Source organism: Devosia sp. Root105 (genome assembly GCF_001424865.1).
Lineage (GTDB): Bacteria > Pseudomonadota > Alphaproteobacteria > Rhizobiales > Devosiaceae > Devosia_A.
Window position 1 is genome coordinate 186,776 of the sequence record NZ_LMCR01000020.1, and the last position, 86,043, is coordinate 272,818.

83 protein-coding genes are annotated in these 86,043 nt (G+C 65.6%); 26 read left to right on the top strand and 57 right to left on the bottom strand.

The genetic code is table 11. The features are described 5' to 3' along the window. Window positions 1-124: 124 nt before the first annotated feature. Entirely contained in the window at window positions 125-646 is a 522-nt protein-coding gene (locus tag ASC68_RS26435; protein ID WP_056003541.1) for a hypothetical protein, read from the bottom strand. A 238-nt stretch (window positions 647-884) separates the two neighbouring features. Between ASC68_RS26435 and ASC68_RS26440 the strand changes: the two genes are divergently transcribed. After that, window positions 885-1,238, top strand: a complete 354-nt coding sequence (locus ASC68_RS26440; RefSeq protein ID WP_055886871.1) for a hypothetical protein — start codon at window positions 885-887, stop codon at window positions 1,236-1,238. Between the two features lie 188 nt (window positions 1,239-1,426). Here the strand turns inward: ASC68_RS26440 and kynU are convergent, their stop codons facing one another. The 5 genes from kynU to ASC68_RS26465 form a co-directional block, all read right to left on the bottom strand. Further along, window positions 1,427-2,647 carry a kynureninase gene (gene kynU, locus ASC68_RS26445; protein WP_055886874.1) on the bottom strand — a complete coding sequence of 407 codons (1,221 nt, stop codon included), beginning with the start codon at window positions 2,645-2,647 and terminating at the stop codon, window positions 1,427-1,429. 294 nt (window positions 2,648-2,941) lie between these two features. Continuing rightward, a complete protein-coding gene (locus ASC68_RS26450) occupies window positions 2,942-4,462 on the bottom strand; it encodes a sugar ABC transporter ATP-binding protein (protein ID WP_055886877.1) in 1,521 nt (506 codons plus the stop codon). Then, a complete protein-coding gene (locus ASC68_RS26455; protein ID WP_055886880.1) occupies window positions 4,462-5,406 on the bottom strand; it encodes an ABC transporter permease in 945 nt (314 codons plus the stop codon). The genes ASC68_RS26450 and ASC68_RS26455 overlap by 1 nt, the downstream gene beginning before the upstream one ends. Next, window positions 5,403-6,467, bottom strand: a complete 1,065-nt coding sequence (locus ASC68_RS26460) for an ABC transporter permease (protein WP_248310608.1) — start codon at window positions 6,465-6,467, stop codon at window positions 5,403-5,405. The genes ASC68_RS26455 and ASC68_RS26460 overlap by 4 nt, the downstream gene beginning before the upstream one ends. A 219-nt stretch (window positions 6,468-6,686) precedes the next feature. After that, a complete protein-coding gene (locus ASC68_RS26465) occupies window positions 6,687-7,721 on the bottom strand; it encodes a sugar ABC transporter substrate-binding protein (protein WP_055886888.1) in 1,035 nt (344 codons plus the stop codon). Window positions 7,722-7,884: 163 nt separating this feature from the next. Between ASC68_RS26465 and ASC68_RS26470 the strand changes: the two genes are divergently transcribed. Further along, a complete protein-coding gene (locus ASC68_RS26470; RefSeq protein WP_055886891.1) occupies window positions 7,885-8,832 on the top strand; it encodes an alpha/beta hydrolase in 948 nt (315 codons plus the stop codon). A gap of 350 nt (window positions 8,833-9,182) precedes the next feature. Beyond that, a complete protein-coding gene (ugpC, locus tag ASC68_RS26475; protein ID WP_055886894.1) occupies window positions 9,183-10,223 on the top strand; it encodes a sn-glycerol-3-phosphate ABC transporter ATP-binding protein UgpC in 1,041 nt (346 codons plus the stop codon). A gap of 262 nt (window positions 10,224-10,485) precedes the next feature. Here ugpC (ASC68_RS26475) and phnE (ASC68_RS26480) read toward each other — a convergent pair whose 3' ends face one another. The 11 genes from phnE (ASC68_RS26480) to phnG form a co-directional block, all read right to left on the bottom strand. Next, window positions 10,486-11,835: a phosphonate ABC transporter, permease protein PhnE gene (gene phnE, locus ASC68_RS26480; RefSeq protein ID WP_055886896.1), complete on the bottom strand. Its 1,350-nt coding sequence runs from the start codon at window positions 11,833-11,835 to the stop codon at window positions 10,486-10,488. Further along, window positions 11,835-12,812, bottom strand: a complete 978-nt coding sequence (phnE, locus tag ASC68_RS26485; RefSeq protein WP_055886900.1) for a phosphonate ABC transporter, permease protein PhnE — start codon at window positions 12,810-12,812, stop codon at window positions 11,835-11,837. Before phnE (ASC68_RS26485) ends, phnE (ASC68_RS26480) begins: the two co-directional genes overlap by 1 nt. 69 nt (window positions 12,813-12,881) lie before the next feature. Beyond that, on the bottom strand, window positions 12,882-13,790 hold the full coding sequence (gene phnD / locus ASC68_RS26490; RefSeq protein WP_055886903.1) for a phosphonate ABC transporter substrate-binding protein: 909 nt from the start codon (window positions 13,788-13,790) through the stop codon (window positions 12,882-12,884). 92 nt (window positions 13,791-13,882) lie between these two features. Then, window positions 13,883-14,755: a phosphonate ABC transporter ATP-binding protein gene (gene phnC, locus ASC68_RS26495; RefSeq protein ID WP_055886908.1), complete on the bottom strand. Its 873-nt coding sequence runs from the start codon at window positions 14,753-14,755 to the stop codon at window positions 13,883-13,885. 255 nt (window positions 14,756-15,010) lie between these two features. Continuing rightward, window positions 15,011-15,619 carry an acetyltransferase gene (locus ASC68_RS26500; RefSeq protein WP_055886912.1) on the bottom strand — a complete coding sequence of 203 codons (609 nt, stop codon included), beginning with the start codon at window positions 15,617-15,619 and terminating at the stop codon, window positions 15,011-15,013. Continuing rightward, entirely contained in the window at window positions 15,616-16,320 is a 705-nt protein-coding gene (gene phnL / locus ASC68_RS26505; protein ID WP_055886916.1) for a phosphonate C-P lyase system protein PhnL, read from the bottom strand. Before phnL ends, ASC68_RS26500 begins: the two co-directional genes overlap by 4 nt. Window positions 16,321-16,486: 166 nt before the next feature. Continuing rightward, window positions 16,487-17,263 (bottom strand): phosphonate C-P lyase system protein PhnK, encoded by a 777-nt coding sequence (gene phnK, locus ASC68_RS26510; RefSeq protein WP_156387459.1) that lies wholly within the window; start codon window positions 17,261-17,263, stop codon window positions 16,487-16,489. Window positions 17,264-17,408: 145 nt separating this feature from the next. Next, window positions 17,409-18,287, bottom strand: a complete 879-nt coding sequence (locus ASC68_RS26515; RefSeq protein WP_055886919.1) for an alpha-D-ribose 1-methylphosphonate 5-phosphate C-P-lyase PhnJ — start codon at window positions 18,285-18,287, stop codon at window positions 17,409-17,411. A gap of 163 nt (window positions 18,288-18,450) precedes the next feature. Continuing rightward, on the bottom strand, window positions 18,451-19,551 hold the full coding sequence (locus ASC68_RS26520; RefSeq protein WP_055886922.1) for a carbon-phosphorus lyase complex subunit PhnI: 1,101 nt from the start codon (window positions 19,549-19,551) through the stop codon (window positions 18,451-18,453). A gap of 3 nt (window positions 19,552-19,554) precedes the next feature. After that, window positions 19,555-20,145 carry a phosphonate C-P lyase system protein PhnH gene (phnH, locus tag ASC68_RS26525; RefSeq protein WP_055886926.1) on the bottom strand — a complete coding sequence of 197 codons (591 nt, stop codon included), beginning with the start codon at window positions 20,143-20,145 and terminating at the stop codon, window positions 19,555-19,557. Beyond that, window positions 20,145-20,594 carry a phosphonate C-P lyase system protein PhnG gene (gene phnG, locus ASC68_RS26530; RefSeq protein WP_055886929.1) on the bottom strand — a complete coding sequence of 150 codons (450 nt, stop codon included), beginning with the start codon at window positions 20,592-20,594 and terminating at the stop codon, window positions 20,145-20,147. Before phnG ends, phnH begins: the two co-directional genes overlap by 1 nt. 81 nt (window positions 20,595-20,675) lie before the next feature. On the opposite strand from phnG, the gene phnF reads away from it, so the two are divergent. Continuing rightward, entirely contained in the window at window positions 20,676-21,413 is a 738-nt protein-coding gene (gene phnF / locus ASC68_RS26535; protein WP_156387460.1) for a phosphonate metabolism transcriptional regulator PhnF, read from the top strand. A 25-nt stretch (window positions 21,414-21,438) separates the two neighbouring features. Beyond that, the gene (locus ASC68_RS28850; RefSeq protein WP_156387461.1) at window positions 21,439-21,588 is read left to right on the top strand and encodes a hypothetical protein; all 150 of its coding nucleotides are present in this window, start codon (window positions 21,439-21,441) and stop codon (window positions 21,586-21,588) included. A 188-nt stretch (window positions 21,589-21,776) separates the two neighbouring features. Here the strand turns inward: ASC68_RS28850 and ASC68_RS26540 are convergent, their stop codons facing one another. The 9 genes from ASC68_RS26540 to ASC68_RS26580 form a co-directional block, all read right to left on the bottom strand. Continuing rightward, window positions 21,777-23,069, bottom strand: coding sequence for a Gfo/Idh/MocA family oxidoreductase (locus tag ASC68_RS26540; protein WP_055886940.1), 1,293 nt, complete (start codon window positions 23,067-23,069; stop codon window positions 21,777-21,779). Between the two features lie 165 nt (window positions 23,070-23,234). After that, complete coding sequence (locus ASC68_RS26545; protein ID WP_055886952.1) at window positions 23,235-23,981, bottom strand: SDR family NAD(P)-dependent oxidoreductase; 747 nt, start codon at window positions 23,979-23,981, stop codon at window positions 23,235-23,237. Window positions 23,982-23,998: 17 nt separating this feature from the next. Further along, complete coding sequence (gene rhmD, locus ASC68_RS26550; RefSeq protein WP_055886964.1) at window positions 23,999-25,177, bottom strand: L-rhamnonate dehydratase; 1,179 nt, start codon at window positions 25,175-25,177, stop codon at window positions 23,999-24,001. Between the two features lie 38 nt (window positions 25,178-25,215). Then, the gene (gene rhaM / locus ASC68_RS26555) at window positions 25,216-25,533 is read right to left on the bottom strand and encodes an L-rhamnose mutarotase (protein WP_055886967.1); all 318 of its coding nucleotides are present in this window, start codon (window positions 25,531-25,533) and stop codon (window positions 25,216-25,218) included. A gap of 9 nt (window positions 25,534-25,542) precedes the next feature. Further along, window positions 25,543-26,325 carry a glucose 1-dehydrogenase gene (locus tag ASC68_RS26560; RefSeq protein WP_055886969.1) on the bottom strand — a complete coding sequence of 261 codons (783 nt, stop codon included), beginning with the start codon at window positions 26,323-26,325 and terminating at the stop codon, window positions 25,543-25,545. Between the two features lie 2 nt (window positions 26,326-26,327). Next, window positions 26,328-27,053, bottom strand: a complete 726-nt coding sequence (locus tag ASC68_RS26565) for an FCD domain-containing protein (RefSeq protein WP_055886972.1) — start codon at window positions 27,051-27,053, stop codon at window positions 26,328-26,330. Beyond that, window positions 27,053-28,051, bottom strand: coding sequence for an ABC transporter permease (locus tag ASC68_RS26570; RefSeq protein WP_055886975.1), 999 nt, complete (start codon window positions 28,049-28,051; stop codon window positions 27,053-27,055). Before ASC68_RS26570 ends, ASC68_RS26565 begins: the two co-directional genes overlap by 1 nt. A 9-nt stretch (window positions 28,052-28,060) precedes the next feature. Continuing rightward, on the bottom strand, window positions 28,061-29,575 hold the full coding sequence (locus ASC68_RS26575; RefSeq protein ID WP_055886978.1) for a sugar ABC transporter ATP-binding protein: 1,515 nt from the start codon (window positions 29,573-29,575) through the stop codon (window positions 28,061-28,063). Window positions 29,576-29,634: 59 nt separating this feature from the next. Then, the gene (locus ASC68_RS26580; protein WP_055886981.1) at window positions 29,635-30,822 is read right to left on the bottom strand and encodes a sugar ABC transporter substrate-binding protein; all 1,188 of its coding nucleotides are present in this window, start codon (window positions 30,820-30,822) and stop codon (window positions 29,635-29,637) included. Between the two features lie 162 nt (window positions 30,823-30,984). Between ASC68_RS26580 and ASC68_RS26585 the strand changes: the two genes are divergently transcribed. Next, window positions 30,985-31,650: an SGNH/GDSL hydrolase family protein gene (locus tag ASC68_RS26585; RefSeq protein ID WP_055886984.1), complete on the top strand. Its 666-nt coding sequence runs from the start codon at window positions 30,985-30,987 to the stop codon at window positions 31,648-31,650. A 229-nt stretch (window positions 31,651-31,879) separates the two neighbouring features. On the opposite strand, the gene ASC68_RS26590 is transcribed toward ASC68_RS26585, so the two are convergent. Beyond that, window positions 31,880-33,007: a mandelate racemase/muconate lactonizing enzyme family protein gene (locus tag ASC68_RS26590; RefSeq protein ID WP_055886988.1), complete on the bottom strand. Its 1,128-nt coding sequence runs from the start codon at window positions 33,005-33,007 to the stop codon at window positions 31,880-31,882. A gap of 144 nt (window positions 33,008-33,151) precedes the next feature. Here ASC68_RS26590 and ASC68_RS26595 point away from each other — a divergent pair, with 144 nt between their 5' ends. The 6 genes from ASC68_RS26595 to ASC68_RS26620 are packed head-to-tail and all read left to right on the top strand — an operon-like array spanning window position 33,152 to window position 38,099. Then, entirely contained in the window at window positions 33,152-33,877 is a 726-nt protein-coding gene (locus tag ASC68_RS26595) for a FadR/GntR family transcriptional regulator (protein WP_055886991.1), read from the top strand. Beyond that, window positions 33,874-34,656 carry an acetoacetate decarboxylase gene (locus tag ASC68_RS26600; RefSeq protein ID WP_055886994.1) on the top strand — a complete coding sequence of 261 codons (783 nt, stop codon included), beginning with the start codon at window positions 33,874-33,876 and terminating at the stop codon, window positions 34,654-34,656. Before ASC68_RS26595 ends, ASC68_RS26600 begins: the two co-directional genes overlap by 4 nt. 23 nt (window positions 34,657-34,679) lie before the next feature. Further along, a complete protein-coding gene (locus ASC68_RS26605; RefSeq protein ID WP_244488561.1) occupies window positions 34,680-35,729 on the top strand; it encodes a Gfo/Idh/MocA family oxidoreductase in 1,050 nt (349 codons plus the stop codon). Continuing rightward, window positions 35,726-36,544 (top strand): sugar phosphate isomerase/epimerase family protein, encoded by an 819-nt coding sequence (locus ASC68_RS26610; RefSeq protein WP_055886996.1) that lies wholly within the window; start codon window positions 35,726-35,728, stop codon window positions 36,542-36,544. Before ASC68_RS26605 ends, ASC68_RS26610 begins: the two co-directional genes overlap by 4 nt. Beyond that, window positions 36,541-37,353 (top strand): SDR family oxidoreductase, encoded by an 813-nt coding sequence (locus ASC68_RS26615; RefSeq protein ID WP_055886998.1) that lies wholly within the window; start codon window positions 36,541-36,543, stop codon window positions 37,351-37,353. Before ASC68_RS26610 ends, ASC68_RS26615 begins: the two co-directional genes overlap by 4 nt. Further along, a complete protein-coding gene (locus ASC68_RS26620; protein WP_055887003.1) occupies window positions 37,350-38,099 on the top strand; it encodes an SDR family oxidoreductase in 750 nt (249 codons plus the stop codon). Before ASC68_RS26615 ends, ASC68_RS26620 begins: the two co-directional genes overlap by 4 nt. A 6-nt stretch (window positions 38,100-38,105) precedes the next feature. Here ASC68_RS26620 and ASC68_RS26625 read toward each other — a convergent pair whose 3' ends face one another. From ASC68_RS26625 to ASC68_RS26645, 5 genes are all read right to left on the bottom strand, one after another. After that, window positions 38,106-39,104: an ABC transporter permease gene (locus tag ASC68_RS26625; RefSeq protein ID WP_055887007.1), complete on the bottom strand. Its 999-nt coding sequence runs from the start codon at window positions 39,102-39,104 to the stop codon at window positions 38,106-38,108. 10 nt (window positions 39,105-39,114) lie between these two features. After that, on the bottom strand, window positions 39,115-40,656 hold the full coding sequence (locus ASC68_RS26630) for a sugar ABC transporter ATP-binding protein (protein WP_055887011.1): 1,542 nt from the start codon (window positions 40,654-40,656) through the stop codon (window positions 39,115-39,117). 129 nt (window positions 40,657-40,785) lie between these two features. Then, a complete protein-coding gene (locus tag ASC68_RS26635) occupies window positions 40,786-41,739 on the bottom strand; it encodes a sugar-binding protein (protein WP_055887013.1) in 954 nt (317 codons plus the stop codon). Window positions 41,740-41,979: 240 nt separating this feature from the next. Beyond that, on the bottom strand, window positions 41,980-42,996 hold the full coding sequence (locus ASC68_RS26640; protein ID WP_055887016.1) for an ABC transporter permease: 1,017 nt from the start codon (window positions 42,994-42,996) through the stop codon (window positions 41,980-41,982). A gap of 13 nt (window positions 42,997-43,009) precedes the next feature. Beyond that, on the bottom strand, window positions 43,010-43,807 hold the full coding sequence (locus ASC68_RS26645; protein WP_055887019.1) for an ATP-binding cassette domain-containing protein: 798 nt from the start codon (window positions 43,805-43,807) through the stop codon (window positions 43,010-43,012). Between the two features lie 435 nt (window positions 43,808-44,242). Between ASC68_RS26645 and ASC68_RS26650 the strand changes: the two genes are divergently transcribed. Then, window positions 44,243-45,232, top strand: a complete 990-nt coding sequence (locus ASC68_RS26650) for a substrate-binding domain-containing protein (protein WP_055887023.1) — start codon at window positions 44,243-44,245, stop codon at window positions 45,230-45,232. 223 nt (window positions 45,233-45,455) lie between these two features. Here ASC68_RS26650 and ASC68_RS26655 read toward each other — a convergent pair whose 3' ends face one another. After that, window positions 45,456-46,574 carry an NAD(P)-binding domain-containing protein gene (locus ASC68_RS26655; RefSeq protein ID WP_055887027.1) on the bottom strand — a complete coding sequence of 373 codons (1,119 nt, stop codon included), beginning with the start codon at window positions 46,572-46,574 and terminating at the stop codon, window positions 45,456-45,458. 306 nt (window positions 46,575-46,880) lie between these two features. Here ASC68_RS26655 and ASC68_RS26660 point away from each other — a divergent pair, with 306 nt between their 5' ends. Next, the gene (locus tag ASC68_RS26660; protein WP_055887030.1) at window positions 46,881-47,765 is read left to right on the top strand and encodes a DMT family transporter; all 885 of its coding nucleotides are present in this window, start codon (window positions 46,881-46,883) and stop codon (window positions 47,763-47,765) included. 179 nt (window positions 47,766-47,944) lie between these two features. Here the strand turns inward: ASC68_RS26660 and ASC68_RS26665 are convergent, their stop codons facing one another. From ASC68_RS26665 to ASC68_RS26705, 9 genes are all read right to left on the bottom strand, one after another. Continuing rightward, the gene (locus ASC68_RS26665; RefSeq protein ID WP_156387462.1) at window positions 47,945-48,853 is read right to left on the bottom strand and encodes a dihydrodipicolinate synthase family protein; all 909 of its coding nucleotides are present in this window, start codon (window positions 48,851-48,853) and stop codon (window positions 47,945-47,947) included. Between the two features lie 91 nt (window positions 48,854-48,944). Further along, window positions 48,945-49,859, bottom strand: a complete 915-nt coding sequence (locus ASC68_RS26670) for a TIM barrel protein (protein WP_055887036.1) — start codon at window positions 49,857-49,859, stop codon at window positions 48,945-48,947. A gap of 38 nt (window positions 49,860-49,897) precedes the next feature. Further along, the gene (gene ugpC, locus ASC68_RS26675) at window positions 49,898-50,974 is read right to left on the bottom strand and encodes a sn-glycerol-3-phosphate ABC transporter ATP-binding protein UgpC (RefSeq protein WP_055887038.1); all 1,077 of its coding nucleotides are present in this window, start codon (window positions 50,972-50,974) and stop codon (window positions 49,898-49,900) included. 12 nt (window positions 50,975-50,986) lie between these two features. Beyond that, a complete protein-coding gene (locus tag ASC68_RS26680; RefSeq protein WP_055887042.1) occupies window positions 50,987-51,904 on the bottom strand; it encodes an ABC transporter permease subunit in 918 nt (305 codons plus the stop codon). A gap of 10 nt (window positions 51,905-51,914) precedes the next feature. Further along, window positions 51,915-52,799 (bottom strand): ABC transporter permease subunit, encoded by an 885-nt coding sequence (locus ASC68_RS26685; RefSeq protein WP_055887044.1) that lies wholly within the window; start codon window positions 52,797-52,799, stop codon window positions 51,915-51,917. A gap of 71 nt (window positions 52,800-52,870) precedes the next feature. Next, entirely contained in the window at window positions 52,871-54,208 is a 1,338-nt protein-coding gene (locus tag ASC68_RS26690) for an extracellular solute-binding protein (RefSeq protein WP_055887046.1), read from the bottom strand. 380 nt (window positions 54,209-54,588) lie between these two features. Then, window positions 54,589-54,978 (bottom strand): hypothetical protein, encoded by a 390-nt coding sequence (locus ASC68_RS26695; RefSeq protein WP_156387463.1) that lies wholly within the window; start codon window positions 54,976-54,978, stop codon window positions 54,589-54,591. 180 nt (window positions 54,979-55,158) lie between these two features. Continuing rightward, window positions 55,159-56,937: an NAD(P)/FAD-dependent oxidoreductase gene (locus tag ASC68_RS26700; protein ID WP_055887052.1), complete on the bottom strand. Its 1,779-nt coding sequence runs from the start codon at window positions 56,935-56,937 to the stop codon at window positions 55,159-55,161. Window positions 56,938-56,996: 59 nt separating this feature from the next. Then, window positions 56,997-57,920: a MurR/RpiR family transcriptional regulator gene (locus ASC68_RS26705; protein ID WP_055887054.1), complete on the bottom strand. Its 924-nt coding sequence runs from the start codon at window positions 57,918-57,920 to the stop codon at window positions 56,997-56,999. A gap of 311 nt (window positions 57,921-58,231) precedes the next feature. On the opposite strand from ASC68_RS26705, the gene ASC68_RS26710 reads away from it, so the two are divergent. From ASC68_RS26710 to ASC68_RS26730, 5 genes are all read left to right on the top strand, one after another. Further along, complete coding sequence (locus tag ASC68_RS26710; RefSeq protein ID WP_055887056.1) at window positions 58,232-59,050, top strand: ABC transporter ATP-binding protein; 819 nt, start codon at window positions 58,232-58,234, stop codon at window positions 59,048-59,050. Between the two features lie 10 nt (window positions 59,051-59,060). Further along, window positions 59,061-59,906 carry an ABC transporter permease gene (locus tag ASC68_RS26715; protein ID WP_055887058.1) on the top strand — a complete coding sequence of 282 codons (846 nt, stop codon included), beginning with the start codon at window positions 59,061-59,063 and terminating at the stop codon, window positions 59,904-59,906. 356 nt (window positions 59,907-60,262) lie between these two features. Beyond that, window positions 60,263-61,429, top strand: a complete 1,167-nt coding sequence (locus ASC68_RS26720) for an ABC transporter substrate-binding protein (RefSeq protein WP_055887061.1) — start codon at window positions 60,263-60,265, stop codon at window positions 61,427-61,429. A gap of 226 nt (window positions 61,430-61,655) precedes the next feature. After that, window positions 61,656-62,735 carry a Gfo/Idh/MocA family oxidoreductase gene (locus tag ASC68_RS26725; RefSeq protein ID WP_055887064.1) on the top strand — a complete coding sequence of 360 codons (1,080 nt, stop codon included), beginning with the start codon at window positions 61,656-61,658 and terminating at the stop codon, window positions 62,733-62,735. A gap of 139 nt (window positions 62,736-62,874) precedes the next feature. Then, window positions 62,875-64,086: an amidohydrolase/deacetylase family metallohydrolase gene (locus tag ASC68_RS26730; RefSeq protein ID WP_055887067.1), complete on the top strand. Its 1,212-nt coding sequence runs from the start codon at window positions 62,875-62,877 to the stop codon at window positions 64,084-64,086. Between the two features lie 191 nt (window positions 64,087-64,277). On the opposite strand, the gene ASC68_RS26735 is transcribed toward ASC68_RS26730, so the two are convergent. The 3 genes from ASC68_RS26735 to ASC68_RS26745 form a co-directional block, all read right to left on the bottom strand. Beyond that, window positions 64,278-65,279, bottom strand: coding sequence for a Gfo/Idh/MocA family oxidoreductase (locus ASC68_RS26735; protein ID WP_055887070.1), 1,002 nt, complete (start codon window positions 65,277-65,279; stop codon window positions 64,278-64,280). A 37-nt stretch (window positions 65,280-65,316) separates the two neighbouring features. Continuing rightward, the gene (locus tag ASC68_RS26740; RefSeq protein ID WP_055887073.1) at window positions 65,317-66,096 is read right to left on the bottom strand and encodes an SDR family oxidoreductase; all 780 of its coding nucleotides are present in this window, start codon (window positions 66,094-66,096) and stop codon (window positions 65,317-65,319) included. 169 nt (window positions 66,097-66,265) lie between these two features. After that, complete coding sequence (locus ASC68_RS26745) at window positions 66,266-66,613, bottom strand: hypothetical protein (protein ID WP_055887076.1); 348 nt, start codon at window positions 66,611-66,613, stop codon at window positions 66,266-66,268. Between the two features lie 231 nt (window positions 66,614-66,844). On the opposite strand from ASC68_RS26745, the gene ASC68_RS26750 reads away from it, so the two are divergent. From ASC68_RS26750 to ASC68_RS26765, 4 genes are all read left to right on the top strand, one after another. Beyond that, window positions 66,845-67,786 carry a MurR/RpiR family transcriptional regulator gene (locus tag ASC68_RS26750; protein WP_055887079.1) on the top strand — a complete coding sequence of 314 codons (942 nt, stop codon included), beginning with the start codon at window positions 66,845-66,847 and terminating at the stop codon, window positions 67,784-67,786. 98 nt (window positions 67,787-67,884) lie between these two features. Further along, complete coding sequence (locus ASC68_RS26755; RefSeq protein ID WP_055887081.1) at window positions 67,885-69,276, top strand: L-serine ammonia-lyase; 1,392 nt, start codon at window positions 67,885-67,887, stop codon at window positions 69,274-69,276. After that, the gene (locus ASC68_RS26760; protein WP_055887084.1) at window positions 69,276-69,617 is read left to right on the top strand and encodes a hypothetical protein; all 342 of its coding nucleotides are present in this window, start codon (window positions 69,276-69,278) and stop codon (window positions 69,615-69,617) included. The genes ASC68_RS26755 and ASC68_RS26760 overlap by 1 nt, the downstream gene beginning before the upstream one ends. Window positions 69,618-69,662: 45 nt before the next feature. Further along, a complete protein-coding gene (locus ASC68_RS26765) occupies window positions 69,663-71,213 on the top strand; it encodes an alkaline phosphatase family protein (RefSeq protein WP_248310609.1) in 1,551 nt (516 codons plus the stop codon). A 216-nt stretch (window positions 71,214-71,429) separates the two neighbouring features. On the opposite strand, the gene ASC68_RS26770 is transcribed toward ASC68_RS26765, so the two are convergent. Next, window positions 71,430-72,554 (bottom strand): PLP-dependent cysteine synthase family protein, encoded by a 1,125-nt coding sequence (locus tag ASC68_RS26770; RefSeq protein WP_055887087.1) that lies wholly within the window; start codon window positions 72,552-72,554, stop codon window positions 71,430-71,432. 225 nt (window positions 72,555-72,779) lie between these two features. On the opposite strand from ASC68_RS26770, the gene ASC68_RS26775 reads away from it, so the two are divergent. After that, a complete protein-coding gene (locus ASC68_RS26775; protein WP_055887090.1) occupies window positions 72,780-74,246 on the top strand; it encodes a M81 family metallopeptidase in 1,467 nt (488 codons plus the stop codon). Window positions 74,247-74,289: 43 nt separating this feature from the next. On the opposite strand, the gene ASC68_RS26780 is transcribed toward ASC68_RS26775, so the two are convergent. Next, window positions 74,290-74,952, bottom strand: coding sequence for a phosphatase PAP2 family protein (locus ASC68_RS26780; protein WP_055887093.1), 663 nt, complete (start codon window positions 74,950-74,952; stop codon window positions 74,290-74,292). 115 nt (window positions 74,953-75,067) lie between these two features. Here ASC68_RS26780 and ASC68_RS28855 point away from each other — a divergent pair, with 115 nt between their 5' ends. Next, entirely contained in the window at window positions 75,068-75,205 is a 138-nt protein-coding gene (locus ASC68_RS28855; protein WP_156384786.1) for a hypothetical protein, read from the top strand. Window positions 75,206-75,297: 92 nt separating this feature from the next. On the opposite strand, the gene ASC68_RS26785 is transcribed toward ASC68_RS28855, so the two are convergent. From ASC68_RS26785 to ASC68_RS26825, 10 genes are all read right to left on the bottom strand, one after another. Then, window positions 75,298-75,741 carry a PTS sugar transporter subunit IIA gene (locus tag ASC68_RS26785; protein WP_055887096.1) on the bottom strand — a complete coding sequence of 148 codons (444 nt, stop codon included), beginning with the start codon at window positions 75,739-75,741 and terminating at the stop codon, window positions 75,298-75,300. Between the two features lie 9 nt (window positions 75,742-75,750). Next, window positions 75,751-76,473 (bottom strand): response regulator transcription factor, encoded by a 723-nt coding sequence (locus ASC68_RS26790; protein ID WP_055887099.1) that lies wholly within the window; start codon window positions 76,471-76,473, stop codon window positions 75,751-75,753. After that, a complete protein-coding gene (locus ASC68_RS26795) occupies window positions 76,470-79,157 on the bottom strand; it encodes a sensor histidine kinase KdpD (RefSeq protein ID WP_055887102.1) in 2,688 nt (895 codons plus the stop codon). The genes ASC68_RS26790 and ASC68_RS26795 overlap by 4 nt, the downstream gene beginning before the upstream one ends. Before the next feature lie 66 nt (window positions 79,158-79,223). Then, the gene (gene kdpC / locus ASC68_RS26800) at window positions 79,224-79,793 is read right to left on the bottom strand and encodes a potassium-transporting ATPase subunit KdpC (protein ID WP_055887105.1); all 570 of its coding nucleotides are present in this window, start codon (window positions 79,791-79,793) and stop codon (window positions 79,224-79,226) included. Window positions 79,794-79,804: 11 nt separating this feature from the next. Beyond that, window positions 79,805-81,859, bottom strand: a complete 2,055-nt coding sequence (gene kdpB / locus ASC68_RS26805) for a potassium-transporting ATPase subunit KdpB (protein WP_055887108.1) — start codon at window positions 81,857-81,859, stop codon at window positions 79,805-79,807. A gap of 73 nt (window positions 81,860-81,932) precedes the next feature. Beyond that, a complete protein-coding gene (gene kdpA / locus ASC68_RS26810) occupies window positions 81,933-83,636 on the bottom strand; it encodes a potassium-transporting ATPase subunit KdpA (RefSeq protein WP_055887111.1) in 1,704 nt (567 codons plus the stop codon). A gap of 25 nt (window positions 83,637-83,661) precedes the next feature. Next, window positions 83,662-83,751 (bottom strand): K(+)-transporting ATPase subunit F, encoded by a 90-nt coding sequence (kdpF, locus tag ASC68_RS26815; protein WP_055887114.1) that lies wholly within the window; start codon window positions 83,749-83,751, stop codon window positions 83,662-83,664. 12 nt (window positions 83,752-83,763) lie between these two features. Further along, on the bottom strand, window positions 83,764-84,090 hold the full coding sequence (locus ASC68_RS28860) for a hypothetical protein (protein WP_156387464.1): 327 nt from the start codon (window positions 84,088-84,090) through the stop codon (window positions 83,764-83,766). A gap of 65 nt (window positions 84,091-84,155) precedes the next feature. Beyond that, window positions 84,156-84,401 carry a hypothetical protein gene (locus ASC68_RS26820; protein WP_055887190.1) on the bottom strand — a complete coding sequence of 82 codons (246 nt, stop codon included), beginning with the start codon at window positions 84,399-84,401 and terminating at the stop codon, window positions 84,156-84,158. Then, window positions 84,401-84,634 carry a hypothetical protein gene (locus ASC68_RS26825; RefSeq protein WP_055887117.1) on the bottom strand — a complete coding sequence of 78 codons (234 nt, stop codon included), beginning with the start codon at window positions 84,632-84,634 and terminating at the stop codon, window positions 84,401-84,403. Before ASC68_RS26825 ends, ASC68_RS26820 begins: the two co-directional genes overlap by 1 nt. Before the next feature lie 236 nt (window positions 84,635-84,870). Between ASC68_RS26825 and ASC68_RS26830 the strand changes: the two genes are divergently transcribed. Then, window positions 84,871-85,779 (top strand): alpha/beta hydrolase, encoded by a 909-nt coding sequence (locus tag ASC68_RS26830; protein ID WP_055887120.1) that lies wholly within the window; start codon window positions 84,871-84,873, stop codon window positions 85,777-85,779. Window positions 85,780-86,043: the final 264 nt, after the last annotated feature.

Below are 86,043 nucleotides of genomic sequence, written 5' to 3' on the forward strand. Positions count from 1 at the left end.
TGAGTACGCGGAGAGAACCCCTCATCCGGCCTTCGGCCACCTTCTCCCACAAGGGGAGAAGGCCATCCAACTACTGTCAGTGCTCCATATGCGATAGCCCTGCCCTCAAGGGGGAGGGGAGCTTTCAGAACAGCTCGATGTCGTCGACCACCGGCTTGGTGATGACGCTGCGGCGGCTCGCCGCCACTGCCAGCTCTTCCCTGGCGATCGAAGCGTTGGCGGTGTTGTCGAGCCGCTTGATGAAGGCCCGGCCGGAATAGGGCTTGAACATCACCCGGCGCGCATAGGTGCCGCCGAGGTCTTCCTTGGCCATCTCGTAGCCTTCGTTGGCGAGGAACTCGCGCACGAACTCGATGTTCTTGAGCCCGATATCGTCGAGCGCGCCGTTGATCTTGCCGCCACCGAACACCTTGATCTCAAGGTTGGCCTTGCGGCCGGTGCCGCGCGTCAGCACCTTGTTGATCAGCTGCTCCATGGCGAAGGCGCCATAACGTGCCGAAGCGCCATAGCGGTCCGCCGCCGAGGCCGACTGCTCGGCGAGCAGGAAATGGTTCATCCCGCCGACATTGGCGACCCGGTCGCGCACGCAGGCCGACACGCAACTGCCGAGCACTGTCGAGAAGGTCAGGTCCACCTCGTTCGACACCAGGCAATCCCCCTGATGTACGGTCGTCACCACACCACGATCGAACTCGGGAGGCAGTGAACTCGACATGACCATAGTGACGTGAGATCCAGGATAGAGCGGCATGTCATCGTTACCGTCAATTCGTTAGTGAAGCGCTAACCAAAAGCCTCGCGTCCACCCTGATGCCCTCGCATTCGCAAGGAGCCATTCAGAAATCCGCGCTAGGGTCCGCTGGCACTACGGGGGTTTTCTCTACATGTCTCTGCAAAGGCTCGCCCGCGAGCTCGATGAAACCGCGCGTCAGACCGCCGGCATGGTGGAAGGCGTCACACAGGCCCTCGAACTACTCGCCGACAAGTCGATCTCGGCCGACGAAGCGCGCCGCGAGGCCGCCCGGATCATCATCAACGCCCTGCAGGGCCAGGACCGTATCGAGCAGCGCTGCCAGAACATGGCGCTCGCCGTCCGCCAGTTCGCCCTCCTGCCCCCCGATGCCCCGCAATCGGTCTATGACGAGATCTGGTCAAGCCTGGTGCTCGACGAGCTGCGCGTCCCCGCCCTCTCCGGCAGCGCCAGCTTTGGCGTGCACGGCGAAGCCGAGCTGTTCTGAAGCGCTTTCACGCTTGAGTTGGGCTCGCCCTGACCCCATCCACCGGCTGTCATCCCAGCGAAAGCTGGGACCCCACGGCGAGGGCTCTGCCCTCGTCCGGCTCACAGCCCGTGCCAGCGGATGGTTGGATCCCAGCTTTCGCTGGGATGACACCGGGGTAGTTGCTTCACCCCGAGCAATCGAAAGTCTCAAACCACCTTGGCGCGCACCTTGTAGCGCGGCCGGTCCCACGCTCCGGTCTGCATCACCTCGCCAAGGATCTCGGCGGCGCGCTTCACCTCGGCGAAGCTCAGGTAGAGCGGCGTCAGCCCGAAGCGCAGGATGTCGGGCTCGCGAAAATCCCCGATCACCCCGCGCTCGATCAGCGCCTGCATCACCGCATAGGCCTCGGGATGCCTGAGCGACACCTGGGTGCCGCGGCGCGCCGCATCGCTTGGTGTCGCCAGTTGCAGTTCCGGCGCCAGCCGCCGCACCTCGCTGGTGAACAGCTCGAACAGCGCATCGGCCTTGGCCCGCAACGCCCCGAGGTCGACCCCGTCGAACACGTCGAGCGCCGCATCGAGCGCCGACATCGACAGCACCGGCGGCGTCCCCACCCGCATCGCGCCAATGCCCTCGGCCGGCCGATAGGCCTCGGCAAAGCTGAACGGCGTTGCATGCCCCAGCCAGCCGGTCAGCGGCTGCCGCAACCCCTCGAGGTGGCGCGGCGCGGCATAGACGAAGGCCGGCGCACCCGGCCCGCCATTGAGATATTTGTAGCCGCAACCGACGGCGAAATCGGCATCCGCACCGCCGAGATCGACCGGAAACGCCCCGGCCGAATGGCAGAGATCCCAGATCGTCAGCACGCCAGCCTGCTGCGCCGCCGCCGTCAGCCCGGTCATATCGAGCCGCGCCCCGGTCCGGTAGTTCACCTCGGTCAGCAGCAGCACCGCGACATCCGCGCCGAGTGCCGCCTCGATCTCGCTGGCCTCCACCAGCCGCAGCTCATGTCCCTGCCCCAGCAGTTCCGCGACACCCGCCGCGACATAGGCATCGGTCGGAAAATTCCCCCGCTCCGAGACGATCACCAGGCGCCCCGGTCGTAGCCGCAGCGCCGTCACCAGCACCTTGAACAGGTTCACCGAGGTGGAATCGGCCACCATCACCGTCTGCGGCGCGGCGCCGATCAGCCGCGCGATCCGGTCACCCACCCGCCCCGGCAGGTCGATCCAGTCATGCGTATTCCAGCTGCGGACTAGCCCTTCGCCCCACTGCGTCGCCACCACCTCGGCCATCCGCCCCTTCACCGCACGCGGCAACGCCCCGAGCGAATTGCCGTCGAGGTAGATGATGCCAGGCGGGAGGTCGAACAGGGCTCGCGTGCGGGCAAACGGGTCGGCGGCGTCGAGGGCGGTGATGTCGGTCATGGCGTGATCAATAGCGGGATGTCCGCTTGGCGCAAGCAGCGCCACCAACTCGATCGGCCCCCCCCTCGACGGGGGAGGTTGGGAGGGGTGTGGGGAGCCCCGACGGCCCTGCGCGCGCTGCACACCCCACCCTAGCCCTCCCCGTCAAGGCAGGGCTATCGCATATGGAGCACTGACAGTAGTTGGATGGCCTTCTCCCCTTGTGGGAGAAGGCTAGAGGTGCCCATCGCCGCCATATGCGATAGCCCTGCCCGTCAAGGGGAGGGTGTCCGCCGGTGGTCGTGGCGCATGCGGTTACTCCGCCGCCACCGCCTCGTCTGCATGCCGGTGGATGGCGCCCATCACCTTGCGGCTCATCGCTTCATAACTGCGATCATTGTCGAAGCCGTCGACCAGGCGGAACTCGTGCATCACGAGGATACGGTCGGCCAAAGCCACCATTTCCGGCAGCTCCGACGAGATCAGCAGGATCGCCAGCCCATCATCCGCCAGCTTGCCGATCAGCTCGTGGATATAGGCCTTGGTTTTGATATCGATGCCGACCGTCGGCTCGTCGATGACCAGCAGGTCCACCTTCGCCGCCAGCCACTTCGCCAGCGACACCTTCTGCTGGTTGCCACCCGACAGGTTCCCCACCGCCTGTTCGAGGCTGGGGGTACGGATTTCCAGCTGTCGCGCAAACGGCTCGGCGGCCTTGCGCTCCCTGGCCGCCGTCTGGAAGCCGAGGGCCTTCGCCAGCCGGTCCCAGATGGTCATCGCCACGTTGAAGCGGATCGGGTGCAGCAGCACCACGCCCTCATATTTCCGGTCTTCGCTAAGATAGCCGACGCGGTGCCGCTTCAGTGCCTCTTCGACGGAGCGGATCACCGCCGGCTTGCCGTCGATCGACAGGCTGCCGCCGGTCACTTTGTCTTTCCCGACCAGCGCCCGCGCCAGCTCGGTCCGCCCGGCGCCCACCAGCCCGTAAAGCCCGAGGATTTCGCCGCGCCGCACCGTGAACGAGATATCGCGGTGCCCCGCGGCCGTCGCGATACCCTTGGCCTCGAGCTTGATGGCGCCGGTCGCCGGCTTGGGCGGCCGCACCACGGCGATACGCTCGGCCCGCCCGATCATCGCTTCGATCAGCCGGCCGCGTGTCATGTTGGCGATCGGCTCGCCGATCAGCGTCGTCTCGCCATCGCGCAGCACCGTCACCCGATCCGAGATCGCCAGCACTTCCTCGAGCTTGTGCGAGACGAACAGGATCGCCGCGCCCTCCGCCTTCAGCCGCTTGATCAGCGCGAACAGCGCCTCGGCCTCTTCGCCGGTCAGCGAGGCGGTCGGCTCGTCGAGCAACAAGACCTTCGCCTCATGGCTCAGCGCCTTGGCGATCTCCACCATCTGCATCTGCGCGACGCTCAGGTGCCGCACCTCGGTCCGCGTATCGACCACGAGCCCGATCATTTCGAGATACTTCTTCGCCTCGGCATTGGCCCTGGCGTAGTCCACCAGCCCGGCGCGTCGCGGCAGGTTCTCGAGCAGGATATTCTCCGCCACCGAGAAGCGCGGGATCAGGTTGCGCTCCTGGTGCACTGCCGAAATCCCGAGCCGGATCGCGTCGCGCGGGCTACTGAGCGAAATCTCGGTTCCATCGAGCAGCAGCCGTCCGCCATCCGGCCGGTGCACCCCGGTAATGATCTTGATCAGCGTCGATTTGCCGGCGCCGTTCTCGCCCATCAGCGCATGCACTTCGCCGGCTCTGAGCTCCAGCGACGCATCCTTCAGCGCCCGCACGCCGGGGAACGACTTGCTGGCCTTGTCGACCGTCAGCGCCATCAGCTCTCTCCCACCCTGACGGCGCGATAGCGGTTGAACCACACCGCCGCGAGGATCAGCGCCCCGAGCAGGAACTGCACCCAGTACGGGTCGACCTTCACCAGCACCATGGCATTCTGGATCAGCCCGATCAGCACCACTGCCAAGAGCGTCCCGACGATCGAAATCGCCCCACCGGCCAGGCTCGCTCCGCCAATGATCGGCGCGGCGAACGAGATCACCAGCCAGTCCGACCCAATGGTGGGCTGCGCCGAGCCGAGCTGCGCTACTGCGAGGATGCCCGCCACTGCCGCCAGCAGCCCCGACAGCACATGCGCCGAAATGATCGCCCTGGGCACCGACACGCCGCTCAACTGCGCCGCCGGCGCGTTGCCACCCACCGCCAGCATGTGCCGCCCGGGCACCGCCCGCGAAAAGAACAGCGCCAGGATGACCGTAACCAGCAGCGGCACGATCAGCAGCAGCGGGAACAGCCCGAGCCGCCCATTGCCGAACGCCACGAAATCAGCGGGCAGGTTGTAGAACGGCACCGCCTTGGTGATCCCGAGGTTGATACCGGCGAAGGCCGAAGCGGTCGCCAGCGTCACGATGAAGCCGTTGATGCCGGTCTTCACCGTCAGCCAGCCATTGACGAACCCGGCTGCACCGCCCGCCGCGACGCCGATCATGATCGCCGGCAGTGTCGGCACGCCCAGTGCATCCATCAGCCCGCCGGTGACCACCGCCACCAGCCCGCCCAGCGCGCCGACCGACAGGTTCATCTGCCCGACGCCCAGCATCACCATCTGCGAGTAAGCGACAAGCAGCGACACGCAGATCGAGCGCAGCAGCACGAACAGGTTGAACTCGCTGAGGAAAGCCGGCGCGCTAAGGGCCAGCGCGATGCCGCCGGCGATGATGCCGACGAGTATCCCCGACCATTGCAGGCGGAAGAACGATCTCATAGCGCTCGCCTCGCCTGTTCGCGCGCCACATAGGCGGCGCGGCCGCGCTCGATCAGGATCGCCGCGAGCAGAAACGCCCCGAGGAACAGCGGCAGCCAGAAATTGCCGATCTCCAGCACCAGGAGCCCCGAGCGGATAGTCGACACCAGCAGCGCCCCGAGAATGGTGCCCACCACCGAGACGATGCCGCCCGACAGCGCCGTGCCGCCGATCACCGGCGCGAGGAAGCTCGGCAGCAGCCAGTCGTCGCCCGCTACCGCCGGCATCGCCGCCGCCAGCCGCGCGGTCAGCATCAGCGCCGCCGCTGCGGCCAGTGCTCCGGACAGCGCATGAACGAAGACGATGGTCCGGTCGACCGGAATGCCGCTCATCTCGGCGGCCCGCGCATTGGCGCCCACCGCGAGGATCTGCCGGCCCAATGTCGAATGCTTGAACAGCAGGTAGAGCCCGAGCCCGATCGCCAGCGCCACCACGGCGAGGCTGGGGATCGCCGGAATGCTACCGATCGCCGGCCCGACGGCGCTCTTGCCGAAGGCGCCGAACTCCGGCGGCAACCCGTTGAGCGGCACTGCCTTGGTGAGGATCAGCATGCCGCCGGAAAACAGGCTGGCGCTCGCTAGCGTCACCACGAAACTGTTCACCCCGGTCTTGACGATGGCAAAGCCGTTGAGCCAGCCGAGGAAGGCGCCGAGCGCCAGCGTACCGGCAATCGCCACCGGGATCGGCAGCCCCAGCACCTGCATCAGGTAGCCCGAGAACATCACCGCGCAGACCCCGATCGCCCCGACCGAGAGGTTCATCCCGCCGGTCGCCAGCACCACCATCTGCGCGAAGCCGACGACGATATCGACGGCGACCGAACGCAGCAGCGAGTTGAGGTTGAACTTCGACAGGAACCCCGGCGCCAGGTTAGCGAACACTGCCCACAGCACCACGAGGATCAGGAACAACCCGACCTGCGTCGAGCCGCGGAGCAGGAACGAACTAATCGTTCGGCGGGGTGCCGGGTCCATGGCCGAGGCTGAACTCGGACGAGGCTCGGCGTCAAGCGCAGAGGTCATTGCGGGTACTCTATGGGGCACGGTCTCTCAGTCGGTGCCTTCTCCCCTTGTGGGAGAAGGTGCCCGAAGGGCGGATGAGGGGTCTCTCTCCGCGCACTCAATCGCTCGTCGCTTCGCTCCGATCGCGCAACACTCTGTGTTGCGAACCCCTCATCCGGCGCTGCGCGCCACCTTCTCCCACAGGGGGAGAAGGTAAACCGCACCATCCAGCGTCAGTCATCACGGGCAGCTGAGGAACTTGTCCTTGAAGCTTGCCTGCAGCTCGCCGGTCAGCTTCTTCAGGTCGTCCTTGTAGCTCTCGATATTGGCGGAGCTGATCAGCAGCGTGCCGGAGTCGATGAACTTGGCCGTCTGCGGCGTGGTGATGAACGGCGCATCCGCCTTCACCGTGCAGCCTTCGGCCAACAGGTCCACTGCATAGGCGCCGATATAGCCCTGGCCATAGGGGTTCTGCGCCATGGTGCCGGCAACGAAGCCGTCCTTGATGCCATCGAGCACGATCTTGTCGTCGTCGATGCCGATCAGCTTGATCTTCTTGTCGCCGAGGTTTTTGAGCGCCGTCGCCGCCACGACCGAGGAAATGTAGCCGGTGGCAATCATGCCGCCGATCTGATCCTTCTGCGCGGCGAGCAGCGCGTTGATCTTCTGGTCGCCCTGCTCTTGGTTGTCGGTATCGCCCAGCGTCTGCAGCAGCGTTACCGCACCATTGGTCTCGGCCACGGCCTTTTCCACCGCCTGGACGCGCAGCGTGGTGTTGGGGTCGACGAGGAGCCCGGCGAGATGCACCACCGCGCCCGTGCCACCCATCGCCTCGATCAGCGCCTTGGTGCCGAGATAGGCCGATTGATAGACGTCGGTCGCCATGCAGAACGCCGTATCGGTCGGGTCCTGCGCGCAGCCACCCAGCGCCACCGCCGGAATGTCATTGGCCTTCAGTTCTGCGACGGTCGAGTTGACGCCCACCGCATCACCAGGGAAGTAGCCGAAGCCGGCATAGCCCTGCGCCGCGAGGCTCTCGAACAGCTCGGTCTGCAGCTCCAGCTTCCATTCGGCCGGCACTTTGTATTCGACCGAAGCGATGCCGAAATCCTTCTGCGCATCCGCCGCCGCCTGCTCCCAGGGCGCGAAATACGGGTGCGGACCACCCGGCACCAGGGCAATCTTGTTGTCCGACGCCATGGCGGCGAGCGGCGACAGCGCCACGCCCAAGGCCAGACCCACGGCGAGCGCGCCGCGCATACGGGTAACCTGCATGATCTTCTCCCTTTGTCGGTGGATGCCTCCCGATCCTCCCCGGGCAGCATACACGCTGGCCAAGGCGTAACACTAACGCATATCGCATGCAATATTCTTTTCATTGACTTTCGTCGCACCTCTGCTGTTATGGCGCCCGTCTTCGACGTGAGGGAGGGGGTGCGTGGACCATTCTGACGGCGGGCGCCCCAACCGGTCGCGCCTGCGACCCGAGCTGCGCGAGATGCTCGAAGCAGCCGAGCACGCCGGCACGCTCAGCAACGACCAACTCGGCGTTGTGAGGGCCCGCGCCGCCTCCGAGCTCAGCCTCGCCGGCCACTGGGATCTGAAGGACGATCTCGCCCCGCCGCTCACCTTCACCCTCGGCGATCCCGCCATCCGCTGCCGGCTCTATCGCGGTGGCGATGCCCCCGGCACCATGCTCTTTCTGCATGGCGGGGGCTGGGTCGTCGGCAGCCTCGACACCCATGACGGCGCCGCCCGCGCCCTCGCCAGGGCCGCTGGCTGCAGCCTCCTCTCGGTCGAATACCGCAAGGCGCCGGAGCAGCCGTTTCCGGCCGGACTCGACGATGCCGAGACGGCGCTCCGCTGGGTGATCGCCGAGGGTGCCGGGCTCGGCCTCAGCAGCGAACGCATCATCCTCGCCGGCGACAGCGCTGGCGCCAATATCGCTGCCGCTTTGGCACTACGCGCCCGCGACCGAGGCATCCCGCTGGGTGGCCAGATGCTGATCTACCCGGCGACCGACCTCGCCCATGAGAGCCCCAGCGTCGACGAATTTGCGCATGGCTTCTTTCTCTCCCGCGCCACGCTGCGCTGGTACATCGCCAACTACCTCTCGGGCGCCGACCCCACCCATCCGGAAGCGTCCCCGCTGCTCGCCCCCGACCTCAGCGGCCTCTGCCCCACCCTGCTCGTCGCCGCCGACCACGACCCGCTGCGCGACGAAGGCCGCGCCTACGCCGCCCGCCTCACCGCAGCCGGCAACGCCGTGACGTTCCACGAATGGCCCGGCACCACCCACGGCTTCATGATCATGGCCGGCATCACCCCAGCCGCGCGGGAGCTGATCGGTGTGATGGGGGCTTGGGCGAGGCATGTGTGGGGGTGACCTATCCGGTGCTCTCTGCCCTCGCCCCACCCACCGGCCGTCATCCCGACGAAAGTCGGGACCCACTGCTCGAACAGTTGGATCGGCACGAAACCGACCGGTCCATCACGGCAAGGTTGGCCAGATTGCGCGCGCGGACAGGCCGGAGCACTGGGTCCCGGCGTTCGCCGGGATGACGGCCGGTGGATTAGGGGCCAATCGCAATGCTCGCCGCCGCATACGACTTTAGTATTATGCTTTTCTTAGACTTTGGTCTAATAAACGCCGATCCTGCCTTGACGCTGGCGGCACCCCCGCCGAAGGTGCCGCCGACAAGCGGGGTTTCCCCGCGACAGGGACGAGGAACCTTCATGGCACCAGTAACCATCAACAAGGCCGGCAAGCACTATGGCGGCTTCGAAGCGCTGAAGGGCGTGTCGGTCGACATTTCCGATGGCGAGTTCGTCGTGCTCGTCGGCCCGTCGGGCTGCGGCAAGTCCACGCTGCTGCGCATGATCGCCGGCCTCGAGGAAATCACCTCGGGTGAGATCGGCATCGGCAACCGCGTGGTCAACGACCTGCCGCCCAAGGAACGCGACATCGCCATGGTGTTCCAGAACTATGCGCTCTACCCGCACATGACGGTGGCGCAGAACATGGGCTTCTCGCTGAAGCTCAAGGGCGTGCCGAAGACCGAGATCAAGGCCAAGGTCGATCGCGCCGCGCAGATTCTCGGCCTCGAGAAACTGCTCGACCGCCAGCCGCGCCAGCTCTCCGGCGGTCAGCGCCAGCGCGTCGCCATGGGCCGCGCCATCGTGCGCGATCCGCAGGTCTTCCTGTTCGACGAGCCGCTGTCCAACCTCGACGCCAAGCTCCGCGTGCAGATGCGTTCCGAAATCAAGGAGCTGCACCAGCGCCTGAAGACCACCACCATCTACGTGACCCACGACCAGGTCGAAGCCATGACCATGGCCGACAAGATCGTGGTGATGCGCGATGGCATCATCGAGCAGATGGGCACCCCGCTCGATCTCTACGATCGTCCGCTCAACACCTTCGTTGCCGGCTTTATCGGCTCGCCCTCGATGAACTTCATCAACGGCGCGGCTGCCGATGGCGGCTTCAAGACCACCGACGGCATCCTGCTGCCGGCCGTCAATGTTCCGGCCAGCGCCGCCGTCTACGGCATCCGTCCTGAGCACCTGCACATCGATCCGAACGGTATCGAGATCGAAGTCGTGGTGCTGGAGCCGACCGGTTCCGAGACCCAGGTCATCGGCCGCCTCGGCACCCAGTCGATCAACGGCATCTTCCGCGAGCGCATCACCGCGCAGCCGGGTTCCAAGATCAAGGTGGCGCCGGACCTGAGCGTCGTCCACCTGTTCGACAAGGACGGCAAGCGCGTCAACTAAGCGCTGCCGCTGAATAAAATGACGAAGGCCGCCGTGGGAAACCACGGCGGCCTTTTTGTTTGTCCAGAGGGTGAGGCCCCACCCCACCCAGCTACGCTAGGCCGCTGACGCGGCCAGCTGCGCTACCCTCCCCATCAAGGGGAGGGAGACCCGACTGAAAGCTTCGGCTCTATCGTCTCCCTCCCCCTTGTGGGGAGGGTAGCGCAGCTAGGCGAAGCCGTAGCGAAGCTGGGTGGGGGTGGGCCCCACGCAGCAAGCCGACCTAGTGCCCCCGCTGCCCGATCAGCCGCGAGCGCAATGCGTTCGACAGGTTGTCGAACACAAACACCACCATCAGGATCAGCAGCACCATATAAGCCACTTTGTCCCAGTCGGAATTGGTGCCCATCGCCTCGAGCAGTTTCAGCCCGATACCGCCCGCACCCACGGCGCCGATCACCGTGGCCGAGCGGGTGTTGCTCTCCCAGAAATACAGCGACTGCGAGATGAACACCGGCAGCACCTGCGGCACCACGCCGAAGCGGTTGACCACGGTCGGCGATGCCCCCACCGACTTGACGCCCTCGCGCTGCCGATCGTCGACATTCTCCAGCGCCTCGGCATAGACCTTGCCCAGCGCCCCGGCGTCGGTGAAGAAGATCGCTGCGATCCCCGGGATCGGCCCGGGGCCGAAGCCGCGGGTGAAGAACAGCGCCCAGATCAGCATGTCGATCGAGCGCAGGAAGTCGAAACCCCGCTTCATCACCCAGTTCACCGGCCGCGACCGCGTGATGTTGCGCGCCGCGATGAAGGCCAGCGGAAAAGCGAACAGCGTTGCGAGGAGCGTACCGACAAACGCCATCACCAGTGTCTGCAGGAGCTTCGACAGAATGTCGCCGTGCTGCCAGACGCCATTGCCGAGGAAATCCTTCACCGCCGTATCGAAGTTCGAGCGCGCCGGATCGATCCGCTCGGTGCTGAACATCAGCTGGATCACCTCGAGCGGGTTACGCCCCCAATAGGCCGAGTGCGTATCGAACCAGAAATTGGCCCAGCCGAGGAAGCGGCGCTGCACATAGACCTGGTTGGTGCGCACCTCCGCCTGCCCGGCAAAGCCGTAGTCGACGATCACCTTGCTGCCGTCCTGCTGCACCGCGCGCGGCGCATCGGCCGGCGCGGTGACGCTGTCGGCGCCGATGGCGATCTCATGCGGCGTACCTCCGACATAGGCGACCACCAGGTTCGGCGTCACCTCCAGCCGGTCGCCCGCGCCGCCGAAGATCACCGTCATCGAGCCATCCTCGTGCGGCGTCAGCCATTCTATTCGGGCATCCCTAGGATACTGCCCGCGGCTCGACCAGGTGGCGGTGACCTTGCCGTCGGCAACCTTCAGCCGCGGCTGCGCCCGCCACGAATACCAGTCCTGCAGGTAGAGCGCCGCGCGGTCCCATTTGCCGTTCTCAAAGGCCGGACCGACATTGAAGAAGGCGTAGCAGAAGCCGAGATAAAGCACCGTGACGACGAGCCCGATCAGCAACGCCCAGCGCCGCCACCACGGCTTGTGCAGCACGGCGGCATGCTCGGCTTTCAGCCGGGCGCGGTCGCCCGCGTCCATTGTGAGCCCGTTCGACATCACGCTGCTCCCCGTCCGAATTCGAAGGCCTGGTTGCCGACCAGCCGGCGCCGCAGCCAGCCCGAGAACTGGTCGACGGCGATGATGGTGACCAGCAGCAGGATGATGATGGCGTAGGTCTTGGCGGCATGGTTGTTGCCGATCGACAGACGGAACGCCTCGCCGATGCCGCCGCCGCCCACCGCGCCAATAATGGTCGAGGCGCGCACGTTGATCTCGGTGCGCAGCAATGTGTAGGAGACGAAATTCGGCAGCACCTGCGGCAGCATGCCGAAACGCACCCGCTCGAGCCAGGTGGCGCCGACTGCCCTCAGCCCCTCGTCGGGCTTCATGTCGGCATTCTCGACCACTTCGAAGAACAGTTTGCCGAGCGCCCCGATGGTATGGAGCGACACCGCGAAGATCGCGGCGATCGGGCCGATCGAGAGGATCGCGGTGAGGAGGCCAGCAATGACGATCTCGGGGAAGGCGCGGAGGATTTCCATGATGCGGCGCACCACGAAGCGGACGGCGCCGGCGCCGACCAGGTTGGTGGCAGCAAAAAAGCAGAGGCAGAAAGCGAGGCCACCGCCGATAATGGTCGAAACGATCGCGATGTTCACCGTGACCATCAGTTCGTAGATGAAATGCGGCACGTACAGCGTGTCGGTGAAATACATCCGCTGCGAGGTGAAATCGTACTTCATCGAGCCGTCGGCATAGGGCGACGGCTGGTCGAACATCGCCCGGAAAATCTCCAGCGGGTCGTTCGGTACGAAGCTGCGGAGAAAATCGAACAGGTAGGGCAGCCGCTCGAAGAACTTGCCCGAGTTCGCCGCATTGGCGAAATTGAGCGACAAGGCCAGCACGATGGCGAACACCACCAGCGCGATGATGGAATAGACGCGCCGGGTGCGGATCTGCTGGCGATAGTGACCGTAAACAGTCCGGGTCGCGTCGCTGATGCCGCCGGCTGGATCGTGCGCGATATGCGCCATGCCGTGCTCCTGATGTCGAAACGGCGGCACCTCTGGGGTACCGCCGTTTCCATTCATTGGGTGTTGGGATCAGTCGCCGATCACGGACTTACGGGCAGCTACGATGGTGTCGTAGAAGGCCGGCTCGACTTCGACATAGGCGGTGTTTTCGCCACCGGTGAAGCCCTGGAAGCAGGCGAGATCCTTGGTCGGCAGCTCGAGGAAGAACGCCTGGATCTTGGCCTTCAGCTCTTCCGGCAGCTTGTTGGAGACCATCAGCGGGCCGTTCGGGATCTGCGGCGAGCGCCACAGCTCGACGATATCATCGGTGTCGAGGATGCCCTTCTCGACCATGGTGTGGAGGTTACCCGTGGTGTAGCCCTCGGCCCATTCGCCGACGCCCGAACCGAAGGTGGTGCCCGCATCCCAGGTGCCGTCGAGCACGCCGAGAACCAGGTTTTCATGGCCGCCGCCGAAGCCGGTCTCGCCGAAGAACTCGGCCACCGGAGCGCCGATATCGGCCGGCAGCGAGACGTTCGGCACGAGGTAGCCCGAGGTCGAATCCGGGTCGGCGAAGCCGAGCTTCTTGCCCTTGAGGTCGGCGAGCTTGGTGTAGCCCTTGTCCTTGCGGGCAACCAGCAGCGAATAGTAGCCGGTCGAGCCGTCGGCGCCGGCAGTGGTCAGGATCGGATCGACCGCGGCCGGGTCCTGCAGCACGATGGCGGCATAGGACGAAGCGCCCATCGAGGCGATGTCGATGGTGCCGCCGAGCAGGCCCTGGATCACGCCGTTATAGTCGGGCGACGGGAAGATCTGCACTTCCGGCACGCCGGTCGCGACCTTCAGGCCCTCGGCGACGCATTCGGTCTTGCGGATCTGGTCGGCTTCGTTCTCGGAACCATCGAGACCGATGCGGAGGACCGAGACATCCTGCGCGAACGCAGTGCTGGTCATGGTGAGGGCGAGAGTCGCCATCAGGACGTTACGGATCGCGGACATGGAAGTCTCCTTTGGTGACGCGATTGGCTTTCCGCCACCTGTCGCGCCGCGCAAGCAGGCGGCTGACCGGCAGGAGCGGAAACTCTGAAATCTCAGTTGGGCAGGCCGGCCGAAGCGAGCGGGGCCTCGAGGGCGCCCGCCGGCAGCTCGGCGTGCTTCTTCTTTTTCCTCTTGGGGACGATGGCCTCGAGGCTGGTCGAGGTCATTTCCTCCGAGAACGCTTCTTCGAGGCCGTCGGCGCCATAGAGCTCACGCGCCACCTCGGTGGTCAGTTGCTCGGGCGTGCCATCGAACACCACCCGGCCGGCCGACATGCCGATGATCCGCTCGCAATAGGCGCGGGCGGTATCGAGGGTGTGGAGGTTGGTGATCACCGTGATCCCCTGCTCCTCATTGATCGCCTGCAGCGAATCCATGACGATCTTGGCATTGCGCGGATCGAGCGAGGCGATCGGCTCGTCGGCGAGGATCACCTTGGGCTCCTGCATCAGGGCGCGGGCAATGGCGACGCGCTGCTGCTGGCCACCCGACAACGTCTGCGCCCACTGGCTGGCGGTCTGGGCGATATCGAGCCGCTCCAGCGCCCTGAGCGCCAGCAGTTGCTCTTCCTCGGAGAAGATCTGGAGGAGGCTCATGATGGTGTTGCGGCGGTTGAGCCGGCCGAGCATCACGTTGGTGATGACGTCGAGGCGCGGCACCAGGTTGAACTGCTGGAAAATCATGGCGCAGTCGCGCTGCCAGTCACGCAACGACTGCCCGCGCAGCGACGAAACTTCGAGGCCGCCGAACTCGACGCTGCCTTCGCTGACATCGATTAGCCGGTTGATCATCCTGAGCAGGGTGGATTTGCCGGCGCCGGAACGACCGATGACGCCGACCATCTGACCGGCGGGGATTTCGAGGTTGACGTTGTCGACCGCCACCTTGGCGCCGAAGCGACGTGTAACCTTGGAAATCTTCAGCATGCGCACAAACCCCGTCCAATCGACGGGGCCAACTCGTAAGGCGGCTACACGAAGCGTGCGTGAAGGTTGGGTGACGTCTTGATGACAGTGGAAAAGCGCCTGTCGCAGGGGGCTAACCCCCTCTCTGATCACGCCTTTCCATCACCGGGTCATTGCCGCGAAAGCGGGAACCTCGGTTTGTGGAGCGTCCTGTCGCGCACCAGAACAGAGATTCCCGCTTTCGCGGCAATGACCGGTGTGTGGGGTACGAGCAGTTTACTCGTACTTTTCGAGGAAGGCTTCGATCTCCAGCGCACGGAAATCCGGCAGCGCCTGATGCAGCTTGTCGTGGCTCCAGTCCCACCAGCCCAGTGCCAGAAGGCGATCGGCGATCGGGCCGGGGAAGCGCTGGCGGATCGGCTTGGCCGGCACGCCGACGGCAATGGCGAAGTTGGCGACGTCCTTGGTCACCACCGCGTTCGAGCCAATGATTGCCCCATGCCCGACCTTGACGCCCGGCATGATCACCGCGCCGTGGCCGATCCAGGTGTCATGGCCGATCTCGATGCCGTTCTCGGCCCGCCACTCGAAGAACGCCGCGTCATCGGCTTCGCCCTCAAAGTACCAGCTCGAGCGGTAGGTGAAGTGATGCAGCGAGGCGCGCTGCATCGGGTGCTTGCTGGCATAGATGCGCACATTGGCCGCGATGTTGGCGAACTTGCCGATCTCGGCATAGGCGATCTGCGTGCCCTCGACGCAGTAGGAGTAGTCCCCCAGGCTCGAGCGGTTGACGTGGCAGTGTGCGCCGACCTCGGTGTACTTGCCGAGGACGGAATCCTTGACCCGGGCGGTCGGATCGATGACAGGCGCCTCCGAGAGCTTCATGCGGCTTTCCTTGCGGCGAACAGGGTGACGTCGACGATGCGGTCGGCAACCTGAGCACGGACCTCTTCGTCATGGAAAATGCCGAGCAGCGCCACACCGGCTCGCTTCTTTTCGGCAATCATCTCCACCACCACGGCGCGGTTGGTGGCATCGAGCGAGGCCGTCGGCTCGTCCAGCAGCAGCACGGGATGCGGGGTGATGAAGCCACGGGCGATGTTCACCCGCTGCTGTTCGCCACCCGAGAAGGTCGCCGGCGGCAACGACCACAGCCGCTCGGGCAGGTTGAGCCGCGCCAGCAGCTCACGCGCCCTCGCCGTGGCCTCATCCCGGGAGACGCCACGGCTCACCAGTGGTTCCGCCACCACATCGACCGTGGTCACCCGCGGCACGGTGCGGAGGAACTGGCTGACATAGCCGATGGTGTCGCGGCGGAGATCAAGCACGGTGCGTGGGCTGGCCGTCGCGAGATCGACAGGCTGGCCGTGATGCAGCAGCGAGATCGACCCGGCATCGACGCCATAATTGCCATAGACCATCTTGAGCAGGCTCGATTTGCCAGCCCCCGAGGGACCGCCAAGCACCACGCACTCGCCGGCATTGACATCAAACCCGACACCCGAAACCACCGGCAGCACGATGCCGTCGCGCAGGTGCATGGTGAAGGACTTTGCGACGTCTGAGACTGAAAGCAGGGCGGTCATTTGTTAGACTCCGGTGCGTGGGGCCACCCCCACCCTTGATCCCTCCCCACAAGGGGGAGGGAGACGACTGCACTATCAACGCCCCCGATGAAGCGGCCCCTGCGCCTCCCTCCCCCTTGTGGGGAGGGAATGAGGGTGGGGGTGGCCGCGCGCTCCGGCGTCACGGTCACACCTGCAAAATCGAGCTGACGAGCAGCTGCGTATACGGCTCGCGCGGGTCGTCCAGCACCCGGTCGGTGAGGCCCTGCTCGATCACGTGACCGTCCTTCATCACCATCATGCGGTGCGACAACAGCCGCGCCACCGCCAGGTCATGCGTGACGATGATGGCCGAGAGCCCCAGATCGGCGACGAGGCCGCGGATCAGGTCGAGCAGGCGCGCCTGCACCGAGACGTCGAGCCCGCCGGTCGGCTCGTCCATGAAGACCAGACGCGGATGGGTAACGAGGTTGCGGGCGATCTGCAGCCGCTGCCGCATGCCGCCGGAAAAGGCGCGCGGTTCGTCATCGACCCGGTCCTCGGCGATCTCGACGCGACCGAGCCATTCGATGGCCGTCGAGCGGATCCGGCCATAGTGCCGGTCCCCAACCGCCATCATCCGCTCGCCGACATTGGCGCCAGCCGACACGGTCATCCGCAGCCCATCCGCCGGGTTCTGGTGCACGAAACCCCAGTCGGTGCGCATCAGGAAGCGCCGCTCGGCCTCGCTGAGGTCGTAGAGATTGCGCCACACCTCGTCACGCATCCGGTACTCGGCAAGGCCGGAGGTCGGCTCCAGCCGGGTCGAGAGACAGTTGAGCAGCGTCGTCTTGCCCGAGCCGGATTCCCCGACAATGGCCAGCACTTCGCCCGGCCACAGCTCGAACGACACATCGGCGCAGCCCATCCGGCTGCCGTAGAACTTGCTGAGGTCGCGAACACGGAGGAGAGGTTCGGTCACGATTTGGCTCCTAGGCTAAACGACTGCCCCACCCACCGGATCATTCCCGCGAAAGCGGGAACCTCCGTTTCGGTGCGCGCCGCAAACAGGGATCCCCGCTTTCGCGGGGATGACCCGGTGGATGTGGGACAGCTTGGGGCCAATAGCGTCATTCTGCTGCCTCCAGGGCGTGGCCGGCAAGCTTGCCGCGGTGGCCGTGCTCGCGGCGGTCCTCGCAATTGTCGGTGTCGGAGCAGACGAACATGTGCCCGCCCCGGTCATCGAGGATCACCTCGTCGAGATAGACCCCGGTGGCGCCGCACAGCGCGCACGGCTCCTCGAAATGCTGGATCTCGAACGGATGATCCTCGAAATCGAGGCTCACCACTTCGGTATAGGGCGGTACTGCGTAGATGCGCTTCTCGCGCCCGGCGCCGAACAGCTGCAGCGCTTCCGACATGTGCATTTTGGGGTTGTCGAACTTCGGCGTCGGCGAAGGGTCCATCACGTAGCGGCCCTCGACCTTCACCGGATAGGCGTAGGTCGTGGCGATGCGGCCATGCTTGGCGATATCCTCATAGAGCTTCACATGCATCAGCCCGTATTCCTCGAGCGCATGCATCTTCCGCGTTTCGGTCTCGCGCGGCTCGAGGAAGCGCAATGGCTCGGGGATCGGCACCTGGTAGACCAGCACCTGCCCCTCGGTGAGCTTGGCTTCCGGGAAACGGTGGCGGGTCTGGATGATCGTCGCCTCTTCGGTATGGGTGGTCACCTCCACCTGAGCGACCTTGGCGAAGAAGGCGCGGATCGACACCGCATTGGTGGTGTCGTCGGCACCCTGGTCGATGACCTTCAGCACGTCATTGGGCCCAATGATCGAGGCGGTAACCTGCACCCCGCCAGTGCCCCAGCCATACGGCATCGGCATCTCGCGGCTGGCGAACGGCACCTGGTAACCCGGCACCGCGATGGCTTTGAGAATAGCCCGGCGGATCATCCGCTTGGTCTGCTCGTCGAGATAGGCGAAGTTGTATTTGGCGATGTTCATTTGGATTGTCCCCGACGCACCGACCCTGCGACCGACCACGGAGTCATTCCCGCGAAAGCGGGAACCTCTGTTTGCGGTGCGGGAAGTAAGAAAACGGAGGTTCCCGCTTTCGCGGGAATGACCCGGTGGGTTGAACGAATGCCTGCGTGTGCGGCGACTGAAGTCATTCTGCCGCCTCCGGATAGGCTTCTGCTTCGTCGGCAATGTCGTGCTCGGCGCGCATCTCGCGCAGCAGCCCGAGTTCGCCCTGGAAATCGACATAGTGCGGCAGCTTCAGGTGCTCGACGAAGCCGGTCGACTGCACGTTGTCGGAATGCGAGATGACGAATTCCTCGTCCTGTGCCGGATGGTTCACATCCTCGCCGAGCTCGGCGGCGCGCAGCGAGCGATCGACCAGCGACATCGCCATGGCCTTGCGCTCGGCCTGCCCAAACACCAGCCCGTAGCCGCGGGTGAACTGCGGCGGTACCTTGGCATTGCCCTTGAACTTGTTGACCATCTGGCACTCGGTGACCCGGATACGCCCGAGGTTCACCGCGAAGCCGAGCTCCGGAATATCGAGCTCCACCTCGACCTCGCCGATGCGGATCTCGCCGACGAACGGATGCGAGCGGCCATAGCCGCGCTGCGTCGAGTAGCCGAGCGCCAAGAGGAACCCTTCGTCACCGCGGGCCAGCGCCTGCAGGCGCCGATCACGGTTCAGCGGGAACTCCAGCGGTTCGCGGGTGAGATCGCCGATCTCCTCCTGCACTTCGGACACGTCGGGCTCGATCAGCCCCTGGTGATCGAGCAGGTCAGTGACCCGCGGCGCCGGCTCGTCTGCGCTGGCGCGCGCCATGGCTTCATCGACCGCAGCGCCCTCGGCAATGCTGGGGTCGAGCAGGCGGTGCGTATAGTCGAAGGTCGGTCCGAGTAGTTGGCCACCCGGCAGATCCTTGAACGTCGCCGAAACGCGGCGCTCGATCTTCATCGCCGCAGTGTCGATCGGCTTCGAATAGCCGAAACGCGGCAGCGTGGTGCGATAGGCGCGCACCAGGAAGATCGCCTCGATCAGGTCGCCGCGCGACTGAATGATGGCCAGCGCCGCCAGCTCGCGGTCATAGAGCGAACCCTCGCCCATGGCGCGATCGACCGCGAGGCCGAGCTGTTCGATGATCTGGTCGAGGCGCAGCGCCGGCACCGAGCGATCGCCGCGACGGCGATCGGCGAGCAGCCGGTGAGCATTGGCAATGGCGGCCTCACCGCCTTTGACGGCAACATACATGGCTCAAGCCTCCGAGATGCGAGTGGTGCGCGGCAGGCCGACAACCGTGCCGGCGCGAACCAGCAGCAGGTCGACGCCGCGGGGGAAACGGGCGCGGTTATCGGCCCACTGCTCGATGAAATCGCCGCCGGGCAGCGGCAGCTCGGTGCTGAACTGGTCCTTGATCCCCGGGCCCTTGAGGGTCACCGGCCGAGCACCGACGCCGACAGCGAGGACGACCGTGGTCGAGCGATCCGGGTACTCGTCGGTGCCCTGCCCAAAGCGATCGAGCGCCGGCAGCAACGCCATGTCGCTCACCAGTGCGAACGCCGCCGCGCCGATATCTGATGTCAGCGGCGCGCCGCAGTGGAACGCCAGCCAGGCCACCACCGCCTCATTGGCGGCGAGCACCGGATCGAGCCATACCAGTGTGTCGTGATCGCACAGCGTCAGCGCCACGGCGCCGAGTTCCGGCGTCAGCGGCGCCGGCGGCGCGGCATCGGATGCGATGGACTGCACCGAGCCCGGACGGGCCAGCGCCTCCATCACGGCGCGGAACACACTCTGCGCCCCCAGCACCAGGTCGGCGAAGCCGCCTTCGATTGTCGTATCCATCAATCGTCTCCCCGGACCATGGTGAAGAAGTCGACCTTGGTGGCCGCCGTCTCGTCGCGGAGCTTGGCATCGGCTGCCGCCTGCTCTTCGCGCAGCGGCCGCAGCACCAGCGACTCCACCGCCTCGGCGTCGCGCTGCAGCAGCGCATCGAACAGCGCCGACTGCACCGCCTTGTCGCCGTCGCGACCGAGGCAATAGGCGTGCCCGACCTCGCCGGTTTCGAGCCGCACCGTGGCGCGGGTGACCGTCGCTTCGCCGAGGTTGAAGGCGTTGCCGCCACCACCGGCGCGGCCGCGCACCATCACCAGCCCGGTCTCCGGGCCACGCACCTTGTGGTAGGCGGGCTTGTCGGACCAGGCAGCCCAGAGCTCGCCGAGCCGCTTCGGCGTGGCGTGGCTTAACACCGCCATCGCCTCCTGCCGGGGGTTATTCTGGGGCGCCTGTTGCATTGGCTCTTGCTCCAACTTGTATAGTAAAATAGACAAGTGATGTCGTTTCGCCCCGCTATAGGCCGACCGTGTGAAGATGCAATGACAATCTTGAGCCGTACCGAAATCGCCCCGGCCGGAGGCGTGGCCCTGTGGCGCCAGATCGCCGACGCCATCCGCCTCGACATCATCGGCGGCAAGCTCGAAAGCGGCGACAAGCTGGCGGGCGAGCTGACGCTGGCCGAGCGTTTCGGCGTCAACCGCCACACCGTCCGCCGCGCCCTCGCCGTGCTGGAAGAGGAAGGCGTGCTGCGCGCCGAACACGGCCGCGGCACCTTCGTCGCCGAGGCCCGCCGCCTCAGCTACCCGATCGGCCGCCGCACCCGCTTCTCCGAAGGCCTTGCCGGGCAGGTGCGCCAACGCAGCAGCCAGTTGCTGTCATCGAAGATCGAGCGGGCCACGGCACGCCTCGCCGAGGCATTGGCGGTGAAAGTCGGAACGCGATTGATCCGGCAGGAAACGGTCTCCTTCGCCGACGGCCGCCCGCTGGCCCGCGCCAGCGGCTGGTTCCCCGAGACCCGCTTCGCCGGCTTCGATACCGCCTATGTCGAAACCGGCTCGGTCACCGCCGCGCTTAAGCGTTACGGCATCGAGGACTATTCGCGCGGTTCGACCCGCATCTCGGCCCGCCACGCCACCACCGAGGAAGCCCAGGCGCTGAAGCTCGCCCCGGGCGCGGTGGTCCTCGTGTCCGACGCCGTGGACCTCGACGCCGAGGGCGTGCCGATCCACGCCATGCTGACGCGCTTTCCGGCGGACCGGATGGAGCTGGTGGTCTAATCTTGCGGACAAATGGAGGGGGCGAATGGAAGCCAATGCCGATCACAACGGTCATCGCGTAACCCACCGGCACCGCCTGCACTGGTTCGAACGAACCCTGGCCGTGCTGACGACGCTATCGGCTGTGGGGATCATGCTGCTGGAGGTTGGACGGAGCCTGGTGCTCTGGCCTTAGAGTTGGTGCCCCACCCCACCCAGCTACGCTAGGCCGCTGCCGCGACCAGCTCCGCTACCCTCCCCATCAAGGGGAGGGAGACGATAGAACCGAGAGCTGGCAGTCAGGTCTCCCTCCCCCCTGTGGGGAGGGTAGCGCAGCTAGGGCCAGCGGCCCGTAGCGAAGCTGGGTGGGGGTGGGCCCGCGCACTATCGCGCGAGCGATATCCCCGCCTCCGCCAGCATCCGATCCACATCAACCGTCTGCCCTGACGCGATCGAAGCGTTGGCCGCGATGCCGGTGAGGATCGACCACGCCCCCTCCTTGTGCGTCGAGGCCCGGGCATAGCGATCCGGTTCCATGCTCTCAGGCTCGAACAGATAGCCCAGCATCACCGGGTCGGCGCCGCCATGGTCGCCGTGGCCGGCCCACACGTCCACGGCCTCGGGCAACCCGCCGGCAAGATGCAGCGTCGTCGTCATCGCATCTTCCTGCGCCTTGTCGCGGACCCCGCCGAACACCCCGTGCACCTCGACATGCCGGTGCGTCAGTTCACCCTTGGTGCCGTGGAACTTGATCTCCAGCCCTTCCCACGGGCTGTAGGCGCACAGCGTGTAGTTGAGGAACACGTCGTTGGCGTATTTCACCTGCACCTGCATGGTGTCTTCGATGGTGATGTCGTCGGCGAACACGCATTTGTCGCGCAGGTACCCGTCATCATCCTCGGCATCGAGGTAGAGCTCGCGCAGCGCCGGATCGCCGGCAAGATCCAGCCGGTACTCACACCGGTCGAACACCGGACAGTCGTGGCAGCGCTCGCCATGCGCGCCGAGCCCCAGTTCCTCGGCCATCTCCGGCGTGTAGAACACCCGCTTGCCGTTGGCGCTGACGGTCTTGGGAGTCGAGGCGACCCACCAGTTCATCAGGTCGAAATGATGGGTGGATTTGTGCACCAGCAGGCCACCGGATTTCTCCTTGTAGCGGTGCCAGCGGCGGAAATAGTCGGCCCCGTGCACCCGGTCGAGATACCAGCGGAAATCCACCGCGGTGATCTCGCCGATGACGCCACTCATCAACAGGTCTTTGAGCTGCGTGCGGGCCGGGGTGTAGCGATAGTTGAAGGTAACGGTAAGCCGCTTGCCGCTCTGCTGCTGCGCCTCGAGCACCGCGCGCAGCTTCTGCAAATCCACCGTCATCGGCTTTTCGGTCATCACGTTACGCCCGGCCTTCAGCGCCGCGACGATATATTCGTGATGCAGGTAATCCGGTGTGGTGACGATCACCGTGTCGGGCTGCTGCTCGGCGATCATCCGCTCGAAGTCAGCCGCCTCGTAAGTGGCGATGCCGTTGCCCTTTCTGGGGATCTTGCCGGCCGAAAGGGCCAGCCGGGTCTCGTTCACGTCGCACAGGGCGACCAGGTCGTTGCCTTCCGCATGCGTCTCTGTGATCGCCCTGCGGAACATTGCATGGCGCCCGCCGACGCCGACTATCGCGTACTTCACTGGGGGTGTCCTCGTCGGGTGTTATGCAACCCGGGGTCCTCCAGCGGGTCGCCCCGAAATAATTCACCGTCTGGTTACTTAGTCAACCCGACCTTGGCCGCATAAGCGAAAGAGCCGGACCGCTGTGGCGATCCGGCCCCCCGATGGAACAGGTTGAAGCGGCGATCAGTAGGTGGCGCGGCCACCGCTCAGGTCGAACACCGAAGCCGTGGTGAAGCTGTTTTCCTTCGACACCAGCCAGGCCACCATGTTCGCGGCTTCCTCGACTTCGAGGAAGCGGCCGCGCGGGATGCGGCTCAGCATGTAGTCGATGAATTCGGGCTTCAGCTCGTCGAGAATGCGGGTCTTGGCGGTCGCCGGGGTGATGACGTTGATGGCGATGTCGTATTTCGCCACTTCCTTGCCCACCGCCTTGGTCATGCCGATGACGCCGGCCTTGGCTGCGGCATAGGCCGAAGCGTTCGGGTTGCCTTCCTTGCCGGCGATCGAGGCGATGTTGACGATACGGCCGAAATTGCGGGCCTTCATGCCCGGCAGCACGGCGCGGTTGACGTAGAACGCGCCGTTCAAGTCGATGTCGATCACCCGGCGCCATTCGTCGAGCTCGTATTCATCGAGCGGGGCGTTCTTGCCGGCGATGCCGGCGGAGTGGACGAGGATATCGAGCTTGCCGAGCTTGCCTTCGACTTCCGCTACCGCGGCGGCGACGGCGTCGTAGTTGGTGATGTTGACCGCAACGGTCGAAGCGGCGGCGCCGAGCTCGGCCCTGGCGCTCGCGAGGAGGTCGGCATTCATGTCCCACAGGCTGACCTTGGCGCCGGAGGCAACCAGCCGCTTGGCAATGGCGAAGCCGATGCCCTGCGCACCGCCGGTGATGACGGCCACCTGGCCGTTGAGATCAATCTGGTTCATGAAACTCTCTTATTAGGTCAGGCGAACGGCTTTAGCAGACCGCGATCAGCTATTTCCATACCGAAGCCCGGCGCGCTACTGACCTTTAGTCGACCGTTCTGCGGCAGGTCTTCGCCGCTGAACAGCTTGCCGAAAATCGGGCGGATCGAGCGCCCGTCAGGACTGGCCGCCACATACTCGCACAACGACTGCGCCGGCTGGCTGGCGATGAACTGGTACGAGTACGGCCCCGACCCGTGCGGGATCACCGGGATATCGTAAGCCGCCGCCTGTGCCGCGATCTGCAGCAGCGCCGTCAGCCCACCCACCCACATCACGTCGGGCTGCAGCACGTCGATGGTGCGCTCCTCGATCAGCCGGCGGAAGCCGTAGCGGGTATATTCGTGCTCGCCGGTGGTCCACTTGAGGGTCGGGTGCGCCTGTTTCAGCAGCCGGAACCCCTCGATATCGTCGGGGTGCAGCACCTCTTCCCACCAGTAGATGTCGAGGTGCTTGGTCTTCTCGGCGAGCCGGATCGCGTAAGGCACCGTCAGCGCCATGTAGCAATCAACCATCAGCGGGAAATCCGGCCCCACCAGCTCGCGCTGCGCGGTGAGGAACGCGATGTTCTTTATGAGCCCGTCTTCGCCATCGAAATGGCTGTGGGGCAGCGGCACCTTGGCGCCCCAGAAGCCCAGTTCCTTCACGGCGTCCGGCGCCGGGCCGGTGCAGTAAAAGCTGATCTCGTCATGGCACTTGCCGCCGATCAGGTTGTAGACCGGCTCGCCGCGGAGCTTACCGACCAGGTCCCACAGCGCCAGGTCGACCACCGAGATGGTGGCGATGGGCATCCCCTTGCGGCCGTAGGGCATCGAGGCTCGGAACATCTGGTCCCAGATTTTCGAGGTATTGCGCGCATCCTCCCCGACAAGGAAGCGGCTGAAGTGGTTGGCCACCAGCCAGGCCGCCGGCGGGCCGCCGAAGCCGGTGGCGACACCGGTGACGCCGGCCTCGCTCTCGATCTCGACGACGATCGAGCCCATCACCCCGATGCCCCAGGATTGGCGCGACGCCTTGTACTCAGCGTAACCCGACATCGGGTTGGCGATCAGCGTATCGATCAGCCAGTGGCCACGCCCCTGCTGGAAATAGTCGCCGCCATCTCCTTCGCTCTCAACGAGCGAAACGCGTACGGCCTTGATGGTGAAGTCGGACATGGAAAGCGGCCGTTTCGGCAAGAGATCAGGAAGCGAAATCAGGCGAGGTGGAAGACCTGTCGGAGCTCAACGACTTCAGGCGTGCCGTCGTCATTATAGTCCATGATGTCGTCCATGAACTTCCACCAGCGCTTGTTGATCTCGGTCTTGGGGAGATCGGCCATGGTGTGGTCGGCAGTGCGCACCAGTGTCGCGAACAGCTCGTCGGTCTCCGGATCGTGCCAGATCGAATAGTCGGAAACGCCGGCATCGCGCAGCGCCTGGCTGAGCTCGGGCCAGATTTCATCGTGGCGTTTCTTGTACTCGGCGATCTTGCCGGGGTGCACCTTCATGCGGAAGGCGATGCGCTCGGACATCGGGTTCTCCTATTGCAGGTTGACGTAGAGCCCGCCATCGACCAGCAGCGCCGCGCCGGTGACATAGGAGGCCATGTCGGAAGCGAGGAATGCGACCACCTTGGCCACATCCTCGGGCTCGCCGAAGCGGCCCAGCGGGATGCGGTTGTTGAGGTATTCGCGCTTCATGGGGTCGGACCAGTCGTCCTTGTTGATGTCGGTGGCGATGGCGCCCGGCATCACCGAGTTGCAGCGAATGCCATAAGGTCCGAGCGCGATGGCCACCGACTGCATCAGCGAATGCACCCCCGCCTTGGTCGGGGTGTAATGCGTCTGCATGGCGCCGCCGACCAGCGCCGAGATCGACGAGGTGGCGACGATCGCGCCGCCCGTGCCCTGGTCCTTCATCCGGTTCGCCGCCGCCTGCACGGCGTAGAAGGCGCCGTTGAGGTTCACCCCCACCACCTGCTGCAGCAGCGCCGGCGGCATGTCGAGGAAGGCGTGGAACGGGCAGATCCCGGCGTTGGACGCAAGAATGTCGACGCCGCCGAACGCTTCGACCGCTGCCTGCACCAGGTCGGTGCTGACCTGCGGATCGGCGATATCGCCTTCCACCGCGATGGCCCGGCGCCCCAGCGCCTCGATCTCGGCGACCGTCTCGTCATGCGCGGTGTCGCGGGCAAAGCCCTGGTCGGCGCCAGCGAAATAGTTGATCAGCACATCGGCGCCCTGCCGGGCGAGCTCCACCGAAATGCCGCGGCCGATGCCGCGCGATCCGCCGGTGACGATGGCGCGCTTGCCTTCAAGCAACATGGCTAAACCTCACCCTTGGCCTGCATCACTTCGAGCGTCGAGCGGTGGACGCTCAGCAGGTGCGCCTGCATCGCCGCTTCCGCCGCTGCCGCATCGCGTGCCTCGAGCGCCGCGACGATCACCCGATGCTCGGCCAGCGAGCGCTCCAGCACATTGGGGGTTTCCGCCGCGATCCGCCGGTACTCCATGCCGAGCACATAGAGCGAGTGCGAGATGGTGACGAGGAAGGTGTTGCCGGTCGCCGCGGCGATGGTCTCGTGGAACTCGGTGTCGGCGAGCCGGAAGCCGAGGGAATCGTTGGTGAGGTGCACCTGCGCCTCGACCAGCTTGTGGAGCTTGGCCAGTTGCGCGTCGGTGATCAGCCCGGTGGCCATCCGGGCGATCGAGCCGTCGATCATCCGCCGGCTCTCATAGAGCGAGCCGAGATTCTTGCTGTCGAGCGTGATGAGGAACTGCAGCGGGCCCAAGAGGTCCGAGGCCTCGAGCCCGGTGACATAAATGCCGCCGCCCTGCCGCATTTTCAGGACGCCGAGGATCTGCAGCCCGCGTAGCGCTTCGCGCAGGCTCGGCCGGCTGACCTGCATGTAGGTGGCGAGTTCCCGTTCCGGCGGCAGCTGGTCGCCCGGTTTCAGCGCCTTGGTCCGCACCATCTCCAGCAGGCGCTTGGCCACCTGCTCGGCGACGGAGCTGCTGCGTTCGATAGGCGCATAGGACTCAACCGCGATCATCACTCACCCAGGGCGCGATTGCGCAACTGATCCAGACTCACCGCGAGCATCAGGACGACGCCGCGCGTCACATCCTGCCAGAAGCTCGATACGTTGAGCAGGGTCAAGCCATTGTTGAGCGTGCCCAGGATCAGCACCGCCAGGAGCGTCCCCCACACCGAGCCGCGCCCGCCATTGAGGCTGGTGCCACCCAGGATGATGGCGGCGATGACGGTGAGCAGCTGCGAGCCGGCAGCGTTCGGCCCGGCCGCCCCCAGCATGGCGCCGAGGATGGTGCCGGCTACGGCGCCGGCCAGCGCCGAGATGACGTAGAGCACGATCACCGTGCGCTCGACCGGAATGCCGATCAGCCGCGATGCCTCGGCATTGCCGCCCGCCGCATAGATGAAGCGGCCGAACTTGGTCTTGGTCATCACCAGCCAGAGCGCGAAGAAAGTGACCACCATGATGATCAGCGGAATCGGGATCGAGAACAGCCGCTCATTGCCGATCCAGTTGAAGCCGGGGATCATCAGCGGCCTGGTGAGGCCGCCGGTCAGTACCAGCGCAATGCCCGAAACGATGCTCATCATCCCGAGCGTCGTGATCAGCGGGTTGAGCTTCAGCCGCGTGGTGAACAGCCCGTTGGCGACGCCGATCGCCGCGGCGAGCGCCAGCGCCAGCCCGACCGCCACCCAGACCGGCACCCCGAGCCCGACCAGCAGCGAGATCATCACCCCGGTCAGCCCGGCGATCGCCGCCACCGACAGGTCGAGCCCGCCGGCAATGATCAGCGGCGTCCCCGCCGCCGCCATCAGCCCGATATAGGCGACGTTGAGCCCGATCTGCAGCATGTTGCGGGTGTTGAAGAAGAACGGCGACAGGATCGAGAACACCGCGATCAGGATCAGGTAGAACACCAGGAGCATGGCCACGCCCGACCAGGGCTTGGCGAGCAATTCCATGAACCGGCGCTTCAGCGACGGGGCGGCGGCAGCGGTCTCAGTGGTGGTGGCCATGGCGATCCTTCAGGCAGTTTGGGTTTCGGCCGTGGCGGCCATCAGCGCGGCGGGGGTCACCCCGCGCGGGAATTCTTCGACGACGCGCCCACGGTCGAGCACCAGCGAGCGGTCGGAAATGCCGGCGACTTCCTCGACATCGGACGAGAGGATGATCACCGCATAGCCCTTGGCGGTCAGCTCGCGCAGCTTGCCGTAGATCTCGCGCCGCGCCCCGATATCGACGCCGCGCGTCGGCTCCTCGAGGATCAGCAGCTTCACCCCCTCGACCAGCCAGCGGGCGAGGCACACCTTCTGCTGGTTGCCGCCCGACAAGGTCCTGAGCTTTTGCTCCGGCCCGCGGGTGCGGATGCCGAGGTCGCGGATCCAGTTCTGCGCGTGGCCGGTCTCGGCTTCGGTGGAAACGAACAGCCCGCGGGTGAAGCGGTTCTGGAACGGCAGCGCGATGTTCTCGCGCACCGTCAGGTCGGCGATGATGCCTTCCTTCTTCCGCTCGGCGGCGACGAAGCCGATACCCGCTTCTTTGCCGTGCTGCGGCGTCGACGGCCGGTAGGGTCGCCCATCGAGCGTCACCTGGCCGCTGCGCTCGCTGTGCACGGCGCCATAAAGCGCCCGGCCCAGCACTTCGACGCCGGAGCCGACCAGCCCGAAGATCCCGAGAATCTCGCCCGAACGCACCGCGAAACTCACATCGGCAATCTTGCCGCGCACCCCAAAACCCTCGACCTTCAGCACGTCGGTGCCGGGTGGCGGGGGAGGTTCGGTCGGATAGAGATCGCCGGCGGTGGCGCCGAGCATGGCGGCCAGCACTTCGGCTTTGTTGGTAGTGGCGGTGACGAAGTCGCCGGCATTGCGGCCGTCGCGCAGCACCACGATGCGATCGGAAATCTCGAACACCTCGCTCATGTAGTGCGAGATATAGACCACCGAGACCCGCTGCTGTTTCAGCCGACGGATGATGGCGAACAGCAGTTCGGCTTCCTGCTCGGTAAGCGCGGCGGTCGGCTCGTCCATGATCAGGATCCGCGCCTGCCCGGCAATGGCGCGGGCAATCTCGACGATGCGCTGCTCGGCCACCGACAGGCGCTTGACGTCCTGGTGCGTATCGAGCGCCTCGAAGCCCAGTTGGGCGAGGAGCTCGGTGGCGCGGATATGGATGGTCTTGTAGTCGACCTGTTTGAAGCCGAAGCCCGGCTTCATCGGCAGATCGCCGAGGAGGATATTCTCGCCGACGCTGAGGTCGGGCATGACCGAGATTTCCTGCGGCAGCAGCTTTACCCCGGCCGCGATCGCGTCAGCGGGCTTGCCGAACACCACCGCCTGCCCGTCGACTTCGACGGTCCCGGCATCGCGGCTGTAGAGCCCGGTGAGAATCTTCACCAGTGTCGACTTGCCGGCGCCGTTCGAGCCGAGCAGCGCCACGACCTCTCCGGCTTCGAGCGTCAGCTCGACATTGCTGAGCACCGGGACGCCGCCAAAGGACTTGTCGATGCCGCGCATCGAAAGCCGTGCTGTGCTGGACATACGATAACCTGTCGGAAAAAGATTGGGACGGTGGCTGATGCCACCGTCCCAAGTCAGGGTCAGTTGGTCGGGATCAGGTTGAGCGAGTCCTGCAGCTCGGGGAGCTTGCGGATCTCCTCGAGGTGGGCCTTGTAGGCGTCCTCGGGCAGCTCGAAGGTGATCGCATCCGGCGTCGCCGAGCAGGCGAAGTCCTTGTAGAACTCGCAGACATTGCCGTCGGTGACCATGTAGTGGGTCATCAGCACGGTGTCCGGAACCTCCTTGCCGGCCAGCTCCATCAGGGCCAGCGGCACGAGGAAGTTGCCGTAGCGCTCGGGGAAATAGCCCACCGAAGCGACGAAGGCCGGCTCGTCGATCAGCGTCTGGATTTCGTCGGCGCCCATGCCGACGACGATCAGGTCAGCCTCGCGGCCCGCCTGCTTGACGGCGCGCAGCATGCCGGTCGCCGCCTGGTCGTTGATCGCCGTCACCATGATCGGCACGCCCTCGGGAATCCGCCCGATGACGTTGTTCATCTGGGTGAAGCTCTCTTCCAGCGTATTCTTGGTGTCGATCTTGATGACCTGCGCATCGGCGAACTCGCCGACGGCACCCTTGAAGCCGGCCACCTGGCCGTTGGTGCGCATCGCCGGCACGGCGCCCGACTGCGGCAGCTCGCCGACCACCAGGTAGCCGGTCTTCACCTTGTCGGCGCCGAACTTCTGGATCGCCGCCTGGCCGAGATAGGCGCCGCCCATGAAGCCCGACTTCGGGTTGTTGGCGCCGAAGAAGGTGGCGCCCGGCATCGGGATGTCGATGGCGATGACCTTGGTGTTGGCCTCGTTCATCTTCTGCATGATGGTGGCGCCGAAATTCGCATCGGTCTGGAATTCGATGACGAAGTCGACATTGCGCTGCAGGAAGCTCTCGGCATTGGCCAGCGCCGTGGCGCCGTCGAGCCGGTTATCGACGATCTGCAGGTCGATGCCCGCGGCCTCGGCATTGGCGACGATGCCCTGCTCCACCTTGAGGCAGAACGAGATATCGCGCTGCAGGTTGGCAAAGCCGATGGTCAGCTTCTGACCGTTGCGCGGCGCATTGGCGGCGATCGCGTCGACCACCATCGCAGCGAGCTGCTCGGCGCTCACCATGTTGCCGTCAAAACTGGTCGGATCGAAGCCGTGGAAATCCTCGGCGAAGGCGGCGCCCGACATAAGGGCCGCCGTCAGCCCGGCGATCGCAGCCAGGCGCAGACTCTTCAGTCGCATGTTCTCTCTCCCTTGTATTGGACAATTGGTCAGTCCAATTATCCAAGCTCATATCGCGTCCATTTTCCGGGCGCAAGCCAGTTCTGGCTATTTGGTCAGACCAATTATGCGTTGACCTCTCCTCGCGCTTGACCGTACGGCTAGCGAAAACGGGAGGTCCGAATGGCAGATCAGGCGTCCGCACCGTTGTCGGTGCTGGCTTATGGCGATTCCAATACCTGGGGCGCCGTGCCCCAGCCTTATCGCGGCGCCGGCGGCCGCTTCGGCGTCACTCAGCGCTGGCCGCGCATCATGCAGGCGGCGCTCGGCGCCGGCGTCAACGTCTTCGAGGAGGGGCTCAACGGCCGCACCACCTGCGTCGACGATCCGATCGAGGGCGAGATCCGCAACGGTGAGCGCTACCTGCCGGTGTCGCTGATCACCCACATGCCGCTCGACCTGGTGATCATCATGCTGGGCACCAACGACCTGAAGGCGCGGCTGTCGATGACTGCGGGCGATATCGCCGATGGCGCCGGCAAGCTCGCCGACCTGGTGCGCCGCTCCACTGCCGGTCCCGAGGGCCTCGCCCCCGAAGTGCTGCTGGTGTCGCCCGCCCCGCTGGCGAGGCTCACCTGGCTCACCGAAATGTTCGAAGCCGGCAGCGCCAAATCGCAGAAATTCGCCGCCGAATACGCCCGCGTCGCCAAGGCCTATGGCGTGCACTTTTTCGACGCCGGCAGCGTCATCAGCTCGAGCGACGACGACGGCATCCATCTCGACGCCGGCGCACACGAGACGCTCGGCCTGGCGCTGGCGGGAGAGGTGCGGCGGATTTTGGAGCTTTAGCTCTAGCTCAGGAGAAGTCAGATCAGTGCGGCTGACGGGCCGGCGCGGGAAGATTCCCCCCACCCTGTCCCTCCCCCGCAAGGGGGGAGGAGACCAAAACACTGGCACTGGTGAGAGCGTCTCCCTCCCCTCGGGGCGACCTCTTGTCGTCCCCCTTGCGGGGAGGGGACAGGGGTGGGGGTACTCTTCCCGCGCCGAACTATCTGGAACTGCCGAGTAGCCGCCCGCCCTACCCAAGGCTCAACGCCTTCACCACCGCCTCATCCACCTCGATCCCAAGCCCCGGACGCGTCGGTGCGTAGGCAAATCCACCCTGCTGGCGGATCGGTTCGTCGACCAGGTCCGTCTGCACCACGACCGGGATCGGCTTGAACTCGAACAGCCGCGCATTGGGCGAGCAGAGCGACAGGTGGAGGCTCGCCGCACTGAGGATCGCCGTGCTCCAGGCATGAGCATTGATGGTGATCCCCGCCGCACCACACAGCGCGTCGATCTTCGAGAACCCGGTGACCCCCTCGGCGCGCGACGGGTCGACCCCGAGCACATCGACTGTGCCGGTCTCGATCAGCCGCTGGTAGCCGGTGACGGTGAACTCGCGCTCGCCGGTACCAATCGGCATGTTGGGCAGCGCCGCCTTCAACGCCCGGTAGTCGTCGATGCGGGTCGGATAGAACGGCTCCTCGATCCAGCCGATATCGTACTCGGCCATCCGCCGCGTCGTCGCGATGCCGGTATCGCGGTCCCATTTCACCCCGTTGCCGACATCGACGATGATCTCGAAGTCGGGCCCGAGCGCCTCCCGCAATTCGCGCACGAAGGCGACGTCGTTGTCCGGGTCCTGCCCGATATTGGAGAGGCCGCGCTTGCCGAAGCCGAGCTTGGCGCCGCGATAACCCTCGGCCTGGTAGCCGACGATCTCCTCGACGCACAGCGCCCGTGTCGCCTTGTTGACGTGGCTGGAGGAATAGGCCGGCAGGCTCTCATGCGCTTTGCCGCCCAGCAGCTCATAGAGCGGCTTGCCCTCACGCTTGCCCTCGATATCCCACAGCGCCATGTCGAGCGCCGAATAGGCGAAGCAGGCAATGCCGCCTTCGCCGTACCACCAGGCATGCGCCCGCATCTTCTCCCAGGCTGTCGTGATGCTGATCTCGCCGGCAGCAGCGAGCAGCGGCCCGAAGCCGGTATCGATCAAGGTCTTGGTCGCCCAGCAGGCCTCCGGCCACATGGCGATGCCCTCGCCCCAGCCGACCACGCCATCCACCGTCTCGACCTTGACCAGCACCGTCTGGCGCAGGTTGCCGTGGTCGTTGGTGTCGGCATAGCGGATCACGTGGCTGGTAATCTGGCCCACGCGCATTGCGGCATCTCCCTCGACGGCCTGTTGCCCGGCCCTGCTTGGCGTTGACTAGCACCGAGGGCGCTGCTAGGTCAAGAAGTGGTCAGACCACTTGGCCACTTACACGAGAGACGGCGAGCCAAGCCGCATCGGGGAGCCTAGACAGTGCCGATCAGTGATCTCAGCGGCGAAGTGCCGTTGCGCCGTTCCGGCCTGACCGAGATGCTGGTGGCGCGCCTGCTCGGCCTCGTCACGGCAGGCAACCTGAAGCCCGGCGACCAGTTGCCACCCGAGCGCAAGCTCGCCGAAACCTTCGACGTTTCCCGCCCCACCCTGCGCGAAGCTTTGCGCGCCCTTGCCGTGCTCGGGGTCATCGAGGTGCGGCATGGCGGCGGCGTCTTCGTCTCGCAGCTCGAAGCCTCGGACCTCCTCGCGCCGCTGACCTTCTTCCTGACGCTGCGCGCTGCCGAGGTCGAAAAGCTGTACGAAGCGCGAAAACTGATCGAGGGCGAGATCGCGGCGCTCGCCGCCAGCCGCGGCGACGCGGCAGCCTTCGACGAACTCGACGCGCTGATCGCCGCGCAGGAAGAAGCCAAGCTCGAGCCGGCGCGCTATCGCGACGTCGATACCGCCTTCCATCGCCGGCTCGGCGAACTCGCCGGCAACGAGTTCCTGTCGCGCGCCGCCCAGAGCCTCAACGTGCTCGGCCAGGAATTCAGGAAGACGGCGTCGGAAACGCCCAACGTCATTTCGACCTCGATTGCCGACCATCGCATCATTGTCGAAGCGATCCGGCGGCGCGATGCTGCGGCGGCACGACAGGCGATGGTCACCCACATGGACCATGTGCTGCAATCCACCGAGGCTACGATGAAGGCGAAAGACGAATGACCGAAAGACGCTGGGGCCTCGACAAGGTCACCGAAGCCGACATCCTCGCCGGTGGCTTTTCCACCCCGTGGGACGCGCCGTTCATCCCGCCCTTCCCCTTCACCTTCCGTAATGCCGAAGTGCTGACGGTGTTCTGGCGCACCGACCCCAAGGCGATGCAGTTCCTCGCCCCGCCGCCGGTCGAAGCTACCGGCGACGTGGTCTGCGTCCACATCTACAAGATGAACGACACCAGCTGGATCGGGCCCTATCACGAGGCCAACGTGATGTTCGGCGCCAAGCTTCCCAACGGCCGCTCCGGCGCTTACTCGCCCTACCTGTTCCTTGCCTCGGATGGCGGCGTGGCGCATGGCCGCGAGGTGCATGGCCAACCCAAGAAACTCGCCAACCCGTTCCTCGAGTTCCGTGGCGACCTGATGGTCGGCGGGGTCGAGCGCAACGGCATCGACGTCATCACCGTCACCACCCCCTACAAGCAGCAGCCGGTCGACCCGGCGCTGATGAAGGCGCATTTCGATTACGGCACCAACCTCAATCTGAAGGCCATCAACCACATCGACGGCACTCCGGCGATCCGCCAGATCACCTCGCGCAAACTCACCGACGTGAAGGTACACGAATGCTGGCGTGGGCCCGCGACGGTGGAGCTGCGGCCCAACGCCCAGGCGCCGGTGTTCCGCCTGCCGGTGGTCGAACCGCTCGAGGCCTTCTACTGGCGCGCCGATTTCACTCTCGTCACCGGCGAGATCATCCACGACTATCTGGGCAAGAGCGCATAAGCGCCGATCCCTGGGAGGACAGTTTGAGCGACAAGGTCAATATCGGCGTCATCGGCGCCGGCTGGTGGGCGACCCTCAGCCACATCCCCGCTTTGCGCGCCAACCCCAATGTCGAAATCGTCGCGGTGAACCGCCCCGATGCCGATGGCATGGAAAAGGTCGTCGCGAGCTTTCCCGGGGTGAAGCCGTATTTCGATGCGGCGGAAATGCTGGCCACGGAAACCTTGCACGGCGTGGTCGTCGCCTCGCCGCACATCCTCCACGCCGAGCATGCGCAGCTGGCGCTGTCGCGCGGCCTGCCGACGCTGATCGAAAAGCCGATGGCGACCAGCGCTACCGATGCCCGCGCCCTGCTGGCCACCGCCAACGCCAACCACACCCAGATCATCCTGCCCTATGGCTGGAACTTCCGGCCCATCGTCGAGACCGCCCATCAACTGGTGAAGGATGGCTGGGTCGGCGAAGTCCGCCACGTGGTGGCGCAGATGGCCTCGGCGCTGGCCGACCTGTTCGGCGGCGAGCCGATGGTCGAGACCAAGGACCACCTGTTCCGCCCGCCGGTCTCCACCTGGGCCGACCCGAAGAAATCCGGTGGTTATGGCTGGGGCCAGCTGACTCACGGGCTCGGCGCGCTGTTCCGCATCATCGATCTCGACCCGGCCAAGGTGTTCGCGAAGACCGGCCTCTCCCCTGCCGGCGTCGATTTCTACGACGCCGCCGTGGTCGAATTCGCCAATGGCGCCACCATGGCGCTGTCGGGCTCGGCCACCGTGCCCAAGTCGCGTGGCTACCAGATCGACATCCGCATCTTCGGCACCGAGGGCATGATGCTGTTCGATATCGAACGCGCCCGGGTCGAGGTGATCCGTCACGACGGCAAGACCCACATCGCCGATCTCGGCCCCGATGCCGGCGCCTATGAGCAGGTGGCGCCGATTACCCTCCTGGTCGACCTGGCGCGCGGCGAAAAGCTGCCGAACCCTGCCGATGGCGTGGTCGGCATGCGCTCGAGCGTGCTGCTCGATGCCATGTACCGCTCGGCGAGATCGGGGCGCTTGGAGGACGTGCTGTGAAGCTCAGCGTCACCAGCTGGTCCTTCCCCGAACTGACGCTCGACGAGGTCGGCGGACTGGCCAACCTGCTCGGCATCGAAGGGCTGGATGTCGGCTATTTCTACCGCTCCGCCCTCGATCGCGCGCGGCTGCTGGCAGCGCCGGAGGCCTATGCCGACGAGGTGCGGAAACGCCTGCCGCTACCCGTCGCCAACCTCTACCACCTGTTCGGCAACTCCGTCGTCGACCGCAACCTCGCCGACCCCGCCAACCGCGCCAAGAACACCGCCGATTTCACCGCCGTGCTGAAGTTCTGCGTCGGCATCGGTTCGCCAACAGTGTTCATCCTCCCCGGCGTGATCAACGGCGCGCAGAGCCGCGCCCAGGGGCTCACCGAAACCGTCGAGTCGCTGAAGCCGCTGCTCGATCTCGCGGCGAATACCGGCGTCACCGTCTGCGTCGAACCGCACGTCCATTCCTACCTCGAGAGCCCCGCCATCACCGCCGAGCTCTGCGAGCGCGCCCCCGGGGTGAAGCTGGCGCTGGACTACGCGCATTTCGCCGTTTCCGGCTACCGCCAGGATGAGATCGACGTTCTGGCCCGCTGGGCCGGCCATGTGCATCTGCGGCAGGCGCGACCCGGCGCCCTGCAGACCAAGCTCGACCAGGGGACGCTCAACTTCCCAGCGCTCTTCGCCACGCTGCGCGATGCCGGCTACGACGGATGGCTAGCTGCCGAAGTCGTCCACCAGGGCTATTTCGATACGCTGCACGACGACGTGCTGACCGAGACCGTGAAACTGCGCGACCTGTTCCGCGCCTGGAGTGCCCCGTGAGTTCTGCAGCTATCATCGTCACCGGCGGAGGCGGCGGCATCGGCCGCGCCATTGCCGGGCGCCTCCATGCCGACGGCCACCAGGTGGTGATCGCCGATCGTGACCGCGCCGTCGCCGAGAGCGCCGCCGCCGCCATCGGCTGCGAGTTCGAGCTGATCGACATCGGCGACGAAGCCTCGGTGATCTCAGGCGTCAAAGCCGTCGCGGCGCGCCATGGCGGGCTGTTCGGCGTCGTCAACAATGCCGGCATCCACATGCAGGCGCTGGTGGTCGAAACCGCCGTCGAGGATTGGGACCGGATCTTTTCGGTGAACACCCGTGGCACCTTCCTGATGTCGCGCGAAGCGGCGCGCATCATGGCGGCGCAGCAGAGCGGCCAGATCGTCAACATCATCACCAAGCTCGGCTTCGGCAACCCGTTCTCGTCGGCCTACCTCGCCTCCAAGAACGCCATCTGGGGCCTGACCCAGTGCCTTGCGATCGAGATGGCATCGAGCGGCGTGCGGGTGAACGCCATCGCCCCGGGCCATGTCGGCCCCGGCACCGGCATGGAGAAGGCCTTCCGCGCCAAGGCCGAAAAGCTCGGCAAGAGCTGGGACGATTTCGAAGCCGATGTGGTGGCGACCATCCCACTGCACCGCTGGTGCACCCCAGAGGATGTGGCCGGCGGTGTCAGTTGGCTGATGGGCCCCGACACCAGCTTCGTCACCGGCGAACTGATCAACATCACCGGCGGCTTCCAGGCCTATGCCTCGACGCCCAGTGCGGACTCCGTTCGCGCCGCAGCTCAGCGAGGCCCGACGAAATGAGCGGATCACTGCAAGGCAAAGTCGCGCTGGTCACCGGCGCACGGGCCGGCCTCGGCGCCGCCATTGTGCTGGCACTGGCCGAGCTCGGCGCCACAGTCATCGCCTCCGGCCGCAAACCCGGCGACTGCGCCGAGGTCGTTGCCGCGGTTACCGCCAAGGGCGGCAAGGCCAGCGAGTTCGTCCTCGATGTCGGCGACCTCGCCGGGATTCCGGAGCGCGCCGCCGCGGCGCTGGCGCTCCATGGCCGCGTCGACATCCTCGTCAACAATGCCGCGACCATCGAGCCGATGGCCAGGCTCAGCGCGCTCGACCCGCTGGCCTTCGACCGGTCGCTGACCGTCAATGTCAGCGGCCCCGCCGCGCTGGTCGCGGCACTCTGGCCGGCGCTCGAGGGCGGCCGTGTCGTCAATGTGGTGAGCGGCGCCGCCAACCACGCCATGTCGGGCTGGTCAGCCTATTGCGCCGGCAAGGCCGCACTCATGATGCTGACCCGTTCGATCGAACTCGAAGGCGCCGAGATCGGCCTCCGCGGCTTCGCCTTCGCGCCCGGCCTCGTCGATACCGACATGCAGGCGGCCATCCGTGCCGCCAAGATCAACCAGATCTCCGATGTGCCGCGCGAAAACCTGCAACCGCCCGAGCGCCCCGCCCGGGTCATCGCCTGGCTGGCCAGCGGCGCCGCCGACGACCTCGCCGGGCAGTATGTCGATATTCGGCAAGAAGGGTTGATGGAGCGGGTTCGATAGGTGCAGTCACTCCCCCGGCTTTGGCGAAAATTCCTCGCTGCTGCGCGCCGCCTCGGCGATGCGCCGCCGCGCCCGGAACACGCCCCATTGCTGGTCGACCAGGACGCCGATGAGGATCACCCCGCCCATCACCGCGAAGTTGAGCGAGGAGGGAATGCCGAGGAGGTTCACGAGGTTCTGCAATTCCTGCAAGAGGATGGTGCCGAGGATCACCCCGACGATCGACCCCTCGCCGCCGCGCAGCGAGAAGCCGCCGAGCACCGCGGCGGCGATGGCGTAGAGCTCATAGAAATTGCCCTGCGACGAGGGCTGCACGGAGCGGGTGTACATGGCGAAAAAGATCGCCGCCAAAGCCGTCAGCCCGGCGCAGATCACATAGGCCGAGGTGACCACCACATCGGTGCGGATACCCGAGAAGCGCGCCGCCTCCTCGTTCTTGCCGATGGCGAAGAGATAGCGGCCGAACACCGAACGGTGCAGCGTGAACCAGGCGATCACCGCCACCACCGCCAGCACATAGACCGAGACCGGGATACCGCCGATGCGGGCGACGAAGAAATCGAGGCCCGGATATTCGCTGCCGAACGGGAAGCCGGCCGTGGCGTCGGCGGTATAGCCGCGCGCCACGCCGCGATAGATCAACAGGCCGCAGAGTGTCACCACGAAGGGCTGCATCTTCAGCTTGGTGATCAAGAGGCCATGCGCCAGCCCCAGGGCAAGCCCGAGCACCATGACGATGGCGAAGGCAATCGGCCACGGCACGCCCTTGGCGCCGACCAGGTCGACGAACAGCACGCCGAGCAGCGCGATCATCGAGCCGGCCGACAGCTCGATGCCGCCGGTGATGATGACAAACCCCTGGCCGATGGCGAACAGCCCGAACAGGCCGATCAGGTTGGCGGTATTGGCAAGGTTCTGCGGGCCGAGAAAGGCGGGGTTGCGCAGATACACCACGAAGCCGACGACGACGATGAGGGCGAGCAGGCCCAGATCCTTCTTGTTCATCCGTTTCCCCTCACCCGGCCTTCGCCAACGGCTTGCCCACCGCCAGCCGCAGCACGTTTTCTTCGCTGAACTCGGCGCGCCCGAGCAGCCCTGAAATCCGGCCCTCGTGCATCACCGCGATGCGGTCCGACACGCCGATCACTTCTTCCATGTCCGACGAGATCATCAGCACGGCGACACCCGCATCGGCGAGCCCGCGCATCAGCCGATAGATTTCCGCCTTGGCCCCGACATCGATGCCGCGCGTCGGCTCGTCGAAGATCAGCACCTTGGGCCGCATGGCCAGCCACTTGGCCAGCACCACCTTCTGCTGGTTGCCGCCCGACAGGCTCCCGGTCCGGGTCATGACCGTCGGCGCCTTGATGCCGAGCTCAGAACGGCTGCGCTCCGCCTGCACCCGCTCCAAAGCCGGCGACACCAGCCCGCTGCGGGCATAGGCGTCGAGATCAGGCAGGCTGATATTCTCCGAGATCGGCAGGTCGAGCAGGATACCCTCGCCCTTCCTATCCTCCGGCACGAGGAAAATGCCGCGCGCCACGGCGTCCGAGGCGTTACGCAGCGTCACCGGCTCGCCATTGAGCGTCACTGTGCCCGCATAGAGCGGGTCGACCCCGAACAGCACCCGCGCCAGCTCGGTGCGGCCGGAGCCGACCAGCCCCGCCAGCCCCAGGATTTCGCCCGCATGCAGTTCGAGCCCGACGTCACGGGTCGGGTAAGCCGCAGTGCGGATGCCGCGCGCCGCCAGCACCACCTCGCCTTTGTCGAGCTTGGGCGCCGCATAGGCCACCTTGAGGTCGCGGCCGATCATCAGCTTGACCATGCGGTCGTGGTCGATCTCGGCCTTCTTCAGTTCGCCCACCAGCACCCCGTCGCGCAGTACCAGCACGCGGTCTGAGGCCCGCTCGATTTCGTGCAGCCGGTGCGAAATGAAGATCACCGCAATGCCCTCGGCCTTGAGGCCGGCGATCACCTCGAGCAGTTTGTCGGTTTCGGCCAAAGGCAGCGACGAGGTCGGCTCGTCGAGAATGACGAGGCGCGCATTCACCGACAGCGCCTTGGCGATTTCCACCATCTGCTGCTGCGCCAGCGACAGTTTCGCTACCGGCGTGTTGGGCGCGAAATTGGCGCCGAGCCGCTTCAGGTAGGGCAGCACATCGGCGCGCATCTGCTTTTCGTCGACGAGGTTCAGCACCCCGCCCCGCCGTGGCTCGCGCCCGATATAGACATTGGCCGCGACGTCCAGATTGTCGAACAGGTTGAGTTCCTGGTGGACGAAGGCGATGCCCGCCTTCATCGAACCGCCGACGCTGAGCCCGGCATAGGGCGCGCCGTCGATCTCGATGGTGCCGCTGTCGGGCACCGTGACCCCACCCAGGATCTTCATCAGCGTCGATTTGCCGGCGCCGTTCTCACCGACGAGGCCGATCACCTCGCCTGGCCCGACCAGCATGTCGAAGCCGGCGAGCGCCACCACGCCCGGATAGGTTTTGCGAACGGCTGAGAGCTTCAGGAAGGCCCGCGCGGGCGCTTCTTGATCGCGGCTATCGAGCATACCACCTCCCCGCGCGTTCCCCCAAGAAAACCTGGAACCGTAGAACGCTAGCACCAGAAGACGCGGACGACAGCCCCCTGCCGCCCGCGCCCGCGGAGACGGCCTTTGGCCGCCTGCCGCCAGTCAATGTCAGCCGCCGCTGATCTTGGCCTTGAGGTCGGCCGAGAAGGCGTCGACATTGTCCTTGTTGATCACGGCCGTCGGCACGATGATCAGTTTGTCCTCGGGGATGCCCGACTTGTCGCCTTCGAGATAGGCGGCCATCAGCTTCATTCCCTGATAGCCCCACTCGAACGGCTGCTGCACGATGGTGGCGGCAAACGAGCCTTCCTTCACCGCGCCCAGCGTCACCGGATCTTCGTCGAACGCCACCACGGTGATCTGGCCGAGCTTGCCGGCCGCCTGCAGCGCCTCATAGATCTTGGGCGGGTTGTACGAATAGAACCCGACCATGCAGGTGATCTCGGGGTTGGCCACCAGCACATCGTCGACATTGGTGCGGGCCTTGGTGAAGTCCACATCGTCGCCGCGCACGTCGACCAGCTCGATGCCCTTGCCTTCGATGGCCTGGCGGAAGCCGGCGATGCGCTCGACCGCGTTATCGGCGCCGAGGAAGCCGACAAAGCCCATGCACTTGCCGCCATTGGGCAGCGCCTTGACCATCTCCTCGCCCGCCTGCACGCCAGCCAGCGTGTTGGACGAGCCGAGATAGGCGAGACGGTTCGACGCCGGAGCGTCGGAATCGGTGGTGAACAGCGGCACTTGCGCCGCGATGCGGTTGAACGCGTCGATCGAGTTCTTCGGGTCGGCCGACGAGATCATGATCGCATCGGTGCCGGCGGCGACGAGGTCGTCCATCAGCGCATTCTGCAGCGCGGCGGTACCCTGCGCCGGATAGCGGAACTGCAGTTCATAGTTGGGCAGCTCGGCCTGCGCCTTCTTCACCCCGGCTTCCGCCAGCTTCCAGAAGTCGGACGAGGCATTCACCACGAAGGCAAGCTGCTTTTTCTCCTGCGCGACGGCGCCGCCGACTAGCAGGACACCAGCGGTCACGAGCACCGCGATACTGACTAGGCTCTTCATCATTCCTCCCTGGCCGCCATCGGGCGGCGCTGTTGGTTTCGTCCCGTACCCCATCCTCCGGTCCCCAGAGTCTTTTGACTTCGTCGCGCTTTCGAACCGGAAAAGTCTCACAACTTTTCCTGAAAGCGCTCCAGGGTCGCGTCTGCTTCCGTCGAAGCTGAGGTACGTATCTCAACCCGGCACCAAGAGAGAACGGTGCCATCCCGCCGGCGCGTCCGCCGGCGGGAATTCGTCGTCGGGTTACTCCCCGGTGTCCTTGTTGCGCAGCAGGTTCGACGCCACGGCCAGGATGATGAACGAGCCGACGAACGTGCCCTGCCAGAACGTGCTGATGCCGAGCAGCGTCAGGCTGTTGCGAATGATCTCGATGAGCGCCGCGCCGACCACGGCGCCCAGCGCCGTACCGGTGCCGCCGGCGAGGCTGGCCCCGCCGATGACGGTCGCGGCGATCACCGTGAGTTCGAGCCCGGTGCCGAACCCGGTGGTGACCGAGCCGAGCCAGCCGGTCTGCAGGAACCCGGTAAGGCCGGCGCAGAACGCCACGAACATATAGACCGAGATCTTCACTGCCTTGACCGGAACACCGGTGAGGACTGCCGCCTTCTCATTGCCGCCAATGGCGTAGAGGTGCCTGCCCCAGCGGGTCCAGCGCAGCGCGAAGCCGGTGATCAGCGCCAAGAGCACCATGACGATCAGCGGATTGGGGATCGGCAGGCCCCCGACAACCACGGAGCCGCCGCCGATACTGAACAGGATCGCCTGGTCCGGACCGAACTCGTAGATCAGCGCATTGTTCGACATCACCATGCCGATCGAGCGGGCGATCGACATCATGCCGAGTGTCACGACGAAGGCCGGCATGCCGACAATGGCGATCAATACGCCGTTGATCAGGCCGACCAGCAGCGACGCGGCGATCGAGGCCGGAATGGCCAACGTGATCGGCAGGCCCGCGTGCATGATGATGGTGGTGGTCATGGCCGAGATCAGCACCGTGGCGCCGACCGACAGGTCGATGCCACCGGTGATAATCACTGCCGTCATCCCCAGCCCGACAATGCCGACAAAGGCAAAGTTGCGGGTGACGTTGAACAGGTTCTGCGGCGTCGCGAAGGTCTTGGTCAAGAGCATCATCGCGATGATGGCGATGATCACGGCCAAGAGGATCCAGAAGATCTGCCGGCTGATCAGCCACGCCAGGAAGCCGCGATGCGTCTGCTGGTCGATGGCATCCTTGAGTGAGGTGTCGGTGGTCATTTCGGCAAGCTCCTCAAGCGCTCTGCAGCGCGCCGGTGATCAATCCGGTCACTTCCTCGGGGGAGGAATCGGCAACCCGCTTGTCGGCAACCTTGCGGCCGCGCCGCAGCACCACCAGCCGGTCGCATACGGCGAACACGTCGGGGATACGGTGGCTGATCAGCACCACCGCGATGCCCTGCTCCTTGAGCCGGCGGATCAGGTTCAGCACCTCAGCCACCTGCCGCACGCTGATCGCCGCGGTCGGCTCGTCCATCAGGACGATTTTGGGGTTGGACAGCCGGGTGCGGGCGATGGCGACCGCCTGGCGCTGCCCGCCCGACATGCGTCGCACCAGGTCGCGCGGCCGCGTTTCCGATTTCAGTTCGGCGAACAGCTCGCCCGCCTTCTTGTACATCGCGCCATAGTCGAGGATTTCCGGCACGAACAGCCGCCAGCCGCGCCGCCGCTTGCTGAACGGCAGCTCGGCTTCCTGTGGCGTGCGGGCGATAGTGGTGAGCTCGCGCCCGAGAAAGATATTGGCCGCCGCCGTGAGGTTATCGGCCAGCGCCAGGTCCTGGTAGACGATCTCGATCCCCTTGGAGCGCGCGTCCTTCGGCCCGTGCAGCTGCACCACCTGCCCGTCGAGACTGATGCTGCCTTCGGATGGGTGGAAATTGCCGGCAATGATCTTGACCAGCGTCGTCTTGCCGGCGCCGTTATCGCCCACCAGCCCGACCACTTCGCCGGCGTTCAGCGTCAGTGAAATATCGGTCAGCGCGGTGATAGCACCATAGTGCTTGGCGATGTTCGCCAGCTCGAGAACCGCCATCGTTGCCCCTCCCAAGGCTGGAAGGCTCCGCCCTCCGCTAGATGTCGCGGGCAAATCTATGCGGGATGCCGCGCCAAGCGTCAATCGACTTTGAGCATCCACTCCGCTCCCGCAAAAAACGTCAGTGAGGTTGCTGTTTAACCAGTCTTTCCAACGTCTTTATCCACGTATCTGACAACTTGAAGCGCTTGAATGTGCACGTGCATCAGCCCGATTGACTATTGCCACAAGCCGCCTCAGTATCCGCTTCGACATGCGAAGCACAGCGGCCAGCAACGGCCCATGAGAAGGCTCGCGCGAGCATTGAGGAGCTCATCGAGACGGCAGACGTATCAGCGGGCGGCCAGGGACCTCTCGCCGTTGAGGTACGTTAGTCGGGCTCGACCGAGGGCCTGCGCCAAGCAGGCCAAGACTGAACCCGAGGGAGGAAGACTTATGCGTAAGACTACATTTGTGCTTGCCGGCGCGGCCATTGCCGTCGCGCTCGCGGGCAGCGCCATGGCGCAGGACAAGAAAATCCTGGCCGTCGTCGTCAAAGGCCTCGACAATCCGTTCTTCACGGTGATGGGCCAGGGCTGTGCCGACTGGAATACGGCACACGCCGACAGCGAATATACCTGCCTTTACACCGGCCCGGCGCTGAGCTCGGATGAAGCCGGCGAAGTGCAGATCGTGCAGGATCTGATCAGCAAGGGCGTCGCCGGCATCGCCATCTCGCCGTCCAATGCCCCGGCCATGGCCAACATGCTGAAGGCCGCCGCGCCGACCATGCCGATCATCACCGTCGACGCCGACCTCCTCCCGGAGGACAAGGCGCTGCGCAAGACCTATTTCGGCACCAACAACTACGACATGGGTGTCGGCATGGCGACCGAGCTGAAGAAGCTCAAGCCGGAAGGCGGCACCGTCTGCCTGCAGCTCGGTAACGTCGCTGCGGCCAACATCAACGAGCGCGCCGCGGGCTTCCGCGACACCATTGCCGGCGCCAAGGGCACCGAAAAGCTCAACAACACCAACGGCTGGACTGAGGCCGATGGCTGCCCGACCTATACCAATGACGACATCCCCACTGCCAACCAGCAGATGGCCGACGTCTTCACCGCGCAGCCCGATCTCGATGCCTTCGTTCTCGTCGGCGGCTGGGCCCAGTTCGGCCCGCAGGCCTATGCCCAGAACACCGACCAGGTCATGGAGCGGCTGAAGTCCAAGGATCTGGTGATCATCGCCGGCGACACGCTGCCGCCGCAGACCCAGGCGTTCCGTGAGGGCCGCAGCCACTTCCAGATCGGCCAGCGGCCGTACCAGATGGGCAACGAGGCGCCCGATATCCTGATCAGCCTGATCAAGGGCGAAACCGTCGAGGATCCGAAGTTCACCGGCCTCGACCTCTGCACCCTCGAGGACCCGGGTATCTGCGCCAAGTAAGGCCGGAGCCGATCAGTCGGCGGACCAATCGGGGCGCGCTTCGGCGCGCCCCTTTTCGTTTTCTGAAGTGGGATTCCCGGACATCCGGTAAGGGCTGACCCCACCCCTGTCCCCTCCCCTAAAAATGGGGAGGGAGACCAAAACACCAATGCCAGAGGAGGCGTCTCCCTCCCCCTCCTTCAGGGGGAGGGGACAGGGGTGGGGGTCAGCTGGCACCGCAGCTTCAACTCACCCCCAGCGTCCCCATCAACTCGCTAGCCGCCACCGCACCCGCCCGATTGGCGCCGATGGTCGAGGCCGAGGGGCCGTAACCGACGAGGTGGATACGCGGGGCCTTCACCACCTCTGTTGCCAGCCGACCGCCCATCAGGATGCCGCCCGAGGCTTCGCGTAGCAGCAGCGGCGCCAGATGGTCGAGCGAGGAGCGGAAGCCGGTGCACCAGAGGATCACGTCGGCCCGTTGCGTTGTACCGTCCTCCCAGCGCACCCCGGTCTCGGTGATCTCTGAGAACATCTCCAGCCGCTTCAGTACGCCGCGCGCCTCCATCGCCTCGATCAGCGGCGAGCGCGGCAGGCCGGTGACGGAAACCACCGAGTTGGGCGGCAGGCCCTGGCGGACGCGGTCCTCGACCAGCTTCACCGCGGCCCGCCCTGCTTCCTGGTCGAACGGCCCGTCGCGGAACTGCAGCGGCCGCCGCGTCACCCAGGTGGTGCTGGTCACCTGCGAAATCTCATTGAGCAGCTGGATCGCCGAAATGCCGCCGCCGACGATCACCACATGCTGGCCGGCGAACTCCGCCGCCGTGCGGTAGTCGCGCGTGTGGAGCTGCCGCCCCCTGAACCGCTCGCGCCCGGGATACTCGGGAATGTACGGCGTTTCCCAGGTGCCGGTGGCGTTGATGATGCCGCGGGCCGAAAACGTCTCGCGATCGGTCTCGACCCGGAAGCGCTCGCCGCGCTGGCACACCACCTTCACCTTGACCGGCCGATAGACATTGAGCCCGAAGCGCTCCTCATAGGCTGCGAAGTAGCGTGGCACGGCGACCGCCGCTTCGACCGCGTCGTTGCTGGTATCGACCGCCTCGGAGAACGCCATGCCCGGCAGGTCGTGCACCCGGTTGACCGTGCTGAGCGTCAGCGACGGCCAGCGGAACTGCCAGGCGCCGCCTGCACTCGGCGATTGGTCGAGCACGACGAAGCCGCGCCCCGCCGCGAGCCCGCGCTGCCTGAGGTGATAGGCCGAGGACAGCCCCGCCTGCCCGGCGCCGATGACCACGATCTCGGTCTTGATCGCGACGCCCAGCGGCGGCGCGCTTTGCGGGGCGAGGGTTTCGGCATCCATCGGGAATATCCTGTTGTCGCCCCAGAGGTAGGGCGAGCGTAGCGGGTACGCAACGGCAGGCGAACGCTCTCACAGGAACGATTTGTGCGCTTGGCTACCCCTCCACCCCAGCCCTCTCCCCAGAGGGGCGAGGGGGCGTGGTGGCACGGCCGGTGCAAAGTGCGTCCCCTCGCCCCTTTGGGGAGAGGGTTAGGGTGAGGGGCGCCAAGCACACTGAGCGACCGGCAACGAAAGGACCATTGGCAGATCGGCGCTCGTATGCGATGCCCGCTACCGGCGCGTCCGCGTCAGCCCCTCCGAGCTTTCATGCGCCCCCTCGACCTCCTGCTTTATGCTGCCGTCTGCCTGATCTGGGCCTTGAACCTGATCGTCAGCCGGGTGCTGTTCTCCGAATTCGGCGTCGCTCCGATCTTCTACGCGGCGGCGCGCTTCCTCATCGTCGCGGCGATCCTCTCGCCGCTGCTCAGGCCACTGCCGCGGCCGCTGCTGCCGATCCTCGGCATCGGCTTCCTGATGGGCGCCTGCCATTTCGGCCTGATGTTCCTCGGCCTCTCGCACGCCACCTCGTCGAGCGTCTCGATCGTGCTGCAGACGGCGATCCCGATCACCGCCCTGCTCTCGGTGCTGCTGCTCGGCGAGCGGGTCGGCCTCGCCCGCGGCGCCGGCATTGCGTTGGCGCTGGGCGGGGTGATCCTCGTGATGTGGGATGGCGAGGGCGCCAGCGTCAGCCTGGGGCTGGCATTCGCCTTCGTCTCGGCCATCGCCATCTCGCTCGGCCAGGTGCTGCTGAAGCGCTATGGCGCCATAAAACCCCTGACCATGCAGGCCTGGATCGCCTTCGTCTCTGCCCCGCCGATGCTTGCCTATTCACTGCTCGCCGAAACCACCCCGGTGACATCAAGCCTCGGCGCCGGCTGGCCGTTCTTCGCCGCTCTCGCCTTCTCGGTTGTCGCGGTGACGCTGCTGGCGACCACCCTCTATCTCGGCATCCTGCAGCGCTACCCGGCCTCGGTCGTCGCGCCGCTTGGCCTGATGATGCCGCTGATGACCGTACTGATGGGCATCCTGCTGCTCGGCGAAGGTTTTGACCTCCGCATGGCCGTGGGCGGCATCATTGCGCTGGTCGGCCTCGTCCTGGTGCTGCGCCAGCAGGCCCCGCGCGACGCCGAGCAACCGCGCGAGATGACCTGATCCGTCTGCAATTGGGTTGCACCGGCATTGGGGCTGGGGCAGATCTCACCCACCCGCCGGCTGTCATCCCAGCGAAAGCCGGGACCCATCCATCAGGCGGCGCAAGGGGTGAGTTGGGTCCCTGCTTTCGCAGGGATGACAACCGTGTTGGATGCACGTTCGGAGAAACTAGCCCCGCCCTATAGCGCCGGCAACGCCGCCACCCGCTCGCGCAACTCACCGAGTTTCTCCGCCGCGAATGGCATGAGCGGCGGACGGACCCGGCTCCAGCCGTCGTCGCCATCGCGCTCCGCCAGCACCGCCTTGATGGTCGGGATCTGCCCATAACTGTTGAGCATGGCTCGCGCCGCCTCGATCCGCCCCTGCGCCGCATCGACCTCATTCGCGCGAGCCGGGTCGGCATGATGGTCATAGATGGTGCGCAACGCTCGGGCCGCGAGGTTCGACGTCGCGGTGATGCAGCCGGCGCCACCGATCTTGAGGAACGGCAAGAGCAGCGGATCGGCCCCGACCATCACCGCAAAGCCGGGATTGTCCTCCACCAGGCCCTGCATGTTGCCATAGTCGCCCGACGAATCCTTGAGCCCGACGACGATCCCGGGAAACGCCGCAATCAGCCGCGTCACCAGCGGCCGGCTGAGCGGCACGGCCGAGGTCTGCGGGATGTGGTAGAGGATGAGCTTGAGCCGCGGATCGGCCACCGCCTCGATAATCCGCGCATAGGCGGCAAAGATCCCGTCATCGCTCACCCCCTTGTAGTAGAACGGCGGCAGCATCACCACGCGGCTGATGCCGAGGCTCAGGGCGTGGCGGGTGAGCTCCACCGTATCGGGGATCGCGGCGACGCCGACGCCCGGCGCCAACTGCTCCGGCGTGATCCCGGCGGCCAATGCGCCCTCGAGGATGGCCTTCCGTTCTGCGACCGAGAATGAATTGGCTTCGCCTGTGGTGCCGAGCAGCGCGATGCCGTGGCAACCTTCGGCGAGCAGGTTCTGGCAGTGTGCGCCGAGCCGTTTGAGATCGGGGCTGAGATCGGCATTGAGCGGCGTCACCGTGGCGCAGTAGACGCCCGAAATCCCGAAACCCATCATGCAGCTCCCTCTCGTTGCGGCCATGGTGCACGAACCGATGAGCGGGAGGCAAGTTGCCGGCGCCCAACGGACGCCGGCGGGTTTGGGATTACTCCGCCGCCACAGCAGCCGGAGCGTCGACCAGACCGGCCAGCGCCTTGGCCCGCGCCAGGCTTTCGGGCTGTTCGCGACGGTAGCGGCGGCCGATTTCCATCATTGCGACGGTGTCGGGCAGGAAGCTGAGTTCGGCGAAGATCTCGTCCCAGGCGATATCGCCCCAGCCGAGCGGCATATGCAGGTCGCCGATGCCCATCGCGGTGTTTTCCGCCGGATGGAACGGCTTGTAGAAGCCCTGCGGCCGGCCGAACGAGTCATGCAGGTGCAGGTGCCCCGCCACCGGCGCCATGGCGCGGATCTCGGCGCGGAAATCGAGGCCCTTGAAGGTGGATTCGATATAGGCGTGGCTGAAGTCGATCAGCGCGACGACGTTGGGATGGTTCACCGCCTTGACCGTCTCGGCCACTTCGGTCGGGGTCTGACGATACTGGCCGAGCTCGGTGGTGAAGATGTTCTCGAGCGCGATGCGTACGCCGTGCGGACGAGCGAAATCGGCGAGTTCGGTGAGGGCTTCGCGCTCGCGCAGGTCAGCACCCGCCCAGTCGGCAATCGCCTCGGCGCGGAGGTTCCCGCTGTGATGGACGAGGATGCCCGCCCCGATCGAGTTGGAGACTTCCACCAGCGCCTTGGCGGCATCGATCTGGTAGCGCTGTGTCAACGGGTCCATGAAGTTGGACGACACCAGGCCGTGCACGGTGTAGCGAAAATCGAACTGGCGGGTCAGCGCCAGCAGCGCCTCGTGACGCTCCTTGATGATCCGGCCGCCGGCAACGAGGTCGAGGCTGGTGATACCGATCTCGACGGTATCGACGCCCATCTCGCTGAGCGCGCGCATATCGGCTTCGAGGGTGGCGAACTCGCCATTGTCCGAGCCGACATTGAAGCCGGTCGCAATGATGTTGCTCATGAAAATGTCTCCTGGGTGGAAAGGCAAAGCGGTCGGCCTCAATGCGAGATGCGGCGCCCGTCTTCGAGCGAGAACAGGTGCAGTGCACTGTCGGCGAGGCTGAGATGCACCGGCGTGCCGGATTTGAGCTCGGCACTGTCATTGTCCAGCGCCACGATGCGGCTGCCATTGGCATCGGCATGGATCAGTCGCGAAGCGCCCAGTTCTTCGACATAGTCGACCACCGCCGGGATCGCGCCATGCGCATCGGCGCCGGTGCGACGCACGCCCTCGGGACGGACGCCCAGCACCACCTTGCGGCCGGGCTGACGCACGCCGTTGAGCTGGCTGACATTCATCCGGCCGCCGGCGCCATGGACGAACTGCCCCTCGGCGTCGAACTCGCCTTCGAACAGGTTCATCGCCGGCGAGCCGATGAAGTCGGCGACGAAGCGGCTCGCCGGATTGTTATAGACCTCGGTCGGCTTGCCGATCTGCTCGACCCGGCCGGCATTCATGATGATCAGCTTGTCGGCCAGCGTCATCGCCTCGATCTGGTCGTGCGTGACGAACACCGAGGTGACGCCGAGATCGCGATGCAGGCGCCGCACTTCGGCGCGCATCGCAACGCGGAGCTTGGCATCGAGGTTGGAGAACGGCTCGTCGAACAGAAACACTTTCGGCTCACGCACCATGGCGCGGGCCATGGCGACGCGCTGCCGCTGACCACCGGAGAGTTCGCCCGGGCGACGGTCGAGGAACGGCACGAGCGAAACCGACTCGGCGACCTTCATCACCCGTGCGTCGCGCTCGGCCTTCGGCACCTTGGCCACCTTGAGCGCATAGCCGATGTTCTTCCGCACCGTCATATGCGGGTAGAGCGCATAGTTCTGGAACACCATGGCGCAGCCGCGCTCGCGCGGCTCGAGGTCGTTGACCACCTTGCCGCCGATGGCGATCTCGCCGCCCGAGATTTCTTCGAGTCCGGCGATCATCCGCAGCAGCGTGGACTTGCCGCAGCCCGAAGGCCCGAGAATGACGACGAACTCGCCCGCTTCGATATTGACGTCCACCCCGTGGATCACGGGGGTCTTGGCGTAGTTCTTCTTCACGCCCTTGATGGTGATCTGAGCCATGGGTCTATCCAATCATTTGTCGCGGGAAATCAGGCCACGCACGAACCAGCGCTGCATAAAGGCAACGACCAGTAGCGGCGGCAGCATGATGATGAGGGCGCCGGCCATGGTGACGTTCCAGTCGGGCGTACCGTTCATGGCCGGAATGAGAGCTTTCAGCTGCATCACCACGGTGCCGAAATTGGCCCGGTCGGTGGTGATCAGCAGCGGCCACAAATACTGGTTCCAGCTGCCCACGAACATGATGGTGGCGAGCGCCAGCATGTTGGTGCGAGACAGCGGGATCAGCACATCCCAGAAGAACTCCATGGCGCTGGCGCCATCCATCTTGCTGGCTTCCGCCAGCTCGTCCGGGATGGTCATGAAGAACTGCCGGTAGAGGAAGGTGCCGGTTGCCGTGGCGACCAGCGGCAGGATCAGGCCGGTATAGGAGTTGAGGAGGTTCCAGTTCAGCGACACCTGGATGCCCGACACCGCCTGCACCAGCCAGGTGATGCCGAACGTGTCGAGGATGACCTGGAACGGCAGCAGCGCATTGGCGGCGATGGCGTAGGTCGGCACGATGCGAACTTCGAGCGGCAGCATCAGCGTGATGAAGATCAGCCAGAAGCAGATCATCCGCGCCTTGAAGTTGAAGAACACGATGGCGAAGGCCGACATGGCCGCCAGCGTGATCTTGCCGACGGTCACCCCGATGGCGACGATGAAGCTGTTGAGCATTTTCGGAGCGAGGTCGGCCCGGTCCCAGGCCTCGCTGAGGTTGACCCACAGCTGGTCGCTCGGCAGCAGGCTGATCGGCACGCGGCTGACTTCCTGCAGCGATTGCGAGGCGGCGACGATGACGATCCAGAACGGGATCACCACGAGGATGAGCCCGATGATCATCACCGCGTAGGTGAGGGCGTCGAAGAAGGGGGAGCGTTCGATCATGGACCGGCCCTCAGTTGTAGTGGACGCGGCGTTCGACCCATTTGAACTGGACGAACGTGAGGCCGATGACGAGCAGCATCAGGATGATCGACTGGGCGGCGGCGCCTGAGTAGTCGAGGCCTTTGAAGCCATCGACATAGATCTTGTAGACCATCACCTCGGTCTGCCCGATCGGACCGCCTTCGGTCATGGTGTCGATCAGCCCGAAACTGTCGGTGAAGCTCGAGATGATGTTCATGATGAGCAGGAAGAAGGCCGTCGGCGCGATCAGCGGCAACTGCAGGTCGAGCATGCGGCGGAACGGCCGCGCCCCATCCATGGCGCCGGCTTCGTTGATCGAGCGCGGGATCATCTGCAGGGCGGCGAGGAAGAACACGAAATTGTAGCCGATGCCGAGCCAGGCATGGCAGACGATCACCATGGCCAGCGCATGGATGCCGTTGGTCGCCGGATCCCAGATGCCGGGCCAGATGTCGTTGATCGCGCCGACGAGGCCGGCTTCCGGCGAGAAGATGAAGCGGAAGGCCACGCCCGCCGCCGGCGCCGCGATGGCGTAGGGCCAGATGAACACCGACTGGAACAGCTTGGTGCCCTTCAGCGCCCGGTCGACGAAGCTCGCCAGCGTCAGCGCCACCAGCATCGACAGCCCGGTCGCCGCCAGCGCGTAGAACGCCGAGCGCAGCACCGTGCCCCAGTAGCGATCGTCACGGAAAATGTAGAGGAAGTTGTCGAGGCCGGCCCACAGATTGCCGCCGCCCCAGGGCTGTTCCAGCGTGAAGGCCCAGTAGAGCGCCTGCGATGTCGGCCAGTAGAAGAACACCAGCACCAGCAGCAGCTGTGGGCCGATCAGCAGCCAGGGCAGCACCTTGTTGCGGTACACCGCGCGTCGTTCCATCGAAGGCATATCCTAGTTGAAAAACCGAACGCCCGGGCGGATGCCGCCCGGGCGCAACTCAGGTCGTCAGATCAGGGGAGCTGCTGACCCTTGTAGGTCTGCTCGAACTTGCGCAGGATTTCGTTCGAACGGGCAGCGGCATCATCGAGTGCCTTCTGCGGCGCGACGCCGTCGAAGATCACCGACTGCATGGCCTTGGAAACTTCCTGGCGCACGGCGCCGAAATTGCCGAGGCGGATGCCGCGGGTGTATTCGCCCGGCGGGGTGGCAGTCAGCGACTGGATGGCGAGTTCGCGCCCCTTGTACGGGGGAGCATCGTAGAAGCCGTCCGCCATCATGGCTTCAAAGCCCGAATTGGTGACGGGGATATAGCCGGTGATGGTCGACCAGTGCTGGGCCTCGATCGGCTGGGCGATGAAGTTGTAGAACGCCGCGGCGCCCTTGTATTCTTCTTCGGACTTGCCCTTGAGGGTCCAGAGCGCGGCACCACCGACGAGCGAGTTGTGGCGCTCGGTGCCTTCCCAGATCGGCAGCACGGTCACGTCCCAATGCACGCCTTCCTTGGCCTGCTTGGAGAACGAGCCGTGGTCGGCGATCGAGGACGACGACATCTGGCACTCGCCAGCAGTGAAGGCTTCGTTGGCGGTCTGGCCGGCGGCCTTCGACTTGTGGACCATCAGGCCGGCATCGACCATCTTCTTGTACCAGGTGAGCTGGTCGACGAACTTGCCCTTGTTGAACTCGACGACGGCGTCGAGACCACCATAGCCGTTGCCGTTCGAGGCGATCGGCTGGTTGTGGACAGCCGAGAACTGCTCGAACCACTGCCAGGTGCCGGTCGGGTCGAACGCGATTGGGCACTCGTAGCCGGCGGCCTTCAGGTCGGTGGCGATCTTTTCGACCTGTTCCCAGGTCTGCGGCGCGCCTTCGAAACCGACGGCCTTCAGCGCATCGGTGTTGTAGTAGAACATCGCCGTCGAGGAGTTGAACGGCATCGCGAGCAGCTCGCCCTTCGAGGTCGAGAAATACGACGAAATGCCGGAGAAATAGTTCGACCAGTCGATCGTGTAGCCGTTCTTTTCCATCAGCTCGCGCACCGGCACGAAGGCGCCGGAGAGCATCAGGTCGACAACGCCGCCGTCCGAGATCTGGGTGACGGTCGGCTGCTTGTTGGCGCGGAACGCGGCGATCGTGTTCTGCAGGTTGTTCTCGTAGTTCTCCTGGCTCACGCAGACGATCTCGTAGTCAGCCTGCGAGGCGTTGAAGCGCGAGCACATTTCCTGCACGCGTTCGCTGAGGTCGCCCGACAGGCCGTACCAGAACTCGAACTTGGTCGCAGCGGCGGCGGGCGAAGCCGCGGTCAGGGCGGTCGCGGCCAGAGCTGCGCTGAGCAGCCAGGTGGTTTTCATCGTCAATGTCTCCGAAGAAGAGGAATGGCGGTCGATTTCTCGAGCGGCGCACTCCTAGTCGGAGACCTTGACGGTTGGATTTCAGCCCGATGAACGAGCCGTGACACCTCGGTGACGATCTGATGTCACGGGCGCTAAGTCATTGAGGGCGCAGGGGGCGTCGCTACCGATCGGGCGGATAAAGCTGGCGGCCGTGCGGCGGAGAGCTGTGCATAACCACGCCGGTGCTCTCCAGTGATCAGCCCGCACCGGCGTCATTCCCGCGCAGGCGGGAACCTAGTGGGATGCTGCAGCACCCGCTGACGCCGGAGATCCCACTGGGTTCCCGCCTTCGCGGGAATGACGCCGCGGTGGTTAGCGTAGGATCGAGCTGCGCTCGCTCAAAGCGGGCAGCGCCGCGGCAGGCCACCGGCGATAATCGTGTCGCTGACCGGATCGTAGCTCGAGAACGCTGCCTGGCAGGCTTCCATATGCTCGGTCCATGAGCCCGAGCGATACCCCAGCGAGGTCACCAGCCACAGGTTGTTGGGCCTGAGCCGCGAGCGCGGATGGATGGCGAGCTCCGCATTGATCGCCGCGGCGGCCGGATCGAAATTCGGGAAGTTCGGATTGCCCGGGTTGCCGTAGATATAGTCGTCGCCATCAGGCAACAGCGTCGGCAGATAGGTCGGGGTGCCACCGCGCACGATGATCTCGAGCGGCTGGGCCAGCGCCGGACCGGCGAGGAGCATTGTCACAGTCGCGGCAACTACGGGGAGCAGGCGTTTCATTCCAACCTCCATGTCGTCCGGTAGAGCGTTTTCAGGAAAAGTTGCAGACTTTTCCGGTTCGAAAGCGCGACCATCAAAGCGAGAGCATTCATGGAATGCTCGGATAACGTTGATAGAGCCGTTTAAGTACCGGGCGCCAGTTAACAATCTCGCGACCGGTACGAGTCTGCAATAGCTCAATTACAATGGGGTTCTGTACACTACCGCATCAAGACCTTCCATGCGCGCCTTGATCTGTAGCGCGACGAATTTCGAGAAGAAGCGGCTGAGCGCCAGGTTGCCACCCTGGAACCACAGGTTCTGCTGGGCCACCGGCTTGTACATGTTCCGCAATTCGCCGTGCCACGGGCCCGGATCGTTGCGTGTGCCGGAGCCCAGCCCCCAGCAAGTGCCGATCTCGTCCGCCACCTCGCGCGACACGATTTTCGCCACCACCTCGTGCATCGACTGAAAGCCGGTCGACTGGATGATGAGGTCGGCGGCGATCTCGCTGCCATCGGCAAAGCGAATGCCGGTGGGGGTGAGGGTTTCGATCTCCACCCCGGCCTTGATGCCGATCTCGCCGTCGATGATCAGCTGTGAGGCGCCGACATCGACGTAGTAACCCGAGCCCGTGCGATAGGCCTTCATCATCAGCCCGGTTTCATCGGGGCCGAAATCCAGCAGGAACCCGGTGGCGCGAAGCTGGTCGTAGAACGCGGCGTCACGGACCCGGATCTTGTCGTAGAGCGCCCGCTGCTTTGCCGGCTGCAGCGCAAACGGCGTCGCGGCGCCGAGGAGGTCGGCTGTATCGACATCGATCCCGGCCGCCACCGCCGCCTCGGAATAGGTGTCGAAGGCGAGCTCCATCAGCGTTTCTGAGCGCACCACCGTGGTCGGCGAGCGCTGCACCATGGTGACCGCGGCGCCAGCTTCCCAGAGGTCGACCGAAACGTCGTGCCCGGAACTGGCGGCGCCGATCACCACGGCTTTCTTACCCCGGTACTTCGCCCCGTCAGAGTACTGGCTGGAGTGAATGATCTCGCCCTTGAAGCCGGTCGCCCCCGGCAGCGGGATGAACTTCGGCGGCCCATAGGCGCCGGTAGCGAACACCAGTTGCGTCGGCCTGAGGGTGATCGGCTTGCCGTTGCGCTTGAGTTCGACCGTCCAGCGTTTTTCTTGATCGTCGAACTTTGCCGAGATGCACTCGGTGCCGCCCCAGTAGTTGAGCTCCATCACCTTGACGTACATCTCGAGCCAGTCGCCCATCTTGTCCTTGGGGGTAAAGACGGGCCAGTGCGCCGGGAACGGAATATAGGGCAGGTGGTCGTACCAGACCGGGTCGTGCAGGACGAGCGAGCGATAGCGGTTGCGCCAGGAGTCGCCGGCCTTGAGGTTCTTCTCGACGATAACGGTAGGAACGCCCAGCTGCTTCAGCCGGGCCCCGAGCATGATGCCGCCCTGCCCGCCGCCGATGATCAGGCAATAGGGGTCGGCGCCGGCGCCGAACGCGGCGTCCTCGCGCGCTCGCGCTTCCGACCAGGTTTCACGATTGCGGTCGGCGCCGTGCCGGACGCCCATGGCGCGGCTGAAGCCGATCGCCTCCTCATGCCCGTCGAGCGCTTGCAGTGTGGTGAGGATGGTGCGGCACTTGCCGTCTTCGAGGGTAAAGATGCCCTGCCCTTGCCCCACCTTCGTCTTGAAACTGAACCAGGCCTGCAGCGCTTCGGATGGACCACCCGTGGCGCTGGTGACCTGCCAGTTCGACGGCTTGGTCGATCCCAGCGTCGCTTGCAGCATCGCGGCGATGGCGGGTTTGCCCTCCATGGTTTTGATGTTCCAGGTGAACGCCACGATGTCGCGCCAGTAGCAATCCTCGGCGAACAGCTCGAGCGTCGCGGCGCTGTCGCCCTTGGTCAGCGTGTCGCCGAACATGGCAAGCCAGGCGGCCGCCGCTGCCGCGGGTGCAGTATCGTGCATTCAGTATGACCCCAACTATGGGCGGCGGGAGAACCGCCGCAAGAAACGCAACAGAAGACTCAGTCGCCCAGTGGCTCCAGCACGCGGCCCTTGCGGTGGTTCAGCACGGTGTACTTGATCCGGCGCAGCGTCTCGCGCGCATCGGGATCGAGCCGGGTGCCGACCGCGCTCGAGAGGAGGTCGATAATGGCGAGGAAAGCGTAGCGCGAAGCGGTGGGCTTCAGCGGGTCGGGGAATTCCGGGATGTCGACGGTGAGCGCCACGTCGGCGGTGGCGGCAAGGTCGGTGTCGGGCGCGGTGATGCAGAGCGCCTTGGCCCGATAGTGCTTGGCCAGTTGCACCGCTTCCACCACTTCGCGCGTGCGGCCGGTGCCGGAAATGGCGATTACCAGATCATTCGGCTTCAGCGTCGAGGCCGTCATCTTCATCACGTAGGGGTCGGAATGCGCGCTGACCACCACGCCATAGCGGAACAGCCGGTTCTGCGTTTCGAGCGCCAGCGAGGTCGAACTGCCCCCCAGCCCGAACACCAGCACCTGGTGGGCGCTCGCCACCAGTTCGGCGGCGGCGATGACATCGAGCGGATCGATCTGCCGTTCGACGAGGTTGAGCGCGTTGCGCGCCTCACCGAACACTTCGGTCCAGAGCGGCGAGGCATTGGAACTGACCTCGCCCGCCGGCGGCGCCGGAGCCAGGTAGAGCCGCCCCACCACCACGCTCTGCGCCAGCTTCAGCTTGAAATCGCGCACCCCATCGCAGCCGATGGCGCGACAGAAGCGGGTGACTGTCGGCTCGCTGACTTCGGCGCGCCTGGCGATCTCGGCGTTCGATGCGTCGACCGAGAAGGTGACGTCGGCCAGCACCACGTCGGCCACCCGGCGCTCGGCCGGCCTGAGCTCGCTGTAGGAATCCTTGATCTGCGACAGGATGTCGGGGATCGGCTTGGCGTAGGCTTCGCTGTCGTCGCGCCTGGGCTTGCGCATATCCGGCCTTCCGGCTGTTGGGTCTGACGCGACTTCTATCATTTCTGACCAGCCAATGCCCTATCCCGGAAACGCCTCGCCTGCGGTGTCCCGCCGCCCATTTCTTCGGCACAATGTAGGAAACTTACACACGATGCAAGCCTCAAGAAGCCCGGAAATGCGGCAGTTACCTGCGAGATATGAAACTAATCTGACAGCCGCTTGACTCGGAAAGTAGGATAGTTACAGACTGGCTTCGGACGGGGATGAGGGCGCGACAGGGAGCGCCCGGAAGCCGTTCCATAGTCTGGTACGGGGCAGCGCGAGGGGCGATGACAGCTCAGGAGTTGAAGCAACCGAAACTACGGGTGAAAGCGGCCACCAAGGTCTACAACACCCGCTCGGGCGACCTTTTGGCGATCGATCGCTGTTCGCTCGACGTGATGGAGGGCGAGATCGTCGCGATCGTCGGCCCCTCCGGTTGCGGCAAGACCACGCTGTTATGGTCGATGTCGGGGCTGCACGGCCTCACCTCCGGCGAAGTGCTGCTCGACGGCAAGCCGGTCACCGGCCCCAATCCCGAGATCGGCATGGTGTTCCAGGAGGCCAACCTCCTGCCCTGGCGCAATCTCGACGCCAACATCAACTTCCCCTTCGAGATCAAGGGCACCAAGCCCGATCGCGTCTGGATCGACGAGCTGTTGAACCGCGTCGGCCTTGAAGGCTTTGGCGGGCGCTTCCCGCGTGAACTGTCGGGCGGCATGCAGCAGCGCGCCGCCTTGGTTCGCGCCCTAAGCTACAAGCCCTCGGTACTGCTGATGGACGAGCCGTTCGGCGCGCTCGACGCCTTCACCCGCGAGGAGATGAACCGGCTGGTCGAGGAAATCTGGCTCGATACCAGAACCACCATTGTCCTCATCACCCACTCGATCGATGAAGCCATCTTCCTGTCCGACCGCGTGGTGGTGATGAGCCCGCGCCCCGGCCGGGTCGCCAATATCCACGAGGTGCCGTTCGCGCGGCCCCGCTCGCTCGAGATCATGTCGACCAAGGAGGTTTTCGACCTCACCAACGCCATCAAGGCGGAAATCGTAGGCACGCAGCAGAGCCGCTACCCCAGTGCGTCCGCCCAGCCGGCCCAGATGGCGTGAGAGACATCAGATGAGCGAAACCGACGCCATTCCCGAATTCAAGAAATCCGCCGGCGGCGCCAGCGAGGTCGGCATCACCAATATGTCCGCCCTCACCTCCGGCCCCGGCATCAAGTCGATGGGCGAGGTGCTGGCGATCGTGCTGGTCGCCGTGTTCATCATCGGTGGCACCGAGGTGCTGCTGAACATCTTCGCCGTACCGCAATACGTGCTGCCCAAGCCGAGCGAGATCGCTGTCGCGCTCGTGACCGACTTCCCGTTCATCCTGCCGCATCTGGGGCACACGCTGGTCGAGCTGTTCGTCGGCTTCGGCATCGGCGCCGTGGTCGGGCTGATCCTCGCGGCGGTGATCACCCAGTTCCCCTTCGCCGAAAAGATCATCACGCCCTACATCCTGTTGCTGGTGACAACGCCGATGCTGGCGCTGGTGCCGCTGCTGATCCTGCGCTTCGGTTTTGGCTACGAGCCGCGCATTATCGCGGTGGCGCTCGCCTCGGGCCCGATGGTGATGATCAACGCCGCCACCGGCTTCCGCCGCGTCGATCGCGGCAAGATCGCGCTGGCCCGTTCCTATGGCGCCTCGACCCTGCAGATTTTCTGGAAGGTGCGCGCCCCGATGGCGCTGCCGATGATCTTCGTCGGCCTGATGGTCGGCTCGATCTTCGGGCTCCTGACCGCGGTCGGCGCCGAAATGGTCGGCGGCGGCTTCGGGCTCGGCAACCGGCTCACCTCCTACTCATCCATGATCCAGATGCCGCAATTCTTCGCGGTGGTCTTGATCCTCTCCATCCTGGGCATCCTGATCTACGTGCTCTTTTTCCTCCTCGGGAAGAAGTACGCGAGCTGGGAGGCCTGACGAACGATCCGCTGCTGGAGGGAACGGCAGCGGAGCAAGGGGCTGAACGACAGCCCAGCAGCCCGCTCGGTTGTCATCCCTCGCGAAAGCAGGGACCCAACCCCCGGCGAGGCTACTACTGCCTCGTCCGGCACACTGGCCCGGGCTGATGAATGGGTCCCAGCTTTCGCTGGGACGACATCGAGTTTGGGGAGCAAGCGGCGTGTCGAACCGCCGCTTTGCCCCCAGTAGGTGGGACGATCAGGGCCGAGGGAGGCCCGGAGCGCCACATCGAGTTTGGGAGTGAGGACGGTGAACAGAACAGCTGCCCCGCTCCAAGGGACTAAGGGACGATCCATCAACAGGGGTATGATTGAATGACCAAGTTCTCCTCAGGCGGCATGAGCCGCCGCACCTTCCTGCAGGTCTCCGCTGCCGGCGTGGTGACCGCCTCGGCGCTCGGCGGCATCGGCCGCGCCAGCGCCGCGCCCTATCCGAAGTTCACCTGGATCTCGCCGCGCGGCACCCTCGAAGTGCTCGACGATTATCCGTACTGGATCGGCAAGAAGATGGGCTATTTCGATGGCCTCGAGGTGGCGACCGATATGCAGCCCGGCCCGTCCGACGGCACCGCTACGGTGAAGTTCGTCGATGTCGGCCAGGCCGATATGGGCTTCCCCTCGCCCGGCGTGTTCTCGTTCGCGCTCGAAAACGGCATGAAGCTGAAGTCCGCCTTCCATATGGGCGCGCTCGATACCTTCAGCCTCGCCTTCCGCAAGGGCGAGGGCTCCAATGACCTGAAAAAGCTCGAAGGCAAGACCATCCTGCTCGGCTCGGCCGCCTGGCAGCCGATCGTCGATCCAATGCTCGCCGTGCACGGCGTCGATATCTCCAAGGTGAAGTATGTCGAAGCCGGCTGGCCGACCTGGGGCACCGCCCTCGCCAGCGGCCAGGGCGATGCGGCCCTCAGCTGGGAAGGCCTGCGCGCCGAGTGGATCGGTTCCAAGCTCGACTTCGAATACTGGCTGGGCGTGCAGCACTCGCCGCTCTTCGCCAACACCTTCGTGGTCCGCGCCGCCGACCTCGATGATCCCGACAAGAAGGCCTTCCTCGACAAATACCTGCGCGGCTGGGCCATGGGGCTCGAGTTCGCCTATCACAATCCGCTTGCGGCAGTCGAAGCGGTGTTCGAGCAGTTCCCGACGCTCGCCACCAATATCGGCCCCGAACTGGGTGCCACCTCGATCCTGCAGCAGATCGCCGTCTTCCGCGGCGACATGTCGAAGCGCAAGGGTTGGGGCGACCACGACATCGCGGCCTGGCAGACCTTCTTCGACAAGATCTACGAGCTGAAGCAGATCACCAAGCCGGTGAAGGCCGAGGACGTGGTGACCAACGACGTCATCGGGCCTGCCAACGACTTCGACCACGACAAGGTCAAGGCCGATGCCGCCGCCTACGTGCTGTCGGACGCCTTCAAGGCGATCAACATCGAGGACGTCAAGGCTCACCTCTACGACCAGGCCATTCCGGCCGATCGCTGAGCCAACGTGCGGGCGGCATCCAGGCGGTGCCGCCCACACCCTTCAAAGCGCCCCACCACCGGCGTCATCCCCGCGAAGGCGGGGATCCATCTCGCCGCTCGCACGGGGGGTGAAATGGGTCCCGGCTTTCGCCGGGATGACATCGGTGGGTTGGGCAAGCCTGCGAACGGCAACACGATTTCATGGCCATACGGCCGAACAAGCATAAGCGGATGGGGAGGGCCGGATGGCCAATGTGGTAAAAGTTCTGGTCGTCGGGCTCGGCAATATGGGCGCCTCGCATGCGAGCGCCTATCACCGCAATCCCGGCTTCGAGATCGTCGGGCTGATGAGCCGCTCGATCAGATCGAAGCCCATCCCGGACGAGCTCAAGGGTTATCCGCTGTTCGAGGATTATGACGAGGCGCTGCGGGTGGCCAAGCCCGATGCGGTGTCGATCAACTCATGGCCCAACAGCCATGCCGAGTACGCCATCAAGGCGATCAATGCCGGCGCCCATGTGTTCATGGAGAAGCCGCTCGCCACCAACATCGCCGACGCCGAAGCGGTGGTGAAGCTGGCGCGTGAGAAGAACAAGAAGCTGGTGCTGGGCTATATCCTGCGCGTCCACCCCAGCTGGATGAAATTCACCGAGCTGGCGCAGACGCTGGGCAAGCCGCTGGTCATGCGGCTCAACCTCAACCAGCAGTCGGGCGGCCCGACCTATGACTGGCACAAGAACCTGATCGACTCGCTGATCCCGATCGTCGACTGCGGCGTCCACTATGTCGACGTGATGTGCCAGATGACCAAGGCCAAGCCGGTGCGCGTGCACGGCATCGGCGCCAAACTCTGGGCCGAAGCCGACAAGCAGAATTATGGGCACCTGCATGTCGAGTTCGATGACGGTTCGGTCGGCTGGTACGAGGCCGGCTGGGGCCCGATGATGAGCGAGGTCGCCTATTTCGTGAAGGACGTGGTCGGCCCCAAAGGTGCCGTCTCGATCGTCCCCAACCCCAAGGCGCATAAGGACGGCGTGTCGGATTCCTCCGATATCGACCAGCACACCAAGACCGACGCCATCCAGTATCACCACGCCGAGGTGAACCCCGGCGACAAGAGCTTCGTCCGCAAAGACGAGATCTTCACCATGACCGACGAGCCCAACCACCAGGAGCTCTGCGACCGCGAGCAGGCGTTCTTTTTGAAGGCCATCCAGGAGGATCTCGACCTCACCGAGTCGATGGATGCGGCGGTGAACAGCCTGAGGATCGTGCTTGCCGCCGAGCAGTCGATCAACGAAAAGCGCGTCGTCGAGCTGGCCTGAACCATCCCAGCGGAGCGTTTTCAGGAAAAGTTGCAGACTTTTCCGGTTCGAAAGCGCGACCAAGGAAGAACCGGGCACAACGAAGCCGGCGGGCCGCTGCCCGCCGCTGTCGCCCCATACCCCCAAGCGGAGACCATCGATGACTTCACCGGCAGCCGGACAGGGCTTCGATATCGTGCTGAAGGGCGGCCGCGTCCTCGATGAGCGCAACGGCGTCGACGGGGTGCTCGATGTTGCGATCAAGGCCGGCAGGATCGCCGCGGTCGGCAAGGACCTCGCCACGGCTGGAGCCAGGGTCGAGGATGTCAGCGGCGCCATCGTCGCGCCGGGGCTGATCGACATCCACACCCATGTCTACCACAAGGCGACCTCGCTCAGCGTCGACCCCGGCTTCATCGCCCGCCGTTCCGCCTGCACCACGCTGGTCGACGCGGGCAGCGCCGGCGCCGGCAACTATGACGGTTTCCGCGACTACGTGATGATCCACTCGCCCTATCGGATATTCGCCTTCCTCAACATCTCGTTCCCCGGCATTTTCGGTTTCGACAAGGGCGTGTCGATCGGCGAGGCGACGCTGCGCTCGATGCTTCCGGTCGATAAATGCGTCCAGAAAGTCGAGGCCAACCGCGACCGCATCATCGGCGTGAAGGTCCGCATCGGCGGCCCGGTCACTGGCGAGTTGGGACTCGGCGCGCTGGAAATGGCGCTCGAGGCCGCCAACGCGCTGAACCTGCCGTTAATGACCCATATCGGCACGGCCCCGCCGAGCTATGCCGACGTGGTCGATATGCTGCGGCCGGGCGACATTCTCACCCATTGCTACCGCCCCGACCCCAACTCGGCCATCGGCCCCGATGGCAAGGTGATCGATGCGGTACTCCAGGCCCGTAAGCGCGGCGTGCTGTTCGACATCGCCCACGGCATGGGCGCCTTCGGCTATGACAGCGCCGAAGCGGCGCTCAACGACGGCTTCAAGCCGGACCTGATCTCGTCGGACGTGCACGTCATCGCCGTCGAGGGGCCGGGCTACGACCTGCTCCACACCATGAGCAAGCTGCTCAATTGCGGCCTGTCTTTGCCCGAAGTGATCGGCATGTCGGCCAACCGCCCGGCGCTCGCCATCCAGAAGCCCGAACTCGGCCACCTCGGCGTCGGCGCCGTCGCCGATATCACGGTGCTGAAGCAGTATGACAGCAACTACGTGTTCCAGGACGTGGTCGGCAAACGCCGCCAGGGGTCGAGCCTGCTGCAGCCGGTGTCGGTGTACCTGGGCGGCAAGCCGATGGAAGTCAGCCGCCGGCCATTCGAGGAGAGTTTTCTCATTGGCGGTCATCATGGGCATGAGCATTAGCGGAGTCCGCTGAGGCCGGCAGTCGGCGCACCCTCTCCCGCTTGCGGGGGTGGGAGGGGGGTGCCCCTAGCACTGATCGTAAGCGGACGGGGCAACGCCGAAGTATGCGGCACCCCCTCCCACCAGCCTTTCGGCTGGTCCCCCCTCCCCCGTAAACGGGAGAGGGCGCGCCGACTGCGAAGGGTGGTGTCTCACCCGATCCTGATCACATTCCCCGTCCGCGCCGACTCCTCGGCCGCCAGCGTCGCCTGCAATGCCGCCGCGGCATCTTCCGGCACGCCGATCTTCGGCGTCGTGCCGCTCAACGCGCAGCCGGTGAAATAGTTGAACTCCTCGCGCAGCGCGCCGCCGCGGACCCCGTCGAACATCGGCCAATAGGTGATGTCGGGCGAGTGCAGCTTGTTGGCATCGACGATGCCGAGCGGCGGGAAGGTGTCCTGGACGTGGATGATGCCTTCGGTGCCGATGATCGACATGCGCTCGTCGATATCGAACGGAGTCTGCGTCGGCATGCACCACACCGTTTCGAGCGTCGCGGTGGCGCCGCCGGCAAAGCGGAACATGGTCTGGCCGATATCGGGGTGCTTCAACCCGCGCACGTCGACGGTCTGCGCATAGGCCGAAACGATCTTGTCGCCCGTCAGCCACAGCATGATGTCGGTGTCGTGGATCGCGTCGCCGACGATCGGGCCGATCTTGTTGAGGATGGTCGGGGTCCAGGCGGCCGGAATGTTCCGGCGCGACGACAGCGCCACCACCTTGCCGATGCGGCCCTCGGCGATCGCCTGCTTGGCCATGCGGTAGCGCGGATTGAAGCGCACGATATGGCCGATGAACAGGATGCCCTTGGCCCCCTTCGAGGCGGCGATGATCTTGTTGGCATCCTCGACGGTCGAAGCGATCGGCTTTTCGAGGAACACATGCTTGCCGGCCTTGAGCGCGGCGATCGCCGGCTCGGTGTGCTGGTCCCACATGGTGCAGATCGACACGGCGTCGATCTCCGGATCGGCGAGCATGTCGTGATAGTCGCGATAGAGCTTCTTGACCCCGAACTTCTCGCCCAGAGCCGTGAGCCGATCCTCGGTGCGGGTGCAGAGCGCCGCCAGGTCAAGGTTGGGCACGCCCATGATGGTTTCGGCGTGGATTTCTCCAAACCAGCCGAGCCCGATAATGCCGATACGCAGCTTGTCCAAAACGACCCCCTCAAATGACGAAGGCTAAATGCCTTGCTCAGAAATCCTCGAGCGTCAGCTCGCGCGCCATCACGATGTTGCCCGAGGTCAGCCCGCAATCGACCGGGATCGCCGCGCCGGTGACAGCGCTTGCCGCATCCGAGGCGAGAAAGGCGATCACCCGGGCCACCTCGTAGGGCTCGACGATGCGGCCGAGCGGGTACCAGCGCTCCAGTGTCTTCAAGACGTTCGGATCCTTGGCCTTGCGCTCGTCCCAGACCGGAGTGCGCACCGTGCCGGGCAACACGATATTGGCGCGGATGCCGTAGCGGCCATATTCCTGCGCCAGCGAGCGGGTGAGCGAGATCATCGCCGCCTTCGCGGCGCTGTAGGCCGGGTCGCCCAAGGCCGCGAGGCCATTGACCGAGCCGACATTGACGATGTTTCCGGAGCGCCGCTCGACCATCTGCGGCAGCACCGCATGGGCGCAGGCATAGGCGCCGCCGACATTGGCGGCCATGTCCTCGTCCCAGCCGGCCGGGTCGGTCTTTTCGAAGGTGGCGTGGCGCGTGATGCCGGCATTGTTGACGAGGATGTGCACCTCGCCGAACCGCTTGAAGGCCGCCGCCACCGAGGCGGCATCGGCGATGTCGGCCACTGCCGGCTTCACCGTGATGCCGTCCTTGCCGAGCATTTCGGCCAGCGCCTGCACCTTGTCGTTGCGATCGAGCGCCGCGATGGTCGCGCCCTCTTCGCCGAAGAAGCGGCAGAGCCACTGGCCGATGCCGCCTGCCGCGCCGGTGATGGCGATGGTCTTGCCGGTGAATGCGCCGGTCATGTTTGCTCCTTCAACGATCCATCGGTGTAACAGGCGATCCCCCACCCACCGGATGTCATCCCAGCGAAAGCTGGGACCCAAGCCACCACTTGCGCTGCGGATAGTTGGGTCCCAGCTTTCGCTGGGATGACGCCGAGTTTGTGGTGCAGTTTGATGCCAACCGACACCCTCAACTTCCGAACCACCCGTCCTTGAGATAGCGCATGTACTCGAACACCATGCCGTGCTTCTTGACGAACACCACTTCGAGGAAATCGCCGACGATGAATGGCGGGATCAGGATCTCGACGCCAGGCGCGGCGAGATGTGGCGCGAGGTCATCGACCCGATAGGCGACATGCGGGTTGTCGCGCACTTCGGCCGGCACTGTACTGTCCGGCTCGTAGCGCAGGAACTCGATATGCTCGGGGTGATGGCGCGGGTTGGTGACCCAGATGCGGCTCGCCTCGACCCAGTCCTCGCTGGGCTGGGGCACCGTCGTCGTGATCCCCACATGGTCGAACTCGAACGTTGCCATGACGCTGCTCCCCTGCCTAACTCCCCAACTCTGAAATCATGTTACAGAACCCAAACGCTCGCAACCGGATTCTGTGGCTCTCGCCAAAAGTCTGAAGCAAAACAGGCTCCCCGCGATCGAAGGGGTCTCGCACACCACGTTCAGGCATTCCACACTGTGGATCGACCGACGATCGATCTGGTCACCTCCAGCGCAATAATGTAATTGAATTTCAGCATTGGAGCGATCGACATGCAGAGGCGCGCCGCAACGGACGTAACCGAAGAACCGGCCATCGACATCGTCTCCCGCATCCAGCGGGCCGAGCCCGAGCTGTCGCCGGCCGAGCGGCAGGTGGCGGCGGCGGTGCAGCTCGATTTCGAGGCGGCAACGCGGCTGACCATCGCCGATCTCGCGACCAAGGCCGGGGTCAGCCAGCCGACGGTGACCCGCTTCTGTCGCTCGGTCGGCTGCGCCTCGTTCAACGATTTCAAGATCAGCCTCGCCAGCACCATGACCGTGGCGGCGGTCTATCTCCGCTCCGACCGGGTGTTCTCCGACGATATCGGCCAACTCGCCCAATCGGTGATGCTGCGCGCCGCCAATGCCGTGCAGGCCTGTCTCGAGCAGCTCGATACCGCCGCGGTCGGCCGCGCCATCGACGCCATCGCCGAGGGGCGCCGGCTCGACATTTACGGCCAGGGCGGCGGCTCGGCGGTAATGGCCGAGGACGCCAAGCTGCGGTTGTTCCGGCTCGGCATCCCGGTTGCCGCCTATACCGATGGCCACCAGCAGCGCATGTCGGCTTCGACCCTGCAGCCCGGCGACGTGGCCTTCGCCATCTCCAATAGCGGGCGATCGAAGGCCGTGGTCGAAGCGATCCAGATCGCTGCCTCGTTCGGCGCCACCACCATCGCCCTGACCCGCCCCGACTCCCCGCTGGCCAAAGCCGCCGGCATCGTCATCCCGATCGTCATCCCCGAGGATGACAATGTGCTGGTGCCGACGCCGTCGCGCTACGCCCATATGGCGGTGATCGACACCATCGCCTCGGGCGTGGCGCAGAAGCTTGGGGCCCGCGGCCGCGAAGCTTTGCGCCGCGTGCGCTACACCCTCACCGCCATCGGCGTCGCCATTCCGACCCCCTCAACCGACCCGACCAGGCTGATGCAGACGCTGAAGCCGCACGAGTAGCGGCTCGGCGGCGTTGCCGCTAGCAGACGCTGAAGCCGCACGAGTAGCGGCTCGCGGGCGTTGTCGCTATGGTGCGCCCGCACCATATGTGAGGCCTGATGTTCCTCTCGGTTTTCGACGTCTTCAAGATCGGTATCGGGCCATCGAGTTCGCACACCATGGGGCCGATGACGGCCGCCAGCCGGTTCCTCGACGAGCTCCGTACCGGCGATTGGCCGCGCCCGCGCCACGCCGTGGTGACTGCGCTGAAGGCGAGCCTCCATGGCTCCTTGGCCTTCACCGGCGTCGGGCACGGCACCGGCCGCGCCGTGGTGCTGGGGCTTTGCGGCTACGCGCCTGACAGCGTCGACCCCGACAGGATCGATGCGATCGTCACCGGGGTCGAGGCCGAGGGCATGGTGCATCCCGAGGGACACCCGGCCTACCGGTTCCGGCCGGCGCTCGACCTCATCTACGACAAGCAGGAGCGGCTGCCCGGCCATACCAACGGGCTGCAGTTCTATGCCTATGATGCCGACGGCGCCTTGCTGCTGCGGCGGGTCTACTACTCGATCGGCGGCGGCTTCGTCGTCAGCGAAGCGGAGCTGGCGCGCGGCGAGCTGAAGACCGACACCGCGGACGTCCCCTACCCCTTTGGCGATGCGCGGGAGATGCTGGCCATGGCCCGCGATTCCGGCCTCTCCATTGCCCAGATGAAGCGCGCCAACGAGGAGGCGCGGATCGGCCGCCGGGGGCTCGAGCAGGGGCTCGACCGGCTCTGGGCGGCGATGGATGGTTGCATCGAGCGCGGGCTTCGCACCGACGGCATCATGCCAGGCGGGCTCAACGTCAGCCGCCGCGCCAAGGCGATCCACCAGCAGCTCGAAGCCGCCTGGCAGCGCAACGAGCTCGGCCCGCTTGCCGGCAATGACTGGCTCAGCGTTTTCGCCATGGCGGTGAACGAAGAGAATGCCGCCGGCAGCCGGGTGGTGACCGCACCGACCAATGGCGCCGCCGGCGTCATTCCCGCCGTGCTGAAATACCACCAGCAGTTCGAGGCCGGCGCCTCACGCGCCAGCATCCACGACATGCTGCTGACTGCCGCCGCCATCGGCGGCATCATCAAGCACAATGCCTCGATCTCCGGCGCCGAGGTCGGCTGCCAGGGCGAAGTCGGCTCGGCCTCGGCCATGGCTGCGGCCGCACTTTGCGCCGCCATGGGCGGCACCCCGGCGCAGGTGGAGAATGCCGCCGAGATCGCGCTCGAGCATCACCTGGGGATGACCTGCGACCCGGTGGCCGGGCTGGTGCAGATCCCCTGCATCGAACGTAACGCCTTCGGCGCTGTCAAAGCCGTGACCGCCGCCTCGCTGGCGATGAAGGGCGACGGCACGCACAAGGTGTCGCTCGATGTCTGCGTCGAGACCATGCGGCAGACCGGTGAAGACATGTCTGAGCGCTACAAGGAAACCAGCCAGGGCGGCCTTGCCGTCAACGTCCCGGCCTGCTGATGCCCAGCCCGACCTACGAGCTGTTCCGCGAGGCCATGGCGGCCAGGCAGCAGATCGTCTGCACCTATAATGGCCACCGCCGCGAAGTCTGCGCGGTGATCCTCGGGCACACACGCGGCGAGGAGAAGGCGCTGACCTACCAGTTCGGCGGCGACACCAGCAGCGTGCTGCCGGCAGGCGGCGAGTGGCGCTGCCTCGCCCTCAGCAAGGTCAGCGACGTCGAGCTGCGCGACGGGCCATGGCTCAGCGGCGGCAGCCATTCGGCCTCGCAGTCCTGCATCGAGAGCGTCGATTTCGACGTCAATCCCGATAGCCCCTACTCCCCGAAGCATCGACTTTAGGGCATCAATGCTCCCGCCTTTTCGGAAAGCCCCAAGCTGCCACAAGTGACCGACCGCCCCAACATCCTGATGATCTGCGCCGACCAGTGGCGTGGCGACTGCATTTCGGCGCTCGGGCACCAGAACGCCAGGACGCCCAACCTCGACGCGCTGATGGCCGATGCGGTGACCTTCACCCGGCATTTCGGCCAGTGCACGCCCTGCGGCCCATCGCGCACCAGCCTCCTCACCGGGCAGTATCTGATGAACCACCGTTCGGGACGGAACGGCACGCCCCTCGACCGGCGCCACACCAATATCGCGCTCGAGGCGCGCAAGGCCGGCTACGACCCGGCTTTGTTCGGCTACACCGACACCACGCCCGACCCACGTGGCGTGCACCCGAACGATCCGGCGCTCACCGCCTATGACGAAGGGGTGATGCCGGGATTTTCGACCCCGCTGCATCTGCCCGAAGATATGGACCAATGGGTCTCGGACCTCATCTCCAAAGGCTATGATCTCCCCGGAGGCCGCGCCGATGTGTTCCGCCCACGCCCGAACTTCGACAAGCCGGCCGACCGCGGCTTCCGCTACATCCCGACGGTCTTCAAGGCCGAGGAAAGCGAGACCGCTTTCCTCACCGACGAGTTCCTCAAATGGCTGCTGGTGCGGCGCGACAAGCCGTGGTTCGCGCACTTCGTCTTCTACCGCCCGCACCCGCCGCTGATCGCGCCTGAACCCTACAACGGCATGGTGCACCCTGATGCTGTCGAGTTTCCCGTGCGCGCCGCGACGCCGGGCGAAGAGGGCAAGCAGCACCCGCTGCTCGATTACGCCATCGGCACGCTCCGCCAGCCCAGCACCTATGACGAGCACAACCCGCAGGATCTGGTCGCCGCCGACGAACTCGAGATCCGCCAGATGCGGGCGACCTATTACGGGCTGATCGCCGAGGTCGATGCGCAGCTCGGCCGCATCGTCCAGCATCTGAAGGACACCGGCCAGTATGACCGCACGCTGATCATCGTCACCTCCGATCACGGCGAGGTGCTGGGCGAGCACTACCTCTGGGGCAAGGAAATCTACTTCGATGCGGCCTTCCACCTGCCGCTGGTGATCCGCGACCCGCGGCCCGAGGCCGACGCGGCGCGCGGCCGGCGCGTCACCGAGTTCACCCAGGCGATCGACGTGATGCCGACGGTCCTCGACTGGCTCGGGTTCGACATCCCGCGCAGCTGCGACGGCGCCTCGCTGCTGCCGTTCCTGCGCGGCGAGACCCCGCCCGGTTGGCGCAACGCGGTGTATTTCGAGCACGACTTCCGCGACGTCCGCACCCAGAAGCCGGAAACCGCGCTCGGCATCGCCTCCGACCAGTGTGCCTATGCGGCGATCCGCGACGACAAGTTCAAGTACGTCCACTTCGCCGCCCTGCCGCCGCTGCTGTTCGACATCGCCAACGACCCGCACGAACAGCTGAACCTCGCCGACGACCCGGCCTACACCGAGGTGGCGCTCGACTATGCCCGCAAGATGCTGGACTGGCGACTGAGCTCGGGCGAGCGCGAGCTGACCAATATGTCGGTGGGGGCGGGCGGGCTGTTTGTGCGGAAGTAGGAGGGCGTCACGGCTGACGGGTCTACCCCGTGCAAGGAAGCGGACCAACGGGATGCTCTGTTGACCGCCCTGCGCGTTTGCCGCGGCCTCGCCTTCCCCACCGGCTGTCATCCCAGCGAAAGCTGGGACCCAACTCGCAGCCCGCGCCAGCCGATGGATGGGTCCCAGCTTTCGCTGGGATGACATCGAGTGGGTGGAGCGAACGGTGCCTTCAGCTCAGGCAGCGCAACTACCCGCCATCGGCTCCGGGCCTAGCAATAACTCCCCCGCAAACCCACCCCCCGCGACAAAACTCTCGAGCCTTGCCACATGCGGCGCCGGGTCCAACCCCTGCGCCTTGAGCCAGGCCTGGTTGTAATAACTCTCGGCATAGCGCTCGCCGCTGTCGCAGATCAGCGACACGATCGAGCCGCTCCGCCCCTCGCTGCGCATCCGGCTTCCGGCCCAGCAGACCCCGACAAAGTTGCTGCCGGTCGAGGCGCCGACGCGGCGGCCGAGCAACCGCGACAGCACCTGCATGCCGGCCAGCGAGACGGCGTCCGGCACCCGGATCATCTCGTCGATCACCTCGCCGATGAACGAAGCCTCCACCCGCGGCCGCCCGATCCCCTCGATGCGCGAGCCGCGTGCCGCGGTGGCGGTGCGATCGGTGCGCAACCAGCCATCATAGAAAGCGGAGAACTCGACATCGGGCACGCAGAGCCGGGTATCGAGGCAGCGATAGCGGATATAGCGGCCGATGGTGGCCGAGGTGCCGCCGGTGCCGGCGCCCATGACGATCCACTCCGGCACCGGGTGCCTCTCCTGCTCCATCTGCCGAAAGATCGACTCGGCGATATTGTTATTGCCACGCCAGTCGGTGGCGCGTTCGGCAAAGGTGAACTGGTCGAGATAGTGGCCACCGCACTCCGCCGCGAGCTCGGCTGCCCGCGCATAGATCGCCGCCGGCTGCTCGACGAAGTGGCAGCGCCCGCCCTGCTGCTCGATCGCCTCGACCTTGCTGGCGCTGGTGGTGCGCGGCAGCACGGCGCAGAAATCGAGCCCGAGCAGCCGCGCGTAATAAGCCTCGCTCACCGCGGTGGAGCCGGAAGAGGCTTCGACCAGCGTCATGCCCTCGCGGATCCGGCCACTGCAGATGCCGTAGAGGAACAGCGAGCGCGCCAGCCGGTGCTTCAGGCTGCCGGTCGGATGCGAAGACTCGTCCTTGAGGTAGATGTCGATGCCAGCGAGGGACGGCAGGTTCAGCGCGATCAGATGCGTATCGGCCGAACGCCGCCCCTCGGCCTCAAGCAGGGCGATGGCCCGGCTGCGCCAGACCCGATCCGGACTGCAGTTCGACATGGTGGCCTCATGCTACTATTCATCACTCTGATAGCACAGCATGCCCGAAATATACAATCTGTGGCCAACTGGTTCTACGATATGCAACATGTGGAGCAATTCGATCCATGTCACGTGATCGGCGGCGCCGCCGATGTTCCGTGCTGCGGAACCGGCGGCGATTGACCCTCTCCGACCGGGCTTCCAAGGTTGCGGCCAGCCCTTTCATCCGGAGCCGTCAGTTCCATGCGCTTGTTCATCGCCACCCTCGGCACCGAGACCAACACTTTCGCCTCGTTCCCGACCGGCATCGACGATTTCAAGGAGTGCTTCTGGGCCGATCGCAATGTCGAGACCTTCGCCCCCTCACCCTGGTCGGCGCCGCCGCAGATCTGGCGCGAGCGCGGCCTCGAGCGCGGCTGGGAGGTTATCCAGAGCCTCTTCGCCTTCGCCAATCCGGCCGGCCCGACCATCAAGGCCGACTACGAAGCGATGCGCGACCGCATCCTCGACGACCTCCGCGCCGCCGGCCCGGTCGATGCGGTGCTCTATTACCTCCACGGCGCGATGATCGCCGACGGCTATGACGATTGCGAAGGCGACCTGGTGCAGCGCACCCGCGCGCTGGTGGGGGAGGAGACCCGCATTGGCATCGAGCTCGACCTGCACGGTCATGTCGACAACACCATCGTCGACAATGCCGACCTGATCGTCATCTACAAGACTTACCCGCATATCGACCACGCCGAGCGCGCCGAGGATCTGTTCACCCTGATGGAGCGCACGCTGAAGGGCGAGATCGAGCCGAAAATGGCGCTGTTCGACTGCAAGGCCATGGGCTTGTTTCCCACCACCATGGAGGGCCCGATGATCGCCTTCACTCAGTCGCTCTATGACGGGGAAGGCAAGGACGGCGTGCTGTCGCTGTCGCTGAACCACGGTTTCCCCTGGGCCGACGTGCCGCTGGCCGGCGCCAAGATGCTGGCCGTCGCCGATGGCGACCAGGCCATCGCCGACCGTGCCGCGAAACACTATGGCGAGGCCTTCTACCGCATCCGCGCCCAGGCGACGCTGCCCTTCACCCCGTTCAAGGAGGCGATCGCAGAGGCGAAGCTCAAGGGCGACAAGCCGCTATTGATTGCCGACACCTCCGACCAGATCGGCAGCGGCGCGCCGGGCGACACCACCCATGTACTCAAGGCCTTCATCGACGCCGGCATCCGCAATGCCGTGGTGGCGCCGCTCTGGGACCCATCGGCGGTGAAGATCTGTTTCCAGGTCGGGGTCGGGGCGAAACTGAAGCTCAGGATCGGCGGCAAGTTCGAGCCGCATTCCGGCCCGCCGCTCGATGCCGAGGCCGAGGTGCTGTTTTTGAAGCGCAACGCCCACCAGGACCACCTGCCCGGCGAGCGCATCGAGATCGGCGATGTCGCGGTGGTGCGGGTCGAAGGCATCGAGGTACTGCTGACCACGCTGCGCACCAACCTCTACACCCTGAGCCTGTTCTCGCTGCACGGCATCAGCTTCGACGACAAGCAGGTCGTCTCGATCAAGAATCTCTACAAGCACAAGGACCTGTTCATCACCAACACCCGGGCGCAGCTGTTCGTCGCCACGCCGGGCACCAGCAACCCCAACTGGTCGGAGCTCCCGTTTAAGCGCCTGACCCGCCCGATCTGGCCGCTGGATGCTGATCCGCTGGGGCTGGACTAGCTCCCCTCTCCCTTGAAGGGAGGGAAGCGACGACTGAGAGAGCCTAAGCCCGCCCCGCCCGTTCCCGCACAAAATGCGCTGCCGTGGTGCAGAGCAGCGCCCAGGCCGCGCCGAGCGACCAGCCGGCCAGCACGTCGGTGGGGTAGTGGACGCCCAGGTAGATCCGGCTCACCCCGACCAGCAGCGTGAGCGCAATCGCCACCCCGACGAAAAAGCGCTTCAGCTGCCGCTCCGGTGAAGACTCGGCCAGCATGGCGCCGATGGTGAGGAACACCACCGCCGAGACCGTCGCATGTCCGCTTGGAAAACTGGCGGTGAACACCTCAGGGGCCCCGATGAGGTCAGGCCGCGGCCGGTCGAACAACATCTTCAACACCGTGCTGAGGATGGTGCCGCCCAATACCGCGAAGACCATGAACCAGCCGGTCCGCTGCTTGCCCGCCAGCAGCAGGTAGGCGAACACCACGACCACGATGATGCCGAGCACCGAGAAGCTGCCGAGCCCCGTGATGTCGCGCACCGCCTCTTCGAACCAGACGGGCCCGATCGGATCGGCCGGATCGCCGGGGGTACGCAGTGCCATCAGCACCGCATTGTCGAGGTTGAGCGTATCGCCATCGGTCACCGCATCGGCGATCACCCCGAAGCCGCCAAGCAGCGCCGCAGCAGCGAGCGCCCCAAGATAGACGCGGCGGGGTGTGGGCATGGCGATGGTCCTCTCGGTCCGGGTTATGGGATTCCTATATCAAACCGTTCCGACGCCAATCGAATCCCTATGCGGGACGGCAGTAGCATCTCGGGTCCAATTCGATGAGGCCGATATGCCCACCCTGCCGACCGGCAACAAGCCCCCACTCTCCACGCGCGACCGCGACTGGCGCAATGGCCTGCTGCTGATCGCCGGCATCGTCGGCCTGCCGGTGGTCGTGGCGGCGGTTGTATCCGTACTGGTGGGTTGAGTTCTGCTTGCCCGCTGAGGCCAGCAGTCGGCGGCCCTCTCCCGTTTACGGGGGAGGGCGCGCCGACTGCAAGTCTGGCGCAACCGGCCCTCTTACTCCCCCGTCATCGCCGCATACATCTCCGCCGCCGTCCGCGCCCGCCGCAGCCGTTCCGTCACCCCGGCCGACCGCAGTTGCCGCGACACCACCGACAGCGCCTTGAGGTGCGAGGTCCGGTCGGCCGGCGACAGCAGCAGGAACACCAGGTCGACCGGCCGATCATCGACCGCGTCGAACTCCACTGGCTTCGCCGTTCGCGCCAGCAGCGCAAATGGCGTGGCGAGCCCGGCGGGCGCGCTGTGCGGAATGGCGATGCCCTGCCCGATCCCGGTCGAGCCGAGCGTCTCGCGATGGCTGAGTCCGTTGAACACCGCCGCCTGGTCGAGGCCGGTAGCTCGCGCGGCACGTTCCGACAGTTGCTGCAGCAATTGCGGCTTGGAGGACGCGTCGAGGTCGACCAGCACGTTTTCCGGTCGGAGCAGTTCGGCGATGTTCATGGCATAACTCTAGTTAGGGTCGGCCGGCGTCGGCTCGATCGGATCGGCCTCGTGCAGGCGGTAGCCCACGCCGGTTTCGGTGGTGATGTAACGCGGCTGGTCGGGCGTCTGTTCGATTTTCTGGCGCAACTGCCGGACATAAACGCGCAGGTACTGCACATCGGTGGTGCTGTCCCACACCTGCTCGAGCAGAAAATGGTGGGTCAGCACCTTGCCGGCATGCTGCACCAGGAGGCGCAGGATGTCGTATTCCTTGGGCGAGAGCTTCACCTCCTTGCCGTCGACCTTGACGATCCGCTTGACCAGATCGACCGACAGCCCGCCGGTGACGAACACCGGGCGCTCGCCCTGCTGCTGCAGCCGATGCCGGAGCGCCACCCGGATGCGGGCGGCGAGCTCGTTCATGCCGAAGGGCTTGGTCACATAGTCATCGGCGCCGAGCTCCAGTGCCCTCACGATCCCCGCCTCGTCGGTACGGCTCGACAACACCACCACCGGCAGGTCGAGGCCTTCGTCGCGCCAGCGGGCGAGGAGATCGTGCCCCGAAATATCGGGCAGGCCGAGATCAAGGAGGATCAGGTCTGGCCGCTCCGCCGCGAGCGCTTCGAGCGCGAACTTGCCGTTGCCGGCTTCGGTGATCGCATAGCCCTGCGCCCCGAGCCCCATGCGCAACAGCTTGCGGATCGGCGGTTCGTCGTCGACGACGAGGATCTTCACGCCTGAATTGGTCATTTCAGCTCACCCAGGTCTGGAGTTTGCTTGGGGATCGGCATCCTGATGGTGAAGACGGCGCCGGTCCGCTCCTGCCGGTTCGCGGCGGAAATCGTCCCACCCATCGCCTCGACGAAGCCTCGGCAGATGGCAAGGCCAAGCCCGGTTCCGGCCCGCACCTGGTCGCCTTTCCGCACCCGATAGAAGCTGTCGAACACCCGCTCGAGATCCTCGGGCGGAATGCCCGGGCCCTCATCGATCACCTGCAGCACCACGGAGGTCCCGTCGGCCCAACCCTTGAGCCCGATTGTCGTGCCCGCGGGTGCATATTTCGCGGCATTGTCGATCAGGTTGAACAGCACCTGCTCGAACAGCACCGGATCGACATTGACCATCGGCAGCTCGGCCGGGATATCGACGGCGACGGCGTGCCCGGCGGTGATCTTCTGCGTCCGCTGCAGCGCCGTACCGACGACATCGCCGACAAAGTGCAGCCCGGCATTGGGCGCCGTCGCGCCGGATTCGATCCGCGTCATGTCGAGGAGGTTGGCGATGAAGCGGTTGAGCCGCTCGGATTCGTCAACCACCGTGCCGAGCAGTTCGGCTTCGTCATCCTTGCCGAGCCCCTCAGGTGGCTCGCGCAGCATCCCGGCGGCGCCGAGGATCGCCGCCAACGGGGTCTTCAGGTCATGCGAGATCGAAGTCAGCAGCGCCGAGCGCAGCCGGTCGGCTTCCGCGGCGAGCTTCGCCCGTTCGACATCATCGACCAGCTGGATGCGTTCGATCGCCACCGCCGCCTGGTCGGTCAGCGCATCGAGCAGCCGGCGCTGGTCCGGGGTGAGCAGCGGCCCCGGCTTGTCATTGTCGAGCCCCACCACCCCCACCGGCGTCCGCCCGGTCTTCAGCGGCAGATAGAGCCGCTTGGCGCCGGGCAGCGTATCGGCGCCGCGGCCGGCGGCGCGGTCGTTCTCCCAGGCCCAGCGGGCGGCCGCGACATCGGCCTCATCGAGTGTATCCTCGGGCGGGTAGCCGGCCTTCACCGCAATGCCGCCATTCTCCGGCAGCAGCAGCACGACGCGCAGCTTCAGCATCGAAGCGATCTGGTAGGCGGTGGCCCACAGCACGTCGTCGAGCGTACTCGTGCCGGCGAGCTTCTTCGAAAACAGATAGAGGTCCTCGGTGGTGCGGGCCCGCTGCCGCGCCGCCGCCGCCTGGCGCTGCACCCGCGCGGTCAGGTTGGAGGCAATGAACGCCACGCCGAGGAAGAACCCCAGCGCGATGACGCTTTCGGGGTCGCTGATGTTGAGCGTGTAGAGCGGCTTGAGGAAAAAGAAGTTGAGCAGCAGGGCACTGAGCAGCGAGGCAAACAAGGCTGCACCGAACCCGAAACTCAGCGCCGCCGCCAGCACCGCCATCAGGAACACCAGCGCGATATTGGTGACGTCGAGCACCCGGTCGAGCAACAGGCCGGCGCCGAGCGCCACTGCGACATAGAAGGTGCTCAACAGGTAGGGCAGCAGCTCGAAGCGCGACGGCGTCACCGGCGCCAGCCCTGCCGCCGGCTTCACTGCCTTTTCCACGGTGCCGGCGATGACATGCACGCTGATATCGCCGGCATGGCGGATCAGGTCGTGCGATACCGAGCCCTGCAGCCACTCGCGCCATTGCGGCTTCTGCGGCTTGCCGATGACAATGTGGGTGACGTTGTTGGCGGCGGCGTAACGCACGATCTCGGTGGCGATATGCTGGCCGGGCAGCACCACGGCCTCGCCGCCCAGCTGTTCGGCGAGGCGAAGGCTCGCGGCCAGCTGGTCCTTGCCGGCATCCGATACCGCCGCCGTCCGCACCGTCTCGATATTGAGGGCGACGAATGGCCCGCGCAGCCGGTCGGCCAGTCGCCGCGCGTAGCGCACCAGCGACGGCCCGCGCGCCTGTTCGTCGACACAGACCAGCACCCGCTCGCCCGCCGCCCATGGGCCATTGATGGCGTGGCTCTGCATGTGGCTGAGCAGCTGGTCGTCGACCCGCTGCGCCGTGCGTCGCAACGCCAGCTCGCGCAGCGCCGTGAGGTTGCCGGGTGAGAAATAGTTCTCGACGGCGCGCCGCGCCGTGGTCGGCACATAGACCTTGCCGTCGTGCAGCCGCTTCAACAGGTCGTCGGGCGTGATGTCGATGATCTCGATGTCGTCGGCCCGATCGATGATCGAATCCGGCACCGTCTCGCGCACCCGGATCCGGGTAATCTGCGCCACCACGTCGTTAAGGCTCTCGACATGCTGCACATTGACCGTGGTGTAGACATCGATGCCGCGCGACAACAGCTCCTCGACGTCGAGGTAGCGCTTGGGATGGCGGCTGCCGGCCGCGTTGGTGTGCGCCAGCTCATCGACCAGCACCAGCTGCGGGCGGCGATTGAGGATGGCGTCGAGGTCCATCTCCTCGAGCGCCCGCCCCTTGTAATCGATCTCTACCCGCGGGATGACCTCGAAGCCGGTGACCAGCGCCTCGGTCTCCTTGCGGCCATGCGTCTCGACCACGCCGATCACCACGTCGATGCCCTCGGCGAGCTTGGCGCGCCCCGACATCAGCATCTCATAGGTCTTGCCCACCCCCGGCGCCGCGCCGAGAAAGATCTTCAGCCGACCGCGGTTTTCGCGTTCGGCTTCGGCAAGCAGCGCATCGGGGGACGGTCGGCCGTTATTCATTGCGTCTCTCCGCCTGCCGCGGGGAACAGCAGGGCGCGGCCGATGCCGCGTCCCACCTATATCGTGTCAGGATGCGCTGGCGCCATCGAGCGCCAGGTTGAGTTTCAAGACATTCACCACCGGCTCGCCCATGAAGCCGAGCTGCGGCGCCTCGACATGCCGGCGCACCAGCTCGGTAAGCGCGGCCTCATCCATGCCGCGCTCCTTGGCGACGCGCGGCACCTGGAAATACGCCGCTTCCGGCGTGATGTGCGGGTCGAGCCCGCTGCCCGAAGTGGTGACGAGATCCATCGGCACCGGCGCGTTGGGATTCTCGGCCTTTAGCACCGCGGCCTCGGTCTTGATCCGCTCGAGCAGCGCCGGGTTGGTCGGCCCCAGGTTGGAACCCGACGAGGCGGCGGCATTGTAGCCATCGCCGGCGGCCGAGGGCCGGCCATGGAAGTAGCGCGGCGCGGTGAAGAGCTGCCCGATCAGTTCCGAGCCGATCACCTGGCTATCCTTCTCGATCAGGCTGCCATGCGCCTCATGCGGGAACAGCGCCTGCGCCAGCCCGGTCATGGCGACCGGATAGAGCAGCCCGGTAATGATCGTCAGGGCGACGATCATGATCAATGCTGGTCTCAGTTGCTTCAGCATTTCGAATGTCCTTACGCGAGGCCGATGGCGGTGATCGCCATGTCGATGGCCTTGATGCCGGCGAACGGCACGATGATGCCGCCCAGCCCGTAGACGAGGAGGTTACGGCTCAGCAGCGCCCCTGCCCCGACGGCGCGATACTTCACGCCGCGCAGGCTAAGCGGGATCAGCGCCACGATGATCAGGGCGTTGAAAATGATGGCCGAGAGGATGGCGCTTTCCGGCGTCGCCAGCCCCATGACGTTGAGCGCGCTGAGCTGCGGGTAGAACGCCAGGAACATCGCCGGGATGATGGCGAAATACTTGGCGATGTCGTTGGCGATCGAGAAGGTCGTCAGCGCCCCGCGGGTCATCAGCAACTGTTTGCCGATCTCGACGATCTCGATCAGCTTGGTTGGATCGCTGTCGAGGTCGACCATGTTGCCGGCCTCGCGCGCCGCCACCGTACCGGTGTTCATGGCGACGCCGACATCCGCCTGCGCCAGCGCCGGCGCGTCGTTGGTGCCGTCGCCGCACATGGCGACCAGCTTGCCCTTGGCCTGTTCTTCGCGGATCAGGTTCAGTTTGTTCTCCGGTGTCGCCTGGGCGAGGAAATCGTCGACACCCGCTTCCGCCGCGATCGCCGCCGCGGTCATCGGGTTGTCGCCGGTGATCATCACCGTGCGGATGCCCATGCGGCGCAGTTCCGCAAAGCGCTCGCGGATGCCGCCCTTGACGATATCCTTGAGCTGCACGATGCCGAGCAGCTTGCCATCGCGGGCCACCGCCAGAGGCGTGGCGCCGGATTTGGCGATCTCGTCGGAAATCGTGCGGATCTCTCGGATGGTGTCGGCGCTGTTGGCCGCGCCTTCCCCGACATATTTCAGCACCGCATCGACCGCGCCCTTGCGGATCGACGAGCCGCCGACATCGACGCCGCTCATCCGGCTCTGCGCCGTGAACGGCACGAAGCTGGCATTGAGGCTTTGCATGTCGCGGCCACGGATGCCGTATTTGTCCTTGGCGAGGACGACGATCGAGCGGCCCTCAGGCGTCTCGTCGGCGAGCGAAGCCAGCTGCGCCGCGTCGGCGAGATCGGCCTCGGTGACGCCGGCGACCGGACGGAATGCCGTCGCCTGCCGGTTGCCGAGCGTGATCGTGCCGGTCTTGTCGAGCAGCAGGGTATCGACGTCACCAGCTGCTTCGACGGCGCGGCCCGACATGGCGAGGACATTGAAGCGCACCAGCCGGTCCATGCCGGCAATGCCGATGGCCGAGAGCAGCGCCCCGATGGTGGTGGGGATCAGCGTCACGAACAGCGCCACCAGCACCACCATCGGCACGTTGCCGCCGGCATAGGCGACAAAGCCCGGGATGGTGGCGACGGCGAGCACGAAGATCAGCGTCATGCCGGCGAGGAGGATATTCAGCGCGATCTCGTTCGGCGTCTTCTGCCGCTCGGCGCCTTCGACCAGCGAGATCATGCGATCGAGAAAGGTCGAGCCCGGGGCGGCGGTGATGCGCACCCGGATCCAGTCGCTCAGCACCTGGGTGCCGCCGGTTACCGCCGAGCGGTCGCCACCGGACTCGCGGATCACCGGAGCCGATTCACCGGTTATCGCCGCTTCGTTGACCGAGGCGATGCCTTCGATCACTTCGCCGTCGGACGGGATGATGTCACCCGCTTCGACCATGACGATGTCGCCGACCTTGAGGCTGGTGCCCGGCACCATCCGGAAGCTGCCGCGCCCCTCGGGCGGCAGCAGCTTGGCCTGCGTCTCAGTGCGGGCGCGGCGCAGCGAGTCCGCCTGCGCCTTGCCGCGCCCTTCTGCCACCGCTTCGGCGAAGTTGGCGAACAGCACGGTGAACCACAGCCAGAGGTTGATCTGGAAGGCGAAACCCAGATTACCCGAACCGGTCAGCAGGTCCTTGACGAACAGCACCGTGGTGAAGGCGGAGACGACGGCGACGACGAACATCACCGGGTTCTTGATCAGGCTTTTCGGGTTCAGTTTCCTGAACGCCCCGCCAATGGCGGGAACGAGAATGCGAGTGTCGAACAGGCTCGCCGATTTCAACTGGCTCATCAGAGCCTCCAAGAGGTTGAGAGAGGCGCGGCGGGCTCAGGCGAGCGCCGCGCTGGATCTGTGTGGGTGCGCATCAGAAGGTCTGGCCCGCGAGCATCGCCAGGTGCTCGGCGATCGGCCCGAGCGCCAGCGCCGGGATGAAGGTCAGCCCGCCGACGACCAGGATGACGCCGAGCAGCAGCCCGATGAACAGCGCACCATGGGTGGGGAGCGTCCCGGCCGAGGCCGGCACGGTTTTCTTCGCAACCAGCGAGCCGGCCAGCGCCAGCGCCGGAATGATCACCAGGAACCGCCCCATCAGCATGCCGATGCCGAGCGTGATGTTGTACCAGGGGGTGTTGGCCGAGAGGCCGGCGAAGGCCGAACCGTTGTTCGCCGCCGCCGAGGTATAGGCGTAGAGCACCTCCGAGAAACCGTGCGGACCGGGGTTCCAGATCGACGACACCCCGAATGGCAGCACCACGCTGATGGCGGTGAAGCCCAGCATGGCGAGCGGCAGGCAGAGGATGGCGAGCATCGCCATCTTCACTTCCTTGGCCTCGATCTTCTTGCCCAGATATTCGGGCGTGCGGCCGACCATCAGCCCGGCAACGAAGATCGCCACCACGACGAACAGCACGATGCCGTAAAAGCCGGCGCCGACACCGCCGATGATGATTTCGCCCAGCATCATGTTGATCAGCGGGATCATGCCGCCGAGCGCCATGAAGCTGTCATGCATGGCGTTGACCGCGCCGCAGGAGGCGGCCGTGGTGATCACCGCGAACAGGGCGCTCAGCGGCACGCCGAAGCGCACTTCCTTGCCCTCCATGTTGCCGCCATCGATGCCGAGCGCATGCACCAGCGGGTTGCCCGCGGCTTCCGCCCAGTAACAGACGACGACGCCCACGACGAACAGGATGCCCATGGTGATGAAGATCGCCCAACCCTGCTTCTGATTGCCGACCATGCGGCCGAACACATTGGTGAGCGCGGCGCCGATGGCGAAGATCGAGACCATCGAGATCAGGTTGGTCAGCGCCGTCGGGTTCTCAAACGGGTGCGCGGCATTGACGTTGAAGAAGCCGCCGCCATTGGTGCCCAGGTACTTGATCATCATCTGCGAGGCCACCGGGCCCTGCGCGATGGACTGCTGCGCGCCTTCCAGCGTCACGGCGGTCGTATAGGCGTCGAGGTTCTGCGGCACACCCTGCCAGACGAGGACGAGGGTACCGACGACGCAGATCGGCAGCAGCACGTAGAAGGTGGCGCGCACGATATCGACCCAGAAATTGCCGAGTGTCGACATCGACTTGCGCGAGAAGGCGCGGATCACCGCCATGGCGACGGCGATACCGGTGGCGGCTGAAACGAAGTTCTGCACCGCAAGCCCGAGCATCTGCGTCAGGTAGCTCATGGTGGTCTCGCCGCCATAGCTCTGCCAGTTGGTGTTGGCGACGAAGCTGGCGGCGGTGTTGAAAGCGAGTTCGGGCCCCACGGCCACCATGCCGGCCGGGTTCAGCGGCAATGCCGCCTGGAACCGCTGCAGCAGGTAGAGCACGACAAAGCCGGCGAGGTTGAACAGCAGCAGGGCCACCGCGTAGGTGACCCAGTTCTGTTCCTCGTCCTCCCGGGTGCCGGCGACGCGGTAGAGTCCGCGCTCGATGGGACGGAGCACCGGCTGTAGCCAGGTGCCCTCGCCGTTGAAAACGCGCGTCATGTAGCCGCCGAGCGGTTTGACGAGCAGAACGATGATCCCGCAGAAAACCAGGATCTGAAACCAGCCGAGTAAGGTCATGGGAGGAGCTTTCTCAGTCCTGGCGCTAGAAGCGCTCGGGACGAACGAGGGCGAAAACCAGGTAGACGAGGAGGAACAGCGTCACCGCGCCTCCGAGGATGAAATCGAGCAGCATGGCGATGGCCTCTCAGAGCTTGTCGCAGACGGCAACGTAGGCAAAGGCGAGGGCGAAAAAGACTGCGCCGATCGCGAGGACAGCGATGTCCATGGTGTGGTTTCTCCTATCGAGAAGCGTGCACGACCGCCGCCGCCGGAGGGCGGCAGCGGCCGGGTGGTCGAAAATGCTGGGTGAGATATGCGCCCGCCCCGCATAGGGTTTCGAGAACGGACCGATCGGAAAGAAATAGGAATCCCATAGGGGTTTTGGCGACTTGGAAGCCGGTGCGAGCCGCCCCCCACCCCTGTCCCCCTCCCCGCAAGGGGAGGGAGACCAAAACACCAGCGTCGAGGCCATCGTCTCCCTCCCCCTTGCGGGGAGGGATTAAGGGTGGGGGTCAGCTCGCGCCGGGTGCAGCGTTGTCACCCGGTCTTGCGCGCCGACGCAAACACCGCGTCCAAACTCAGCACCAGCCCGGGCGGCGCTGCGCAAACCTCGCCCGGCGCGTAGTCGCTCTCCGCCATGGCGAAATGCACCGCCGCCTGCCGGTCGGTGAACACCCCACCGGTGAGCCCCAGGCTGTCGCTGACGATCCAGTTGCCGCTGATGTCGCGCCCGACCATGAAGCGGCCCTGGTGCGCGGGGGCAGTCACTGCTGCGCCGCGCATCATGCGAGCCCCGCGGCCCACATGGCGACGACGCCACCGAGCAGCACCACGAACACCACGCCGACCGTGGTCAGCATGCGCCATAGCGCCCCCGCCTCTTCGTCATGGAGCGATGGCGGCGCCACGCCGCGCGATCGCCCCATGGTGGTTTCCTGCTGCTGGCGGAGGGCGGCGAGCCGTGTTTGGCTGGTCCGCTGCGCGACGTAATGCATGCCGTAGCGAGGGGTGTACATCTCTCAAAGTCCTGGTTGCGGCCGGTCTGCCGGCCCGATCAGCGGCGGCCGGATCGACCGGCAGCACCGCGATCCCAAGGCTAGGCGAGGCGCGCGTAGGAATTCGATTGGGCGGCCGAACCGAAGAAATAGCCGTCGCACCTATGCCCCGCCACTGATCCGCCAATGCTGCAAATCACTTGCCCTCGGCGCCGCGCTGACCACAATGCAAGACTACCATACAAGAGGAAGACGACATGAACGCCATCGACCAGCAGCGGCCGCCCGAGGCACCCGACGCCGCCGGCATCTACCGCATCTGGCCCGGCGAGGGTCGCGCCCCCGGGTCGGAGCACTGGACACATCGGGAATCGACCATGCAGATCCCGTGGACCACGGCGAGCCGACGGCTGACCCGCAACGTCGTCGTCCCCACGCTCACCGCCTTCCTGCCCGAGCCCGGCAAGGCCAACGGCACAGCGATGATCGTCGCTCCCGGCGGCGCCTTCCATTTCCTGATGATCGACCACGAGGGCTACGACATGGCCCGCTGGCTCGCCGGGCTCGGCATCACTGCCTTCGTGCTGAAATACCGCCTGGCAGAGACGCCCGAAGCCGACGCCGAGCTGCTCGATTTCCGCAACGAGCTGCAGCGCCGCCTGCACCAGCCCGGCCCGATGGGCGCCGCGCCCCCGTCGAACCCCGCCATCGCCGAGGCGCGCCTCTGGGGCGAGGAGGACGGCAGGCAGGCCATCCGCTTCGTCCGTCAGCACGCCGCCGACTGGGGCCTCGACCCCACCCGCATCGGCATCGGCGGCTTCTCGGCCGGCGGCGCCGTCACCATGGGCCCGGTGTTCGAGCATGATGCCGATAGCCGCCCGGATTTCGCCGTCGGCATCTACCCCGCCTGGCGCGCCGGCCTGCCGCTACCGGCGGATGCGCCGCCGCTGTTCCTCGCCATTTCCGACGACGACAAATCCGTCGCCCCGCTCTCCGCCGTCCGCCTCTACGAGGCCTGGCACAGCGCTGGCATCCCCGCCGAACTGCACGTCTTCGGCAACGGCGCCCACGGTTTTGGGTTTGGCAAATCGGGGCTGTTGTCGGACCCCTGGGCCGAGATGCTGCAGAGCTGGTTGGGGGTACGGGGGCTGCTGCACTCCGGTTGAGGCCTGGCAGTCGGCGTCCCCTCGCCCCTCAGGGGAGAGGGCAAGCGCAGCTTAGGAGCGCTAGCGACTTAGCGCAGCTAGGGTGAGGGGTGCAGCCTCTCAGTAATGCTGGATCGCCCAGCACGCTGAACTGCCTCACCCCTCACCCTAGCCCTCTCCCCTTGAGGGACTGTTGCGCAGTTGGCGAGGGCTGGTGGTTTGGGCCGCAGGCGTAGCCCTGAGGGGGCGGTTCTGGCGGCTTTTGCTGAGTAGGATTGGTAAGTG

What these genes read in the sequence shown, in the direction of transcription:
- ASC68_RS26440 (WP_055886871.1), top strand. Translation starts at nt 885, where the DNA reads ATGTCTCTGCAAAGGCTCGCCCGCGAGCTCGATGAAACCGCGCGTCAG.
- kynU (WP_055886874.1), bottom strand. Translation starts at nt 2,647, where the DNA reads ATGACCGACATCACCGCCCTCGACGCCGCCGACCCGTTTGCCCGCACG.
- ASC68_RS26450 (WP_055886877.1), bottom strand. Translation starts at nt 4,462, where the DNA reads ATGGCGCTGACGGTCGACAAGGCCAGCAAGTCGTTCCCCGGCGTGCGG.
- ASC68_RS26455 (WP_055886880.1), bottom strand. Translation starts at nt 5,406, where the DNA reads ATGAGATCGTTCTTCCGCCTGCAATGGTCGGGGATACTCGTCGGCATC.
- ASC68_RS26460 (WP_248310608.1), bottom strand. Translation starts at nt 6,467, where the DNA reads ATGACCTCTGCGCTTGACGCCGAGCCTCGTCCGAGTTCAGCCTCGGCC.
- ASC68_RS26465 (WP_055886888.1), bottom strand. Translation starts at nt 7,721, where the DNA reads ATGCAGGTTACCCGTATGCGCGGCGCGCTCGCCGTGGGTCTGGCCTTG.
- ugpC (WP_055886894.1), top strand. Translation starts at nt 9,183, where the DNA reads ATGGCACCAGTAACCATCAACAAGGCCGGCAAGCACTATGGCGGCTTC.
- phnE (WP_055886896.1), bottom strand. Translation starts at nt 11,835, where the DNA reads ATGTCGAACGGGCTCACAATGGACGCGGGCGACCGCGCCCGGCTGAAA.
- phnE (WP_055886900.1), bottom strand. Translation starts at nt 12,812, where the DNA reads ATGGCGCATATCGCGCACGATCCAGCCGGCGGCATCAGCGACGCGACC.
- phnD (WP_055886903.1), bottom strand. Translation starts at nt 13,790, where the DNA reads ATGTCCGCGATCCGTAACGTCCTGATGGCGACTCTCGCCCTCACCATG.
- phnC (WP_055886908.1), bottom strand. Translation starts at nt 14,755, where the DNA reads ATGCTGAAGATTTCCAAGGTTACACGTCGCTTCGGCGCCAAGGTGGCG.
- ASC68_RS26500 (WP_055886912.1), bottom strand. Translation starts at nt 15,619, where the DNA reads ATGAAGCTCTCGGAGGCGCCTGTCATCGATCCGACCGCCCGGGTCAAG.
- phnL (WP_055886916.1), bottom strand. Translation starts at nt 16,320, where the DNA reads ATGACCGCCCTGCTTTCAGTCTCAGACGTCGCAAAGTCCTTCACCATG.
- ASC68_RS26515 (WP_055886919.1), bottom strand. Translation starts at nt 18,287, where the DNA reads ATGAACATCGCCAAATACAACTTCGCCTATCTCGACGAGCAGACCAAG.
- ASC68_RS26520 (WP_055886922.1), bottom strand. Translation starts at nt 19,551, where the DNA reads ATGTATGTTGCCGTCAAAGGCGGTGAGGCCGCCATTGCCAATGCTCAC.
- phnH (WP_055886926.1), bottom strand. Translation starts at nt 20,145, where the DNA reads ATGGATACGACAATCGAAGGCGGCTTCGCCGACCTGGTGCTGGGGGCG.
- phnG (WP_055886929.1), bottom strand. Translation starts at nt 20,594, where the DNA reads ATGCAACAGGCGCCCCAGAATAACCCCCGGCAGGAGGCGATGGCGGTG.
- phnF (WP_156387460.1), top strand. Translation starts at nt 20,676, where the DNA reads ATGACAATCTTGAGCCGTACCGAAATCGCCCCGGCCGGAGGCGTGGCC.
- ASC68_RS28850 (WP_156387461.1), top strand. Translation starts at nt 21,439, where the DNA reads ATGGAAGCCAATGCCGATCACAACGGTCATCGCGTAACCCACCGGCAC.
- ASC68_RS26545 (WP_055886952.1), bottom strand. Translation starts at nt 23,981, where the DNA reads ATGAACCAGATTGATCTCAACGGCCAGGTGGCCGTCATCACCGGCGGT.
- rhmD (WP_055886964.1), bottom strand. Translation starts at nt 25,177, where the DNA reads ATGTCCGACTTCACCATCAAGGCCGTACGCGTTTCGCTCGTTGAGAGC.
- rhaM (WP_055886967.1), bottom strand. Translation starts at nt 25,533, where the DNA reads ATGTCCGAGCGCATCGCCTTCCGCATGAAGGTGCACCCCGGCAAGATC.
- ASC68_RS26560 (WP_055886969.1), bottom strand. Translation starts at nt 26,325, where the DNA reads ATGTTGCTTGAAGGCAAGCGCGCCATCGTCACCGGCGGATCGCGCGGC.
- ASC68_RS26565 (WP_055886972.1), bottom strand. Translation starts at nt 27,053, where the DNA reads ATGATCGCGGTTGAGTCCTATGCGCCTATCGAACGCAGCAGCTCCGTC.
- ASC68_RS26570 (WP_055886975.1), bottom strand. Translation starts at nt 28,051, where the DNA reads ATGGCCACCACCACTGAGACCGCTGCCGCCGCCCCGTCGCTGAAGCGC.
- ASC68_RS26575 (WP_055886978.1), bottom strand. Translation starts at nt 29,575, where the DNA reads ATGTCCAGCACAGCACGGCTTTCGATGCGCGGCATCGACAAGTCCTTT.
- ASC68_RS26580 (WP_055886981.1), bottom strand. Translation starts at nt 30,822, where the DNA reads ATGCGACTGAAGAGTCTGCGCCTGGCTGCGATCGCCGGGCTGACGGCG.
- ASC68_RS26585 (WP_055886984.1), top strand. Translation starts at nt 30,985, where the DNA reads ATGGCAGATCAGGCGTCCGCACCGTTGTCGGTGCTGGCTTATGGCGAT.
- ASC68_RS26590 (WP_055886988.1), bottom strand. Translation starts at nt 33,007, where the DNA reads ATGCGCGTGGGCCAGATTACCAGCCACGTGATCCGCTATGCCGACACC.
- ASC68_RS26600 (WP_055886994.1), top strand. Translation starts at nt 33,874, where the DNA reads ATGACCGAAAGACGCTGGGGCCTCGACAAGGTCACCGAAGCCGACATC.
- ASC68_RS26620 (WP_055887003.1), top strand. Translation starts at nt 37,350, where the DNA reads ATGAGCGGATCACTGCAAGGCAAAGTCGCGCTGGTCACCGGCGCACGG.
- ASC68_RS26625 (WP_055887007.1), bottom strand. Translation starts at nt 39,104, where the DNA reads ATGAACAAGAAGGATCTGGGCCTGCTCGCCCTCATCGTCGTCGTCGGC.
- ASC68_RS26630 (WP_055887011.1), bottom strand. Translation starts at nt 40,656, where the DNA reads ATGCTCGATAGCCGCGATCAAGAAGCGCCCGCGCGGGCCTTCCTGAAG.
- ASC68_RS26635 (WP_055887013.1), bottom strand. Translation starts at nt 41,739, where the DNA reads ATGAAGAGCCTAGTCAGTATCGCGGTGCTCGTGACCGCTGGTGTCCTG.
- ASC68_RS26640 (WP_055887016.1), bottom strand. Translation starts at nt 42,996, where the DNA reads ATGACCACCGACACCTCACTCAAGGATGCCATCGACCAGCAGACGCAT.
- ASC68_RS26645 (WP_055887019.1), bottom strand. Translation starts at nt 43,807, where the DNA reads ATGGCGGTTCTCGAGCTGGCGAACATCGCCAAGCACTATGGTGCTATC.
- ASC68_RS26650 (WP_055887023.1), top strand. Translation starts at nt 44,243, where the DNA reads ATGCGTAAGACTACATTTGTGCTTGCCGGCGCGGCCATTGCCGTCGCG.
- ASC68_RS26655 (WP_055887027.1), bottom strand. Translation starts at nt 46,574, where the DNA reads ATGGATGCCGAAACCCTCGCCCCGCAAAGCGCGCCGCCGCTGGGCGTC.
- ASC68_RS26660 (WP_055887030.1), top strand. Translation starts at nt 46,881, where the DNA reads ATGCGCCCCCTCGACCTCCTGCTTTATGCTGCCGTCTGCCTGATCTGG.
- ASC68_RS26665 (WP_156387462.1), bottom strand. Translation starts at nt 48,853, where the DNA reads ATGGGTTTCGGGATTTCGGGCGTCTACTGCGCCACGGTGACGCCGCTC.
- ASC68_RS26670 (WP_055887036.1), bottom strand. Translation starts at nt 49,859, where the DNA reads ATGAGCAACATCATTGCGACCGGCTTCAATGTCGGCTCGGACAATGGC.
- ugpC (WP_055887038.1), bottom strand. Translation starts at nt 50,974, where the DNA reads ATGGCTCAGATCACCATCAAGGGCGTGAAGAAGAACTACGCCAAGACC.
- ASC68_RS26680 (WP_055887042.1), bottom strand. Translation starts at nt 51,904, where the DNA reads ATGATCGAACGCTCCCCCTTCTTCGACGCCCTCACCTACGCGGTGATG.
- ASC68_RS26685 (WP_055887044.1), bottom strand. Translation starts at nt 52,799, where the DNA reads ATGGAACGACGCGCGGTGTACCGCAACAAGGTGCTGCCCTGGCTGCTG.
- ASC68_RS26690 (WP_055887046.1), bottom strand. Translation starts at nt 54,208, where the DNA reads ATGAAAACCACCTGGCTGCTCAGCGCAGCTCTGGCCGCGACCGCCCTG.
- ASC68_RS26695 (WP_156387463.1), bottom strand. Translation starts at nt 54,978, where the DNA reads ATGAAACGCCTGCTCCCCGTAGTTGCCGCGACTGTGACAATGCTCCTC.
- ASC68_RS26700 (WP_055887052.1), bottom strand. Translation starts at nt 56,937, where the DNA reads ATGCACGATACTGCACCCGCGGCAGCGGCGGCCGCCTGGCTTGCCATG.
- ASC68_RS26705 (WP_055887054.1), bottom strand. Translation starts at nt 57,920, where the DNA reads ATGCGCAAGCCCAGGCGCGACGACAGCGAAGCCTACGCCAAGCCGATC.
- ASC68_RS26710 (WP_055887056.1), top strand. Translation starts at nt 58,232, where the DNA reads ATGACAGCTCAGGAGTTGAAGCAACCGAAACTACGGGTGAAAGCGGCC.
- ASC68_RS26715 (WP_055887058.1), top strand. Translation starts at nt 59,061, where the DNA reads ATGAGCGAAACCGACGCCATTCCCGAATTCAAGAAATCCGCCGGCGGC.
- ASC68_RS26720 (WP_055887061.1), top strand. Translation starts at nt 60,263, where the DNA reads ATGACCAAGTTCTCCTCAGGCGGCATGAGCCGCCGCACCTTCCTGCAG.
- ASC68_RS26725 (WP_055887064.1), top strand. Translation starts at nt 61,656, where the DNA reads ATGGCCAATGTGGTAAAAGTTCTGGTCGTCGGGCTCGGCAATATGGGC.
- ASC68_RS26730 (WP_055887067.1), top strand. Translation starts at nt 62,875, where the DNA reads ATGACTTCACCGGCAGCCGGACAGGGCTTCGATATCGTGCTGAAGGGC.
- ASC68_RS26740 (WP_055887073.1), bottom strand. Translation starts at nt 66,096, where the DNA reads ATGACCGGCGCATTCACCGGCAAGACCATCGCCATCACCGGCGCGGCA.
- ASC68_RS26745 (WP_055887076.1), bottom strand. Translation starts at nt 66,613, where the DNA reads ATGGCAACGTTCGAGTTCGACCATGTGGGGATCACGACGACGGTGCCC.
- ASC68_RS26750 (WP_055887079.1), top strand. Translation starts at nt 66,845, where the DNA reads ATGCAGAGGCGCGCCGCAACGGACGTAACCGAAGAACCGGCCATCGAC.
- ASC68_RS26755 (WP_055887081.1), top strand. Translation starts at nt 67,885, where the DNA reads ATGTTCCTCTCGGTTTTCGACGTCTTCAAGATCGGTATCGGGCCATCG.
- ASC68_RS26760 (WP_055887084.1), top strand. Translation starts at nt 69,276, where the DNA reads ATGCCCAGCCCGACCTACGAGCTGTTCCGCGAGGCCATGGCGGCCAGG.
- ASC68_RS26770 (WP_055887087.1), bottom strand. Translation starts at nt 72,554, where the DNA reads ATGTCGAACTGCAGTCCGGATCGGGTCTGGCGCAGCCGGGCCATCGCC.
- ASC68_RS26775 (WP_055887090.1), top strand. Translation starts at nt 72,780, where the DNA reads ATGCGCTTGTTCATCGCCACCCTCGGCACCGAGACCAACACTTTCGCC.
- ASC68_RS26780 (WP_055887093.1), bottom strand. Translation starts at nt 74,952, where the DNA reads ATGCCCACACCCCGCCGCGTCTATCTTGGGGCGCTCGCTGCTGCGGCG.
- ASC68_RS28855 (WP_156384786.1), top strand. Translation starts at nt 75,068, where the DNA reads ATGCCCACCCTGCCGACCGGCAACAAGCCCCCACTCTCCACGCGCGAC.
- ASC68_RS26785 (WP_055887096.1), bottom strand. Translation starts at nt 75,741, where the DNA reads ATGAACATCGCCGAACTGCTCCGACCGGAAAACGTGCTGGTCGACCTC.
- ASC68_RS26790 (WP_055887099.1), bottom strand. Translation starts at nt 76,473, where the DNA reads ATGACCAATTCAGGCGTGAAGATCCTCGTCGTCGACGACGAACCGCCG.
- ASC68_RS26795 (WP_055887102.1), bottom strand. Translation starts at nt 79,157, where the DNA reads ATGAATAACGGCCGACCGTCCCCCGATGCGCTGCTTGCCGAAGCCGAA.
- kdpC (WP_055887105.1), bottom strand. Translation starts at nt 79,793, where the DNA reads ATGCTGAAGCAACTGAGACCAGCATTGATCATGATCGTCGCCCTGACG.
- kdpB (WP_055887108.1), bottom strand. Translation starts at nt 81,859, where the DNA reads ATGAGCCAGTTGAAATCGGCGAGCCTGTTCGACACTCGCATTCTCGTT.
- kdpA (WP_055887111.1), bottom strand. Translation starts at nt 83,636, where the DNA reads ATGACCTTACTCGGCTGGTTTCAGATCCTGGTTTTCTGCGGGATCATC.
- kdpF (WP_055887114.1), bottom strand. Translation starts at nt 83,751, where the DNA reads ATGCTGCTCGATTTCATCCTCGGAGGCGCGGTGACGCTGTTCCTCCTC.
- ASC68_RS28860 (WP_156387464.1), bottom strand. Translation starts at nt 84,090, where the DNA reads ATGGCCTCGACGCTGGTGTTTTGGTCTCCCTCCCCTTGCGGGGAGGGG.
- ASC68_RS26820 (WP_055887190.1), bottom strand. Translation starts at nt 84,401, where the DNA reads ATGCGCGGCGCAGCAGTGACTGCCCCCGCGCACCAGGGCCGCTTCATG.
- ASC68_RS26825 (WP_055887117.1), bottom strand. Translation starts at nt 84,634, where the DNA reads ATGTACACCCCTCGCTACGGCATGCATTACGTCGCGCAGCGGACCAGC.
- ASC68_RS26830 (WP_055887120.1), top strand. Translation starts at nt 84,871, where the DNA reads ATGAACGCCATCGACCAGCAGCGGCCGCCCGAGGCACCCGACGCCGCC.